This window comes from Pseudomonas sp. MF06569 (assembly GCF_059862735.1).
The window spans coordinates 114,643-227,492 of record NZ_JCBCUZ010000002.1 but is presented as its reverse complement, the minus strand read 5'-3'; the positions used below and the strand labels follow the sequence as shown (position 1 = coordinate 227,492).

At 57.7% G+C, this 112,850-nt stretch carries 113 protein-coding genes and 1 tRNA gene (2 of these 114 only partly in view); 34 read left to right on the top strand and 80 right to left on the bottom strand.

Going from position 1 to position 112,850, the window contains the following annotated elements:
• On the top strand, window positions 1-1,306 hold the 3' portion of the coding sequence (locus AC19YQ_RS03450) for a transglycosylase SLT domain-containing protein (protein ID WP_339474298.1). It extends 623 nt beyond the left edge of the window; only the last 1,306 of its 1,929 coding nucleotides appear in the window; its start codon lies off the left edge, out of view; its stop codon occupies window positions 1,304-1,306.
• Between the two features lie 182 nt (window positions 1,307-1,488).
• Here the strand turns inward: AC19YQ_RS03450 and AC19YQ_RS03445 are convergent, their stop codons facing one another.
• From AC19YQ_RS03445 to yegS, 3 genes are all read right to left on the bottom strand, one after another.
• Window positions 1,489-2,295, bottom strand: a complete 807-nt coding sequence (locus tag AC19YQ_RS03445) for an MOSC domain-containing protein (protein ID WP_133077843.1) — start codon at window positions 2,293-2,295, stop codon at window positions 1,489-1,491.
• A gap of 71 nt (window positions 2,296-2,366) precedes the next feature.
• Window positions 2,367-3,302, bottom strand: coding sequence for a chemotaxis protein CheV (locus AC19YQ_RS03440; protein WP_500594585.1), 936 nt, complete (start codon window positions 3,300-3,302; stop codon window positions 2,367-2,369).
• Window positions 3,303-3,393: 91 nt separating this feature from the next.
• The gene (gene yegS, locus AC19YQ_RS03435) at window positions 3,394-4,290 is read right to left on the bottom strand and encodes a lipid kinase YegS (RefSeq protein ID WP_500594584.1); all 897 of its coding nucleotides are present in this window, start codon (window positions 4,288-4,290) and stop codon (window positions 3,394-3,396) included.
• A 158-nt stretch (window positions 4,291-4,448) separates the two neighbouring features.
• Between yegS and AC19YQ_RS03430 the strand changes: the two genes are divergently transcribed.
• Entirely contained in the window at window positions 4,449-5,897 is a 1,449-nt protein-coding gene (locus tag AC19YQ_RS03430; protein ID WP_500594583.1) for a mannose-1-phosphate guanylyltransferase/mannose-6-phosphate isomerase, read from the top strand.
• Window positions 5,898-5,972: 75 nt separating this feature from the next.
• On the opposite strand, the gene AC19YQ_RS03425 is transcribed toward AC19YQ_RS03430, so the two are convergent.
• The gene (locus AC19YQ_RS03425; protein WP_133077847.1) at window positions 5,973-7,199 is read right to left on the bottom strand and encodes a molybdopterin molybdotransferase MoeA; all 1,227 of its coding nucleotides are present in this window, start codon (window positions 7,197-7,199) and stop codon (window positions 5,973-5,975) included.
• Window positions 7,183-7,722 carry a molybdenum cofactor biosynthesis protein B gene (gene moaB, locus AC19YQ_RS03420; protein ID WP_500594582.1) on the bottom strand — a complete coding sequence of 180 codons (540 nt, stop codon included), beginning with the start codon at window positions 7,720-7,722 and terminating at the stop codon, window positions 7,183-7,185. Before moaB ends, AC19YQ_RS03425 begins: the two co-directional genes overlap by 17 nt.
• A 78-nt stretch (window positions 7,723-7,800) precedes the next feature.
• Between moaB and mobA the strand changes: the two genes are divergently transcribed.
• Window positions 7,801-8,370, top strand: a complete 570-nt coding sequence (gene mobA / locus AC19YQ_RS03415; protein ID WP_500594581.1) for a molybdenum cofactor guanylyltransferase MobA — start codon at window positions 7,801-7,803, stop codon at window positions 8,368-8,370.
• A gap of 104 nt (window positions 8,371-8,474) precedes the next feature.
• Window positions 8,475-8,696, top strand: a complete 222-nt coding sequence (locus AC19YQ_RS03410) for a YgdI/YgdR family lipoprotein (RefSeq protein WP_133077850.1) — start codon at window positions 8,475-8,477, stop codon at window positions 8,694-8,696.
• Window positions 8,697-8,770: 74 nt separating this feature from the next.
• Here AC19YQ_RS03410 and AC19YQ_RS03405 read toward each other — a convergent pair whose 3' ends face one another.
• Together AC19YQ_RS03405 and AC19YQ_RS03400 are read right to left on the bottom strand one after the other, a co-directional pair.
• Window positions 8,771-9,661 (bottom strand): pseudouridine synthase, encoded by an 891-nt coding sequence (locus AC19YQ_RS03405; RefSeq protein WP_500594580.1) that lies wholly within the window; start codon window positions 9,659-9,661, stop codon window positions 8,771-8,773.
• Window positions 9,662-9,728: 67 nt separating this feature from the next.
• Window positions 9,729-9,965, bottom strand: coding sequence for a glutaredoxin family protein (locus AC19YQ_RS03400; protein ID WP_046809656.1), 237 nt, complete (start codon window positions 9,963-9,965; stop codon window positions 9,729-9,731).
• A gap of 210 nt (window positions 9,966-10,175) precedes the next feature.
• Here AC19YQ_RS03400 and AC19YQ_RS03395 point away from each other — a divergent pair, with 210 nt between their 5' ends.
• The 8 genes from AC19YQ_RS03395 to AC19YQ_RS03360 all read left to right on the top strand — a co-directional run bounded on the left by AC19YQ_RS03395 (window position 10,176) and on the right by AC19YQ_RS03360 (window position 22,213).
• On the top strand, window positions 10,176-11,909 hold the full coding sequence (locus tag AC19YQ_RS03395; protein WP_339474305.1) for a cation:proton antiporter: 1,734 nt from the start codon (window positions 10,176-10,178) through the stop codon (window positions 11,907-11,909).
• 141 nt (window positions 11,910-12,050) lie between these two features.
• Window positions 12,051-12,365: an ElaB/YgaM/YqjD family protein gene (locus AC19YQ_RS03390; protein WP_339474306.1), complete on the top strand. Its 315-nt coding sequence runs from the start codon at window positions 12,051-12,053 to the stop codon at window positions 12,363-12,365.
• A 1-nt stretch (window position 12,366) separates the two neighbouring features.
• A complete protein-coding gene (locus tag AC19YQ_RS03385; RefSeq protein ID WP_133077854.1) occupies window positions 12,367-12,741 on the top strand; it encodes a phage holin family protein in 375 nt (124 codons plus the stop codon).
• Window positions 12,738-13,076, top strand: a complete 339-nt coding sequence (locus AC19YQ_RS03380; RefSeq protein WP_133077855.1) for a hypothetical protein — start codon at window positions 12,738-12,740, stop codon at window positions 13,074-13,076. Before AC19YQ_RS03385 ends, AC19YQ_RS03380 begins: the two co-directional genes overlap by 4 nt.
• Window positions 13,077-13,183: 107 nt before the next feature.
• Window positions 13,184-14,515, top strand: coding sequence for a deoxyguanosinetriphosphate triphosphohydrolase (locus tag AC19YQ_RS03375; RefSeq protein WP_339474308.1), 1,332 nt, complete (start codon window positions 13,184-13,186; stop codon window positions 14,513-14,515).
• A gap of 389 nt (window positions 14,516-14,904) precedes the next feature.
• Window positions 14,905-15,531: a response regulator transcription factor gene (locus AC19YQ_RS03370; RefSeq protein ID WP_219262499.1), complete on the top strand. Its 627-nt coding sequence runs from the start codon at window positions 14,905-14,907 to the stop codon at window positions 15,529-15,531.
• Window positions 15,532-15,539: 8 nt separating this feature from the next.
• A complete protein-coding gene (locus AC19YQ_RS03365) occupies window positions 15,540-19,163 on the top strand; it encodes a transporter substrate-binding domain-containing protein (RefSeq protein ID WP_500594579.1) in 3,624 nt (1,207 codons plus the stop codon).
• Window positions 19,164-19,258: 95 nt separating this feature from the next.
• Entirely contained in the window at window positions 19,259-22,213 is a 2,955-nt protein-coding gene (locus AC19YQ_RS03360) for an HD domain-containing phosphohydrolase (protein ID WP_500594578.1), read from the top strand.
• 6 nt (window positions 22,214-22,219) lie between these two features.
• Here AC19YQ_RS03360 and AC19YQ_RS03355 read toward each other — a convergent pair whose 3' ends face one another.
• Together AC19YQ_RS03355 and AC19YQ_RS03350 are read right to left on the bottom strand one after the other, a co-directional pair.
• On the bottom strand, window positions 22,220-22,702 hold the full coding sequence (locus AC19YQ_RS03355; protein WP_339474312.1) for a free L-methionine (R)-S-oxide reductase MsrC: 483 nt from the start codon (window positions 22,700-22,702) through the stop codon (window positions 22,220-22,222).
• Complete coding sequence (locus AC19YQ_RS03350) at window positions 22,695-23,588, bottom strand: ATP-binding protein (protein ID WP_500594577.1); 894 nt, start codon at window positions 23,586-23,588, stop codon at window positions 22,695-22,697. Before AC19YQ_RS03350 ends, AC19YQ_RS03355 begins: the two co-directional genes overlap by 8 nt.
• Window positions 23,589-23,763: 175 nt before the next feature.
• On the opposite strand from AC19YQ_RS03350, the gene AC19YQ_RS03345 reads away from it, so the two are divergent.
• Window positions 23,764-26,079, top strand: a complete 2,316-nt coding sequence (locus tag AC19YQ_RS03345; RefSeq protein ID WP_500594576.1) for a response regulator — start codon at window positions 23,764-23,766, stop codon at window positions 26,077-26,079.
• 126 nt (window positions 26,080-26,205) lie between these two features.
• Here AC19YQ_RS03345 and AC19YQ_RS03340 read toward each other — a convergent pair whose 3' ends face one another.
• Together AC19YQ_RS03340 and msrB are read right to left on the bottom strand one after the other, a co-directional pair.
• A complete protein-coding gene (locus AC19YQ_RS03340; RefSeq protein ID WP_326425728.1) occupies window positions 26,206-26,691 on the bottom strand; it encodes a glutathione peroxidase in 486 nt (161 codons plus the stop codon).
• A gap of 15 nt (window positions 26,692-26,706) precedes the next feature.
• On the bottom strand, window positions 26,707-27,102 hold the full coding sequence (gene msrB / locus AC19YQ_RS03335; RefSeq protein ID WP_133077864.1) for a peptide-methionine (R)-S-oxide reductase MsrB: 396 nt from the start codon (window positions 27,100-27,102) through the stop codon (window positions 26,707-26,709).
• 222 nt (window positions 27,103-27,324) lie between these two features.
• On the opposite strand from msrB, the gene AC19YQ_RS03330 reads away from it, so the two are divergent.
• Both AC19YQ_RS03330 and htpX read left to right on the top strand, forming a co-directional pair.
• Window positions 27,325-28,536, top strand: coding sequence for a pyridoxal phosphate-dependent aminotransferase (locus AC19YQ_RS03330; protein WP_095028529.1), 1,212 nt, complete (start codon window positions 27,325-27,327; stop codon window positions 28,534-28,536).
• 313 nt (window positions 28,537-28,849) lie between these two features.
• Window positions 28,850-29,737: a protease HtpX gene (gene htpX / locus AC19YQ_RS03325; RefSeq protein ID WP_133077865.1), complete on the top strand. Its 888-nt coding sequence runs from the start codon at window positions 28,850-28,852 to the stop codon at window positions 29,735-29,737.
• A gap of 56 nt (window positions 29,738-29,793) precedes the next feature.
• On the opposite strand, the gene AC19YQ_RS03320 is transcribed toward htpX, so the two are convergent.
• Window positions 29,794-30,459: a thiopurine S-methyltransferase gene (locus AC19YQ_RS03320; protein ID WP_326398296.1), complete on the bottom strand. Its 666-nt coding sequence runs from the start codon at window positions 30,457-30,459 to the stop codon at window positions 29,794-29,796.
• 101 nt (window positions 30,460-30,560) lie between these two features.
• On the opposite strand from AC19YQ_RS03320, the gene AC19YQ_RS03315 reads away from it, so the two are divergent.
• A complete protein-coding gene (locus tag AC19YQ_RS03315; RefSeq protein WP_500594575.1) occupies window positions 30,561-31,328 on the top strand; it encodes a DODA-type extradiol aromatic ring-opening family dioxygenase in 768 nt (255 codons plus the stop codon).
• Between the two features lie 172 nt (window positions 31,329-31,500).
• On the opposite strand, the gene AC19YQ_RS03310 is transcribed toward AC19YQ_RS03315, so the two are convergent.
• Entirely contained in the window at window positions 31,501-33,171 is a 1,671-nt protein-coding gene (locus AC19YQ_RS03310) for a DEAD/DEAH box helicase (RefSeq protein ID WP_133077868.1), read from the bottom strand.
• Window positions 33,172-33,541: 370 nt separating this feature from the next.
• Window positions 33,542-34,297 carry a spermidine synthase gene (locus tag AC19YQ_RS03305; RefSeq protein ID WP_133077869.1) on the bottom strand — a complete coding sequence of 252 codons (756 nt, stop codon included), beginning with the start codon at window positions 34,295-34,297 and terminating at the stop codon, window positions 33,542-33,544.
• A gap of 158 nt (window positions 34,298-34,455) precedes the next feature.
• Between AC19YQ_RS03305 and AC19YQ_RS03300 the strand changes: the two genes are divergently transcribed.
• Complete coding sequence (locus AC19YQ_RS03300) at window positions 34,456-35,802, top strand: class II 3-deoxy-7-phosphoheptulonate synthase (protein WP_339474320.1); 1,347 nt, start codon at window positions 34,456-34,458, stop codon at window positions 35,800-35,802.
• Window positions 35,803-35,937: 135 nt separating this feature from the next.
• Here AC19YQ_RS03300 and AC19YQ_RS03295 read toward each other — a convergent pair whose 3' ends face one another.
• Window positions 35,938-36,117 (bottom strand): DUF1127 domain-containing protein, encoded by a 180-nt coding sequence (locus AC19YQ_RS03295; RefSeq protein ID WP_500594574.1) that lies wholly within the window; start codon window positions 36,115-36,117, stop codon window positions 35,938-35,940.
• Between the two features lie 96 nt (window positions 36,118-36,213).
• Between AC19YQ_RS03295 and AC19YQ_RS03290 the strand changes: the two genes are divergently transcribed.
• On the top strand, window positions 36,214-37,071 hold the full coding sequence (locus tag AC19YQ_RS03290) for a LysR substrate-binding domain-containing protein (protein WP_133077872.1): 858 nt from the start codon (window positions 36,214-36,216) through the stop codon (window positions 37,069-37,071).
• On the opposite strand, the gene AC19YQ_RS03285 is transcribed toward AC19YQ_RS03290, so the two are convergent.
• From AC19YQ_RS03285 to earP, 3 genes are all read right to left on the bottom strand, one after another.
• Window positions 37,061-37,813: a sulfite exporter TauE/SafE family protein gene (locus AC19YQ_RS03285; protein ID WP_339474323.1), complete on the bottom strand. Its 753-nt coding sequence runs from the start codon at window positions 37,811-37,813 to the stop codon at window positions 37,061-37,063. The two genes, AC19YQ_RS03290 and AC19YQ_RS03285, sit on opposite strands and share 11 nt — an antisense overlap.
• A 134-nt stretch (window positions 37,814-37,947) precedes the next feature.
• Window positions 37,948-38,520, bottom strand: coding sequence for an elongation factor P (locus AC19YQ_RS03280; RefSeq protein WP_016780001.1), 573 nt, complete (start codon window positions 38,518-38,520; stop codon window positions 37,948-37,950).
• Between the two features lie 49 nt (window positions 38,521-38,569).
• Window positions 38,570-39,703: an elongation factor P maturation arginine rhamnosyltransferase EarP gene (gene earP / locus AC19YQ_RS03275; protein WP_500594573.1), complete on the bottom strand. Its 1,134-nt coding sequence runs from the start codon at window positions 39,701-39,703 to the stop codon at window positions 38,570-38,572.
• A 124-nt stretch (window positions 39,704-39,827) separates the two neighbouring features.
• Between earP and AC19YQ_RS03270 the strand changes: the two genes are divergently transcribed.
• A complete protein-coding gene (locus AC19YQ_RS03270) occupies window positions 39,828-40,310 on the top strand; it encodes a GreA/GreB family elongation factor (protein ID WP_500594572.1) in 483 nt (160 codons plus the stop codon).
• 108 nt (window positions 40,311-40,418) lie between these two features.
• Here the strand turns inward: AC19YQ_RS03270 and AC19YQ_RS03265 are convergent, their stop codons facing one another.
• On the bottom strand, window positions 40,419-40,670 hold the full coding sequence (locus tag AC19YQ_RS03265; RefSeq protein ID WP_133077876.1) for a hypothetical protein: 252 nt from the start codon (window positions 40,668-40,670) through the stop codon (window positions 40,419-40,421).
• Window positions 40,671-40,848: 178 nt separating this feature from the next.
• Here AC19YQ_RS03265 and AC19YQ_RS03260 point away from each other — a divergent pair, with 178 nt between their 5' ends.
• The 3 genes from AC19YQ_RS03260 to AC19YQ_RS03250 all read left to right on the top strand — a co-directional run bounded on the left by AC19YQ_RS03260 (window position 40,849) and on the right by AC19YQ_RS03250 (window position 42,919).
• On the top strand, window positions 40,849-41,166 hold the full coding sequence (locus tag AC19YQ_RS03260) for an ElaB/YgaM/YqjD family protein (protein WP_133077877.1): 318 nt from the start codon (window positions 40,849-40,851) through the stop codon (window positions 41,164-41,166).
• 147 nt (window positions 41,167-41,313) lie between these two features.
• On the top strand, window positions 41,314-42,516 hold the full coding sequence (locus AC19YQ_RS03255) for an MFS transporter (protein WP_133077878.1): 1,203 nt from the start codon (window positions 41,314-41,316) through the stop codon (window positions 42,514-42,516).
• Between the two features lie 106 nt (window positions 42,517-42,622).
• On the top strand, window positions 42,623-42,919 hold the full coding sequence (locus tag AC19YQ_RS03250; RefSeq protein WP_133077879.1) for a DUF6388 family protein: 297 nt from the start codon (window positions 42,623-42,625) through the stop codon (window positions 42,917-42,919).
• Between the two features lie 62 nt (window positions 42,920-42,981).
• Here the strand turns inward: AC19YQ_RS03250 and AC19YQ_RS03245 are convergent, their stop codons facing one another.
• Window positions 42,982-43,500, bottom strand: a complete 519-nt coding sequence (locus AC19YQ_RS03245; protein ID WP_500594571.1) for a DUF4142 domain-containing protein — start codon at window positions 43,498-43,500, stop codon at window positions 42,982-42,984.
• A gap of 210 nt (window positions 43,501-43,710) precedes the next feature.
• Between AC19YQ_RS03245 and AC19YQ_RS03240 the strand changes: the two genes are divergently transcribed.
• Entirely contained in the window at window positions 43,711-44,046 is a 336-nt protein-coding gene (locus tag AC19YQ_RS03240) for a hypothetical protein (RefSeq protein WP_500594570.1), read from the top strand.
• 102 nt (window positions 44,047-44,148) lie between these two features.
• Here AC19YQ_RS03240 and AC19YQ_RS03235 read toward each other — a convergent pair whose 3' ends face one another.
• From AC19YQ_RS03235 to AC19YQ_RS03210, 6 genes are all read right to left on the bottom strand, one after another.
• On the bottom strand, window positions 44,149-45,360 hold the full coding sequence (locus AC19YQ_RS03235) for a ThiF family adenylyltransferase (RefSeq protein ID WP_500594569.1): 1,212 nt from the start codon (window positions 45,358-45,360) through the stop codon (window positions 44,149-44,151).
• 64 nt (window positions 45,361-45,424) lie between these two features.
• A complete protein-coding gene (locus tag AC19YQ_RS03230; RefSeq protein ID WP_500594568.1) occupies window positions 45,425-46,216 on the bottom strand; it encodes a hypothetical protein in 792 nt (263 codons plus the stop codon).
• A gap of 46 nt (window positions 46,217-46,262) precedes the next feature.
• Window positions 46,263-46,538, bottom strand: coding sequence for a MoaD/ThiS family protein (locus tag AC19YQ_RS03225; RefSeq protein ID WP_339474333.1), 276 nt, complete (start codon window positions 46,536-46,538; stop codon window positions 46,263-46,265).
• A gap of 2 nt (window positions 46,539-46,540) precedes the next feature.
• The gene (locus tag AC19YQ_RS03220) at window positions 46,541-47,716 is read right to left on the bottom strand and encodes an acyl-CoA dehydrogenase family protein (RefSeq protein ID WP_500594567.1); all 1,176 of its coding nucleotides are present in this window, start codon (window positions 47,714-47,716) and stop codon (window positions 46,541-46,543) included.
• Window positions 47,717-48,079: 363 nt separating this feature from the next.
• Window positions 48,080-48,598 (bottom strand): hypothetical protein, encoded by a 519-nt coding sequence (locus tag AC19YQ_RS03215; RefSeq protein ID WP_500594566.1) that lies wholly within the window; start codon window positions 48,596-48,598, stop codon window positions 48,080-48,082.
• A 164-nt stretch (window positions 48,599-48,762) separates the two neighbouring features.
• Window positions 48,763-48,852: transfer RNA gene (locus tag AC19YQ_RS03210), tRNA-Ser, on the bottom strand.
• Between the two features lie 307 nt (window positions 48,853-49,159).
• On the opposite strand from AC19YQ_RS03210, the gene AC19YQ_RS03205 reads away from it, so the two are divergent.
• The 3 genes from AC19YQ_RS03205 (at window position 49,160) to AC19YQ_RS03195 (ending at window position 51,906) form a co-directional block, all read left to right on the top strand.
• Window positions 49,160-49,849 (top strand): crotonase/enoyl-CoA hydratase family protein, encoded by a 690-nt coding sequence (locus AC19YQ_RS03205; protein WP_339474341.1) that lies wholly within the window; start codon window positions 49,160-49,162, stop codon window positions 49,847-49,849.
• Window positions 49,850-50,068: 219 nt separating this feature from the next.
• On the top strand, window positions 50,069-50,851 hold the full coding sequence (locus AC19YQ_RS03200; RefSeq protein ID WP_500594565.1) for a lysophospholipid acyltransferase family protein: 783 nt from the start codon (window positions 50,069-50,071) through the stop codon (window positions 50,849-50,851).
• An 83-nt stretch (window positions 50,852-50,934) separates the two neighbouring features.
• A complete protein-coding gene (locus tag AC19YQ_RS03195) occupies window positions 50,935-51,906 on the top strand; it encodes a magnesium and cobalt transport protein CorA (RefSeq protein ID WP_339474345.1) in 972 nt (323 codons plus the stop codon).
• A gap of 110 nt (window positions 51,907-52,016) precedes the next feature.
• On the opposite strand, the gene AC19YQ_RS03190 is transcribed toward AC19YQ_RS03195, so the two are convergent.
• From AC19YQ_RS03190 to AC19YQ_RS03140, 11 genes are all read right to left on the bottom strand, one after another.
• On the bottom strand, window positions 52,017-52,739 hold the full coding sequence (locus tag AC19YQ_RS03190) for an amidotransferase (RefSeq protein ID WP_339474346.1): 723 nt from the start codon (window positions 52,737-52,739) through the stop codon (window positions 52,017-52,019).
• 641 nt (window positions 52,740-53,380) lie between these two features.
• Window positions 53,381-53,722 carry a ribonuclease E inhibitor RraB gene (locus tag AC19YQ_RS03185; protein ID WP_019827425.1) on the bottom strand — a complete coding sequence of 114 codons (342 nt, stop codon included), beginning with the start codon at window positions 53,720-53,722 and terminating at the stop codon, window positions 53,381-53,383.
• Window positions 53,723-53,986: 264 nt separating this feature from the next.
• Window positions 53,987-54,595, bottom strand: coding sequence for an START domain-containing protein (locus AC19YQ_RS03180; protein ID WP_133075622.1), 609 nt, complete (start codon window positions 54,593-54,595; stop codon window positions 53,987-53,989).
• A gap of 47 nt (window positions 54,596-54,642) precedes the next feature.
• Window positions 54,643-54,897 (bottom strand): YkgJ family cysteine cluster protein, encoded by a 255-nt coding sequence (locus AC19YQ_RS03175; protein WP_133075623.1) that lies wholly within the window; start codon window positions 54,895-54,897, stop codon window positions 54,643-54,645.
• Window positions 54,898-55,050: 153 nt separating this feature from the next.
• A complete protein-coding gene (locus AC19YQ_RS03170; protein ID WP_219262513.1) occupies window positions 55,051-55,524 on the bottom strand; it encodes a translation initiation factor 2 in 474 nt (157 codons plus the stop codon).
• A gap of 71 nt (window positions 55,525-55,595) precedes the next feature.
• The gene (locus tag AC19YQ_RS03165) at window positions 55,596-57,068 is read right to left on the bottom strand and encodes an aminotransferase-like domain-containing protein (protein WP_339474350.1); all 1,473 of its coding nucleotides are present in this window, start codon (window positions 57,066-57,068) and stop codon (window positions 55,596-55,598) included.
• A 247-nt stretch (window positions 57,069-57,315) separates the two neighbouring features.
• Window positions 57,316-58,131, bottom strand: a complete 816-nt coding sequence (locus tag AC19YQ_RS03160; RefSeq protein WP_339474352.1) for an OmpA family protein — start codon at window positions 58,129-58,131, stop codon at window positions 57,316-57,318.
• Window positions 58,128-58,484 (bottom strand): DUF4398 domain-containing protein, encoded by a 357-nt coding sequence (locus AC19YQ_RS03155; protein ID WP_133075626.1) that lies wholly within the window; start codon window positions 58,482-58,484, stop codon window positions 58,128-58,130. Before AC19YQ_RS03155 ends, AC19YQ_RS03160 begins: the two co-directional genes overlap by 4 nt.
• A 9-nt stretch (window positions 58,485-58,493) precedes the next feature.
• On the bottom strand, window positions 58,494-59,312 hold the full coding sequence (locus tag AC19YQ_RS03150) for a substrate-binding periplasmic protein (protein WP_500594564.1): 819 nt from the start codon (window positions 59,310-59,312) through the stop codon (window positions 58,494-58,496).
• Between the two features lie 137 nt (window positions 59,313-59,449).
• Window positions 59,450-60,379, bottom strand: coding sequence for an electron transfer flavoprotein subunit alpha/FixB family protein (locus AC19YQ_RS03145; protein WP_339474356.1), 930 nt, complete (start codon window positions 60,377-60,379; stop codon window positions 59,450-59,452).
• Between the two features lie 2 nt (window positions 60,380-60,381).
• On the bottom strand, window positions 60,382-61,131 hold the full coding sequence (locus AC19YQ_RS03140; RefSeq protein ID WP_046809636.1) for an electron transfer flavoprotein subunit beta/FixA family protein: 750 nt from the start codon (window positions 61,129-61,131) through the stop codon (window positions 60,382-60,384).
• Window positions 61,132-61,678: 547 nt separating this feature from the next.
• Between AC19YQ_RS03140 and AC19YQ_RS03135 the strand changes: the two genes are divergently transcribed.
• The gene (locus AC19YQ_RS03135; protein WP_500594563.1) at window positions 61,679-63,343 is read left to right on the top strand and encodes an electron transfer flavoprotein-ubiquinone oxidoreductase; all 1,665 of its coding nucleotides are present in this window, start codon (window positions 61,679-61,681) and stop codon (window positions 63,341-63,343) included.
• Between the two features lie 140 nt (window positions 63,344-63,483).
• On the opposite strand, the gene AC19YQ_RS03130 is transcribed toward AC19YQ_RS03135, so the two are convergent.
• Window positions 63,484-64,389 (bottom strand): AraC family transcriptional regulator, encoded by a 906-nt coding sequence (locus AC19YQ_RS03130; protein WP_500594562.1) that lies wholly within the window; start codon window positions 64,387-64,389, stop codon window positions 63,484-63,486.
• A 179-nt stretch (window positions 64,390-64,568) separates the two neighbouring features.
• Between AC19YQ_RS03130 and AC19YQ_RS03125 the strand changes: the two genes are divergently transcribed.
• Window positions 64,569-65,633 carry an NAD(P)-dependent alcohol dehydrogenase gene (locus tag AC19YQ_RS03125; protein WP_500594561.1) on the top strand — a complete coding sequence of 355 codons (1,065 nt, stop codon included), beginning with the start codon at window positions 64,569-64,571 and terminating at the stop codon, window positions 65,631-65,633.
• Between the two features lie 10 nt (window positions 65,634-65,643).
• On the opposite strand, the gene AC19YQ_RS03120 is transcribed toward AC19YQ_RS03125, so the two are convergent.
• The 25 genes from AC19YQ_RS03120 to AC19YQ_RS03000 form a co-directional block, all read right to left on the bottom strand.
• Window positions 65,644-66,429 carry an IclR family transcriptional regulator gene (locus AC19YQ_RS03120; protein WP_133075633.1) on the bottom strand — a complete coding sequence of 262 codons (786 nt, stop codon included), beginning with the start codon at window positions 66,427-66,429 and terminating at the stop codon, window positions 65,644-65,646.
• A 63-nt stretch (window positions 66,430-66,492) separates the two neighbouring features.
• Window positions 66,493-67,803 (bottom strand): MFS transporter, encoded by a 1,311-nt coding sequence (locus AC19YQ_RS03115; protein ID WP_500594560.1) that lies wholly within the window; start codon window positions 67,801-67,803, stop codon window positions 66,493-66,495.
• A 147-nt stretch (window positions 67,804-67,950) separates the two neighbouring features.
• Window positions 67,951-69,099: a galactonate dehydratase gene (gene dgoD / locus AC19YQ_RS03110; protein ID WP_500594559.1), complete on the bottom strand. Its 1,149-nt coding sequence runs from the start codon at window positions 69,097-69,099 to the stop codon at window positions 67,951-67,953.
• Window positions 69,100-69,139: 40 nt separating this feature from the next.
• Entirely contained in the window at window positions 69,140-69,769 is a 630-nt protein-coding gene (locus AC19YQ_RS03105; protein ID WP_339473898.1) for a 2-dehydro-3-deoxy-6-phosphogalactonate aldolase, read from the bottom strand.
• A 1-nt stretch (window position 69,770) separates the two neighbouring features.
• Window positions 69,771-70,760 (bottom strand): 2-dehydro-3-deoxygalactonokinase, encoded by a 990-nt coding sequence (locus AC19YQ_RS03100; protein WP_500594558.1) that lies wholly within the window; start codon window positions 70,758-70,760, stop codon window positions 69,771-69,773.
• 264 nt (window positions 70,761-71,024) lie between these two features.
• Complete coding sequence (gene araH, locus AC19YQ_RS03095; RefSeq protein ID WP_500594557.1) at window positions 71,025-71,993, bottom strand: L-arabinose ABC transporter permease AraH; 969 nt, start codon at window positions 71,991-71,993, stop codon at window positions 71,025-71,027.
• A gap of 25 nt (window positions 71,994-72,018) precedes the next feature.
• Complete coding sequence (gene araG, locus AC19YQ_RS03090) at window positions 72,019-73,539, bottom strand: L-arabinose ABC transporter ATP-binding protein AraG (protein WP_500594556.1); 1,521 nt, start codon at window positions 73,537-73,539, stop codon at window positions 72,019-72,021.
• Window positions 73,530-74,534, bottom strand: a complete 1,005-nt coding sequence (locus tag AC19YQ_RS03085) for a substrate-binding domain-containing protein (protein WP_133075639.1) — start codon at window positions 74,532-74,534, stop codon at window positions 73,530-73,532. The genes araG and AC19YQ_RS03085 overlap by 10 nt, the downstream gene beginning before the upstream one ends.
• Before the next feature lie 60 nt (window positions 74,535-74,594).
• The gene (locus AC19YQ_RS03080) at window positions 74,595-75,413 is read right to left on the bottom strand and encodes an SDR family oxidoreductase (RefSeq protein ID WP_500594555.1); all 819 of its coding nucleotides are present in this window, start codon (window positions 75,411-75,413) and stop codon (window positions 74,595-74,597) included.
• Window positions 75,414-75,667: 254 nt separating this feature from the next.
• On the bottom strand, window positions 75,668-76,228 hold the full coding sequence (locus AC19YQ_RS03075; RefSeq protein WP_500594554.1) for a DUF1285 domain-containing protein: 561 nt from the start codon (window positions 76,226-76,228) through the stop codon (window positions 75,668-75,670).
• Window positions 76,229-76,243: 15 nt separating this feature from the next.
• Window positions 76,244-76,849 carry a DUF4823 domain-containing protein gene (locus AC19YQ_RS03070; protein WP_219262522.1) on the bottom strand — a complete coding sequence of 202 codons (606 nt, stop codon included), beginning with the start codon at window positions 76,847-76,849 and terminating at the stop codon, window positions 76,244-76,246.
• Window positions 76,850-76,950: 101 nt separating this feature from the next.
• Window positions 76,951-77,919, bottom strand: coding sequence for a GTP 3',8-cyclase MoaA (locus AC19YQ_RS03065; protein ID WP_500594553.1), 969 nt, complete (start codon window positions 77,917-77,919; stop codon window positions 76,951-76,953).
• 125 nt (window positions 77,920-78,044) lie between these two features.
• Window positions 78,045-78,686, bottom strand: coding sequence for a TetR/AcrR family transcriptional regulator (locus AC19YQ_RS03060; RefSeq protein ID WP_019827947.1), 642 nt, complete (start codon window positions 78,684-78,686; stop codon window positions 78,045-78,047).
• A 430-nt stretch (window positions 78,687-79,116) separates the two neighbouring features.
• A complete protein-coding gene (locus tag AC19YQ_RS03055) occupies window positions 79,117-79,908 on the bottom strand; it encodes a TatD family hydrolase (protein WP_339473887.1) in 792 nt (263 codons plus the stop codon).
• A 32-nt stretch (window positions 79,909-79,940) separates the two neighbouring features.
• Window positions 79,941-80,927 (bottom strand): DNA polymerase III subunit delta', encoded by a 987-nt coding sequence (locus AC19YQ_RS03050; RefSeq protein ID WP_339473886.1) that lies wholly within the window; start codon window positions 80,925-80,927, stop codon window positions 79,941-79,943.
• Window positions 80,920-81,552, bottom strand: a complete 633-nt coding sequence (tmk, locus tag AC19YQ_RS03045) for a dTMP kinase (RefSeq protein ID WP_219262524.1) — start codon at window positions 81,550-81,552, stop codon at window positions 80,920-80,922. The genes AC19YQ_RS03050 and tmk overlap by 8 nt, the downstream gene beginning before the upstream one ends.
• Window positions 81,553-81,564: 12 nt before the next feature.
• Window positions 81,565-82,659 carry an endolytic transglycosylase MltG gene (gene mltG, locus AC19YQ_RS03040; RefSeq protein ID WP_326398306.1) on the bottom strand — a complete coding sequence of 365 codons (1,095 nt, stop codon included), beginning with the start codon at window positions 82,657-82,659 and terminating at the stop codon, window positions 81,565-81,567.
• A 3-nt stretch (window positions 82,660-82,662) separates the two neighbouring features.
• A complete protein-coding gene (gene pabC, locus AC19YQ_RS03035; protein ID WP_500594552.1) occupies window positions 82,663-83,481 on the bottom strand; it encodes an aminodeoxychorismate lyase in 819 nt (272 codons plus the stop codon).
• On the bottom strand, window positions 83,481-84,725 hold the full coding sequence (fabF, locus tag AC19YQ_RS03030; protein WP_133075676.1) for a beta-ketoacyl-ACP synthase II: 1,245 nt from the start codon (window positions 84,723-84,725) through the stop codon (window positions 83,481-83,483). The genes pabC and fabF overlap by 1 nt, the downstream gene beginning before the upstream one ends.
• A 111-nt stretch (window positions 84,726-84,836) precedes the next feature.
• The gene (gene acpP / locus AC19YQ_RS03025; RefSeq protein WP_016779952.1) at window positions 84,837-85,073 is read right to left on the bottom strand and encodes an acyl carrier protein; all 237 of its coding nucleotides are present in this window, start codon (window positions 85,071-85,073) and stop codon (window positions 84,837-84,839) included.
• Between the two features lie 191 nt (window positions 85,074-85,264).
• Window positions 85,265-86,008, bottom strand: coding sequence for a 3-oxoacyl-ACP reductase FabG (gene fabG / locus AC19YQ_RS03020; protein ID WP_133075677.1), 744 nt, complete (start codon window positions 86,006-86,008; stop codon window positions 85,265-85,267).
• Between the two features lie 16 nt (window positions 86,009-86,024).
• Window positions 86,025-86,963 (bottom strand): ACP S-malonyltransferase, encoded by a 939-nt coding sequence (gene fabD / locus AC19YQ_RS03015; RefSeq protein ID WP_133075678.1) that lies wholly within the window; start codon window positions 86,961-86,963, stop codon window positions 86,025-86,027.
• Between the two features lie 126 nt (window positions 86,964-87,089).
• The gene (gene plsX / locus AC19YQ_RS03010; RefSeq protein ID WP_133075679.1) at window positions 87,090-88,100 is read right to left on the bottom strand and encodes a phosphate acyltransferase PlsX; all 1,011 of its coding nucleotides are present in this window, start codon (window positions 88,098-88,100) and stop codon (window positions 87,090-87,092) included.
• 4 nt (window positions 88,101-88,104) lie between these two features.
• Window positions 88,105-88,287 carry a 50S ribosomal protein L32 gene (rpmF, locus tag AC19YQ_RS03005; protein WP_003442519.1) on the bottom strand — a complete coding sequence of 61 codons (183 nt, stop codon included), beginning with the start codon at window positions 88,285-88,287 and terminating at the stop codon, window positions 88,105-88,107.
• Between the two features lie 13 nt (window positions 88,288-88,300).
• On the bottom strand, window positions 88,301-88,828 hold the full coding sequence (locus tag AC19YQ_RS03000; protein ID WP_019827935.1) for a YceD family protein: 528 nt from the start codon (window positions 88,826-88,828) through the stop codon (window positions 88,301-88,303).
• A gap of 105 nt (window positions 88,829-88,933) precedes the next feature.
• Between AC19YQ_RS03000 and AC19YQ_RS02995 the strand changes: the two genes are divergently transcribed.
• The gene (locus AC19YQ_RS02995; RefSeq protein ID WP_500594551.1) at window positions 88,934-89,512 is read left to right on the top strand and encodes a Maf family protein; all 579 of its coding nucleotides are present in this window, start codon (window positions 88,934-88,936) and stop codon (window positions 89,510-89,512) included.
• A gap of 209 nt (window positions 89,513-89,721) precedes the next feature.
• Here AC19YQ_RS02995 and AC19YQ_RS02990 read toward each other — a convergent pair whose 3' ends face one another.
• Genes AC19YQ_RS02990 through rluC form a run of 3 tightly spaced genes read right to left on the bottom strand, consistent with a single transcriptional unit; the run spans window position 89,722 to window position 92,343 of the window.
• Window positions 89,722-90,711, bottom strand: coding sequence for a S49 family peptidase (locus tag AC19YQ_RS02990; RefSeq protein ID WP_500594550.1), 990 nt, complete (start codon window positions 90,709-90,711; stop codon window positions 89,722-89,724).
• A gap of 20 nt (window positions 90,712-90,731) precedes the next feature.
• Entirely contained in the window at window positions 90,732-91,397 is a 666-nt protein-coding gene (locus AC19YQ_RS02985) for an HAD-IA family hydrolase (protein WP_339473877.1), read from the bottom strand.
• On the bottom strand, window positions 91,384-92,343 hold the full coding sequence (gene rluC, locus AC19YQ_RS02980; RefSeq protein WP_019827927.1) for a 23S rRNA pseudouridine(955/2504/2580) synthase RluC: 960 nt from the start codon (window positions 92,341-92,343) through the stop codon (window positions 91,384-91,386). The genes AC19YQ_RS02985 and rluC overlap by 14 nt, the downstream gene beginning before the upstream one ends.
• Window positions 92,344-93,064: 721 nt before the next feature.
• Between rluC and rne the strand changes: the two genes are divergently transcribed.
• A complete protein-coding gene (gene rne / locus AC19YQ_RS02975; RefSeq protein ID WP_500594549.1) occupies window positions 93,065-96,304 on the top strand; it encodes a ribonuclease E in 3,240 nt (1,079 codons plus the stop codon).
• 79 nt (window positions 96,305-96,383) lie between these two features.
• Here the strand turns inward: rne and murB are convergent, their stop codons facing one another.
• The 7 genes from murB to AC19YQ_RS02940 all read right to left on the bottom strand — a co-directional run bounded on the left by murB (window position 96,384) and on the right by AC19YQ_RS02940 (window position 102,742).
• Complete coding sequence (gene murB / locus AC19YQ_RS02970; RefSeq protein ID WP_500594548.1) at window positions 96,384-97,403, bottom strand: UDP-N-acetylmuramate dehydrogenase; 1,020 nt, start codon at window positions 97,401-97,403, stop codon at window positions 96,384-96,386.
• Window positions 97,400-98,164 carry a 3-deoxy-manno-octulosonate cytidylyltransferase gene (gene kdsB, locus AC19YQ_RS02965; RefSeq protein ID WP_339473872.1) on the bottom strand — a complete coding sequence of 255 codons (765 nt, stop codon included), beginning with the start codon at window positions 98,162-98,164 and terminating at the stop codon, window positions 97,400-97,402. The genes murB and kdsB overlap by 4 nt, the downstream gene beginning before the upstream one ends.
• Window positions 98,161-98,346 carry a Trm112 family protein gene (locus AC19YQ_RS02960; RefSeq protein ID WP_019827923.1) on the bottom strand — a complete coding sequence of 62 codons (186 nt, stop codon included), beginning with the start codon at window positions 98,344-98,346 and terminating at the stop codon, window positions 98,161-98,163. The genes kdsB and AC19YQ_RS02960 overlap by 4 nt, the downstream gene beginning before the upstream one ends.
• 25 nt (window positions 98,347-98,371) lie before the next feature.
• Window positions 98,372-99,382, bottom strand: a complete 1,011-nt coding sequence (lpxK, locus tag AC19YQ_RS02955; protein WP_500594547.1) for a tetraacyldisaccharide 4'-kinase — start codon at window positions 99,380-99,382, stop codon at window positions 98,372-98,374.
• Window positions 99,382-99,810 carry a flagellar polar localization protein PocB gene (pocB, locus tag AC19YQ_RS02950; protein WP_326398312.1) on the bottom strand — a complete coding sequence of 143 codons (429 nt, stop codon included), beginning with the start codon at window positions 99,808-99,810 and terminating at the stop codon, window positions 99,382-99,384. Before pocB ends, lpxK begins: the two co-directional genes overlap by 1 nt.
• Window positions 99,807-100,442 carry a flagellar polar localization protein PocA gene (gene pocA, locus AC19YQ_RS02945; protein ID WP_133075975.1) on the bottom strand — a complete coding sequence of 212 codons (636 nt, stop codon included), beginning with the start codon at window positions 100,440-100,442 and terminating at the stop codon, window positions 99,807-99,809. Before pocA ends, pocB begins: the two co-directional genes overlap by 4 nt.
• Window positions 100,443-100,525: 83 nt before the next feature.
• On the bottom strand, window positions 100,526-102,742 hold the full coding sequence (locus AC19YQ_RS02940; RefSeq protein ID WP_500594546.1) for a DNA internalization-related competence protein ComEC/Rec2: 2,217 nt from the start codon (window positions 102,740-102,742) through the stop codon (window positions 100,526-100,528).
• 133 nt (window positions 102,743-102,875) lie between these two features.
• Between AC19YQ_RS02940 and AC19YQ_RS02935 the strand changes: the two genes are divergently transcribed.
• Window positions 102,876-103,391: a DUF2062 domain-containing protein gene (locus tag AC19YQ_RS02935; protein WP_339473866.1), complete on the top strand. Its 516-nt coding sequence runs from the start codon at window positions 102,876-102,878 to the stop codon at window positions 103,389-103,391.
• An 89-nt stretch (window positions 103,392-103,480) separates the two neighbouring features.
• Here AC19YQ_RS02935 and AC19YQ_RS02930 read toward each other — a convergent pair whose 3' ends face one another.
• The 3 genes from AC19YQ_RS02930 to AC19YQ_RS02920 all read right to left on the bottom strand — a co-directional run bounded on the left by AC19YQ_RS02930 (window position 103,481) and on the right by AC19YQ_RS02920 (window position 105,949).
• Entirely contained in the window at window positions 103,481-104,260 is a 780-nt protein-coding gene (locus AC19YQ_RS02930; protein WP_339473864.1) for an ABC transporter permease, read from the bottom strand.
• Window positions 104,257-105,189 (bottom strand): ABC transporter ATP-binding protein, encoded by a 933-nt coding sequence (locus tag AC19YQ_RS02925; RefSeq protein WP_500594545.1) that lies wholly within the window; start codon window positions 105,187-105,189, stop codon window positions 104,257-104,259. Before AC19YQ_RS02925 ends, AC19YQ_RS02930 begins: the two co-directional genes overlap by 4 nt.
• Window positions 105,190-105,322: 133 nt before the next feature.
• A complete protein-coding gene (locus AC19YQ_RS02920) occupies window positions 105,323-105,949 on the bottom strand; it encodes a glutathione S-transferase family protein (protein ID WP_133075691.1) in 627 nt (208 codons plus the stop codon).
• A 151-nt stretch (window positions 105,950-106,100) separates the two neighbouring features.
• On the opposite strand from AC19YQ_RS02920, the gene AC19YQ_RS02915 reads away from it, so the two are divergent.
• Complete coding sequence (locus AC19YQ_RS02915; protein ID WP_500594544.1) at window positions 106,101-108,548, top strand: acyl-CoA dehydrogenase; 2,448 nt, start codon at window positions 106,101-106,103, stop codon at window positions 108,546-108,548.
• A 63-nt stretch (window positions 108,549-108,611) separates the two neighbouring features.
• Window positions 108,612-109,028, top strand: a complete 417-nt coding sequence (locus AC19YQ_RS02910; protein ID WP_339473855.1) for a PA2817 family protein — start codon at window positions 108,612-108,614, stop codon at window positions 109,026-109,028.
• Window positions 109,029-109,080: 52 nt separating this feature from the next.
• On the opposite strand, the gene AC19YQ_RS02905 is transcribed toward AC19YQ_RS02910, so the two are convergent.
• Window positions 109,081-110,037, bottom strand: coding sequence for a LysR family transcriptional regulator (locus AC19YQ_RS02905; RefSeq protein ID WP_500594543.1), 957 nt, complete (start codon window positions 110,035-110,037; stop codon window positions 109,081-109,083).
• A gap of 87 nt (window positions 110,038-110,124) precedes the next feature.
• Here AC19YQ_RS02905 and AC19YQ_RS02900 point away from each other — a divergent pair, with 87 nt between their 5' ends.
• Window positions 110,125-110,751 carry an alanyl-tRNA editing protein gene (locus tag AC19YQ_RS02900; RefSeq protein WP_339473852.1) on the top strand — a complete coding sequence of 209 codons (627 nt, stop codon included), beginning with the start codon at window positions 110,125-110,127 and terminating at the stop codon, window positions 110,749-110,751.
• A 14-nt stretch (window positions 110,752-110,765) separates the two neighbouring features.
• On the opposite strand, the gene AC19YQ_RS02895 is transcribed toward AC19YQ_RS02900, so the two are convergent.
• The 3 genes in view from AC19YQ_RS02895 to AC19YQ_RS02885 are tightly spaced (at most 21 nt apart) and all read right to left on the bottom strand, a layout consistent with a single transcriptional unit that may run on beyond the window.
• Entirely contained in the window at window positions 110,766-111,596 is an 831-nt protein-coding gene (locus tag AC19YQ_RS02895) for a quaternary amine ABC transporter ATP-binding protein (RefSeq protein WP_500594542.1), read from the bottom strand.
• The gene (locus AC19YQ_RS02890; protein ID WP_500594541.1) at window positions 111,593-112,444 is read right to left on the bottom strand and encodes an ABC transporter permease; all 852 of its coding nucleotides are present in this window, start codon (window positions 112,442-112,444) and stop codon (window positions 111,593-111,595) included. Before AC19YQ_RS02890 ends, AC19YQ_RS02895 begins: the two co-directional genes overlap by 4 nt.
• Before the next feature lie 21 nt (window positions 112,445-112,465).
• Window positions 112,466-112,850 carry the final stretch of an ABC transporter substrate-binding protein gene (locus tag AC19YQ_RS02885; RefSeq protein WP_500594540.1) on the bottom strand. The gene runs 638 nt beyond the window's last position, so 385 of the gene's 1,023 nt are visible here — the last part of the coding sequence; its start codon lies beyond the right edge, outside the window; the stop codon is at window positions 112,466-112,468.

Sequence of the window (112,850 nt, the reverse complement as noted above, 5' to 3'; positions counted from 1 at the left end):
GCCACAAGCCAGGCTGATGATCGACGTGGCGCAAAAGCCCGACATGCTGAGCCAGCCTTCACGCTTTGCTCCGGCCAGTGAGGCCATGTCTGACGCCGTAGGCCTGGGCCTGCGCCGCCTGGCCCGCCAGGACCCGGAAAAAGCCGCGTCATTGCTCGACACCTACGCCACCAACATGCATTTCTCGCGCGACGAGAAAGTCGCCATTGCACGGGAAATCGGTCTGACATTCGCCCGCCGCTACGACAGTCGCGGCCTGGACATCATGACCAAATATGACCCGGAGCTGCGGGACAACACTGTTACCGAGTGGCGCCTGCGCCTGCTGCTGCGCCTGGGCCGCTGGGAAGACGCCTACCAGCTGACCCGCAAGCTGCCTCAGGACCTGGCAACCACCAGTCGCTGGCGCTACTGGCAGGCCCGCAGCCTTGAGCTGGCCGAACCTAAAAACCCGCAGGCGCAAGTGCTGTTCAAAAAAGTCGCCAACGAGCGTGATTTCTACGGATTCCTGGCCGCCGATCGGGCGCAGACGCCTTATCAGCTCAACAACAGACCGTTGATGCTCAGCCCGCAACTGGTCAAAAAAGTGCGCAACACGCCGGGTGTGCAACGGGCACTGGAGTTCCATGACCGCGGGCAGATCGTCGATGGCCGCCGCGAGTGGTACTACGTCAGCCGCCTGTTCAGCCGCGATGAAATGGTCGCCCAGGCCAAGCTTGCCTACGACCTGAAGTGGTATTTCCCGGCCATTCGAACCATCAGCCAGGCCCAGTACTGGGATGACCTGGATATTCGATTCCCGATGGCCCACCGCGACACCCTGGTGCGTGAAGCCAAACTTCGCGGCCTGCATTCCAGCTGGGTGTTCGCCATTACCCGTCAGGAAAGTGCCTTTATGGATGACGCCCGCTCTGGCGTGGGCGCCAGCGGCCTGATGCAGTTGATGCCAGCCACCGCCAAAGAGACAGCGCGAAAATTCAATATTCCACTGGCATCACCGCAGCAAGTGCTCAATCCGGATAAAAACATCCAGTTGGGTGCCGCTTACCTGAGCCAGGTGCATGGCCAGTTCAACGGCAACCGGGTGCTGGCTTCGGCGGCGTATAACGCAGGGCCCGGCCGTGTTCGGCAGTGGCTCAAGGGCGCCAATCATCTGGGCTTCGACGTCTGGATCGAAAGCATCCCTTTCGACGAAACCCGCCAGTATGTGCAGAACGTGCTGTCTTATTCGGTGATCTACGGGCAGAAGCTCAATGCGCCACAGCCGGTAGTGGACTGGCATGAGCGGTATTTTGATGATCAGTAATGCTGATCCGTGTAGCCGCTGAGGAGCGAAGCGAGGCTGCGTTGGCGTGGTGCGGCACTCCGACGCAGCCGTCGTAAATCAGGTACCGCCGTAACCCAGATAGATTGGGGACTCAGGTTTCGCGACGGCTGCGCCGCCGATCGCAGCCTCGCTCCGCTCCTCAGCGACTACAAGCTGCGGCGTTATTCCAGCACCGTCACCGGCATCCCGACTTCAAGCACGCCACTGCCATCATTCACCAGGTTCTGACCGAACATGATGCCGTCTTCCTGTTTGCGATAAGTCATCAAGGTCGCCAACGGTTCACGCTGCTCATCACGCACACCGGTGTGCGGGTCGATGGTGGTCAGGATGCAGCGCGAGCAGGACTTGACCAGGCGAAACTCGACATCACCAATGCGAATGCGCTTCCAGCCGTCTTCGGCAAAGGCTTCGCTGCCTTCGATCACCAGATTGGGCCGAAAACGCAGCATATCCAGAGGGCGTCCCACCTTGTGTGAAATGTCATCCAGCGACGCCTGACCAATCAGCAAGAGCGGGTAGCCATCGGCAAACGCGACCTTGTCATCATCACGGCCATAGCCGGCCTCAGTGGTACGTGCACGCTCCAGTGGTACATGCACCAGGCGCACTGGCTTTTCGATAAAGCGGCTTAACCAATCGGCGGCGGCATCACCCGCATCCGGCACCCGCAAGGTGTCACGCCAGATGGTGACGCCACGCAGGCCGGTGTCGACATCCGGCACCGCCACATCCAGTGCTTCAAAGCCCCGCGCGTTCAGGGTCAAGCCACCCGAAGCGTTCCAGAGTGCCGAAAGCTGGCTCATTTTGGGGTCGGCGCGCTGGGTAAGAAAACGCCCGCTGGCTTGATCCACCAGCATCCAGCGCCGATCACCGACCAGCCCCAGCTTGTCCAGCCGGGCCTGAGGCAGGCTTTCGCCCTTGCCGGACTTAAGTGGAAAACGATAAAGCGCGCTTAGACGCAGCATGGCTCATGCTCCCTGCAAGGTAAAAAAAGCCACAGTATACGAGCAGATCACCCATGAAAAGACACAAGGTTTCACGCAGGGACTTGATCCAGTATCAAGCGCTGGCGGACAACATCCACCAGTTTGTCCGGCTGAAATTTGGACAGGAAGTTGTCGCAACCCACCTTTTTAACCATCGACTCATTGAAGCTGCCTGACAGAGAGGTGTGCAGCACCACATACAAATCTCGCAAACGCGGGTCGTTTCGGATCTCGGTGGTCAGACGGTATCCGTCCATTTCCGGCATTTCGGCATCGGTGAAAATCATCAGCAACTTGTCAGTCACGACCTGGCCGGTGTCGGCCCAGCCCTTGAGCATGTTCAGCGCCTTGAGGCCATCGCTGGCGATGTGCATCTTGATCCCCAACTGTGAAAGCGTTTCGCGTAGCTGGGCCAAGGCGACACTGGAATCGTCGACCAGCAGCACTTCTCGTCCGCGTACCTGTTCGAAGATGGGATCGGCCAGCTTCTCCCGTGAGACTTTGGCGTTGTACGGCACAATTTCGGCCAGGACCTTTTCCACGTCGATGATCTCGACCAGTTGTTCCTCGACCTTGCTGATGGCGGTCAGGTAATGGCTGCGCCCGGCACTGGCGGGCGGCGGCAGAATGGCCTCCCAGTTCATGTTGACGATGCGATCAACCCCGCCCACCAAAAACGCCTGCACCGAGCGGTTGTACTCGGTCACGATAATGGTGCTGTCCGGGCCGGGCACCAAGGCCCGCATGCCAATCGCCCGGGACAGGTCGATCACCGGAAGGGTCTTGCCGCGCAGGTTGACCACGCCACACACGTGGGGATGGCGATGTGGCATGAGCGTCAGTTTGGGGAGCTGCAGGACTTCTTGCACCTTGAACACGTTGATCGCGAACAACTGCCGACCGGCCAGACGAAACATAAGAAGCTCCAGCCGGTTTGCACCCACCAACTGAGTGCGCTGGTCTACCGTATCGAGAATGCCGGCCATGAGTGACTCCTGAGCGTGGGGACTTGATGACTGACGTTATCGGCCGGACTCCCGGAAACTTGATATTGGATAGCCATCAACTAACCCGCAGTCACTCACTGCCCAGCAAAGGCGAGCCCTCGGGCAAGTGAACCTTCAATGCACCCTTGCGCACGGTAAAGCGCATGGCATCACCTTCCAGCGGCTCGCCATCGAGATTCATCGAGAGGCCTTCGGCCGCCTTGATTTCAACCCAGGGCAAACGCGCCCGGACAAACAGGTTATCCAGCCCCCAAACCTCAGCCATCAGGCTTTTCAGGGTGCCTACGATTTCCTGGGGGGCAGGCAAAATACTGATATCGAGCATGCCATCATCGGCCAGGGCATCAGGGCACAGCATTTGCCCGCCTCCCGCCTGGCGACCGTTGCCAATCCCAAGCGCCAGCAGCTCGCCTTTCCAGTGAAAGTCCGGCCCCTGCAACTCGGCGTAGGCGGCATGCAGTTCACTGAAGCGCGTCAGCCCGGTAAACAGGTAGGCCGCGCCGCCCAGCACCTTTTTCAAATCCTCCGAGGTGTTGGCAGTCACCTGACTGCCAAAGCCCCCGGTGGCCATGTTCAAAAACAATTGACCACCCACTTCGCCCAGATCAACGGCCCGGGCTGGCACATTGAGCAAGGCCAAGGCTTCGCTCGGTTCAAGCGACACGCCCGCCGCGCGCGCAAAATCATTGGCCGTGCCTAAAGGCAACGGCACCAGACTGGCCTCGGTATCGGCCAGCGCCATGGCCTCACAAATATCACGCAATGTGCCATCGCCACCGCCCGCAATCAGATGGGTATAACCCGCATCCAGCGCCTCGTGCACCAAACGCTGGGCATCCCCGGCTTCCCATGTCAGGCGTACCGCCAATTCCCACCCGGCCGCACGCTGCTGCTCAACGGCCGCCCGCACCTCTTCATTGAGCGCTTGCTTGCCATGCAGAATCAAAAACGCCTTACCTGCACTCATGTTCCATCCCTCGACAAATTCGGTCTGATAGCTTGGACAACAGCCTTGCAAGAACGACTCATGTACCCGCGATTTAACCTCCACGGGTCGATCAAAGCCGCATAACCCGTCAGACTTCACCCTCTGACAGCAATCCAATGATTCTAGAGGCGTTTTGAATGAGCACACTCGTTCCCTGCATCATCGCCGGTGGCGCTGGCACCCGGCTGTGGCCGGTGTCACGAGAGGCCATGCCAAAGCCCTTCATGTGCTTGCCGGATGGCGAGAGCTTGCTGCAGAAGACCTTCAATCGCGCAATCGGGCTGCGCGACGTGGACCGGTTGTTGACCGTCACCAACCGGGACGTGTTTTTCCGCACCCTCGACGATTATCGTCCACTGAACAACGCAGGCCTGGAGCTGGACTTTATCCTCGAGCCCTTTGGCCGCAACACCGCCCCGGCCATCGCCGCTGCTGCGCTGCACGTTGCCCGGCGTTACGGCGAAGACGCCCAACTGCTGGTGCTGCCCGCCGACCACCTGATTACCGATATTGCCGCCTTCAGCCGGGCGGTAGACCGCGCCCGGCAACTGGCCGACCAGGGCTGGCTGGTGACCTTTGGCATTTTGCCAACCCGGGCTGAAACCGGCTTTGGCTATATCGAAAAAGGCCAGAAGCTGGGCAGCGACGGCTACAAAGTCGAGCGGTTTGTTGAAAAGCCTGAAGCACAGGCGGCCCAGGACTACCTCGAGGGCGGGCTGCATCTATGGAACAGCGGCATGTTTTGCTTGCGTGTCGACAGTGTGCTGCGCGAATTCAAGACTCACGCCCCCCATGTTCTGGCTGCAGTGATCAACTGCCTCGAGCACAGCCAGGTGTTCCAGGGTAAACAGCAGCGCCATCTGGAACTGGATAGCCAGAGCTTTGCCTTGGTGCCCGATATATCCATCGACTACGCACTGATGGAGCACTCGCAAAAAGTCGCCGTAGTGCCCTGCCAGTTGGGCTGGAGCGATATCGGCTCATGGGAGGCGGTGCGTGAATTGAGCCCGGCAGATGCCAATGGCAACCAGTGCAATGGCGAAAACGTGCTGCACGATGTACACAACTGCTACATCGATTCGCCCAAGCGCCTGGTGGGCGGGGTCGGTCTCAATGACCTGATCATTATCGACACGCCGGATGCCCTGCTCGTCGCCGATGCCAGGCGCAGCCAGGACGTCAGGCATATCGCCCAGGCGCTCAAGCTTCAGGGCCACGATGCTTATCGCCTGCACCGAACAGTGACCCGCCCCTGGGGCACTTACACCGTGCTGGAGGAAGGGCCGGGGTTCAAGATCAAGCGCATCGTGGTCAAGCCTCAGGCCGCACTGTCATTGCAAGTCCATCAACAACGCAGCGAACACTGGATCGTAGTCAGCGGCACGGCGCAGGTGACTAATGGCGACCTTGATTTCGTCCTCGGCATCAACGAGTCCACCCTGATCAACCCCGGTAGCCCTCATCGACTGAGCAACGCAGGAGAACAAGATCTGGTGATGATCGAAGTGCAAAGCGGCGCGTATGTGGGCGAAGACGACATCGTGCGCCTGACTGATATTTATGGGCGAGCGCCCCTCACTGAATGACTCGATTGTGTAGCCGCTGGCGCAGGCTGCGATAAGGATCGAAGGGCCTTCGTCAGCGGCTACAGCACGCCAGGCTTACCCCAGCACTTCACTCAACGGGATAAACCCCACCCAGTCGCCTTCAACCAGGGTACGTTCCTCAAGGACTTCCACCAGGCCCTCGGCCCATGCTGCGCTGCGCAAAACCCCCGAACTCTGGTTTTTGTAGATCACCGCACGCCCCTGCTCCAACCGTGCGCGCAAGTATTCGCGGCGATTGCCCGGCTTGGGCCAGACGAACCCGGCAGGCACCTGGAATTTCAGTGGTTCGACGGCTTGCACGCCCTGAAGGCGCAACAGGTACGGCCGTGCCAGCAGCGCGAACGTCACCAGAGTCGACGCAGGATTGCCCGGCAAGCCGATCACCGGCACACCGCGAAAATGTCCGCAGGTCAGGGGTTTGCCCGGTTTGATTGCCAGCTTCCACAAGGCCAGCTCGCCCTCTTCGCGAAGCGCAATACCTAAAAAGTCCGCCTCGCCCACCGACACTCCGCCCGTGGAAAGAATCAGGTCGACCGCCCCCAACTCACCCAGGCGCTGACGGGTTGCAGGCAAGTCATCAGGCAAAATACCCCCATCGACCACTTCGCAGCCCAGTCGCGTGAGCCAGCTGCACAGCAACACGCGGTTGCTGTTGTAGATTTGCCCCGGCCCCAACGGCTGGCCCGGTTCGATCAACTCATCGCCCGTGGACAACACCGCGACTTTGACCCGACGAATCACGTCCAGTGCTGCGCATCCCAAGGACGCTGCCAGGCCCTGTTCAATCGGCCCCAAGCGCGTGCCTGCAGGCAGGACGACCTCACCAACGGTGGTTTCCTGCCCCTGAGGACGAATGTTCTGACCTGTACGCAAGGCATGGGTAAAAACCACTCGACCGTCGGCCTGGACCTGGGCGTTTTCCTGCATCTCGACGCAGTCCGCACCCGCTGGCATCGGTGCGCCAGTAAAGATCCGGGCACAGGTCCCAGGAGCCAGTGGTTCGGGGGCAGCACCGGCAAAAATACGCTGGCTGACCGTTAGCGGCTCGCCCGACCAATCCGCCACATTCAGGGCATACCCGTCCATGGCGCTGTTGGGCCACGGCGGCAGGTCAAGGCTTGAGATCAGGTCATGGGCCAGCACCCGGCCTTCGCTCGCCGCCAGAAGGACCGACTCGGTGTCGCGGATCGGCGCAGCTTCTGCCAGCGCCAGCAGGCGCGCCAACGCCACTTCGACAGGCATCAGCTCGCCCGTACGACCCGGCTTACCCACGGGTGTCACAGGCCGGCGCCTGCTTCAAATGGGCGACGAAGTTGCACGGCCGATGGCGGGAGTCCAGTTGCTCGGCCAAAATCCCGTCCCAGCCGGTGCGTACCGCATTGGTCGAACCCGGCAGGCAGCACACCAGCGTGCCATTGGCCAGACCGGCCAGGGCCCTGGATTGAACGGTCGAAGTGCCGATATCGGCCACCGAGATTTGACGGAACAACTCGCCAAAGCCATCAACCTGTTTATCCAGCAAGCAGCTCACGGCTTCTGGCGTGCTGTCGCGGGCGGTAAACCCGGTGCCGCCGGTAATCAGCACCACTTGCACCTCATCTTCGGCAATCCAGGTGGCGACCTGGGCGCGAATTTTATACAGGTCATCCTTGAGCAATACCCGCGCCGCCAGGGTGTGCCCGGCATCGCTCAGGCGATCGACAAAGACTTGGCCAGAGGTATCGGTTTCGAGGGTTCGGGTGTCACTAACCGTCAGAACAGCGATGTTCAAAGGTACGAAAGATGCATCAACCTTGGCTTTCATAGACGAGGTCCAGTTGTAGGATAAACAGCCCGGTGTTATATCACAGCCCTTCTTTTCGCTGGTTGTGCGGAGTACCGGATGAGCCTGTTTCAATGCTCCATTTTGCTGCTGGCGGGGGGGCGCGGCCAGCGCATGGGCGGCCAGGACAAAGGCCTGGTGACGTGGCGGGGCCAGCCGCTGATCGAGTTCGTGCAGCGCCTCGCCAGACCGCTGAGCGATGACCTGATCATTTCGTGCAATCGCAACCACGAGCAATACGCACCCTACGCCGATCAACTGGTCAGTGATGGCAATGATGACTTTGACGGACCTCTGGCAGGGATACGTGCGGGGCTGGCCGCGGCCCGGAACACGCACATGCTGGTGCTGCCCTGTGACGTACCAAACATTGACAGCGATTTGCTCGTTGCCCTGCTTGACGCAGCCCGCCAGCACCCTGAGCAACCGGTGATGGTGCGCCACGGCGAACAGTGGGAGCCGCTGCTGTGTGTCATCCCGACTGCACTGGCACCTGCCTTCGAAGCCGCCTGGCAGGCGGGTGAGCGCAGTCCGCGAAAAATAATGCTTCAGCTCAATGCACAGGCCTGGCAATGCGCCGAAAATGATCCCCGACTGATCAATTTCAACACCCCGGATTTACTGGAATAAACCGCGCAGGCGTCTGCCAGACACTAGCAATGGAACTTGCAGACGATGTATACGTCTCAGGGACAGTAATCCATAACAGCACATTCACTTGTTGGAGATACACCATGACTCACCGGACTCTCGCCGCCCTTATGCTTGCTGCTGGCCTGGCTGCCCTTGCTGGCTGCTCTTCGCCTTCAGTGATCACACTTAACGACGGCCGTGAAATCCAGACAGTCGATGCGCCAAAGTACGATGATGCCTCGGGTTTCTATCAGTTCGAGCAATTGGACGGCAAAAAAACCCGCATCAACAAAGACCAGATTCGCACCGTAAAAGAGCTGTAATCCGGCTTTGGGGGAGCGAGCAGGCTCGCTCCCCCCTTTTCGTGAACCGCATTCCCCTTGTGCGGATTCTGTTATTACCAGTCCAGCTTGATCCGGCTCTCGAAAAAACGCGCCTCACCCGTCAGCGGGTCTGCAAAGCGCAAGCTCTGGGCCAACAGTTTTAGCGGATTGGCATAGTCATCGACGGCGTCCTTGATCACATCAGGGTAAAACGGATCATTGCAGATCCCTGCCCCCAGGGCTGCCATGTGCACCCGCAACTGATGCTTCTTTCCTGTCACGGGATACAGCGCGTAGCGCCACAAATCACCCTTTTTCTCACAGATATCGACCAAGGTTTCAGTGTTGCTGACGCCCTGCCCTTCTTGCATGCGGAAAAAGGGTTCGCCTTCCACCAAGCGACTTTTGTGCACGCGCGGCAGCTCCAGATCAGGCAAGGCCCGGGCAATTGCCTCGTAACGTTTTTCGATTTTGCGCGTGGGAAATAACGACTGATACGCCGAGCGAGTCTCAGGGTTGGCCGAAAACAGCACCAGGCCAGCCGTGTGCCGGTCTATCCGGTGCAGGGGGACCAGATGAGGGTTATCCAGGGTTCGAATCAAGCGTCGCAACAGCGTTTGCTCAACATATTCGCCCGCAGGGGTCACCGGCAGAAAGTGCGGTTTATCCGCGACAACCAGATGCTCATCGGCATACAGGATGGTTTCCTGCACGGGGATAGGCGTTTCGTTCGGTACTTCGCGAAAGTAGTGAATGCGCAGCCCTTCCTTGTAGGCCAACTGCGCACTGATCGGCGCTCCATTGGCGTCCAGTACCCGGCCACGGGCAATCCGGTCGAGCCACTGATCGCGGCTGATGGCTCGAAAGTGCTCACACAGGCAGTCGAGCACCGTGAGCCAACTGCCCGGCGGCAGGTACAAAGTGCTGGCTTGATGCTCGGCGGCGTTGAAAGGCTGGGGCGACATAGAAACACTCAGGCGATAAATGCAGCTGGCGATTATCGCGCAAAGATCCGGTGAACCCCATCAGGATTTATCCGAGAAAGCTCACCACCTGCTCGGTATCAAACGGCCAGCCCAGCTCTTGGCCAGTGTCAACCCGGCGCAATACGGGGATCAGAAGACCGTAGGTTTCAAACAACGCATCGCTGTCGGCGATATCGACCAGCTCGACCATCAGCCCATGTTCAACCAAAGGCATTAGAATCGCTTCGGCCAGCTCACACAGATGACAGCCCAGGGTGCCGAACAATTGACATTCGGGAGGCATAAATAACGACCTGAGGAATAAAGTGCTCATCTTAAGAGCCTTGCCCGAAGACGTCGACCTGCAGCCGGCACCACCAGTCACTTGGCTGGCCTGGCAATACAATCGCTCTATTGCAGTCCTTGCGACTACGCTTGACCCACATCAGCCCCATCCCTTCTCAATTACCGGATGCTCGCGGCTTTTTTACTCGATCTGACAGGGAAGACTTTCGTGTTTGCCAATTTGCTCATCATCCTTGCCTCGTCACTGGTAGTCATTGCACTGTTCCGGCGCCTGAAACTGCCACCGGTGCTGGGTTATTTGTGTGTTGGCCTGTTCGTCGGCCCCACCGCACTGGACTGGATCAATGACAGCCCGGATCTGCCAGACCTGGCAGAGCTTGGGGTGGTGTTCCTGCTGTTCTCCCTGGGGCTGGAGTTCTCACTGCCCAAGATGCTCAAGCTACGCCGGGTAGTGTTTGGTCTTGGCAGCCTGCAAGTGCTGTGCTCAGCCGTTGCGCTGGGCGGCCTGCTGTATGCGTTTGGCATGAGTCTCAACAGTGCATTTTTACTGGGCGCCGGGCTCGCCTTGTCGTCCACGGCCATCGTGAGCAAAGAGCTTACCAGCCTGGGAGAAATCTTCAGTCGTCACGGCCAGAACGCCATCGGCGTACTGCTGTTTCAGGATGTGGTCGCGGTGCTGCTGCTGACCCTGGTGCCGGTGTTCGCTGGCAGCAGCGATCAGGCCTGGTACTGGGCCTTGCCGATAACCTTGGGCAAGACAGTGATTCTGTTTTTCGGGCTTGTGTTTGCCAGCCGCTTTCTGCTGCCGCGCCTGTTCCACGAAGTAGCCGCATCACGCTCAGCCGAGCTGTTTGTATTGTTGGCGCTGGTGATCGTGCTGCTCACCGCCTGGCTCACTCACCTGCTCGGCCTGTCACCCGCTCTGGGTGCCTTTCTTGCCGGCATGCTGCTGGGCGAAAGCCACTACCGACATCAGATTGAAGCCGATATCCGGCCCTTCCGCGACATCTTGCTGGGCCTGTTTTTCGTCAGTATCGGCATGCTGATTGACCTGCAACTGTTCGTTCACGATGGCTTCCTGATTCTGGGCCTGACACTGGCCCTGATGCTGATCAAGGGCTGCGTGGTTGCACTGCTGGTCAAGCTGCGCGGCAGTGACGGTGAGACGGCCTGGCGCAGTGGCCTGGCACTGGCCCAGGGCGGCGAGTTCTGCTTCGCACTCATGGCCCAAATGCAGCTCAACTCGCTCATTCCCCCAGAGATCGCAGGCTACCTGCTGGCAGCCACTTTCTGTTCAATGCTGCTGACGCCTCTGCTGTTAAGGGCTGCACCGAAAATTGCTGCCAGCTTGCACCGCCAGTCCTATGAAGAGGCCGAACTGGAAGAAATAGCCGCTCAAAGTGCCGAACTGCACGGGCACGTGGTGATGTGTGGCTATGGCCGCGTAGGCCAGTCCATCGGGCGGTTCTTGCGCCGTGAAAACAAGGACTTTGTCGCACTGGACTACGACCCTGACCGCATTCAGGAGGCTACAAAAACGGACAACAGCGTGCACTACGGCGACGCCCGTCGCGGGGATTTACTCCGTGCCGTCGGCGTGGATCGGGCGCGACTGCTGGTGATTGCCGTCGACAACACCGAGGTCGCCATGTGCGTGCTCAAGGAGGCCCGGCTAATCACACTCGAAGTCCCCATCCTGGTCAGAACCCGCGACGACAGCCAACTGGCTGACCTCAAGGCTGCCGGTGCAACTGAAGTGGTTCCCGAATTGCTGGAGTCCAGCCTTATGCTCGCCTCCCACGCACTGATCATGCTTGGGCTGCCTGAAAAAACCGTGCAACGCCGAGTGGATCAAGTGCGTCATGATCGGTATCACTTGCTTGAAGGCTGTTTTGAAAATACAGACTCCCGTGATGCATCCACCCCCCGCGAAAACGATTGATTTAAGCTAAGGTTGGTCCCTGTTCAACACAAACATCCCTTGCCTGCGCCTTGCCAACGCTCATGCGAAGGCGCAGAAGCGAGTGAACCTTCGCCGAAGACCTACACTCGAACGATCATCAAGCCACTAACGGAGTTAATCATGGCCCGCAAAACAGCAAAGAATGCTCAAGAAATACTGATGGCCGATTTCCAGGCCCTGGTGCTTGACGCCGAACGGCTGCTGGAGCACACCGCTTCCCTGGCCGGGGATCAAGCTGAAGAGCTGCGCGCCCAGATCAAGGACAGCCTGTACAAAGCCCGTGAAACACTGGAAGAAACCAAGGAATCGTTGAAAGACCGTGGCGAAGCCGCCGTGATCGCCACTGAAGATTACGTTCAGACTAACCCTTGGCAGTCCGTTGGTATTGCGGCTGGCGTAGGCTTTTTGATTGGCCTGCTGGCAACGCGGCGCTGATATGACAGACGAATCAGGTACCCCCCGTTCCTCACCGCGGCGCCTGGGTGCCGCGTTTCTGGGTCTGTTGCACAGTCATGTCGAGCTGCTGGGCATTGAACTGCAAGAGCAGAAGGCGCGCACGGTCAGCCTGTTGTTGTTTGCCGGCCTGGCACTCGTGTTCGGGCTTCTGCTGTTGATCGGGCTGTCGGCGCTGGTCATGATTTTGCTCTGGGACAGTTACCGCATCCCGGGCATCATCGGGCTTTGTCTGTTTTATACGCTGGCCGCTGTTTTTTGCGGGCTGCGCCTCAAAGCCGCGGTGTTCGATGAATCATCTCCTTTCAACGCCACGCTTGAAGAGCTGGCCAAAGACCGCGAGCGTTTGCTGCCATGAGCCTGCCTGAACTGCCAAAAAACGCCTCACGCCAGGAATTGCGTAAAACACTGATTCGCTTGCGCATGGAAATGCATCGCCAGGAGATTCGTCATGAATCCCAACAGTTGCTGCAGCCCTTGCAAAAAATGCGCGGGATGACCAGCAACTGGCAGGAAACCCTTGGAATCAAGCACGCTCCCCTGTGGGGAGTCGGGATTGTGACCTTGCTCGGTTTTCTGACAGGCAGAGGCGCCAAAAGTAAAAACGCCGAAGGTGCTTCCCGCTGGATAGGCCTGACCACAGGTTTGATACCGCTGATCAAGATGGTTATCCAGGCATCGCGCAAGCCTTGAGCGGCGCAACCACCCTCCTTCATTCTGCAGGACGGGGCTTGCCCCTCTTGCAGCATCCGGCCTGAAGCGAGAAGCTGCGCCATCAGTCATTAACGGAGCACTGCGCCTTGGATTGGCAAACCCTGCTTAATCGCGAACGCTTGGGAAAACCTCATCACAGCCCCGAAGAGCTCGGGCGCAGCCCTTTCCACAAAGATCACGACCGGATTATCTTTTCTGGGGCATTTCGTCGCCTGGGACGCAAAACTCAAGTCCACCCGGTCAACAGCAACGATCATATCCATACCCGCCTCACCCACTCACTCGAAGTCAGCTGTGTCGGTCGTTCACTGGGCATGCGCGTGGGTGAAACAATCCGTAGCGCCTTGCCTGAATGGTGCGATCCGGCCGACCTGGGCATGGTGGTGCAATCGGCCTGCCTGGCCCATGACATTGGCAACCCACCCTTCGGTCACTCCGGAGAGGATGCCATTCGCAACTGGTTTGAACAGGCAGCCAAACGTGGCTGGCTGGACGACATGAGTGACGTTGAACGCAATGATTTCTTGAGTTTCGAAGGCAACGCCCAGGGTTTTCGCGTGCTGACGCAGCTGGAATATCACCAATTTGATGGCGGCACGCGCCTGACCCACGCAACGCTGGGCACCTTCCTCAAGTACCCCTGGACTGCGCGCCACGCTGACTCGCTGGGCTACAAGAAGCACAAGTTCGGGTGCTACCAGAGCGAGCTGCACCTGCTCGAAGGAATCGCCCATAAACTGGGCCTGCCCCAGATAGAAGACCAGCGTTGGGCGCGCCATCCGTTGGTCTACCTGATGGAGGCGGCCGATGACATTTGCTACGCGCTGATCGACCTTGAAGATGGCCTGGAGATGGACCTGCTGCAGTACGCTGAAGTCGAGTCCCTGCTGTTGGATCTGGTGGGTGATGACTTGCCGGAAACCTACCGCCTGCTGGGCCCCGGTGATTCCCGGCGACGCAAGCTGGCCATACTGCGTGGCAAGGCAATCGAGCATCTGACCAACGCTGCCGCCCAGGCCTTTGTCGAACAACAGGATGCGCTGTTGGCCGGCACTCTGCCGGGGGATCTGGTCGAGCACATGCACGGCCCGGCCAAACGCTGTGTACTGGATGCCAAGGACATGGCGCGCAAGAAAATCTTTCAGGACAAACGCAAGACCCTGCATGAAATCGGCGCCTATACCTCTTTGGAAATCCTGCTTAATGCCTTTTGTGGCGCCGCACTGGAGCAGCATGGAGGACGAGTCCCATCATTCAAAAATCGCCGCATTCTCGACTTGTTGGGCAATAACGCACCCGATCCGCACTGGCCACTCCATCGCTCGTTCATGCGCATCATCGATTTTATCGCCGGTATGACCGATAGCTATGCCACCGAAATGGCACGGGCAATGACGGGCCAATCCAGCCCGGGCTGATATTTGTTGCCCGCCCTTGTTCAAAGGGAGGGCATTCATCCTCTCGGACTGATCGTTTCTGCCGACTGCAGGCGCCCATAAACTTTCAACCCAATCAAAAAAAACAACAACCCGAATATAAGAGACACACATAAAACATTATGTAGACACAAAGAAACTTTACGTAGGATTATTCCCATGACAGTGCAAACTTCCTAACCACCACTTTAAACTCACAACTCCAAATACGACTAAAACACTCCACCACTTCAAACAAAGCGTGAGTTCACGCCTGATTTACCGTAGGAAAATTCCCATACTACGCTTGAAGGCATATCGATTCGTGCTCACGCTCTTATATCTGAGCTAAGGTGCGCGCTTTCTATGAATTAGTTTATGGGAGCGTTAATATGAACACCGTTTTTATTGTCGACGACCATCCGGTTATCCGGCTGGCCATTCGAATGTTGTTAGAACATGAAGGTTATGAAATAGTCGGAGAAACCGACAATGGCGTAGATGCAATGCAAATGATCCGGGAGTGCGTGCCAGACCTGATAATTCTCGACATCAGCATTCCAAAACTCGATGGTCTGGAAGTCTTATCACGCTTCAACACAATGAATTCAACACTTAAGACACTGGTCCTTACCGCTCAGTCTCCCAAGCTTTTTGCCATGCGCTGCATGCAATCCGGTGCTGCGGGGTACGTGTGCAAGCAAGAGGAACTGAGTGAACTTGTCAGTGCAATAAAAGCTGTATTTTCCGGCTACAATTACTTTCCAAGCCAAGCATTGACTCCTGAAAAAAATGAAACTGACAACTTCTCGGAAATTGAGCTTTTCAAACAAGTTAATGATCGGGAGCTCATGGTTCTAAAACTGTTTGCACAAGGTAAAACAAACAAGGAAATCGCCACCGGCATGTTCCTCAGCAACAAAACGGTGAGCACTTACAAAAAAAGGCTCATGCAGAAATTAAAAGCCAATTCTCTCGTAGACCTTATCGAACTGGCCAAACGTAACGCCCTGGTGTGAGAAATAGGATGCCCACGCGGTTAAACAAGTATTTATCACTGTTCGCAGGGTTGATCCTGTGTACATCAGTGTTCGCCGAGCCACCCCGCACTGAAACCTTTTCATTGCTCAGCCGCTCGGGCTCCTATCAGATGGACATCCCGCTGAATAAAGCACAGCGCTATTGGCTACAGAACAACCCCGAACTTGTAGTGGGTACGTCCACCGCAGACTACCCGCCCTTCGACATAACCGACAGCGGTCAGGACTACGAAGGTTTCACCGCCGATTACGTTGGCATTCTGGCCAAAGCCCTCAACGTTTCGATAAAAGTTCAGCGTTTTGCTTCCAGAGACGCTGCCATCAAGGCACTTGAAGAGGGACGGATCGACCTGCTCGGCACGTCAAATGGCTTCGAAGCCGCCAACCAGAACCTGTTGCTGTCCACTCCATACGCCATCGATCAGTCCGTACTGGTCACCCGGGAAGGAGAAACTCGCTCGCTCTCCCAAGGACTGGCAGGCTTGCGCCTGAGCATGGTCTACCACTATTTGCCACTCAATGAGGTCAAGGCGCTGTACCCCAAGGCAATCATTCAGTCTTACCCTTCCTATCAAAACGCCATAAACGCTGTGGCTTTCGATCAGGCCGATGTGTTTCTGGGCGACACGGTATCGACCCACTACATGATCAACAAGGGGTATCTGAAGAACATCAAAATGGCCAATTTTGGCAAGCACGAGGCCCACGGTTTCAGTTTTGCCGTACGCCGTGACAATCTGGAACTGCTCGACATCATCAATGCCACGCTCAAGGCCGTGCCCAACAGTGAACAAGAAAGCATTGCCAAACGCTGGAGCGCAGGCAGTGACATTTTACTCTCCGATCAAAAACTGCAACTGACAAACCTGGAAGAACGCTGGCTGGCTCAGCACCCGGTGGTCAAGGTAGTCGTCAACGAGACCCTGGCGCCACTGACCTTCTTTAACGCCAACGGAAATTTCAGAGGCATTACTGCCGATCTGCTGGAGATGATTCGCTTGCGTACAGGGCTGCGCTTCGAGATACAGCGCGCACAAAGCTTCAGATCCATGATCCGGATGATCAATCAACACGAAGTCGACATCATCGCCGCCATCAGCCCTTCGGTGTCCCGGGAGGACACCCTCAACTTCACTCGTCCCTATCTCGTGAACTCATTTGTCCTGCTCACAGCAAAAGGCTATGAACAACCCACAAGCCTTGAGCAGCTGTCGGGTAAAAAACTGGCCTTGCCCCAAGGCAACCCCCTGACCGAATACCTGCGCAGTGAATACCCACAGATAAACCTGATTGAAACCGAGGACATCCATGGCGCCACAGAACTTCTGGCCGATGGCCAGGTGCAAGGTGCGGTCAGCACCTTGGTGATTGCCAATTACTTGCTGAGTTCCGAGCTGTTTCAGGATCGTTTGCAAATCAGCGCCACCATCGGCACCCAACCCGCCACTTTTTCCCTCGCTACGGCACGAGATGCCACCGAGCTGACCTCTATCCTCAACAAGGCACTGTTGAGCATTGCTCCGGATGAGCTGGGCATTATCAACAGCCGCTGGCGTGGGTACATTCCGGCATCGGACAGTTACTGGCGCAATTATCACCGCCTGATCTACCAGATCATCATTGGCACAAGCCTTCTGCTGCTGCTGTCACTGGTCTGGAATGCCTATATGCGGCGTCAGATCCGCCAACGAAAAATGGCTGAACGTGCACTCAGTGATCAGTTCGAGTTCATGCGGGCGCTGGTCGATGGCACGTCTCACCCAATTTATGTGCGTGATCGAGAAGGCATTCTTAAAACCTGTAACAACAGCTACCTGGAAGCTTTTTCAGCCAAGCGAGAAGAAATCATAGGCAAAACGGTGATGCAAACCTGCAGCCTCTTGAACAACACGTATGAAGCCCATGATTATCAGGCCGACTACTTGCGGGTCATGAGTGAAGGCACACCGCTTATCGTTGATCGGCCACTGAATATTGGCGACAAAACGTTCACCATCTACCACTGGATCCTTCCTTATCGGGATTCGCTGGGTGAGGTTCAGGGCATTATCGGAGGCTGGATCGATATCAGTGAACGTCGCCAGCTCCTGGATGAACTCCGCGCTGCAAAAGAGTTGGCCGATGACGCCAACCGGGCCAAAAGCACCTTTCTGGCAACCATGAGCCACGAGATTCGCACACCCATGAACGCGGTGATCGGTTTGCTTGAACTTACCTTGAAGCGTGCCGACCAGGGACATCTGGACCGTCCCTCCATTGAGGTTGCCTACAACTCGGCCAAGGACCTGCTGGAACTGATCGGCGATATTCTCGATATTGCCCGCATCGAATCCGGGCGGCTGAATCTGTCTCCTGAACGCGTCAACCTGCGATGTCTTGCAAGTTCCGTGATCAGGGTTTTTGATGGCCTGGCCCGGCAAAAAAGCCTGACCCTTTCCCTGATATTCAATCCCGAAGACAACGCCCCCGATGTACTGATCGACCCACTTCGATTCAAGCAAATCCTGACCAACCTGATCAGCAATGCAATCAAGTTCACCCAACAAGGCCAGGTAACCCTCGAACTCAACTTGCTACCCACCCACACTGCTGATCAGGTTGAACTCAAGTTAAGTGTCAAAGACACAGGCATCGGCATCAGCAAGGGCGATCAGGCACGCCTGTTTGAACCCTTCGCACAAGTGGAAAACAGCGGGCAACTCGCCCTCAACGGCGCAGGTCTCGGTCTGGTAATTTGCCGCAGCCTGTGCGAAATGATGGGCGGCAGTCTCGAACTGTGCAGCCAACCCCAGGTTGGCACCCTGGTTCAAATATCACTCAAGGTTCCAACCCTGGCACCCTCTCCGATGGTTGCAACGCAAGAACCTGCAATCAATCCGGCGGCTCGCCAACTTAATATTCTGGTAGTCGATGACCATCCCGCGAATCGGTTGCTGATGTGCCAGCAACTGGGATTTTTAGGGCATCGTTTTGCCACAGAACACGATGGTGCATCTGGACTGGAAACCTGGAAAAAGGGTGCATTCGATCTGGTCATTACTGACTGCAACATGCCTGTCATGAACGGCTATGACCTGACTCGAGCCATACGCCAGCATGAGCGGACGCTACAACAACCCCCCTGTACGGTGCTGGGGTTTACTGCAAATGCCCAACCTGAAGAGCGCCAGCGCTGCGAGCAGGCCGGGATGGACGACTGCCTGTTCAAACCCATCAGCCTGACCCTGCTGAGCCAACGAATAACAACCCTTGAGCCACTTTACCCTTGCTCGCAGGTGTTCAACGTTGAATGCCTTTACTCACTTTCAGGACACAACACCGTACAGACCCGACGCTTGCTGGAAGAGCTGATACGCAGTAACCGGCAGGATCTTAAAGCGTTGCTTGAGATTCCTGACAACGGGGAGTTGCAAGCATTTGGCGACATTGCTCACCGGATAAAAGGCGCGGCCCGCATTGTGGGAGCCAATACCCTGATCACGCAGTGTGAAGCGCTGGAGCAGGCAAACCGGGCCAACCTCACCCAGGCTCGCCATCGGGTACAAGGCGCCTTGCAGGAACTCGAACAGGCGTTGACCCGGCAACTTGAAAAGCTGGCTAACAACACCTGAACCGCCGGCTGAACCGGACCAAAAAATGAGCAATTTGGCCCGGTTTTACTATGCTTACATGCACCAGCACGCTTTTGTCTGCGGAGAAAACGCTCATGCGCAACACTGCGCACTCCCACAAACGCCAATTCCCTTTGCATGTCCACATCAGTGCGATGTTTACATTTTTGTTGCTTATGCTCGGCGTGGTGCTGGGCGTTTTTAACTATCTACAAACCACCCACATCATTCTAGACAGCAGTAAAAAGCTGTTCGGCTATATCGAACAGGATGTGCAGCATGATTTGCTCAATGCCTACCAACCCATAAGGCACGCACTGAACCTGCTGATTCTCAATCCTGATGCCATGACTGATCGAGTCGAACTGAGAATGGGGCTGTTGCAGCCCTTCGTACAAACCCTCGAAGACAACCACACCCTGTCTGCTTTGTTCCTGGGAGACGACAACGGAAACTTTTTCCTGGTCAGGCCTTTGCGCAATCAAGCGATCAGGCTGCAGTTGCACGCACCGCCACAAGCGAATTACGAAGTCTGGTCGATAAAACGCTCGGAACCAAACGGTACGGTTGAGTCAAAAAAAATATACCTGGATGAACATTTGACCCAGTTGGAAGAGCGAAACATCCCGGATGAAACCTATGACCCCCGCACCCGAAAATGGTTTATCCCGGTGCACGCCGACAACAATCAAGCCACCACCAGCCCCTATTTGTTTTTTTCCACCCGGGAAGTGGGCACCACCTTAGCCAGACGCAGCGCTACGAATACAGTGATGGGTGCCGACGTAACCCTGTCTCAGCTGTCCAGCACCCTCGCCAGCCATCAGACAACGCCCGGTACGCAAATCGTTCTATTCGATGGCGATGGCCGGGCGATCGCCTATCCGGACTTCAACAAACTGTTAACCGCCCAGGATCCTGCAAAACTGCCCAAAGTCTCGGAATTAAGCCCGGCCCTGAGCTATTTGATCGAGCAGGGTGCAACCGCCGAGCAGCGCCTGAACGACGGTCATCGCCAATGGATCACGTCACAATTCAAGGTGGACGACGGCGGCTCCAATGGTTTGCAACTGGCCATGATGGTCCCGGAAGACGAACTGCTGGCAGATGCCTATCAGTTGCGATGGCAAGGTGCTGTGGTGACGCTGGTCGCCCTCCTCCTGTGCGTACCCATGGGTTGGGTGACGTCACGATTACTGGTCAAGCCCTTGCAGGCACTGGTGCGTGAGGCCGATGCCATTCGGCGGTTTGATTTCAACTACGCGCCCAGGAAGCAGTCGCCCGTGCTTGAAATCGACCAGCTGGAAGCCTCCATGGGACGAATGAGACAAACACTCGCCAGTTTTTTTGAAATCACCTCCAGCCTCTCTGCTCACACCCGATTTGAACCTTTGTTGCAGTCAGTCCTGTTTGAGACGCTCAAAATCGCCCAGGCACAGGCCGGGCTCATCTACCTTGCAAAAACCGACAGTACGCAGCTGGAGCTAAAAGGCTTGATCATGAATGGCCAGCCCCAGGACCTCACAACCCAGCCGCAGTCGGTATTAGACCCTGACGATAGCCAGAGCCCCGAATGGCTGCGCGCACTTTTCGAAGGCCATGACAGTGTGGCCCGCGCACTCACTCTCGAGCAGGCTGGCGACTTGCAACCCCTGATGCACGAACTGGGCAGCCAGAGCATCCATCTGATCGGCATTCGCCTGCACAACCGCCACGGCGAGACCGTCGGCATTCTGGTTCTGGTGTTGAACAACAGTGGCTCGCTTGACGATCAGGATCATCTGCGGGCTGACCGGATTGCCTTTATCCAGGCGGTGTCAGGCACGGCTGCGGTCGCCATTGAGAGCCAGCGCCTGCAAGCACGGCAAAAGCAGTTACTGGATGCTTTGATTCAACTGCTGGCTGGAGCCATTGACGCCAAAAGCCCGTATACGGCAAGCCATTGCCAGCGAGTTCCAACCCTCACGCTGATGCTGGCCCAAGCGGCGGCGGCGAGCCAGCAGCCACCGTTTGAGCAGTACAACCCCTCGGACGAACAATGGGAGGCCCTGCGTATCGCGGCCTGGCTACACGACTGCGGTAAGGTCACAACGCCGGAGTATGTGGTCGACAAGGCCACCAAGCTTGAAACCTTGTACGACCGCATTCACGAGATCCGCACCCGTTTTGAAGTGCTCAAGCGCGATGCATGGATCAACTACTGGCAAGCGCGCGCCCTGGGCGGCAATGATCAACAACTCACGGAGCAGCGCGACACCTGCTTGTCGGCGCTGGATGACGATTTTGCCTTTGTCGCCCAATGCAATGTGGGAGGTGAAGCCATGATGGAAGCTGATCTTGAGCGTTTGAACGCCATTTCACGACGCACATGGAGCCGGACTCTGGACGATCGGCTTGGGGTGTCCTGGGAAGAGCACAAACGCCAGTCCACCCGCGAGGAACAAGCCTTGCCGGTCACAGAGCGATTGCTCGCCGACAAACCGGAGCACCTGTTCATCCGGCCTGAAGCCGACGTGATTGCTGCGCAAAACCCTTGGGGCTTCAAACTCGACGTGCCGCACTACAAGTTCAACCGCGGCGAACTGTACAACTTGAGCATCAAGCGCGGCACATTGACCAATGAGGAACGCTACATCATCAATAATCACATCGTTCAAACCATCCTGATGCTCAGCAGCCTGCCCCTGCCCAGTTACCTGAGCAACATCGCGGAGATCGCAGGTGGACATCACGAAAAAATGGACGGCAGCGGTTATCCAAAACGCTTGAAGCGTGAGGAGATGAGCCTGGAGTCGCGGATGATGGCGATTGCCGACATTTTCGAGGCACTGACCGCTTCGGATCGCCCCTATAAACGCAGCAAGACGTTAAGTGAGGCCCTGAGCATCATGGCCACGATGTGCCGCGATGCCCATATTGACCCCCAACTGTTCGCGCTGTTTATGCACGAACAGGTGTTTATGCAGTACGCCCGGCAGTTTCTCGAACCGGAACAAATCGATTCAGTCGACATCGATGCGCTCATGCTCAAGGCCGGGCTGACGACTTGACCGGTATCAGCAATCGCTCAGACGTAGAAAGATCGCAGCCAGTGCTTCAATGCCCTGCTGGTCCTGCTCGCTGAACCGCCCGACACTTGGGCTGTCCAGATCGAGCACACCGATCAGCCGGCCATCCTTGATCAGCGGAACGACCAGCTCACTGTTGGAAGCGCTGTCGCAAGCGATATGCCCGGCAAATGCGTGAACATCCTCAACCCGCTGTGTTTGCCTGCTCGCAGCCGCGGCCCCGCAAACGCCACGTCCGAAAGGAATCCGGACACAGGCGATCTGCCCCTGGAACGGGCCCAGCACCAACTCTTCATTGCGGTTGAGGTAAAACCCTGCCCAGTTCAGATCATCAAGCTGGTGAAACAAAAATGCCGAAAATTGCGCGGCATTGGCAATAAAGTCCCGCTCATCCGCCAACAACGACTCCAGTTGAGCCTGCAACAAGGTGTAGCCGTTCAGACCGGCACCTGTGGCATTCAAATCAATCATTCACTTGCTCCAACAATTTCAAACCCACCCAGTAACGCGCGAACTGATAGGCGCAACGGCCGTTGCGATTGCCTCGCCCGGTCGCCCAGCGCACGGCAAGAATATCCAGCGCTTCGTCGCGTTGCCACTGCAAACCGGCTTTGCTGGCCAATACGTCGATCCAGTGCTCGACCACACTCAGGAAGTGCTCCTGGGTAAAGGGATAGAACGACAGCCAGAGGCCGAAACGGTCGGACAAGGCAATCTTGTCCTCTACAGCCTCGTTGGGATGAAGCTCACCGTCGACGTTCTTCCAGTTTTCGTTGTCGCTCTCTTTTTCAGGCACCAGATGGCGACGGTTCGAGGTTGCGTAAAGCAACACGTTATCCGGCGCTTGCTCCAGGGAGCCATCGAGGACGCTTTTCAGCACCCGGTAATCGCTTTCGCCAGCCTCGAAGGACAAGTCATCGCAAAACAATACAAAACGTTGAGGCAATCCCTGCAACAGTTCGACCACTCGCGGTAGATCGGCCAGATGATCGCGCTCGATTTCAACCAGGCGCAGCCCGGCATCTGCGTGCTCCGCCAGCAAGGCACGAATGATCGATGACTTGCCCGTACCCCGTGATCCCCACAACAGGGCATGGTTGGCTGGCAAACCGTCGAGAAACTGCCGGGTGTTGCGACCCAACTGATCACGCTGATTATCAATGCCGATAAGGTCCGCAAGGCGCATTTCAAGACTGACCTGCAACGGTAGCAGGTAACCGGAGCGACCTTCACGCTGCCAACGGGCAGCCAGGCACTCGTGCCACTCAATCGGTTCACGCTGCGCTGGCAGCAAGGGTTCAAGACGTGCAAGGACCGCTTCGGCACGCTCCAAAAAGGCATCCAGTTTAGAATTCACAACATTTCCTCAGACTGATACACAATGATGGCATATTGATATGAAGTACATTTATCCGCCATCTACGACATGACTCACCCGGTTTGCGGCAAATACCGCAGTTATACCTGCCGGTTGTCCTACACATCGACTACTCTTGCACGCCGCAAGGAAATGGAAACAGGTGCAGCACCCCATGGATATAAAACTCACCCATCGCCTGTCTTTCAAACAAGCAAAACTGACTGTGCTGGTCGGCCTGGTTCTCGGATCCATCCTTAGCCTGCTACAAATCGGCATCGATTATGCCAGTGAAAACGCCGCCATCAATCGCGAAATCCAGTCCCTGCTTGAGATCAGCCACAACCCGGCATCGCGCATTGCCTACAACCTCGACTCAGAGCTGGCACAAGAGCTTTTACTCGGTCTGTTGCGATCACCGGCGATCACCGGCGCACAACTTGTCGACAGCGACAATGTGGTCCTGGCAGCTGTTCAGGATCAGCCTGAAAGCGGGCGTTATCGAGCACTCAGCGATTATTTGTTTGGTTCCAATCGCTCATTTGACCAACGACTGTACTTCAATCACTTGCCTGAACAAAGCATCGGGGTTTTACACCTCGAGGTGGATACCTACCCCTTCGGGAAGCGTTTTTTGCAGCGGGCGGAAGTCACGCTGCTCAGCGGTTTCATTCGCAGCATCATCCTGACCTTTATCCTCCTGGGCCTGTTTTACGTCATGCTGACCAAGCCGCTGGTACGGGTGATTCGACAGATAAGCCAGCGTCAGCCCGGTGACCCTGGCCAATCGAAGGTGCAGTACCCTTGCGGCCATGAAGACGATGAAATTGGTGTGCTGGTCAACGCCGCCAATCAACAGTTCGAGGCAATGGCCCGTGAAATGGAGTATCGGCGCCGCGCTGAAAACAGCCTCACCGAGTACCTGGCGCAACTGGAAACCATCGTCTCGGTGCGCACCAAAGAGCTGGAAACCATCAACGAACAACTGCGTCACTCCAATGAAGAGCTGGAATCTGCGCGCAGCACTGCACTGGAAATGGCCCAGGCACGGTCTGCCTTTCTGGCCAATATGAGCCACGAAATACGCACCCCGCTCAATGGCTTGCTGGGCATGCTGGCTCTGTGCCTGGACAGCCCGCTCAATGCCGAGCAACACCAGCAACTGTCCATAGCCCACGACTCTGGCAAAGTCCTGGTCGAACTGCTCAATGACATTCTCGACCTGTCGAAATTCGATGCCGGCCAACTGGAGCTCGAACATATTGCCTTCGACCTGGGTTCGCTGATCGAAGACACTGCCAACCTGCTATCGCAGAACGCAGCCCCCAGCGTGGAGCTGACGTGCCTGATCGACCCGAACTTCCCCGCATTAGTGCTGGGTGACCCGACACGGGTGCGCCAGATCGTCAGCAATCTGCTATCCAATGCCCTGAAATTCACCCGGTTCGGACGGGTGGATGTGCGCCTCAGCGCACAGGGCGATCAGGTACGCATCGAGGTGTGCGACACCGGCATCGGCATTGCCCAGGATGCTCAGGCGCGAATTTTCAGCCCTTTTACCCAGGCTGGAGCCAGCATTACCCGTCAGTTTGGGGGCACAGGGCTGGGGCTGACCCTGACCAACAGCTTGTGCGAGGTCATGCACGGACGACTGACCATCAGTTCGGAAATCGGTTTTGGCAGCCAGTTCTGTGCCGAACTGCCTTTGCCTTGCTACGCCCCCGCCATCACGCCCAAACCACTGTCCGGGCGAGTTATTGTGGTGAGCGCGGCGAGCAGCGGCCTGAGCGAGTTGCTTGCCAGCTTTTTGCCCCTGTGGGGGCTCGACTACACACCCTATTCACTGGACGCCTGCCTGGACGGCACAGACCCTCATCTGTTGATTACTGATTGCCCCGAATGCCTGTTTGGCCTGCGGCCGGCAATCAGCGCACCGATCCTGCTGGTCACTGCCTATGGCAACTTCATGCCCAGTGATCAGGTCAGTGCACTGGCACCCCTGCAGCAAAAAGCCAGGCCGCTATCGCGCCATGCGCTGTATCAAACCTTGCAGTATCTGTTACAGAAAAACGATCAAGACATCCCGGCGGATCGGACCAGCAGCACGCCTGTCTCGCACCGCGCACGGATTCTGTTGGTCGAAGACAACCCGGTCAACCAACTCGTGGCCAAGGGTATGTTGAGCAAATTGGGGTGTGACGTAGTCGTAGCGGCCCACGGCGGCGAGGCGCTGAAACAATTGGAGCAGAGAACCTTTGATCTGGTGTTGATGGACTGCAACATGCCGGTAATGGACGGCTATGAGGCCACCCGACAAATTCGTCACCGTGGGCGCTGGCCAAAGTTACCCATCGTCGCCCTGACCGCCAATGCAATGCCCGAAGAGCGCGAGCGCTGCCGCTCGGCGGGGATGAACGACTATCTGGCCAAACCGTTCAGGCGCGAAGAGCTGGCTGCGCTGATCGATACCTGGGTGCCGCAAACAGCCTGAAAAGGCATTGCCTGTAGTACCTGGTTTAACTGGCGAACCGCCGCGCATGCTTTTGCGACGGCTGCGCCGCCGGACGCAGCCTCGCTCCGCGAGTCCGCGGCTACAAGGACTCAGAGCGACAACGGCTTAGCGCAGTAACGCCTCGATATCCGACTTGAGCGCCTCCGGCTTGGTGGTCGGGGCATAACGCTTGATGCTTTTGCCATCGCCACTGATCAGGAACTTGGTGAAATTCCACTTGATACCCTGGGAGCCCAGCAGCCCGGGCGCACGTTTCTTGAGCTGGACAAACAGCGGATGGGCCTGGCTGCCATTGACGTCCACTTTTTTGAACAGCGGGAACGTCACGCCAAAATTCAACTCGCAGAACTCAGAGATGGCGGCTTCGTCACCCGGCTCCTGTTGCCCGAACTGATTACACGGGAATCCCAGAATCACCAGGCCCTGATCCCTGTACTGCTGCCACAGGGCTTCGAGCCCCTTGTACTGCGGGGTAAATCCACATTTGCTCGCGGTATTGACCACCAGCAACGCTTTACCCCCGTAGTCCGCCAGGGTTTTCGGCTCGCCGCCAAGAGTGGTGCATGCAACATTGAGCAGATTGTCGTTCATGACGGCGCCTCAAAATTAGTCGCGGGGAACCAGGTCCAGGCACACCGAGTTGATGCAGTAGCGCAGACCGGTGGGTGGCGGACCGTCGGGAAACACATGCCCCAAATGCGCATCACACTTGGCGCAGACCACTTCGGTACGCACCATGCCGTGGCTGACGTCACGGATCTCGACCATCGCGCTTTCGCCAATCGGCTGATAGAAGCTCGGCCAGCCGCAGCCTGAATCAAATTTGGCGCGCGAATCAAACAACGGCTCCTGGCAGCAGATACAGTGATAAACACCGTCGGTTTTAGTGGCGTTGTATTTACCCGAAAACGGCCGTTCAGTGCCCTTGAGGCGGCACACGTTGTACTGCTCCGGATCGAGCATGGCCTTCCATTCGTCCAGGGTTTTGTTCAACTTTTCCATGGTTCTGCCTCTGCAACTGAAAAACCCCGATCGGTGGCTTTTCCAGGGGTCGGGTGGCACGTATGATTGCGCCTCGTTAAACGCCAGTCTGGCACCCGCACTAGTTGCATTCAAACGGATTATTGAAGCAAGCCGGTGTCAGCCACTGTGTGAAAACACAGAATTTCCCAGAGCCGTGATCATCACATTGCCTGGATCGTTCATTTTCGGGATCACATCGCCATGCAGGTCAGCAAATCAAACAAGCTCGCCAACGTCTGTTATGACATTCGCGGCCCAGTGCTCAAGCACGCCAAACGTCTGGAGGAGGAAGGGCATCGCATCCTCAAGCTGAATATCGGCAACCCGGCCCCCTTTGGTTTTGAAGCGCCGGACGAAATCCTTCAGGACGTAATCCGCAACCTGCCGACCGCCCAGGGCTACAGCGACTCCAAAGGCCTGTTCAGCGCACGTAAGGCCGTGATGCAGTACTACCAGCAAAAGCAGGTGGAAGGTGTCGGCATTGAAGACATCTACCTGGGCAACGGCGTCTCCGAGTTGATCGTGATGTCGCTGCAAGCGCTGCTCAACAATGGCGACGAAGTCCTGGTGCCAGCACCCGACTACCCGCTGTGGACCGCTGCCGTGACTCTGGCCGGTGGTCACCCCGTGCACTACCTGTGCGACGAGCAAGCCAACTGGTGGCCTGATCTGGAGGATATAAAAGCCCGGATCACCCCTAACACCAAAGCCATGGTCATTATCAATCCGAACAACCCGACGGGTGCGGTGTACTCCAAGGAAGTCCTGCTGGGCATGCTGGAGATTGCGCGCCAGCACAACCTGGTGGTGTTCTCGGACGAGATCTACGACAAGATCCTGTACGACGACGCCGTGCACATCTGCACCGCTTCGCTGGCCCCGGACGTGCTGTGCCTGACCTTCAACGGCCTGTCCAAGTCGTACCGGGTCGCGGGTTTCCGCTCGGGCTGGATCGCCATCTCCGGGCCCAAGCAAAATGCCCAAAGCTACATTGAAGGCATCGACATGCTGGCCAACATGCGCCTGTGTGCCAACGTACCCAGCCAGCATGCCATCCAGACTGCACTTGGCGGCTACCAGAGCATCAACGACCTGGTCCTGCCCAACGGCCGCCTGCTGGAACAGCGTAACCGCACCTGGGAGTTGCTCAACGATATCCCCGGCGTCAGCTGCGTGAAGCCGATGGGTGCTCTATACGCATTCCCGCGTATCGACCCCAAGGTGTGCCCGATCCTCAACGACGAGAAGTTCGTTCTGGACCTGCTGCTCTCGGAAAAACTGCTGGTGGTTCAAGGCACGGCATTCAACTGGCCTTGGCCTGACCACTTCCGCGTCGTGACCCTGCCCCGTGTTGACGAACTGGATATGGCCATCGGCCGGATCGGTAACTTCCTGAAGACTTACCGTCAGTAACGTCTGAACATGCTGTGCGACCAATCAAAAGTCGCACAGCATGTGTCTGATGAAACATTCTTCACATGCCGTCTTTCCCTACCCGCACTCTCCTTTTATAAAAAACCAAAATCGTTAAAGCCCTTTGTTTACTGGCTTTGGGTGGAACTTTTGTTCAAAAAAAGTGCTCATTCAGATTAGGAAATGTCGGGCATGCCACTAGAATCAGCCTGTAGGACACAGTTTGAAATAGTCACCCGGTTGAATAGCCTGAGGCGGCACCTTATATACCCGCATACGGCAACACCCTTAAGACGAGGAGATTCTTACAACCATGATGCGCATTCTGCTGTTTTTGGCCACTAACCTGGCGGTCGTGCTGATTGCCAGCATCACCCTGAGCCTGTTCGGCTTTGACGGGTTCATGGCGGCCAACGGGGTTGATCTGAACCTCAGTCAGCTGTTGGTGTTCTGTGCGGTCTTTGGTTTTGCAGGGTCTTTGTTCTCGCTATTCATCTCCAAATGGATGGCGAAGATGAGCACCAGCACCCAGGTGATCACTCAACCTCGCACTCGTCATGAACAATGGTTGATGCAAACCGTTGAACAACTGTCCCGCGAAGCCGGGATCAAAATGCCCGAGGTGGGAATTTTCCCGGCATATGAAGCCAACGCTTTTGCCACGGGCTGGAATAAAAACGATGCGCTGGTCGCTGTCAGCCAAGGTTTGCTGGAGCGTTTTTCGCCAGATGAAGTAAAAGCCGTACTGGCACACGAAATCGGTCACGTTGCCAACGGTGACATGGTGACCCTGGCACTGGTGCAAGGCGTGGTGAACACCTTCGTGATGTTCTTCGCCCGGATCATCGGCAACTTTGTCGACAAGGTGATTTTCAAGAACGACGAAGGCCGCGGCATTGCCTACTACGTCGCGACCATCTTCGCTGAACTGGTCCTGGGTTTCCTGGCCAGCGCCATCGTGATGTGGTTCTCGCGCAAACGCGAGTTCCGGGCTGACGAAGCCGGTGCACAGCTTGCTGGCACGTCGGCCATGATCAGTGCCCTGCAGCGCTTGCGCTCCGAACAGGGTCTACCGGTTCACATGCCGGACACCATGGCTGCTTTTGGCATCAACGGCGGCCTCAAACAAGGCCTGGCGCGGATGTTCATGAGCCACCCGCCACTGGAAGAACGTATCGATGCACTGCGTCGCCGCGGCTAACCCCACGGCAACCAAAGAAAAGGGCGACTGAGGTCGCCCTTTTTTCATGTCCGCATTCAGGCCTTGCCGGTTTTTTCCAGGCGATAAACCCGCTCCACCAGACGCGTCACACCGCCCTTGAGGAACTTCCATTCCTGGTCGAGTACATCCGGCTCCTCGACGACTTCCAGCGCCCAGTCAGGCGACAGCAGGCGCTGTACTTCGGCGTCCGGCACCGAGAACGGCGGGCCATTCATCTGAGACTGGTCGTAATCGAGCGTGATCAACAGCCCCTGGCATCCCGGCGTGAGGATTTTCGTCAGATGCCGAGCGTAGGCTTCGCGCATGTCGGGGGGAAACGCGATCATCGCTGCCCGGTCATACACCCCCACACACGTGGCGACATCGGCCGCAGTCAGTGCAAAGACATCACCGCACAAGATCGTCACAGGGCCCGCCTCATACACCCTGAAGGCGCCCCGCTGGCTAATCTGCGGCTCGACCTTCTGCTCACTGAAAAACTGCTCCACGGCCGTCTGCGTGAGCTCTACGCCCAGCACCTCGTAGCCGTTGGCCGCCAGCCAGCTCAAATCCAGGCTCTTTCCACATAGCGGCACCAGCACACGACCGCCCTGCTCAAGCCCAAGGGTGGGCCACAGGCGCTGAAGATACGGATTGACCTGCTGCAGGTGAAAACCGATCTGATTGCGGTCCCAGCGGTCGTGCCAAAATTCGGGCTGCATGATTCACCTTTAAATTCGATAGATAAGCACTAAAACTTATATTGGATTTAGATCAATGATCAGGACGAAGATGAGACATCTTAACCTTGAGGATGTTTTTCATGCTTCCCAGCCTGTTCATCTCCCACGGTTCGCCAATGCTAGCACTGGAACCGGGCGCCAGTGGCCCGGCGCTCACGCGCCAGGCCAACGAACTGCCCCGCCCGAAAGCCATCGTGCTGGTATCCGCGCACTGGGAAAGCCCTGATCTACGGGTCGCCAGCCATCACGCACCTGAAACCTGGCACGACTTTGGTGGTTTTCCGCCCGCATTGTTTGCCGTGCAATACCCTGCACCCGGGGATCCGGCGCTGGCCGCCCGCATTGTTCAACTGCTTGCAGACAAAGGCTTACCGGCCCGGCTGGCCCCCAATCGCCCTTTTGACCACGGTGCCTGGGTGCCACTGTCATTGATGTACCCGGCAGCCGATATTCCTGTGGTCCAGGTTTCACTGCCCAGCCAATTGGGCCCGAAAGCCCAGACCGAGACAGGACGCGCCCTGAGTACCTTGAGAAATGAGGGAATCCTGATCATCGGCTCGGGCAGCATCACCCACAACCTGCGCGAACTGGACTGGCACGCTGGCCCAGAGAGCGTAGAGCCTTGGGCCAAAGCCTTTCGTGACTGGATGATCGAGACACTGGCCTCTGACGACGAAACGATGCTGCACGACTACCGAAAACTGGCGCCCTTTGCAGCCAAAAATCATCCCAGCGATGAACACCTGCTGCCACTGTACTTCGCCCGGGGCGCAGGTGGCCCGTTCAGCATTGCCCACCAGGGCTGGACACTGGGTGCGCTGGGGATGGACATCTATAGATTTGGTTGAATCCGGGCCCGTAGTCGCTGCCGAGGAACGAAGGCTGCGAGCTCTTCATCTGGGGCGCTGCGCAATAAAAGCTCGCAGCCTTCGTTCCTCGGCAGCGACTACAAATCGCAGACAAAAAAAATCCCCGAACCAGTCGGGGATTTTTTTAGCGATCAATCACAGCAAGCAGTGATTAATCTTCGCGGTAGCGACGCAGCTTGAGCTGCTTGCCAGCAACGCGGGTGTCTTTCAGTTTGGCCAGCAAACCTTCCAGACCCACTTCCGGCAGCTCTACCAGGCTGAAGCTGTCACGCACCTGGATGCGACCGATTGCTTCACGTGCCAGGCCACCCTCGTTGAGGATAGCGCCCAGCAGGTTCTTGGCAGCGATGCCATCACGCGCACCCAGAGCGGTACGGCAACGAGCACGGCCTTCAGCCAATGGAACCGGAGCACGACGCTCACGATCACCACGATCCGGACGGTCACCCGAACGCTCTGAACGCTCACGTGGCGCGCTGTTCGGCACCAGTGGACGATCACGTTCGATGGCAGCCAGAGTCAGGGCCTGACCGTTGGTGGCCTTGCGCAGCAGAGCAGCGGCCAGAGCACGCGGGCTGCAACCGATATCGGCAATCAGGCGATCCAGCAGGTCACCGTGAGTCGATTCAGCGTCAGCAACCAGCGGAGTCAGGCTGTTGGTCAACTTCTTGATGCGAGCATCGAGAACAGCTTGAGCATCCGGCAGGCGGACTTCAGCAACTTTCTGACCGGTTACACGCTCAATCACTTGCAGCATGCGGCGCTCACGAGGAGTTACCAGCAGCAGTGCGCGACCTTCGCGACCTGCACGGCCTGTACGGCCGATACGGTGAACGTAGGACTCTGGATCGTAAGGCATGTCAACGTTGAACACGTGAGTGATACGTGGAACATCGAGACCACGAGCAGCAACGTCGGTCGCCACAACGATGTCCAGACGGCCATCCTTGAGGGAGTCGATTACGCGCTCACGCTGGTTCTGGGCAATGTCACCGTTCAGCGCAGCAGCTTTGTAGCCTTTGGCTTCAAGGGCGCTGGCCAGATCCAGGGTCGCTTGCTTGGTGCGTACGAACATGATCAGGGCGTCGAAATCTTCAACTTCCAGCAGGCTCAATACAGCCGAGGTCTTCTGGTCAGCGTGAACCAACAGGTGAGCCTGTTCGATCGCGGTAACGGTCTGAGTCTTGGTCTGGATCTTCACGTGTTGCGGATCGCGCAGATGGCGCTCGGCAATGGCACGGATCGACTGCGGCAAGGTTGCCGAGAACAATACGGTCTGACGGGTTGGAGGAAGAGCCTTGAAGATAACTTCAAGATCGTCCATGAAACCCAGTTTCAACATTTCGTCAGCTTCGTCCAGAACCAGGTGGTTCACGGTCGACAGAACTTTTTCGTCACGACGCAGGTGGTCGCACAGACGGCCCGGAGTGGCGACAACGATCTGTGCGCCATTACGGATTGCTTTCAGTTGTGGACCCATAGGGGCGCCGCCGTAAACGGCCACAACGGTAACGCCCGGCATTTGCTTGGCGTAGGTTTCGAAAGCGGTTGCTACTTGCAGCGCCAACTCACGGGTTGGCGCCAGGATCAGGGCTTGCGGCTCGCGCTTAGCAGGATCGATGCGGTGCAGGATCGGCAGTGCGAACGCGGCGGTTTTACCCGTACCGGTTTGCGCCTGACCAATCATGTCGTGACCGGCCATAATGATCGGGATCGATTGATGCTGAATAGCCGAAGGTTCTTCGTAGCCAGTCGCAATGACAGCTGCAAGAATGTTCGGATTAAGATTAAAAGCGGCGAAGCCGCCGGTTTCCTGGGTCATGGGTCTGCCTCTAAGTGCATCCGCAAAGACCCATGCTCCAAAGCTGCGCATGCCGTGTAAGACTCAAGAGTCGCCCTGGCTGCTTTGTCGGCGGGGATTTGCGAAAACGTTAAATGAATGGAGCGTTCAGGGTTGTCCGCGAAACGGACGAGCAGCCGAAGCGTGCTTCGGGAAATGCGACACCTAAACGTGGCCCGGCTAAAGGCCGGCGCGCACTATACCGGATTTATCAAAAAAAAGAAGCGTTTTTTTGGGGCACAATCGTCTGTATCCCTCTATAGACCGGGCTTTAACGATATTTTCGACCTTAAAAAAACGTTTAACGCCTGGCCACCTTGGGGCAAACGCTAAAACGTTTCATCCTTGAGCATCAGGTCGCAGGGCGAACCGCCTTGATCAACGACTCAAGCGAATAGCCCAAACGGGGTGCCAGGGCCTGCGCCCGAGCGGTCAAGGCGTCGATATCCAGATCCTGATCAAGATCGGCAGGCACCATCAAAATGACATTGCCCTCTTTGACGGGCAGCTCCCAGTAATGCCGGTGATACAAGCCACGCAACAAGGCAGCACCCAGCGGCTTGCCGTCATCGGTGGCCCACTGATTGATGATGAGCCAACCGTTGGGAGCGAGCTTCTTCTGGCAGTTTTCAAGGAATGTCCACGCCAGGTGCCCGGCGGCAGGCCCCAAGTCGTTATAAAGGTCGACAAAAATCAGGTCCGCCGGCTCGGCGCTGTCCAGCAGTTCGATGGCATCTCCAATGCGGATATACAACCGAGGGTCATCGTCCAGCCCCAGGTACTCGATAGCCAGGCGCGGCACATCCGGACGCAGTTCAATGGCTTCAACATCTTCAAGAGGCAAGAACTTGAGGCAGGCCTGGGTCAGGGTTCCTGCGCCAAGGCCCAGGAACAGCGCGCTCTCGGGGGCGTCATGGCACAGCGCACCGATCAGCATGGCGCGGGTGTAGTCGTATTCCAGCCAGCTGGGATCCGCAGTGAACACGCAACTTTGCTCGATCGCATCGCCAAATTCGAGGAAGCGATAGTCAGCCACTTCCAGCACTCGAATCATGCCGAAGTCATCATGGACTTCAGCGAGCAGACGCTCTACGCGCTCCTCAGACATTTCCTCTCCTTGCCGCGTCCCGGCATCACCCGCAACGCTGTAGAAAACAGCCACTCGATGTCGAGCGCAAAGGCGCAATTGTCGGCCATTGCGGCGCAAGAGGTCACGCACTAATTGCTGCTAACATGGGCCATCTCCTACAAATACTAGAGTCTGCGATGAGCCAAATCTGGACACCTGACAGCTGGCGCGCCCTGCCAGCTCAGCAACAACCCCACTACCCTGACGCAGCACACCTGTTGCGCGTCGAGCAAAGCCTGGCCAGTTATCCGCCACTGGTCTTCGCTGGCGAAGCCCGCGAACTGCGCCGTCAGTTTGCCGAGGTCACTCAAGGTAGGGCGTTTCTGCTTCAGGGTGGCGATTGCGCTGAAAGTTTTGCGGAGTTTTCGGCAGCCAAGATTCGCGACACCTTCAAGGTGCTGCTGCAAATGGCCATTGTGATGACATTCGCGGCAGGCTGCCCGGTGGTCAAGGTCGGACGCATGGCCGGTCAGTTCGCCAAGCCGCGCTCGGCCAATGACGAAACCATTAACGGGGTTACGCTACCGGCCTATCGCGGCGATATCGTCAACGGCATCGGCTTTGATGAAAAAAGCCGTGTCCCTGATCCGGAACGTCTGCTGCAGTCCTATCACCAGTCCACCGCCACCCTGAACCTGCTGCGCGCCTTTGCCCAGGGCGGTTTTGCCGACCTGCATCAAGTGCATAAATGGAACCTGGACTTTATCGCCAACTCGGCATTGGCTGATAAATACAGCCAGCTGGCCGATCGTATCGATGAGACCCTGGCCTTCATGCGCGCCTGCGGCATGGACAGCTCGCCACAACTGCGCGAGACCAGCTTCTTTACCGCCCACGAAGCACTGCTGCTCAACTACGAAGAAGCCTTCGTACGCCGCGACAGCCTGACCAACGACTACTACGATTGCTCGGCGCACATGCTGTGGATCGGCGACCGCACGCGCCAGCTGGACGGCGCCCATGTCGAGTTCCTGCGCGGGGTCAATAACCCGATCGGGGTCAAGGTCGGCCCAAGCATGAACAACGAAGACCTGATCCGCCTGATCGATATTCTCAACCCGGACAACGACCCGGGCCGTCTTAACCTGATCGTGCGCATGGGTGCCGACAAGGTTGGCGATCACCTGCCGCAGCTGATCCGCGCCGTAGAGGGCGAAGGCAAACAGGTGCTGTGGAGCTGCGACCCGATGCACGGCAATACGATCAAGGCCAGCAGCGGCTACAAAACCCGCGACTTTGCGCAGATTCTTGGGGAAGTGAAGCAGTTCTTCCAGGTTCACGAGGCTGAAGGCAGCTACGCCGGCGGGATTCACATCGAGATGACCGGCCAGAACGTCACCGAGTGCATCGGCGGCGCCAACCCGATTACCGAGGATGGCTTGTCGGACCGTTACCACACCCACTGCGACCCGCGCATGAACGCCGATCAATCGCTGGAACTGGCATTTTTGATTGCCGAGACGTTAAAGCAAGTTAAACGCTGATCCACACACCTTGCGGATGAAACTCTTGTGGGAGCGGGCTTGCTCGCGATGCAGACACCCCGGTGCCTCAGGCAAAGCAGGTTGATGCCATCGCGAGCAAGCCCGCTCCCACAGGTGGGTTGTGGTGAGCCCGCCTCACTTGTTAAACGGATCATCCCAAAAAGCCCGGTGGCTTTCGATCTCGATATCCGCCCTGCTCAGCCCAAGATCCTTGAGCGCCGCATCACTGATCTGCCTCAGATTCGCCCTTTCCCGCGACAGCTGATACCAGCGGGATATACGGGCAAACCACATCACACTTTTTTGACCTTTCATCACCTGAGCCCTCCTGAGGTATGGCTCAAGTCTCGGCCCGGGCTTAAGATCAATCCAACGAATGTTTCTTATGCGATACATCTGCGAGATTGATCAATGGCCGAATTTCCCAGTATCGACACCGACCTGCTGCGCACCTTTGCTGCGATCGCCGATCAGGGTGGTTTCACCCGTGCGGCCGAAGTGGTCAACCGCACCCAGTCAGCGGTCAGCATGCAGATGAAGCGACTGGAAGAGGACGTGCTGCAATGTGCGCTGTTTCAGCGCGAAGGACGCAACGTAAGCCTTACCCCCGAGGGCCACGTGTTGCTCGGTTACGCACGACGTATCCTCAAGCTGCACAGCGAAGTGTTCAACACACTGCGTCAGCCGCAGATGGTGGGCACCGTCAAAATCGGCTCGCCTGATGATTACGTGATGCGATTTTTGCCTGGCGTGCTGTCGCGTTTTGCCCAGGACTACCCGCTGATCAATGTCGAAGTGCACTGTGAACCGTCATCGCAACTGTTGCAGCGCAATGACCTGGACCTGACCATCGTGACCCGCAAACCTGGCACCGAGATGGGCCAGATCCTGCGTCAGGAGCGGTTCGTGTGGATGGTGGCACAAGGTTTCTCGCCCCACGAACAAACGCCCCTGCCACTGGCAATGTTCAATACCGACTGTTTTTGCCGAACCTGGGCCTGCAATGCACTGGATATCCAGCAGCGCGAGTATCGGGTTGCCTACACCAGCGCCAGTCTGGCAGCCATCAATGCCGTGGTGAGCACCGGGCTGGCCGTGACCGCGCAGTTGCAGAGCCTGCTGACGCCCGACCTGCGCATTATCGGCGAGGCGGAGAACCTGCCCGTGCTGCCCTCCGCCAGTATTGTGCTGCTACGCAAACCCAACAGTGCGTCGTCGCCGATCATTGAGTGCTTTGCCGAGTACATCGTTGAAGGCTTTAAGCTTTGATTGCCAGCAAGCCCGCACACAACAACAGAAAGGCGCAGTACAAGCCGCGCAATACCCGCTCCGGCATGGCGTGGGCGGCCCTGACCCCCCAACTGATGCTCAACAGCCCGCCAATGGCCAGCGGCACACCCATGACCCAGTTGACTTCGTCATGCACCGCGTACGTCAGCAGCGTCACCGCAGTGCTCGGTGCAGCCAGGGCCAGCGACAAGCCCTGAGCCACCACTTGGGTGGTGCCAAACACACTGGTCAGTACCGGCGCCGCCACTACGGCACCGCCGACACCAAACAACCCGCCCGTGGTACCTGCCAAGGCGCCCAGCGCGCCATACCAGGGCCAGCCGTAACGCGAGCCTGCAACCGGTTGAGCGGGCGAGCTATAGAGTTTGATCAGGTTGTAGAGGGTAATCGCCAGCAAAAAGACGATGAAACCCCAGCGTATGCTGCGCGGATCCACCCCAACCGCGAGCATTGCCCCCAGCCAAGCAAAGCAAAAGCTCATCAGCACCAACGGCACTGCCTGGCGCAGATCGATTTTATTGCGCTGGTGATAGCGATACAGGGCAAGAAACACATTGGGCACCGCCATGACCAGGGCAGTGCCTTGCGCCAATTGCTGATCCAGCCCGAACCATAATCCTAAAACCGGGATCGCGATCAAGCCGCCGCCAATCCCGAACAACCCGCCCAGTGCGCCAAGGGCGAGGCCCAGGGCTGTATACATTGCAAAATCGATCAGCATTACAGCCCCTCATGATGAGCGCCCATGCTAACCAGTCCCCTACTCAGGGCAAAGCTCTAAACCAGGCTTTTTGACAGGCAAAAAAAAGCCCGGCCATAAGACCGGGCTTTTTCATCGTGCGGTTAACGCAAGGTTTAAACCTTGGCGCGGCCCTTGTAGGAACCACCGTCACGGGTATCGATTTCGATCCAGTCGCCGATTTCTACGAAATCAGCAACGCTCAGCTCGGTACCGTTTTTCAGTTTGGCAGGCTTCATCACCTTGCCCGAAGTGTCGCCGCGAGCGGAACCTTCGGTGTAGTCAACCTGACGCACGATGGTGGTCGGCAGCTCTACGGAAACCAGACGGTCTTCGAAGAAGATGGCTTCGCAAACGTCGGTCATGCCTTCTTCCACGAATGGCAGAACGGCTTCGATGTCTTCAGCGTTCAGCTCGTACATGGTGTAGTCAGTGGTGTCCATGAACGTGTAGGTGTCGCCGCTGATGAAGGACAGGGTCGCTTCTTTGCGATCCAGGATCACGTCTTCGAGCTTGTCGTCAGCGCTGTATACGATTTCAGTCTTGTAGCCAGTCAGCAGGTTTTTCAGCTTGGTCTTCATGATTGCGCTGTTACGACCGGACTTGGTGAATTCAGCTTTCTGAACCAACCAAGGGTCGTTTTCGAGCTTGATGACTGTACCGGGTTTAAGCTCTTTACCAGTTTTCATTGCGAGTATCCGAATTTGGATTGAGATTTACAAAAATCTAGGCCGCGTATCATATCCAATTTCTATAAAACAGTACTAGCGCTTGCGCAAGATCGGCCTGCAATGACTGTTCCAGACACCACTGCTCGGCATGCGCAGTGATCTCGGGCCAGTGCTCAAGCAGCAGATTCCAGCTTTGAGCCATATCGCAGCCACCATTCCAGGCGTGCCACAACCCGGTAAATGCTTGGGCTGCGGCCGGCGTAAGGTCTTTGACATACAGCGCGAGGAACGCATTGAGCTTGACCCAATGGGCGTCTTCTTCCTGCTCATAAATATGCCAAAGCAGTGGCCTGCCTGCCCATTGCGCCCGCACAAACGAGTCTTCGCCGCGCACCGCATTGAAATCACAGCTCCACAAAAGGTGGTCGTAATCTTCTTGACGGACGAACGGTAAGGCCTGAACGGTCAAAGCCCCGCGCTGCTGCGCATCCCCCAAACCCAACTGATCCACCTCAAGCCAGCGCAGCAGATCGCCCATGATCCGCCCTTGGGGCACCAACAGATGCGTCGCCACGCTGCCCGCGGCCATGGCATCCAGCCAGCTGGCAAGCCCGGTATTTTCATAGGCAAACAGTGAAATCAGACGTGCGTTGCTTGCCGGAAAAACACCCAGCCCCTGCAAAAACGCCTGCCTGGCCTGGGGATCCAGCTCAAAGGCTCGACGTCGCTGCAACAGGTCGGCTTCGCGCAGCAAGCCACCAGTGCCCGCATCAAAACCCGGAAAGAAGAACATCCGCTTCAAGCCATCGGGGCGCAAGGAGGGCAAACCGTGGCAACCACTGACCCAGTCTTCTGCGCTCAGATATTCAAGATTGATCCACAACGCTGGGGTTTCGCGGGCCTTCATCGCCTGCAGGTAGCCTTCGGGCAGTTTGCAGGCGAATGCTTCGACCACCACATCGGCAACGTCGACGGATTGCCACAGCTGCGGCCACTGACACACCTCGACCCCCTGCTGCCATTGGCGTGCCACGCCGACATCGGCCTCAGGGCACAGCGGCACAAACGCCCGCAAATCATCGACCCACAGACGCACGCCCTGCTGATGCTCGGCCACCAACTGGCGGGCCAAACGCCAGGTCACACCAATGTCGCCGTAGTTATCGACCACACTGCAAAAAATATCCCAGGAGGCTTTCATTCCGGGCTCCAACATTCAAAGGGCTGATTGTCCGCATAATTCAACGCGTACAGAAGGTTTATGGCGGATAAATCTGCGCGACACTCGTGCGACAATCGCCGTTCGTCACTCTCAAGCTGCGACCATGAACAAGACCGCTGTGCACCTGCTGATGCTGGACAAACTCGAAATCGACCTTGATGTGCTCCAGCGCGCAGCTCAAACCGCCTATGAAGCTGCGACCCACGCGGAAAATATTGCCGAGAACAAGTACGACACCCTTGGGCTTGAAGCATCCTACCTGGCTACAGGCCAGGCGCGCCGGGTTGAAGAGATTCGCCAGGCGCTCAAGAACTGTCGCAGCATGACCCTGGGTCCGTACTGCGCGGCGCAGGGCATTCAAGTCGGGGCATTGGTCAATCTGGAGGCTGAAAACGGCAGCGAGCAGTGGTTATTCCTGGCCCCTGACGCTGCCGGCCTCAAACTCGAACAGGACGGGCACTCAGTGACCGTCATCACCCCGCGCTCACCGCTGGGAGCTGCCTTGCTGGGCAAGCAGCTGGATGACGAGATGCAGATCAATGTGGGCGGGGCGCTGCAAATATTTACCGTCTGCGAGATTCATTGAGCGACCTGCGGGAGCGGGCTTACTCGCGATGAAATCACCTCGAGCAGTCAGGTAAACCGCGTCGCCCTCATCGCGAGCAAGCCCGCTCCCACGGGTTTTGCAGAACGCTTACTTGGCGGCCATCATGCGATTCACTTCACTGCGCACCATGTTGGCGTATTCGGGTGGCGACATGGCGTCCAGCTCCGAACGCACCCATTCAGCCCACTTGCCCTTGCGCTTGGCGCGCTCCCCGAACAAGCGCGCCGCATCCCCTTTGGCCTTGCCCAGATTGCTCTGCCAAAGGTCATACAGTCGGGATTTTTCATCTTCAAGCGCAGCACGCTCAGCGAGAGGCTTGTTGGCGAGGTTGAAGCTCATGAGAATTTCCTGCGGCGTAAATTTAGGGGACATCTTACACCCTACAAAGAAGTGTCTCCGTCTGGTTTTTGACTACGCTGTCAGGTCAGAACAACACCCGGCTCAAAACAGATGCAACTTTTTGGCATTGGGTTGACTCCATTACTCATCACCCATTTCAACTGCAAGGAGTACCGCAATGGCTCGCAAAAATGCCGTACAAGCTGAAGATCAAATCAAGGATCAAGCGTTCAGCGAACTTCAAGACCTGATTGCCGAATCTGAAAAGCTGCTCAAGGAGAGCGTGTCCCTGGTCGGTGAAGAAGGTGAAACCCTGCGTGCGCAGGTTGGTCTCAAGCTCAAGCAAGCGCTGGACTCGGTCACTAACGTGCGTGAACGCACCAAGCCTGTGGTCGATGCCACTGAAAGCTATATCGGTGGCCATCCGTGGCAAACCGTGGCTATTTCGGCCGGCTTCGGACTGGTCGTGGGCTTGCTGCTGGGCCGTCGCAACTAGGTCACGCATCCCGTCTTAAAACAAAGCCTCTGGCCGTCATAGCCAAGGGCTTTGTTGTTTATAGAATTAAATTATCGACATATTCAGTGACATTCTATGCAGGCATTCTGATACTTCCGCGCACTCCCCATGCCGATGAGACAGTCAATGTCCGCTTCTACAACTGCCACCAAACCTTTAAGCACTGCCCTCATCTTGCTGATGGCCACCGCCACCGGCCTGGCTGTCGCCAGTAACTATTACGCACAGCCCTTGCTGCACACCATCGCCCAGGAACTGGGTTTGAGCATGAGCAGCGCCGGTAACGTGGTGATCACCGCGCAATTGAGTTACGGCGCCGGCCTGTTGCTGCTGGTACCTCTGGGCGATCTGTTCGAACAACGTCGGCTGATCGTTACCATGACCGTGCTCAGCGCACTGGGCCTTTTGCTCAGCGCGTTTGCACCGTCGGTGACGTGGCTTTTGGTTGGCACGGCGATAACCGGGCTGTTTTCAGTTTCTGCACAAGTACTGGTGCCAATGGCTGCCAGCCTGACCGACCCCCTGAGCCGAGGCCGAGTGGTGGGGACGCTGATGAGCGGCTTGCTGCTGGGGATATTGCTGGCGCGCACCGTGGCCGGGGCGCTGTCGTCGGCCGGTGACTGGCGAACCATCTATCTGGTGGCTGCGGCCTTGATGCTGGTCAGTGCCATCTCCCTGTTTTGCGCCCTGCCCAACCATCACCAGAGCGCTGGCCTGAGCTATCCAAAACTGCTGGGATCGGTGTTCACCCTGTTTGTCGAAGAGCCAATACTGCGCCTGCGCGCGCTACTGGGCCTGCTGACTTTCTCGCTGTTTGCCCTGTTCTGGACCCCACTGGCCTTTCTGCTGGCAGTACCGCCCTACAGCTACTCGGATGCGGTTATCGGCCTGTTTGGCCTGGCGGGGGCAGTCGGTGCGGTGGCGGCAAACTGGGCCGGACGCATGGCCGATCGCGGCAAAGGCCAACAGGCCACGACCGTCGGCCTGCTGGTCCTGCTGGCGAGCTGGCTGCCAATGGCATTCGCCGGTCACTCGTTGATCGCCTTGCTGATCGGCGTACTGGCCCTGGATTTTGCAGTGCAACTGGTCCATGTCAGCAATCAGAATGCGGTGTTCAAGGTACGTCCTGCCGCCCGCAACCGCCTGAACGCCGGTTACATCACCTGCTACTTCATTGGTGGCGCACTGGGCTCCCTGGCGGGCGCGCAGACCTATCCGGTGTACGGCTGGGACGGCATCGTGGTAGTTGGCTCGGTGGTCGCAACGCTGGCGCTGGCGGTCTGGGGCTACAGCCTGCAACGCGAAAGCAAGATACAAACCGCAGGCTGACCGGTCATATGGCGCTTTTCATCGTATTGCTAACTCGCTAGCATGCGAGAAAACGCCCTGACGACGGTCTGCCCACGCAGGCCGCCCTAACGATCCGAGACGCCATATGATCCCTAAAGAATCCCGTAACGAACTGGCCCTGGATACTTTTATCAAGGCGCACCCTGAACTGATCGAAGAAATGAAAGATCTGAGCGCAGAGGACCGCCAGCAGCAGATTCTGTGGGCCTTTGAAGACGAAGCCGAAAGTCGCGGCCTTGAAGCCTGGGAGCTGGCGCTGGAACTGATCGCACGCTCCCCCGAAGAGCTCAAGAGCATGCGCCTTGAAGTGCATCAGGAAGTCGCCGAGGCGCTGGACATGAGCTGGGAAGAGTATTGCGGTTTCAACGAAATCACCGTCTGAACCAGCCCGCTGCACACACAACGCCCGGTTGATTACTCACCGGGCGTTGTTTTTTCAAGGCATCAGGATTTGTGATGGGCATCCATCAGTTTCCTGGCCATCACCAGATGCATTTCAAGCTTGGGCAAATATTTCTCGGCAAATGCCTGCAACTCGGGCGAGTCAGCATTGCTGGCCTGCTGTTTGAACAACTCAATAGTCTCTTCATGGGTTTTAACCTGATTGGCCGCAAAGGCCGCATCAAAAGAATCCCCCTCCTGCACTTCAAGCATCTGCTTTTTGGCCCTGTCCAGTAGCTGCTCATCGCTGGAAACCTGCAGGTCCAGCTTGCTGGCAATCTCCTTCAAGTCCCGGTTGGCATTGGTATGGTCCTTGATTGCCTCCACGGCATAGCTTTCTATGTCCGTCGAAGAGGTTTTACTGATCGCCATGCGGCTGGTTTCAATCTCGGCAATCCCTGCTGCATGGGCCTCATCAACAAAGTCTGCCGGACTGGCTGCGAATGCTGTGGCTGTCGCGACCAGGGAATAGACCAAGGCACAACTTGCCAGCCAGCGTTTAGGGCCAATCAGGGTTTTCATCACGTCCTCCAAAAAAAGGCAGGTTTATTCCCTGCACAGGATCTGAAGGCCTGTGGGAGCAAAGGTTTAGATAAATACCGTTTTTTCTGACGGGTGGCACTTCAGGCTATCAGCCCTTGCCGAACAACGATCTGCGCTGGACTTGCCATCATGTCAGCGAACCGTGAGCCATACTGTCCGCAAACACTGCCGTCAAACAGGAGAAGCTTTATGGACGTCTTCAAGGACATGCTCAACAACTGGGAATCCAGGTCTCAGGAATCAAGTGAGCGGGTTGAATACACCCTTGAGCTGCACAAACATGATCTGGTCAAAATCAAGGCCTTCGCGCAAGCCTACGGGCTGGAGGAGGCCACCATCACCCGGGGGCTGATCCACAGTGCGCTCATGCAAGCGGAAGAGGCCATGCCATACGTGAAGGGTAATGAGGTCATCAGGGTTGAAGAAGGTGAAGACATTTATGCCGACGCTGGCAGGACACCTGCCTTCGTCGAGGCAGAGCAAGCCATCTCCAAGGCGCTGGATATCAATCGCCCGTCTACCTGATCATCGCGCTAACAACGACCCTGTGGGAGCAGGCAGGCTTGCGACTGAATGCCAGACAAGCCACTTAATCTGCATCGCAAACAAGCCTGACCCACACGTTTTTTACACGCGAGCCTGATGGCTCATGGGACATTCACAGAACACCAGTTCAGCCATCATCTGCGCATAGCTATCTGCGCCCAAAAACGCACTCAAGCCGCCTTTCAAGCTGAAAATCGGTGACCTGAGCGCTTGCTGCGCGAGGATTCTCGCCGCCTTCTGGCTGCGAACACCCGACTGGCAGTAAATCACGATCGGCCTGTCGTCCAGGCACTGTGCTGCCCACTCGCCCACCTGCCCTAACGGTACATGTTCGCCACCGATCGATACCTGTTCGCGCTCATGCCCTTCACGCACATCCATCAGATGGATCGACGTTTCACTGATCAGCGCGGCAAAGTCGTCAATGCTCAGCACAAAGTCATCGGTGACGCCTGGCGCGCTACAGACTTGTGCCATTTCTTCCAGCACTGGCGGGCGCAGCGGGTCCCTGAGGGGGTTATCGGCGACAGGCGAAAATCCGATCTGCCGGCTCGTGGCCTCAAGGGCGTCGTAGACCATCAGGCGGTTGATCAGCGGCCGCCCGATCCCGGTAATCAGCTTGATCACTTCATTGGCCTGAAAGCAGCCAATCATGCCGGGCAGCACCCCCAGCACCCCGGCTTCTGCGCAGTTGGGCGCCAACGCGGCGTCAGGCGGAGCATCGTAGAGATCACGATAATTGGCGCCACGACGGCCTTGCTCATCCAGCGCGTTGAACACCGTGACATGCCCCTCGAACTGCATGATGGCGCCATATACCAGCGGCTTGCCGCCATAGACACAGGCATCGTTGATCAGGTACTTGGCGGTAAAGTTGTCAGTGCCATCGACAATGATGTCGTAATCGGCCACAAGCGCCTGGGCATTGTCGAGGTTAAAGCGCTCGATCCAGGTTTCGATCTCGATGTAGGGATTGAGTTTTTGCAAACGCCGCTTGGCGACATCGGCCTTGTTCTGACCTTTATCGGTGATGCGAAACAGCACCTGGCGGTGCACATTGGACACATTGATCTGGTCGGCATCGATAATTCCCAGCCGCCCCACCCCGGCAGCCGCCAGATAAAGCAGCGCCGGGCACCCCAGGCCGCCCGCTCCAATCATTAGTACGCTGGCATTTTTCAATGCCAGCTGACCTTTGACGCCGATCGCGGGGATCAGCAAGTGACGGGAATACATCCCCATCTCACCCGCGGTAAGCTGGTCATACTCGATCGCATTAGCCTCCCTGCTCATGGTGTTGCTCCCTTCACTTTTTCAGGATCGGGTTGACGAGACAGGCAAAAAGCCTGATTCGCATTTAAAACGCTTCAATCACAATCGCGGCCAATGTATTGGCGCGCGTCAGGTTGAAAACATGATGTGCAAAATACAGTTTGCCCTGCAGCCGATAAGCCTGGGTTTTAACACGGCCCTTTTCCAAAAGATAAAAAGGGCAACGCCATTCCATGTAAATAGTATTCAGGGCCAAGCCCAGTGAACTGGCAAGTTCACCTGGATCTTCCTGCAGGGAATCGATTAATGACTCCCTGCTTTCCGAGGCCAGTGTAGGCAACTCAAAGAACGCCCATTGATCAGCCACTTCACAGCGATGTCGGAACAGGGTGAAGTCATGTTCAAACTCGGCACAGAGTTGCCCATGCTCTTTCAAGTTTTCCAGTTGTGCCAGCAAAGGTCGTTCAACCCGTGAAGGGTCAACTTCTTCGGGAAGAAACTTCTGTAAAAAAGCGGGCCGAATAACCCCTGGGGTTGCGGACAGTGCTTCATCACCATCCAGTTCCAGCAGTTTCCAGCGAACCTTGACCCTGGCAACCACCACGCCCTGGGCACGAATCAGGTGCAGTACTTGAAACACAGAGTTGCCCTGGCGCACCTTGAATTCATCGACCGACACCGAAAACTCGTCGGCCGAGAACATTTCAAAAGGTTCGACATATTCAACTTCGGCGCCCACAGCCACCATGCCCTGATGATATTCCTTGATCATCCCCGGAAAGGAAACTGACAGATAGGTACTGCCCCAGGACCACATCGAACTGAAACTCAGCAACATCAGCGAATGGGCATGAAACTGGAAAGGTCCAAACAGCATGGACTCTACCGGATGGGAAACCTTTATTGTTCTGGTTTGCATAGCATCAACCCCCGGCTATCGCAGTGAAAATATCAATACAGTCACCCTCACCGCCTTTACTTACCTGAGCTGCCGCGTCAACTTTTTCGCCATTCAAAGAAATCAAATAGCCTTTTTTAACGTTGCGATCCTTATCGAAAATAATATCCTTCAATACCGGATAACTCCCCACCAACGCGTGCAGCGCATCGCCCACGGTCTGAAAACCATCCCCCTCAAGTTGCAACTCTTTTTTGTAGTTAACAAAACGTGCCAAATTGCCTGACAACTTGATCTTCATGTTCAACTCTCCTTTTTTGAAGAACGCCGGGACATCATGTCCAGGTCGTGCACCATCCGAATCCCCATATCAACCTTGAGCTTTTCCTGCGGATCGGCCCCTGCCACCAGGGCCGTAAAGTCACGGTGCGCCCGGCCGATACCGCTGCTTTCGGTATAGCCCCAGCCCCCCGTCAGGTTCAGGGCCTGGAGGGCGATTTTGTTCACATCCTCCACCGCCTGATACTTGGCCATTGAAGCCACTGCATCCCAGTACACGTCAGACTCTTGCCTGACCTGACGCTCCAGTGAGTAATGGACCAAGGTGCGGGATGACTCAAGCGCCATATACATTTCACCGATACAGGCCTGAACATGCTGCATATCGATCAACTGCTGATCGTAACGCACAGTGTTTTGCAAATACGCCACGGTGGTTTCAATCACGGCGCGGGCGCGCCCTAAAAACAAGGTGGTTTGCAATGAGCGCCTGCAATTAAGGAAGTAACGCTGCGCAAAACTCAGGCCGTCCGTGGCCAGCAACAAGCGGTGTTTATCCAGTTGCACATCTGTCAATGTCAAACAGGCAATCCCTGTTGAACGACAGCCATGCATCACGCTCGGTGTCACCACAACACCCGGATCGTCGGCGTGCACAAGAAACACTTGCATGTCCGCAGTATCACCATGGACAAACAGCAAAAAATAATTCGCCGTCTCACCGCCGGTAACGATTTTCTTCACGGCATTAACCGTATAGGTTTTACCGTCCGCAGAGGGCACGGCACGGGAGACAAAAGAAAAAGCATCGGCATCTTCTGTATAAGCAAATGCACCACCTGTTTTACCCTCAATCAGGTGAACCAGGTATTCGTTATTTATATCCTCTCGCCCCACCGCAATTAAAAAAGAAATAAATGACATCCTCACGGATATCAAAAAGGGAAACGATAAGTCCGCGGATAAATACCCGAGCTTTTCCAGCACACGGCCCCACTGGGCATAACCAACTTCCTGACCACACCACACGGCGGGCAAGTTGTATTTATACAACCCCCGTCGGGCAAACTTTTCTATCAGCGCGTTGGAAATAGGAATAGAGAGACGGTCACGTTCTTCGACGGTGCAATTAAGCTCCTTGTCAATCAGTGTGCCGAAAATAGCCTGAATATCACCCGCACCTTGCCAGTCAACATTCATCGTAGTTCCTTCTACGTCAAATGATTGGAAAGCAGGCGCGACAGAAAACCGGTCCTGGAATCGTGTCGCGCTGCTTAGTGCGAACAGATATTAGGTCAGAACTAAAAACATGCAAGGCGCCTTAGCGCAAATAAACCCGACCCGTTAAATATGACACCGCTCATACTCTTCTAAGTTACCGATAACGCTCACTATTAAAAATGAGACTGTTGGCATCATTAACGTGACCCGCTGGCGCGGCGATCACACATCCAGCCATTCGGATTTAGCGGGTGCCTTGCAGCCGCACATTGTGCGACGACTGCGTCTACCGACGCAGCCTCACGCCGCTTGTCAGCGACTACACGTCCTTGCCTGCAACAATCAACGCGCCGTAAACGGCAACTTGTCCAGAGCACAGTCGTTCTTGAGCGTTGACGGCTCGAGCATCAACAGAGGCGCTCCGGTGTCCTCGTTGAAGATTTTGACCTGGCACGAATCGTAAGTCTCGGGGCTCTCGACAATGCCTCCCTTAATGACATAACGGGCAGCCGGGGCGAACTCGCTGACGAATTCGATCTTGCATCTACGGCCGGCATTAGCTGCGCCATCCACTACCAAATGGATGGGTTTTGCCGCTTCTACCGGGATAAAGCCTGCTGGCCGGGATGTTTTGTCCCGCACGGCGAACAATTGCCGACCTGGCTTCACCGCCACGGTCCTGCCGTACTTGCAGCCCACAATCGGAGCTTCGGTCAGGGTCAGGTAGTTTCGATAATTGCTCAAGGCGTCCATTTCGCTGCGGATCTGCGCCTGAAGGGCACCGGGAGGGGGCGTGTACTGCTGGACCTGGACGCAACCTGCAGTCAGCAACACCAGCACACCAAGGGGAAGCACTTTCATAATCGTCTAAATCCATTTGAGTTCGAAGAAGAGCCTTCAGGCAGGATACGGGCCGTTCAGCGGTCGTGTTCCCATATTGTTCCCATACTGCCCTTTTTCAGACGCCAGAAACCACAAACCCCCGACTTTCTCTAGGAAAATCAGGGGTTTGTGTTTACTTAATGTGGCGGTGAAGGAGAGATTCGAACTCTCGATACAATTTCTTGTATACACACTTTCCAGGCGTGCTCCTTAAGCCACTCGGACACTTCACCGTATCTCTTCAAACAAGTTATGTCTGTCGAGGCGCGCTAATGTAGTCGAAAGCTTTCGATATGACAAATGTTTTTTTCAGAATTTTCATGTGCTTACGAAAATAGTCGTTTTTGAGGCATGCCCTTCGCGGGTGATTCTGCCAAATTCCGGTTCTGACGCGCTGCTCTCTCGGCCCCGATCGCTGCCCCGCTGCCTTCTATATAGAGGGCGAAGGCCAATCCCATGACTCACCAGTCAGTCATAGCCCTTTACCTGTGCCGTGGGGCTGGGTAACGTCTGCCCCACTTCATAACAAGGAATTGCGCCATGAGTGACTTGATTGCCTACCACCTGGAAGACGGTATCGCCACGCTGACCTTGAGCAATGGCAAGGTCAATGCCATTTCACCGGATGTGATCACTGCGTTTAATGCCGCGCTGGACCGCGCCGAGCAGGATCGCGCGGTGGTCATTATTACCGGGCAACCTGGCATTCTCTCGGGCGGTTATGACTTGAAGGTGATGACGGCCAGCCCCGAGCAAGCCATTGAGCTGGTCAGGCAGGGGTCGACCCTGGCTCGCCGCATGCTGGCGCACCCATTCCCGGTGGTTATCGCTTGCACCGGTCATGCGGTGGCCAAGGGCGCATTCCTGTTGTTGTCGGTGGATTACCGCATCGGCGTCGAAGGCCCGTTCAGCATCGGCCTGAACGAAGTGCAGATCGGCATGACCATGCACCACGCCGGCATTGAACTGGCCCGCGACCGGCTGCGCAAATCCGCATTCCATCGCTCGGTCATCAATGGCGAAATGTTTAACCCGCTCACCGCCGTCGACGCAGGCTTCCTCGACAAGGTGGTCAAGCCGGAAGAGTTGCAGGCCGCCGCCCTCGAAGTGGCCCGTCAGTTAAAGAAGATCAATATGAAGGCGCACAAAAACACCAAGCTGAAGGTACGCAAAGCGCTGCTGGAGACGCTGGACAAGGCCATCGAGGAGGATCAGCTCCACCCGCTCTGACCCCGCCCCCTGTCGACGGGTCCCGATTGCAGCCTGCGGTCGGGATTCTCCCTCCCCTGGCCTTGAGCCATATCTTGCTGAACATCTCTAGCCCGCCCCTCAACAAGCACGTTGAAACAACTGCTTAAACTTCAGTCATCTCCTAGTTGTATCGGGGTAATTGCTGAATACAGTGCACATCCGTACACTGCGCCGACTTTTGTTTTCGCGAGCCTGTAAATGCTACTTTCGATACGTATGTTGTTGATGTGTCTGCATTTTATGATCGCAGGCGTGCTGGGTGTACTGCTGGGTATCTGTCGTCCTTTCAACCCGGACAACAGTCGTCTGTGCGCACGACTGTATGCCTGGCCATCCAGATGGATCCTGGGCTACAAGCTCAAGACCGAGGTTGGGCCGTTGATGGACAAGCCGCAAAGCTGTGTGGTCATTGCCAACCATCAATCCAACTACGATCTGTTTGTGTTCGGCAACGTAGTGCCGCACCGCACGGTGTGCATCGGCAAGAAAAGCCTTAAGTGGGTACCGTTGTTCGGCCAACTGTTCTGGCTGGCGGGCAACGTGCTGATTGATCGGGGCAACGCCCAGAAAGCCCGCAAATCGATGCTGACCACTACCCGCACCCTGCAGGAAAAAGACACGTCCATCTGGGTTTTTCCGGAAGGCACGCGCAATCTGGGCAAAACCCTGCTGCCCTTCAAAAAAGGCGCATTCCAGATGGCGATTACTGCCGGAGTGCCTATTGTGCCGGTGTGTGTCAGCACCTATAGCCAGCACCTTAAGCTCAACCGCTGGCACAGTGCCGATATCCAGATCCGCTCCTTGCCCGCGATCCCGACCGCCGGCCTGACTCTGGACGACATCCCGCAACTCATGGAGCAGTGCCACGAGCAGATGCGCGAGTGCATCGAAGCCATGGATCGAGAGTTGCTGAGCCAACAAAACCGTCACGTGCCGCCCGTGGCAGGGCGCAACACGACTGCGTCCAACCCGAACCTCTGAACGTTTGTAGACTCAAAGTGGTGGATTGCACGCTAAGCTGCATCTTCGTGCCATAACCCTTTGAAGAAGAAGCGATTAGAACTATGGGGAGAGTTGTTGCTGCTGCGGTTTACAGCGCAGGCAAGAAAGTCACCAATATCACTCTGGACGAAGGGATCGAGTGGGCCAAAAAGCCCGACCACTTCGTCTGGATTGGTCTGGAGCAGCCCGACGCGCAAGAGCTGAGCAACTTGCAGCGCCAGTTCAATCTGCATGAACTGGCCATCGAAGATGCCCTTGAGCAACATAGCCGGCCCAAACTCGAAACTTTTGGCGACGCGCTGTTTATCGTTATCTACTCGCCCATTCGCCATGAAGGCCAACTGGAGTTTGTAGAAACCCATATCTTTGCTGGCAACGGCTACATCATCACCAGCCGCAATGGCCACTCGGCTTCGTACAAGTCCGTGCGCCAGCGCTGTGAGGCTCGCCCGCTGCTGCTGGAGCATGGCGAGGACTTTGTGCTGTACGCCCTGCTCGACTTCGTGACTGAGAGCTATCAGCCCGTCAGCCAGGCCATCCACGCCGAAATTGAACAGCTTGAACAAAGCATCATGGGCAATGCCCTCAATGAAGCTGACATCGTGCACTTGCATGGCCTGCGCCGCGACGTGCTGCGACTGCGCCGTTATGTAGCGCCCATGGTGGAAATCAGCGAAGAACTGCAACGCCTGACGTTCCCCTTTATCGACAAGAACATGCGCCCGTATTTTCGCGATGTGCAGATTCATGTCACCCGCCAGATGGAAGACCTCACCAACCTGCGTGATATCGCCACCCAGACGATTGAGATCGTCGTGTTGCTGGAGTCCTCGCGCCAGAGCATCGTGCAGCGCAAATTCGCCGCCTGGGCGGCCATTTTGGCCTTCCCCACGGCAGTGGCGGGCATTTACGGGATGAACTTCCAGAACATGCCGGAGCTAAGCTGGCATTACGGTTACTTCGGCGTACTGGGGTTTATTACGCTGGGCGTGACCGGCCTGTGGGCGAGCTTCAAGCGCTCTGGCTGGCTGTAACCTGCCCCGTGGGAGCGGGCTTGCTCGCGATTCAAACAACTCGGCGCATCAGCGATGCCGAGTAGAAACCATCGCGAGCAAGCCCGCTCCCACAAGAGCCAAACCGGGTATCAGGCGGTTTGCGGCTTGTGCGAAACAAAACGCATCATCCACTCGGCAACCGTGCGCCCATGATGGTCTTGATCCAGGCTGGCGATGCCGGAGCTGTAGATCTGCTCGCCCAAATGTTCCTGGCGCAGGTCAAGCAAGGCCCGCGAATAGTCGTGGATAAACTCGGGATGCCCCTGGAAGCACAGCACCTGGTCGTTGATGTGGTAAGCGGCAAACGGGCAGAAATCGCTGGAGGCGATTACCGTGGCGTTTTCCGGCAAGGCCGTGACCTGGTCCTGGTGGCTGATCAGTAGCGTCAACTCTTCAACCACAGGGCTCATCCACGGCGCCTTGGCGGCCAGCTTGTACTGATGGGTTCCGACGCCCCAGCCCTGGATGGCGCGCTCGCTCTTGCCGCCCAGCAGAAGCGCCAGCAATTGATGACCAAAACAGACGCCGAGCAGCTTGTCGCCTCGTTCATAGCGGGTCAGCAAATAGGTTTTCAAGGTCTGGATCCAGGGATCGGAACCAAACGAGTCAGCTTTGCTGCCGGTTACCAGATAAGCATCGAAAGACTGGTCGTCAGACGGATACTCGCCATGCATCACGTTGAAAACACTGAATTGTGCCGCGATAGGCTGCGTGGAGAACAGGCGCACGAACATCTGCCCGTAACCCTGATATTGATCAACAAACTCTGGACGCAGAATGTCGGTTTCCAGAATGCAGATGCGTAGCGACATAAAAGTACCTGGCACGATAAAGGCGAAAGTAGTGATAGCAACTCGACAGAGCCTGCCTTGAAAGGGTAATTCATGGCAAGTACTGAACGTAGTAATGCCCCCTTGAGCCTCACGGCACCGGGCTTTTGCAGGGCAAAACCTGGCTGGACAATGCTCCCGGACGAACGGTAGGGCGCTAAGAATATTGACGAGCAAAGAGCCCGTTGCGTCTAGCAACGGGCTGACAGGGCGAACTCAATAAACCTAATAGCGTTTTAGAAACTTACTGCACTTGAATGATGTTAAAGGGTTCTAAGCCATATCTTATGGGGGCTCTAAGGTTAAGCCTGTCGTCAGGACCGCTTTGTTTTCAAGGCGTGGTGTTCTTGGCGCAGGCATTGTCGTTCAGGAATAACAAAAAAAGGCAGATAGCCATGTTCAAACATACGAAAGTACGCCAGGCCGGACTCATCCTCTTTGCTACCACCTTGCTGCTGATCTTGCCGAACTTGACCAAGGTCATCGGCTAAAGACTCGCCCAAATACCGAAGACGCGCAGCTGCTGCGCGTCTTCGTCGACTACAGGTTGCGGGGGCTAATTGCCTGGCGCAAAAACCAGAACGGCCAGCCCTGAGGCCAGCCGCTAACCGGTCAAACATCTATCAATTCAACAGGCCGCGCACCTCCTGCTTTACACCCCAGCCTTCAATAATGCCGCCCAGGGGTACCACGACAGCTTCAAAGTCCTGCTCAAAATCACCGATACCACCATAGGTGGCGTACATCACTTTGCTTAATTCCAGATACCACGCCCCGTCATCACGCACATTGATTTGTGCGTTCAGGGATTCACCACAAAATTTACCTGCAGCCCTGCGCGCCCGCTCCTCGTCCGGGAAGATCGCGTAAAACTCGATTGGATGGATGCGTGAAAAATCAAAACCGCCTTCTTTCATGCGGCGCAGCACATAGCTGCTGAGGTCTTCTTGATGGGCTGTGCTCATGAAACGTCCTCCTCGCAATGGATAGACATTCAGCGCTCCCCTATCGGCAGCAGGTATGCCGTGACAAGGGGAGTAATAAGCATGTAGCGAACAAGATCAGAGCCAGTCGATTACTTCGCTGGTCTGGATGCAGAGTAGCTCCACGGCGCAGTGCCTGCCAAGGGGGTAAGCCATGAAATTCAACAGGTTTTACGCTTGCCTGCAAAACCTGCACCCGGCACCTGGACAGATGCGCTGCCCAGGACCAGGCATGCCCGATCAGCGTTATGGCTTTTCAGCACGCTCCTTAAGCCCCTTGAGGGTATTGAACGGGGCATCGACCACAAACTTGTTGGCCAACCAGGAAGGCACGCTGCCGCCCGGCTCGGTATGAACCTGATACGTCACCTCGGTCAAGTTGTCGCCTTTAGGCACAAGCTTCCAGAAACCATTGACCTGAGCCACCCGCACAAAGCCCTTTTCTTCCGGGACGTAGGTCGGCATGCCTTTGAGCGTACGGGTCAGGCTGCCATCTGCGCCCTGTGCAGTCGTCACCAGCAGCACCGAGTCACGCGGGGTGACCGGCCAAGGTGTTTTGAACTGGGTGTAGGTCCAGCTCTGATCGCCTTCATGCTTGAGCAGCTTTTGCGATTGGCATTCATGGATCCAGGCGCAAGCGCCCGCCACGTCTTCCTGTATTTTGCTGATCTTGGCCAGCGGCGCCTTGATGGTCGTCACGCCCTGGTAGGCCTTGTATTGGGAGCCGGCGACTTCACTCAGCGAGACCTTGATGCCGTCCTGATCCTTGGCGACCTTCCAGTCTTCGGCCTGGGCCACGCCCACCAGCAGAACACTCAAACCACATACCAATGCCACTCGATGCAACGAACCCATTGTCTTATTCCTTATTGTTGAAGGTCTGTTCACTGGTCACAAACACACTATGCCGCGGTCATCTGCTCCCACCAACCGATCAGGTTAATGGCTTCTTCCCGGTTATTGCCGCATACCTCGATGTCGGCCTTGAAGTCGCCACAGACTGCAGGACGTTGTGGCTGGCCGAACAAACCACACAAGTAGTCGGCTGAAAGATGCAGGCAGCGTTCCCCGGCCGGCTTGCCATTGGGCATGCCAGGCAGCGGTGTACTGATGGAAGGGGCGATGCAGCAAGCGCCACAGCCTTCACGGCAATTCATGACGTTAGCACCTCATTCGGGGCAAAGTGTGTTGATGACAAGGGATAGTACTCGCTGGAACAGGTGTTTGAAATTGACCGTTCAGCAGAATGTGCTGATAAACGACAGTGACTGAGCAGTCAGTTTAGAAGCCTGTTTTTGAGCACTCGACACTTATTGCTTGAACTCGAAATCCAGCGCAGCGCCTTCGATTTCATTGTGACGGGCCTCATTGCGCAACTGCAGGTTCATCTCATTGCTGAGCAACCGCCCGTTGAGCTGAAAAGGGCTGTCTTCGGCAGGTTTCTCGCCAAACATGTTGGGCAGCAACGGCTTGTGCACAGGCATGGGAACAGTGCCCAAAGGATGCAGTTGCTTGACCATCTCGGGCGGCAAGCGCAAGTCGAGAGTCGCCGCAGGCAATCGCTTCTTGGCGATTTCATGGGCCGACTTGGATTTGGATGCGATGGGTGCACGCTTTTTGACCGGTGCCTTTTTCGCACTGGCGCCAGGCTTGGCGGGCGAGTGGGCAGATTGCGCCTGACTGGAGGTTGATGGAGGTTGTACCGGGGCCGCTGTCGCAGCCACAGCATTGAGCGCACTCAAGGCGCCCACCAACAAAAGGCCAACACAAAATGTCGCTCTCATAACTCCCACAGCTTTAACGGTTCAGGTGCGTATGCTCGCGCTTTACGCACAGGGTGACAAGGTGATTATGGTCAAAATGCCATCCCGGCAGCTACCGAGCTTCCTCCATACAGGCCTGCGGCTTCCTGGCAGAGCTGATTGGCAAGCATGCCAAGGGTCATCAGGGCCCGATCGGCTTCCCGGTTCCAGGGTGTGGCACAGTTAAGTCGTATGCAGTGGTTAAACTGCTCGGTATTACTGAAAATCAGTCCCGGCGCGATGCTGATACCTTGCTGCAGTGCCCGGACATGCAGTTCCTGGGTGTTGACCCGGCCCGGCAAACTGACCCACAAGATAAAGCCCCCGCTAGGCCGTGACATCTGCGTCCCTTCCGGGAAGTGCTGCTGAACAGCCAGCTGGAATGCACTCAGGTTCTTTCTGTATTCCTGGCGGATATAACGCAAATGGCGGTCGTAACCGCCGTTTTCAAGGTAAGCCGCCACCCCCATCTGCGTCACACTGCAGGCCGAATGGGTGGTAAAGGTTTGCAGACGCTGGATTTCCTGCTGAAACTTGCCGGCGATCATCCAGCCGATACGCACGCCGGGGGACAGGGTTTTGGAAAAACTCGAACAATAAATGACCCGATCCAGACGATCATAGGCTTTCAGCGCCTTGGTGCGCCCAACCTCAAACATCAACTCGCCGTAGATATCGTCTTCGACAATCTGGATATCAAAATCGGAAGCCAGACGCAGCAACTGCTTTTGCCGCTCTTCTGGCATGGTCCCGCCAAGGGGATTGCTCAGGCGCGTGGTCAGTACCAAGGCCTTGATCGACCATTGATTAGCCGCCAGCTGCAAGGCTTCCAGGCTCATGCCAGTAGCCGGATCGCTGGGGATCTCGATGACTTTCAAGCCCAGCAGGTCAGCCAGTTGCAGCAGCCCGTAGTAAGTAGGCGACTCAGCCGCGATCAGGTCTCCGGGACGGGTCAGCACGCGCAACGACATTTGCAGTGCATCGACACAGCCGTGGGTAATGATCACTTCGCTGGGATCGACCACCACCCCAGCGTCACGCATGCGGATTGCCACCTGCCGGCGCAACGGCTCAAAACCCGGACTGAACATGTAGCTGAACGCCCGCGGGCTATGAAAGCGCGTGACCTTCGCCAATTGCTGATGCAGCGCCCGTACAGGCAAGTAATCGACACTGGGCACGGCTGCGCCCAGCGGGAACACGCCTTCGCGACGGGATTCGACCAATACTTGCTGGATGATGCTGCTGCGGGTGACAAGGCCCGGACGCTCCACGCGTGCGATATCAGGCGTGGGCGCAGTCAATGCGGGGGTCTGGTGCACGTAATAGCCGGACTGCGGCCGTGCCCTGATCAAGCCCTGATCTTCAAGATTGGCGTAAGCCTGCAACACCGTGGCATGGCTCACGTTGAGCTGAGAGCTCATCTTGCGAACCGAAGGCACACGTTCGCCAGGCTGATAAACGCCACGCCGAATATCCTCAGCCAACTGCTGAGCGATACGTTGATAGAGCAAAAGGTTGGTCATGGCGCCGCTCTCGATGTTCAAACTTTATTTTTGTGGAGAACAATACCGGAACAGTTTAGAAGTGTACGGGCACAGTTGTCACTTAACTAAGCCGTACAGGGGGTGTGCGGGGGAAAACTGTATGGGCGACAGAACCCGTTGTGGGAGCGGGCTCGCTCGCGATTTCGCCGCCGCGATGCGCCAGGCACACCGCTTTGATTCCATCGCGGGCAAGCCCGCTCCCATATTCAGCCAGCGATATCGGGCTTTAGCGCGCTGCGCCCAGTTGGCCTTTTTCGTCAGAGAAGACGATCTCAACCCGACGGTTCTGTGCCCGGCCGCGCTCCGTGGCATTGACATCAACCGGGTACTGATCGCCATAACCTTCCACCTGGATACGCTTCTCGTCGATACCCAGATCGACCAGCACATCGGCCACGGCCTGCGCGCGATCACGGGACAACTTGAGGTTGTCCTCCTTGCCTCCGGTGCTGTCGGTGTAGCCCTCGATCCGCACAATGCGCTTGGGGTTCAGTTGCAGGAAACGCACCAGCTTGAGCACCGTGCGGTTGGCCGAGTTTTTCAAGTCGGCTTCGCCAGTGTCGAACAACACGTCACCCAGGGTCATGACCAGACCACGGTCAGTCTGAGTAGTGGCCAGGCTGATGATTTGCTCTTCCAGCCATTGCCCCTGTTGCTGAACACTCAACAACTTGGCTTCACGCAGCGCCAGTTGCAGACGCTGACGTTCGAGTTCCAGCTTGGCCCCACGCTCTTCATTGAGCACCTGTTGCGTGTGCTCACGGGCGATTTCACTGTAGCGCTGGCTCAAATAGGCGTAATGCGCAACGTCTTCGCCACTGCCCCAGAAGCTGGACAAACGGTCAGCACGGGCCAGGGACTCACCGGCACGGATCACGTCCTTGGGCGCGATGCGCAGCACATTGGTGTCTTCCTTCACGGTCTGAAAGTCCGTGCTGGCCTGCTGCAAGGCCAGTTCGCTGTTGTGATGCCCGGCGCATCCGGTCAGGCTGACGCAACCCGCAACCAGCACCCCCATGAAAGCTCTGTGCGTAAGGCTCATTGCGCCTCCGCCAGTTGTTTGCGCAAGCGCGAAATACGGGTATTGAGCACGTTCAGTTGTTCCTGGCTTTTTTGCGTCAGCACACGGGCTTCGGCCAATCGGGCATCCAGTTCGGCTTGTTCGGCCTGCATGCGCGCGTCTTTGTAGGATTCATCTGCCATATCTGCCAGCGCTTGGGCCAGCTTGTCTTCGGCTTGTTTCAACTCAGCCAAGTCATCGGCTTTCGCACCCACGGCCTTGGCTTGCTCCAGGGCTTGTTCGGTCAAACGCAATTGTTCATTCGGCGCAGGATCGGCTGCACACCCCGCCAGAGCCAAAACGGCCAGGGCAGCGAAAAGAGGTCGAATTGTCACTAGGGATTCCTACTGTTTTGGGGCGCTGAGCGGTTGTAGCAATTGGGCTTTCCACCGCTCTAGATTGCGTTGCAGTACCGCCTCGGTCAGGCCGGACGCGGGCAATTCTGTCATCTTTTTGGCGAGCTGTCCGCGCAACCACGGTTCATTGCAGGCCGAGTCATGGGAAATGGCCAAAAACAGCCCGGGCTGATCAATGGGCTGCGAGCGCGCTATCAGGTCATCGGCAATGCCCAGGGTTTGCGCAGTGGCCATACCGGAATAGCGCCCGGCCAGAACGTATTCGACCTGGCCGAGCAGCAATTTCTGGAAAGCCTGGGTCAAGCCGGCTTGACGCTCCAGGGTGAGCTGATGCTGAGCGAACTCATTGAATGTCTCGCTTAGCCGGGCTTTCTCAGAAACGGCGCCCACATGCCCATACAAGTCGGCAGGCGTTTCGTAGACCAGGGTGGAGTCCTTGCGGGTCCACACCAGATAGTCGTTACGCACCAAGGGCGGGTGAATGTAGTCGAACGACGAAAGCCCGCCAACCGTCAGCGGCGCATCCAGCAACATGTCCATGCGCCCGGCACGCACTTCGTCCTGGGCCTGGGCACGCTTGCCACCGTAGAGCACTTCAACCTTGATCCCCAGCTCATGACCCGCCTGCTGGATCAGATCAGCACTGGCGCCGATCAAGTGCGCAGGGTCGGCTGGGTCGCGCCACAAATAAGGCGGTGCATCGGGACTGCCAGTGACGATCAGGCGCTCACACTTGCCCGCCGCCTCAGACAACACAGGCAATAACGCCAACCCCAATAGCAACCTGCTCAGTTGACGCACATCCATAGCCCTACGCTCCACACACAATTGAGACCCACAAAAAAGCCCGGTCACCCTGGCCATGAAGACGGTGCAAGACACTGAGTGCCCTGCCCTTCCCCACAGCCCGGATGACCGGGCTCTTTATAAGTGAAGCGACTGGATTAAACCAGCTTCTCCAGCTCAGGTACGGCTTCGAACAAGTCCGCTACCAGGCCGTAATCGGCCACCTGGAAGATTGGTGCTTCTTCGTCCTTGTTGATCGCAACGATCACCTTGGAGTCTTTCATGCCGGCCAGATGCTGGATCGCGCCGGAAATGCCCACCGCGATGTACAGCTGTGGCGCAACGATTTTACCGGTCTGACCGACCTGCATGTCGTTAGGCACAAAACCTGCGTCCACTGCTGCGCGAGATGCGCCAACAGCAGCGCCCAGCTTGTCAGCCAGGGTGTAGAGCAGTTTGAAGTTGTCACCGTTCTGCATGCCGCGACCGCCGGAAACGACGATCTTGGCAGCGGTCAATTCAGGGCGGTCCGACTTGGCCAGTTCTTCGCCAACGAACGACGAAGTGCCTGCATCGTGAACCGCTGCAACCGCTTCAACCGCTGCCGAACCCCCTTCTGCGGCAACCGGGTCGAAACCGGTCGCACGTACGGTGATCACTTTTACCGGCGCAGTGGACTGCACGGTGGCAATGGCGTTACCGGCATAGATCGGACGCGTGAAAGTATCAGCGCTGACGACCGAAACGATCTCGGAGATCTGATCCACGTCCAACTGCGCAGCAACGCGCGGCAGGATGTTTTTGCCGTTGGACGTGGCAGCCGCCAGGATGTGGCTGTAGCCAGCCCCCAGCTCAGCAACCAATGGTGCAACGTTTTCAGGCAACTGATGGGCGTAAGCCGCGTTGTCGGCGACCAGCACTTTAGCCACGCCAGCGATTTTCGCGGCGGCTTCGGCTACAGCGCCAATGCCCTGGCCTGCAACCAGAACGTTGATGTCGCCACCGATTTTAGCGGCAGCGGCTACGGTGTTCAGCGTGGCCGGAGCCAGCGTCTTGCCGTCGTGTTCTGCGATTACCAAGATAGTCATGATTAGATTACCTTCGCTTCGTTTTTCAGTTTCTCGACCAGTTCAGCCACCGACTTGACCTTGATGCCAGCGCTGCGTGCTGCAGGCGCTTCAACTTTCAGGGTTTTGTTGGTCGAAGCCGTGGAAACACCCAGCGCGTCCGGGGTCAGCACTTCAAGCGGCTTCTTCTTGGCTTTCATGATGTTTGGCAAGGACGCATAACGCGGCTCGTTCAAACGCAGGTCAGTGGTGATGATCGCTGGCAAGCTCAGCGAAACAGTTTGCGCGCCGCCATCCACTTCACGGGTCACGGCAACCTTGTCACCTGCCACTTCGACTTTGGAAGCGAAAGTGCCCTGACCGAAACCGGTCAGCGCAGCCAGCATCTGGCCGGTCTGGTTGTTGTCGCTGTCGATGGCCTGTTTGCCCAGGATCACCAGCTGAGGCTGTTCCTTGTCGACAACGGCCTTGAGCAGCTTGGCTACGGCCAAGGAGGTCAGGTCTTCGGCGGACTCGACGAGAATGGCGCGATCTGCACCCAGTGCCAGCGCGGTACGCAGCTGTTCCTGAGCAGTGGTCGGGCCGATGGAGACGACGACGATTTCAGTCGCAACACCTTTTTCTTTCAGGCGTACGGCTTCTTCCACAGCGATTTCGCAGAAGGGGTTCATCGACATCTTGACGTTGGCGAGGTCAACGCCGGAGTTGTCCGCTTTGACGCGTACTTTAACGTTGTAATCGACCACTCGTTTGACAGCTACAAGAACCTTCATGGATTCCTCGTTACTCTCCGGTGAAAAGAAAGTCGCCTAGGCGAACCTGGCGGTTGATGCTCATCAGCACAAGGGCACCTCCAAAGATCGTTGCTTTGCTTATAGACGAGTACCGACGATTCCCCGTGCGACCGTCTGTCCGATGTGACTAACAAGTCATACACCGAAAGGACGTGTAAACTCCGCTCAAAAAATGGCAGGCTCCTACAGGCTTGTGCCTATGCCCTGTCTTTAGAGGTGCTCTTGAAACCAACAATCAGCCTACGGCGAGCGCAAAACCGCCCGTATCTTGACCGGAACGCCTTTTGCGGTCAATACAGCAAATGGGCCAGTTTTGAGCCGCGCGTCTTTGATTTATCTGGCTTGCAGCGGATTCAAACAAACGTTTGTATTGGACGCTGCTAGTGGTGTAGATATAATGCCCGCCCATCAGAGAGAGCGGTGCGTCATCCATTGATTCTTCAACCTCGGGGTCGAGGGCGTAATGGATGAAGTGCCAAACCTCCAATTAGAAAAATACCGTTGAGCCTTGAGTAGGAGAGAACCTGTGGAACGCGAATACATGGAATTCGACGTGGTCATCGTCGGCGCCGGCCCTGCCGGTTTGTCCGCCGCCTGCCGCTTAAAGCAGAAGGCCGCCGAAGCCGGTAAAGAAATCAGCGTCTGCGTGGTTGAAAAAGGCTCCGAAGTCGGTGCTCACATTCTATCTGGTGCTGTTTTCGAACCCCGTGCCTTGAACGAATTGTTCCCGGACTGGAAAGAACTGGGCGCTCCGCTCAACACTCCAGTGACCCGCGACGACATCTATGTACTGCGCAGCGATAGCACTGCGACCAAGGTGCCTGACCTTTTTGTGCCTAAAACCATGCACAACGAAGGCAACTACATCATCTCCCTGGGCAACCTGTGCCGCTGGCTGGCGCAACAGGCCGAAAACCTGGGCGTAGAAATCTACCCCGGCTTTGCTGCTCAAGAAGTCCTGTTCGACGAAAACAATGTGGTTCGCGGGATCATCACCGGCGACCTGGGCGTTGACCGTGAAGGCAACCCTAAAGAAGGTCTATACACCCCGGGCATGGAGCTGCGTGGCAAGTACACCCTGTTCGCAGAAGGCTGCCGTGGCCACCTGGGCAAGCAACTGATCGAACGCTTCAAGCTCGACAGTGAGGCCGACGCCCAGCATTACGGTATTGGCCTGAAGGAAATCTGGGAAATCGACCCGGCCAAACATCAGCCAGGCCTGGTCGTCCACACCGCTGGCTGGCCGCTGGACATCATCAGCAGCGAAAACACCGGCGGCTCTTTCCTGTATCACCTGGAAAACAACCAGGTCGTTGTCGGCCTGATCGTTGACCTGTCCTACAGCAACACGTTCCTGTCACCGTTCGACGAGTTTCAGCGCCTCAAGCATCACCCGGTGCTCAAGCAATACCTCGAAGGCGGCAAACGCATCAGCTACGGCGCCCGCGCCCTGGCCAAAGGCGGTCTGAACTCCCTGCCAAAAATGGTTTTCAACGGTGGCGCACTGATTGGTTGCGACTTGGGCACCATGAACGTGGCCAAGATCAAGGGCAGCCACACTGCAATGAAGTCCGGCATGCTCGCAGCAGAAGCTGTGGCCGAGTCACTGCTGGCGGACTCCGAAGGCGGTGACGTACTCAACACCTACGTTGAGGCCTTCAAAGCCAGCTGGCTGTTCGACGAACTGTTCGCCAGCCGTAACTTCGGCCCGGCAATGCACAAGTTCGGCCCGATCATGGGCGCGGGCTTCAACTGGATGGATCAGAACATCTTCGGCGGCAAACTGCCGTTCACCCTGCACGACACCAAGCCAGACTATGCGTGTCTGAAACAGGCCAAAGACTGCAAGAAAATCGACTACCCGAAACCCGACGGCAAGCTCAGCTTCGACAAGCTCAGCTCGGTGTTCATCTCCAGCACCAACCATGAAGAAGAGCAGCCGTGCCACCTCAAGCTGCGCGACCCGAGCATCCCGATCAGCGTCAACCTGCCGCTCTACGACGAGCCGGCACAGCGCTACTGCCCGGCGGGCGTGTACGAGGTGATCACCCAGGAAAGCGGCGAAAAACGCTTCCAGATCAACTCGCAAAACTGCGTTCACTGCAAAACCTGTGACATCAAGGACCCATCGCAGAACATCACCTGGGTAACCCCGGAAGGTGGCGGCGGGCCGACTTACCCGAACATGTAAGTCAAAAAGGCTCCTTCGGGGGCCTTTTTTATTGCCCCCGGATTTGTGGGAGCGGGCTTGCTCGCGATGGGATCGCCCAGGTTTGCCTGACAGATTGCGCTGCCCGCATCGCGAGCAAGCCCTCTCCCACAACAGGCCCGTCACACCGGCTGGCTAGCACCCACCCCTTCATGCCCCGGGCTGCGCTCGAAGTAGCGCTTGTACTCGCGACTGAACTGCGAAGTACTTTGATAGCCCACGCGCTCTGCCACCTGCGCCACACCCAGTCCCTCGCTCAATAACAATTGCTGTGCCCGCAACAGCCGCAAACGCTTGAGGTACTGCACCGGCGACAGCAAAGTGCTGCGCTTGAAATGTTCGTGAAACGTGGATGCACTCATGTTCGCGCAACGGGCCAGGGTCTCGACATTCAGCGGCTGCGCGAAATGCTCATGCAAGTGACTCAACGATGCCGCCACCCGTGCAAACTGCCCTTGCTGCTCGACCAATGCCCGCAACACACCCGCCTGCGGCCCGCGCAATGCCGCGAACAACACTTCGCGCAGCCGTGCCTGGCCCATGATCCGGCACTCCATCGGATCATGCAGGCAACGCAGCAGGCGCTCGACGGCGTGGCGCATGTCGTCATCCAGTACCGCCGACGTCATCGACTCAGGCGTCTGCGCCACGGCACTGCGATCCGGGGCCAGCCCCATCGCCAGCACCAACTCCCCCAGCACGGCGCGATCAATACTGATTGCCACCCCCAGCAGAGGCGCGTCCTCGGAGGCAAAGGTTTCACACTCAAAAGGCACTGACAGCGCCTGCACCAGATAATGCCCTGCACCGTATTCCATCGTGCGCTGCCCCAGATAGGCCAACTTACTGCCTTGGGCAATCACCATTAGGCTAGGCTCATAGATCTGCGGCATACGGGCCACTACCCGGCACGCAGAAACAACCCGAACTTCAGGTAACAAGGTGGACACAAAACCGGTTTGTGTCGCCAGCGGTTCGATCAGAGACACCAGCATGGCGTTCTCGTCCCGGTGACGGGTCAAAAGCATGGAGAAATTTTCACAGGAGGAATAGACAGCTGCATCTTCGCAGAATTGGTCAATAAAGCGACAGCAGACCTGTTACTCCGGAGTATTAGGCATGACACACGGAGGAATCGTCATAGTCCTGCAAAGCATCCAGGCGCAAAATCCCCCCCTCTACACAGTCAACGTTTCGCGAGGTTCTCATGTCCACTGTCACTTATAACGCTATCGGTTATGCCGCTCAGAACGCCAAGGCCCCACTGGCGCCGATGCAGTTCAACCGTCGCGCCCCCCGCCCGGACGACGTCGCCATCGAAGTGCTGTACTGCGGCGTTTGCCACTCCGACATCCACCAGGCGCGCAATGACTGGGGCTTCGCGACTTACCCCCTGATGCCTGGCCATGAAATCGTCGGCAAGGTGACGGCCATTGGCGACAAAGTCACCAAACACAAGGTCGGCGACCTGGTCGGCGTAGGCTGCATGGTCGACTCGTGCCGTACCTGCTCGGCCTGCAAGGAAGATCTTGAGCAATACTGCCTGGAAGGCATGACCCAGACCTACGCCAGCCCGGACCGTATCGACGGCACGCTGACAATGGGCGGTTACTCGAACAACATGGTGGTCAGCGAACACTTCGTGCTGAGCATCCCGAAAAACCTCGACCCGGCCAGCGCCGCACCGCTGCTGTGCGCCGGCATCACCACCTACTCGCCACTGGTTCATTACGGTGTTGAGCCGGGCGACAAGGTCGGGATTCTGGGCATGGGCGGCCTGGGCCACATGGGCATCAAGTTCGCCAAGGCCCTGGGCGCTGAAGTGACGCTGTTCACCCGCTCCCAGGCCAAGGCCGAAGAAGCCTATCGCCAAGGTGCAGACCACGTGATCGTGTCCACCGACGCCGAGCAGATGAAAGCCGCTGCAGGCACCTTCAACTTCCTGCTGGACACCATTCCGGTGCCGCACGACCTGAACCCGTACCTCGAAACCCTGACGTTTGACGGCGTGCACATTCTGGTGGGCCTGATCGAACCGGTTGAACCGGCACTCAACGCCTTCAACCTGGTATTCAAGCGCCGCGTGCTGGCCGGTTCGTTGATCGGCGGCATTGCCGAAACCCAGGAGATGCTGGATTTCAGCGCCGAGCACGGGATTACCTGCGACATCGAAATGCTCGACATCAAAAACATCAACGAAGCCTTTGAGCGCGTGGTTAAAGGCGACGTGAAATACCGTTTCGTGATCGACATGAAAACCCTGAAAGCCTAAGCCAAGGGTTTTAGCCGCCCAACTCCGCCGATATCTGTTGTGCGGCATGGGTAATGACCGGGATCAACCCGGTCATTTTCTCATGGGGCATATACGGCACAGTGCTGGCGATACTGATGGCCGCGACGATCTGCCCGCTGGCATCACGTATGGGCGCAGCCACACAGCGGATCGACGGTTCGTTGTCTTCCAGGTCAAACGCATACCCTCCCGCCACATACCCGCGCATGCGCTCCTCGAACTGCTCCCACGACGGCTCCTGATGATCGGGCCACAACGGGTTTTTGCCGCCTGCGCTCTGGCCGGCTTCATACAGGCGCCGCCATTCGTCCAGGGGCGCATCCAGCAACATGGCCTTGCCAATACCGGTACGTGCCATCGCCATCCGGTGCCCCACCCGCGAACGCATCTCCGGGCCATTTCGCCCCGGGTTCTTGTGCAGGTACAGCACCTCATCCCCCTCGCGCACCGCCAAATGAATGGTATCGCCGGTCAAGGCTGACAATTGATCCAGATACGGCTCGGCCAGCGTCACCAACGGCAGCTCTTCACGGGCCTGAAAACCCAACTCGATCAGCTTGGGACCCAGCAAATATCCCACTTTGGGCAACACCCGCAAATAACGCTCATCCACCAGGCAACTGGCCAGGCGATGGGTGGTGCTGCGCGTGGTCCCGATCACCCGGGCGATGTCCTTGAGGTCGCGCGCGCCATTGGCCACGGCCTGAACCACCGCCAGGCCGCGGAGCAAGGTTTGAGTACCGGTCGGAGCGATTTTCGTGGAGTCGTCCTGCATAGCCAGCCTTTCCATTGATAGGTGAGAACCGGGCAGCATTATGGTCGCCCGGCTGACTGACGGCTACAGCTCGATCCGCTCGACCTTGCCCACCAGCAAGATGTAGGACAACGCCCCCAGCAGCGCCAGCACCGAAATATAGGTGATTGCCGGGGCAAACGAGTCGCCGGTGGCCAAAAAGCCGATCACGATGGGCGTGGTAATCGCCGACAGGTTACCGATCAAATTGAACACCCCGCCGGTAAGCCCCAGCAGCCGCGCCGGTGCCAGTGTCGACACCAGGGACCAGGTAATCGACGCCAGCCCGTTGCCAAAAAACGCCAGGGCCAGAAACGCAATCACCAGCGGCGTCGAGTCGACAAAGTTGGCGCCAATGATCGAGGTCGAAATCAGCAACCCGCCAATGATCGGCAGCTTGCGGGCAAAGCCCACCGAGTAGCCGCGACGAATCAACCAGTCAGAAAAGAACCCGGAACACAGCACGCCCACAAACGCCGCCAGAAACGGCAACGAAGCCAGCAAACCGGACTTGATAAAGTCCATGCCGCGGTATTTCACCAGGTAGGTGGGGAACCATGTCAGGAAAAACCACAGCGTCGAATTCAGGCAGAACTGCCCCAGATAAATGCCCCACAGTTTACGTTTGGTGAGCACGATCCCCAGGTCCAGCCAACTGAACGCCGCCTTGCGTTTGGCGGTCTGGCTCTGGATATCCACCAGCCCGCCCCCCTCGGCGATCAAATCGATTTCAGCCTGATTGACGCCCTTGAAGTCCCGGGGTTCGCGGTACACCGCGTACCAGATAACGGCCCAGGCAATCCCCACCGCACCGGTGCTGACAAACACCATGTGCCAGCCCCAGTGGTGCTGCAGCCAGGCCAGTACCGGCGTCAGAAACGCCAGGCCGACAAACTGCCCTGAAGTGTAAAAACCAATGGCCGTAGCGCGCTCGCGCTCCGGGAACCAGGTGGTCACCACCCGGCTGTTGATCGGGTACGCCGGGGCTTCCAGCGCACCCACCGCCATGCGCAAGACGAACAGGGCGATAAAGCTCGCGGCAAAGCCGAGCATCACCGTGGCCACCGACCACAGCAGCAAGGCGACGCTGTAGAGAATACGCGGCGGCACCCGATCCACCAGCCAGCCGCCGGGGATTTGCATGGCGGCGTAAGTCCAGCCGAAAGCCGAAAAAATCAGGCCCACATGCACCGGGTCCAGCCCCAGGTCGGTGGTCAGTGCGGGTGCGGCAATCGACAGGTTGCTGCGGTCCAGGTAGTTGATCACCACGGTGATGAACAACAGCACCATGATGAAAAAACGCTTGCGGCTAGGCGCCACTAAAATCGCGGGCGCGACAGTGCTTGCAGATGACATGGGCATGCCTCTTTCTTATGTTTATTGAGGTCGTGGGGCAGAACCTGTAGTCGCTGCCGCAGGCTGCGAAGGGGCCATCGGTGCTTGCGATATAACGTGTTGCTACGCAACCCTTCGCAGCCTTCGGCAGCGACTACATGAGTGGCATTACCACTCGGCAAAACTGCCATCGGCATGGCGCCAGATCGGGTTGCGCCAGCGGTGGCCGATCAACGCACGTTCCTGCACGTACTCTTCGTTGATCTCGATACCCAGGCCCGGACCGTTGGGGATTTTTACAAAGCCTTTGTCGTAATCGAATACCGCCGGGTCTTTGACGTAGTCCAGCAGGTCGTTGCTTTCGTTGTAGTGGATGCCCAGGCTTTGCTCCTGGATAAAGGCGTTGTAGCAGACCGCATCCAGTTGCAAGCAGGCTGCCAGTGCAATCGGCCCCAGGGGGCAGTGCAAGGCCAGGGCCACGTCATAGGCTTCGGCCATGTTGGCGATTTTGCGGGTTTCGGTGATCCCGCCCGCATGGGACGCATCCGGCTGGATGATGTCGACATAACCTTCGCTGAGCACCCGCTTGAAATCCCAGCGTGAAAACAGCCGCTCGCCAAGGGCAATCGGTGTGCTGGTCAGCGGCGCCAGCTCTTTAAGCGCCTCGTAGTTTTCGCTCAGTACCGGTTCTTCGATAAACATCAGCTTGTACGCGTCCAGCTCCTTCATCAGGATCTTGGCCATCGGCTTGTGGACACGACCATGGAAATCCACACCAATGCCGACATTAGGTCCCACCGCATCACGCACCGCCGCCACGTTGGCCAGCGCCAGATCGACCTTTTCAAAGCTGTCGACAAACTGCAGCTCTTCGGTGCCGTTCATTTTTATCGCGGTAAACCCCCGGCTCACGGCCTCTTTGGCTGCCCTGGCCGTGTCGGCCGGACGGTCGCCGCCGATCCACGAATAGACCCGGATCTTGTCCCGCACCTGGCCACCCAGCAAATCGCTGATCGACACCCCCAGCGCCTTGCCCTTGATATCCCACAGTGCCTGGTCGATACCGGCCAGGGCGCTCATGTGTACCGCCCCGCCACGGTAAAAACCGCCGCGATAGAGCACGGTCCAGATGTCTTCGATATTGCGCGGGTCCTTGCCGATCAAGTAGTCCGACAGTTCATCCACCGCAGTGGCCACGGTGTGGGCGCGGCCTTCGACCACGGGTTCACCCCAGCCGGTCACGCCTTCATCGGTTTCGATCTTCAGGAACAACCAGCGCGGCGGAACCAGATAGGTGGTGAGTTTGGTGATTTTCATCGTGTTGTCTCTCTTGTTCGATGGGGCGCCACAGCGCCAGTCAGTTGGCCTGACGCCGGGCATTCCAGGCGTGCACGTAGGCTTTGGCGTTAACCGCCACTTGATCCGGGCTCATCCCGGGCTTGAACAGGCCGGAGCCTAAACCGAACCCGGATACCCCGGCATCGACAAACACCTGCATGTTGTCCGGGGTTATGCCGCCAACCGGGATCAGCAACGTACCGGCGGGCAACACGGCCAGCCAGGCCTTGACCACGGCCGGGCCCATTTGCTCGGCCGGGAACATCTTCAGCACATCGGCACCTTCGGCCAGCGCAGCAAAGGCTTCGGTGGGCGTGGCGACACCCGGCGACAGGTACAAGCCCGCCGCCTTGGCCGCACGCAGCACGGTGGGGTCGCTGTGGGGCATGACAATCACCTGCCCCCCCGCCGCTTTCACCTGCTCGACCTGTTGCGCCGTCAACACCGTGCCCGCGCCGACCAGGCAGTCGGCAGGCAAGGTGCTGCGCAAGATACGGATGCTTTCATAGGGCTGTGGAGAATTGAGCGGTACTTCCAGGGTACGAAAACCCTCTTCATACAGCACTTTGCCGATAGCTTGCGCCTCGTGTGGACGCAAACCGCGAAGAATCGCGATCAGTCCGTTTTTTGCCAGTGCTTGCTTGAGCATCTCAGGCCTCCAGATCAGTGTGTTGGAGCAACCCGGCCGCCTGGGCCAGGTGCCATAAACCTTGCTCGGTAGCCTGTTCTGCCAGGCTCACATCGGCGAATCCGCAGGCACCCAGTGCACGCCGGTAGCGCTCACAGAGTTGCGTATTGCCAATCAGAATGATCGCTGGCAGCGGTTTAGCGCCCCGGCGTCGGCGTAACACATTGCCCAGCGCGGCCAGCTCATGACCAATCAGCAGACCGGACACATAGTCAGGCTGCTGGACCGGGCTTAGCTGCCCGGTAAGGCTCAGGGTACGTGCGCTGAACAGCGTCGACAGCGGGCCGCGCTCGCCGTCCGGGGACAGCGCCACCTCTACGCCACGGGCAAATGCAGCGGCGTCAAACTGCGCAGCAGGCTGCTGGGTACGACCCAGAATCGTGTGCTCGCAGACGGCGGCATACAACTCGCCAGTCATGAAGGTATCGAAATGCACCAGGCAGCCGTCCTGCACCTGCACCCATTTGGAGTGGCTGCCTGGCAGGCCGATCAAGCAATCGTTGAGATGAGGGTGGGTTTGCAGGACGCCCAGTACCTGGGTTTCTTCGCCGCGCATGACGTTGGGCAGGGTTGAGTGCTGGATCACGCCCGGCACGATATGGACATCAACTCCCTGCACGCTGCGTACCGTCTGCAAGGCTGTGCTCAAGTCCGCGAGGCTGGCAGGTGTCTCGCGGTAAGCCGCCTCAATCCAGCCCTGGGCGCTACCGACCATGCCGCAGGCAATGACCGGGATGCCGGGGTTGGCTTGCAGCCAGTCGGCACATGCCTCATCGAACGCCAGCTCAAAGCCGTCGGTACACCAGTGACCTGCAATCAACCGGGCGGTATCCGGCAACTGCATGATCCCGCAAGCCAGCGAGCGCATTTTCAGCACCTGCCCGGCGGGGCCGAGTAAATAAGCACGAAGGGAGGTCGTTCCCCAATCGAGCGCGATCAATTGCGCCTGCATCGCTTCACCTGTTTTGTTTTTAGCAGTGAATGCTGTGAGTCCGTGCAGGAGACTATAAACCGCCAGCGCTGTAAATCTCAATATATAAATATACATCTCATATATAGGGATTTAATACGCTTTAAACTCTGTAACCGCTGCCGCAGGCTGCGATGGGGTTGGTGCGCCACTGCGACGTAGCGACCTTAATCTTTTGATCAGGAATGAAGGCCCTTCGGCCCTTATCGCCGCCTGCGGCAGCGACTACAGAGACAGGGCCAGGACTCAGCGCTGCTTCAGGCGATCGATCACCACCGCCAGTAACAGGATCGAGCCGCGAATCACGTACTGGTAAAACGTGTCGATGTTCTTCAGGTTCATCGCATTTTCGATAATGGCCAAAATCAGTACGCCAGCTATCACGTGGCGAATCATCCCTACCCCTCCGCTTAGCGATACACCGCCCAGCACGCAGGCCGAGATCACGGTCAACTCGAAGCCCTGGCCGATCATCGGCTGGCCAGAGGTCATGCGAGAGGCAAGGATGACACCGGCCAGTGCACCTACCAGCCCGTGTACGGCAAAGATGATGATCTTGGTGCGATCAACATTGACCCCCGCCAGCAGGGCCGCTTCCGGGTTGCCGCCAATGGCCATGGTGTTGCGCCCATAGGTGGTGTAGTTGAGCAGCCAGCCGAAAAACACAAAGCACACAAGGGTGATCAGGATCGGCACCGGCACACCGAACCATTGGCCGTTGCCAAAGACAAAGAACGATTCCTGGGACACCCCCACCGCCTTGCCGTTGGCAAAGATGTAGGCCAGACCACGCACAATCTGCATGGTCGCCAACGTGGTGATCAACGCGTTGACCCGCAGCTTGGCGATGACTATCCCGTTGATCAGGCCAACGATCAGGCCCATGCCCAACGCAGCGCTGACACCCAGAAAGACGCTGTCTGTGTCACGCATGACCACCGCCGCCACGACGCCGGAGCAGGCGATTACCGAACCCACGGACAAGTCGAAATGACCCGACGCCAGGCAATAAAGCATGGTGCAGGCGGCAATCCCGGTGGTGGAAATCGCCAGCCCCAGGCCCCGCATGTTCAGCGGCGACAAAAAGTTGTCGATCAGCAAGGTACAAAGCAGGAAGATTGCCAGCGCCGCCAGCAACATCACCCAGTCGTCGAGGAAGCGACGCACGTCCAGGGGCTTACGCGCAGGCGGCAGTGATGTGTTTTGAATTGTCATGTAAACCTCTCAAGGGATCACGCCTTCAACCGCGCTGGCGGGGCAAGGCCATCTGCAACAGGTTGGATTCATTGGCCCGGTCGCGAGGCAGTTCGCCGCACACCGCGCCTTCACACAGCACCAGAATGCGATCGCTGATGCCCAGCACCTCCATCAGGTCGCTGGACACCACGATGACCGCTATACCATTGGCCGCCAGGGTGTGGATGATCTGGTAGATCTCGGCCTTGGCGCCGATATCGATGCCTCGCGTCGGCTCGTCGAGCAGCAGCACCTTCATGGGCATCGACAACCAGCGCCCGAGAATGGCCTTTTGCTGATTGCCGCCGGACAGGTACATGATTTTTTGCGCCGCGCTCGGGGTCTTCACTTTCAGCGCCTTGATCTGCTTGTCGGCATTGGCGCGCTCCCACTTGCCACGCAGCAGCAAACCCAGGGTCGAATGAGCGCCACGGGCACTGATATTGATGTTCTCGGCGACGCTGGCGAGGGGGATGATGCCTTCCTTCTTGCGGTCCTCCGGGCACAGCAAGACCCCGGCACCGATCGCATCACGGGGCGAGCGCAGCGTCAGTTCGGCCCCCTGCAATTCAAGGCGACCGGCGCTGTTGCGGGCCAGCCCGCCGAGCAGGCGCAACAGTTCGGTACGCCCCGCCCCCACCAGCCCGAACAGGCCCAGTATTTCGCCCTGGCGCACCTCGAAACTCACCGGTTCACGCAGTCCCGGGCCGAGCAACCCCTGGACTTTGAGCGCGACCGCGCCGTGCTCGCGAGGGCGGTAGTCATAAATATCCTGAATATCGCGACCGACCATGCACGTCACCAACTGATCGTGGGTCAGGTCACTCATCTGCTCGAAGGTGCGCACGTAGCGGCCGTCCTTGAACACCGTGACCGCATTGCAGATACGGAACACTTCCTCCATGCGATGGGAAACGTAGAGCACCACTTTTCCTTCGTCGCGCAGGCGGGCAATGATTGCCATCAACCGATCGATTTCGCGGGCCGAAAGGCTGCTGGTGGGTTCATCGAAGGCAATCACGTGGGCGCCACGGGACAGCGCCTTGGCGATTTCCACCAATTGGCGCTGCCCCAGTGACAGACGTGCAATTTTCTCCTGCGGATCGATTTCATCCGCCAGGCCCTTGAGCAAATCCAGGGCCTGCTGACGCAGCAAGCGGCGGTTAATCAAGCCAAAACGCGCAGGCAAATGCCCCAGAAACAGGTTCTCGGCCACGGTCATTTCAGGTACCAGATGCAACTCCTGATGGATGACCGCGACCCCGCTGGCAATACTTTCAGCAGTGGACTTGAAGGTCAGCGCCTGCTCACCGATTTGCAAATGTCCGCTGCTGGGCTGATAGGCGCCACCGAGAATCTTCAACAGGGTTGATTTACCGGCACCGTTCTCACCCATCAGCGCATGAACCTGCCCCGGGTGAGCGACGAAACTGATATTGGCCAGCGCCTGTACACCGGGAAACTGCTTGCCGATGCCGTTGAAGCGCAAGCTGGCGGCGCCACTCCCCGGCGCGTTCAATTCCACAGACCGATCTTGGTCAGTTCTTCCTTGAAGTTGTCACGGGTAATCAGCGTTACCTCATCCATCGCGGTGTACAGCGGCGGTTCTTTACCCTCGGTGATCCACTCAAACATCATGGTCGCCGTCTTGTAGCCTTCAATATGCGGGCTGGGGAGCATGGAGCCGAAAAAGCCACTGTTGGCCTTTTTCAGTTCACCAATGGCGTCGGTGCCATTGATGCCGATGCCGATCACATTGGCGGGCGCAAAGCCGGCACTTTCCGTGGCACGCACTCCGCCGAGCACAGTGCTGTCGTTCATCCCGCCAATGATCAGGTTCTTCGCGCCGCCGGGCAGTTTGACCAGCGCCGAGTTGGTGGCGTCCATGCTGCCGGGCACGTCGAGGGTTTTAAGCGCGGAGTACAAAATGTGATCGTCTGGCAAGCCCGCGTCCTTCAAGGATTTGACTGAGCCATCCGTGCGCTTTTTAGCCGTATCCAGCTCGTTGAAGGTGTTGATCACCGCATAGGTGTCTTTCCAGTCCCAATTGCGATTTTTCGCTTCAGTGACCATCGCACTGCCCTGTTTCTGGCCCACTTCGAACGCCGCCATGCCCAGGTACGGCACCTCTTCCATAAACTTGCCGCTGGCGTCGACAAAGCGGTCATCCACAGCGATCACTTTCAAGCCGTTAAGCTTGGCCTTGGCCATGATGGCAGGGCCAAGGCCCACATCCGGCGGACAAATCACAAAACCCTGGGCGCCGTTGGCCGCCAGGCTATCGATGGCTGACAGGGTCTTCTCGCCGTCCGGCACGGCGATTTTGATCAGGGTAAAGCCTTTATCCTGGGCGGCTTTTTCAGCGAAGGCCCATTCGGTCTGGAACCAGGGTTCCTCCGCCTGCTTGACCAAAAAGCCGATCTTCACCGGGTCGCCCGCCTGCAGCCCACTGCTGAGGCTGAAGGCGGTAGCGGCCAGGGCCGCACAACACAGGGAACGGATACCGTGACGACGTTTCATGGCTGACTCCTTGTTTTTATTTTTAACGGTCTGCAGAACCTGTTGTGTCCGGGCAAGCGATCAATCGTGGTACATCACTGAGCGCCCGCCATCGAGGGTGATGCACGAGGCATTGATAAACGGTGCTTCATCGCTGGCCAGGAACACGGCAGTCATTGCCACCTCAAGCGGCTGGCCGATACGCCGTGGCGGGTGCAGGTCGAGTGCACGCTGACGCTCGGCATGGGGGTCGGCGAAACCGTTCCAGTAATCGACGTTGAGCTGCGTCTCGATATACCCCGGCGCGATGGCGTTCACCCGGATGCCCTTGGGTGCGTATTCGATGCCCAGGGCACGGGTCAGGCCCATCAGGCCGTGCTTGGCCACCGGGTACGGGAAACAACCTGGAATGATGTGGCTCGAATGGGTTGAGGCAATGTTGATGATGCTGCCGATGCCTTGCTCGATCATCTGCGGCAAAACCGCCTTGCAGCCGTACCAGGCGCCATCCAGATCGATGGCGAAACAACGGCGCCAGTCTTCTTCGGTCATTTCCAGAGGGTCGCGGAACACGTTGACCCCGGCGCAATTGATCAGCACATCGACCCGACCGTGCAGTTGCAACGCCAGTGCGGCCTGGGCATGCAGGTCTGCCTGGCAAGACACATCGGCTCTGATTGCCCGCACATCCGCGCCTTGATCACGCCAATGGGCGGCAACTTTCTCCACCTTTTCGGCCTGAATATCGCTGATGACCATTTTCGCCTGTTGCGCCACGAAGCTGGCCACGATGGCTTCCCCAATACCTTGGGCGGCGCCGGTCAACAGTACGACCTTGTTCTTCAGGCGCTCACCACGGGGTGGTTCGGCTACGAGTGGCAATGCAAGAGGTTCAGCCATTGATCAAGACTCCTGGACACGACAAAAACCGGGCATCTGTCGATGACCGGTTAAAAAGCATGGGGGATTGGGCGGGACGTGCAGACGCGCTAGTGCGCAGGAGCACCCTGGGATAGTTCGGCATCACTTCACCTGTTTTGTTTTTTTAAGTGTGAGTGCGTAGAGCTGAGGCCGACTATAAACCCAGGGCTAATTAAATCTCAATATATAATTTAACATCCCACATTATGGGAGATTAGTGTTCGCGGGATAGCCTAGGCAGGCCCGATCGGGAAAAACTCCCCACCACTCCACACGCCCAGCCAGTTCCGCCCGTCGATCTTGCGCTCCACCGCCAGCTCTACCAGCTGGTAGAACACATTGCGGTGGATCAGGGCTTCAAGATTGCGCCGCACATGCACATAAGGCGCGGGCTCCTGGGTCTGGGGGTCAATGACGAAACGCAGCGGATGCTCGGAGCCGGCATTGATCGACTCGTCGACTTGGGTGGTAAAACGCAGGACTTGCTGCTCGCCCTGCCCCTCCACGTCCAAAGTCACCGCGACAAAAGGCGCGTCATCGACTTTGATGCCGACTTTTTCTACCGGGGTAATCAGAAAGTAATCATCGCCGTCGCGGCGAATGATCGTCGAGAAGAGCTTGACCATGGGCTTGCGGCCAATGGGTGTGCCCATGTAGTACCAGGTGCCATCGCGGGCAATACGCATGTCGATATCGCCGCAAAAGGCGGTATCCCACAAGTGAACGGGCGGCAGGCCTTTGTCGGCCCTGGGAATTTGCGCCAACAGGTTGCTGACGTCTACCGGCTCGCTCATGTTGCTCTCCTCGACTTATTGATCGCTCAAGCCTATCAAGCTGCGAGCGTACTTGGCGAGCGGCGGTCCGATCAGGTCTGCGGGCTTGTTGTCATGGAACGTCAGCAAACCGCCGCGGCTGCGAATGGTGGCGGTATCGATCAAATACTGGGTACTGGTCTCGATCAGCATCACCTGGATCACGCCACTGTCGATCCCCAGTCGGCTGATCTCTTCCTGGTCGAGCCATTCGTCGCTGTTGCCGATGCGGTCATCGGCCCGGGCAAAACGGGTGAACAGCAAGTAGTGAGCGCCAAAGCCCCTGGCTTCGGTCATTGCCTGATCGAGCCCGAGCGGCGCTTTGGCACGGCGCACCATGGGAAAGTATTCGACAAAACCGTTGAACGCCTCTTCGGCCACCACATTGGGGCGCACGTACGGATCGCCGACAGGGGCAAATGGCCCTTGGGCGATGTAGATAAAGGAGTCTGGCTGAATACGCAGCGAGTTGCTGCGCCGGGTGTTGCTGTGATCGAGCATGCCTGCGTCACTCAGCTGATAACGCGCGCCCTCACCCAGATCGCTGAGCTTCATGCAGCCGCCGAGCGCCAATAAAGCCAGCCAAACAATCAGACCACGCATCCCGTTCTCCCGATGCCGGTGACAAAAAACCGGCGAATAGTCCCGTGATGCAGATTGCGCGCCAGTTTTAGCAGGTCACTGTTAGGCTGTGAGAACGGGCTTTAGCCGCCGATGATCTTCATCACCGTGGCACCACCGGAGAAAGCCACGTCCTGTTTGTCACCCAGGGCTTTCATCAGCAGGCCTTGCAGCGCAGGCAGCGCCTGGTGGCGAGGCTTGTTGAGCAGATCACCCACATAATGGCGATTGCTCGACGACAGGCAACCATGTAGCCATCCCGTGGAAGACAGTCGCAGCCGTGAGCACGTACGGCAAAACGGCACGCTCTCGTTGGCGATCACCCCGAAATAACCATGATCCGGGATCTGGTAGCGCACCGCCGTGGCATCGATTGGCGCATCGGCCTGCAAGTATTCGTAGCGCTCGCCAATCAGCGACAACAGCTGCTGCAAGCTGACGAACTGCTGCAGAAAGGCATTGCTATCACTGGCCAGATGGCCCATGCGCATCAGCTCGATAAAACGCAGTTCATAACCGCGCTCAAGGCAGTACTCCAGCAGCGGCATCACCTGATCCAGGTTCTGTCCGCGCAAGGGCACCATATTGACCTTGATCTTGATCCCCGCTTCCCGGGCCTGCTGCATGCCCTCGAGCACCGTCGGCAGATCACCGCCACGGGCAATGCTGCGAAACGCTTCTGGATCAAGGGTGTCGAGAGAGACATTGAGACGGCGGATGCCCGCATCCAGCAGCAACGGCAACTTGCGTGCAAGCAATTGGCCGTTAGTGGTCAGGCTGATGTCGCTCAAGCCCAACTGCCCGACTTCGCGCATAAAGGTTTCAAGCTTGGGGCTGACCAGCGGTTCGCCGCCGGTAATGCGCAAGCGCTCGATGCCAGCAGCCTCAATCAGATAAGCCACCCCGCGCACCATCGCTTCGGCCGACAGCTCATCCTGCGCGGCAACCAACCGCTTGCCGTTAGGCACACAGTAGGTGCAGGCATAGTTGCAAGCGGAGGTCAGACTGATACGCAAGTTGCGAAAACGTCTGCCTTGGCGATCAACGATCATGGATGACTCCGGCGCGGGGGAAATGGGCCGCCGCAAAACCTGACTCATAAATCAGGTTTTGGCAAGACCCAAGCCTGATTATAAGCCTCAAGGCCATAAGCCATGAAGGCAAATACTGGCCGGGGTTACTCTACAGCCGGGGTATCGGTGTCACGCTTGCGCTTGTTGCCCATGCGTACGCCAATGTCCATCAGGAACTGAAAGAAGCCTTCCTGATCTTCCAGCACATTGCTCCAGAACGGCGAGTGATATAGCGCCACAGCGCCGTGCACCAGAGCCCACGCTGCGCAGTAATGGAAGTATGGCGGTACGTCTTCGAGCTTGCCTTCACTGATACGCCCCTTGATCAACAGGGTCAGGCGCTCAAAGTTCGAGGCGCGGATCTTGTGCAGCTCTTCGACCAGTTCTGGCACCTGGTTGCCCTTCACCACCTTTTCTTCAAGGCGATCAAACAACCGGTAGCGCTGCGGATCACGCATGCGAAACTCAAAGTAGGCACGGGACAGCGCCTCTTTGTCTTTATCCACGTCGGCGGAATGCAGCAGCTCGTTCAAATCGCGCTCGTAGTCGAGCATCAGGCGCAGGTAGATCTCGGCCTTGGACTTGAAGTGCTTGTAGATCGTGCCTTTGCCGATACCCACGGCATCAGCAATCATCTCGACGGTGACACTGTCTTCACCCAGGTCGAGGAACAGCTTGAGCGCGGTATCGAGAATTTCTTGCTCGCGGCGACGAAACTCACGGACCTTACGGGGTTCTTTGTGCATAAGAAAAGGTCTGTTCGGGTCAAAATCGAAGCGGAGTATTATGCATTAGTCACACTAAATTGCACGGATCATCCTGCATATCGATGTGTTCAAACGATTTACCGGCGGCTCGCAGAGCACTCAAGCGAAGCTCGGGTATTCCAAATCTGTTTAAAAAACGATCAATCCTGGCTGGACGTTCGACAAAGCTGGCCAATACTTAACGTGTCGGCGTGACATCCCCCCCAAAGTGTCTCGCCGATTTAGGCAGCAACGGAATGTGTGCCTTTGTTTTACTCCTAATGGTCTTAACCCGAATTCCCCAGAGTTCGGGTTTTTTTTGCCTGCCTGTTTACTTTAAAAACTGTGGGAGCGGGCTTGCTCGCGATGCTGGCGCTGCGGCCGAATGGATGCGCTCGGTGATGCTATCGCGAGCGGGTCCGCTCCCACGTCAGATTGACTGTGCAACCCGAGCCAGCGGAAACAGACGCTTGAAGTTTTCGGTGGTTTGCTCTGCAAAGCGCTCGTAAGACTCACCGCGCAACATGGCCAGGAACTCGGCGACTTCACGCACGTACTGCGGCAGGTTCGGTTTGCCGCGATAGGGAATCGGGGCGAGGTAAGGCGAATCGGTCTCGACCAGCAGGCGATCTGCAGGCACCTGACGGGCCACATCGCGCAGGGCATCGGCATTGCGAAAGGTCACAATCCCCGACAGCGAGATGTAGTAACCCATGTCCAGCGCCGCCTTGGCCATGTCCCAGTCTTCAGTGAAGCAGTGCAACACGCCAGCCTGGGGCAATGCCGCCTCACGCAGCAAGTTCAGGGTATCGGCGCGGGCGCCACGGGTGTGAATAACCACCGGTTTGCCGGTCTGTTGCGCCGCTTCCAGATGCACCCGGAACGACAATTGCTGCAACTCGGCGGCTTCAGGCTCGTAGTGGTAGTCCAGACCGGTTTCACCGATCGCCACTACCCTGGGGTGATTCAGCTCGCTCAACAGCCAGTCCAGCGCTGGCGCCGCTCCCGGCTGTACGTCCAGGGGGTGGACGCCCACCGAGCAATCCACATCGGCATACCGATCGGTCAGGGCTTTGACATCGGCCGCGTTGTCGGCGCTTACGCCGATACACAGAAAATGCCCGACACCGCGTTGACGCGCGGCCTCCAGAGCCGCGTCCAGCGAGCCGTCATGGGCGCTCAGATCAAGACGATCGAGATGACAATGAGAGTCAACCAACATACAAAAATTACCTGCTTATCAATTCAATCAAATCAGCGCTGGCCGGGCAGGCTTGCCCACTGCACCAGTAACGCCTCGACCAACAGATCACGGTTAAGGTTGGCCTTGCTCAAGACCTTCTGGCGCTGGGCAAGAATCCAGTCCTGAATGCTCAGAACCTTGTCCTGCGGGGTTTTCTGCGCCAGGTATTGCAGCACTTTGCGCATGTCTTCCAACCCGAGCCCGGCTTCGTCCTGGGTCAGTTGATAGCGCAGGATCAGGTTCGACCAGTCGCAAAACCAGTCAAACAGCAACAGCAGCGGGATGGCTTTCCAGCTTTCCGCCAGTTGACTGGCCGACAGCTCGCGCTTGAGCACCTTCTTGACGCCCTCCACCACCGCTGCCCGTTGTTCGCGAACACCCTGGGCCTGCAACTTGACGGCTCCCAGAGGCGATCCGGCGGCAAGGGTCAATAACTCGACCCGTTCAGCTTCGCCAGTATCAGGCAGGGCCTTGGCCAGCCATTCAAGGCTCAATGCCTGGCTCGGCAACGGGCACGCCTGCTGCACGCAGCGACTGCGGATGGTCGGCAACAGTCGACTGGACTGATGGCTGACCAGCAGCAGGATGGTGTTGCCGGAGGGTTCTTCAAGGCTTTTGAGCAAGGCGTTGGCGGCGTTGATATTCATCGACTCTACCGGCTCGACCAGTACCACCTTGCGCCCGCCCAACTGGGCGGTCTGCACCACAAAGCTGACCAGATCGCGCACCTGGTCGACCTTGATTGCCTTGTCAGCTTCTTCAGGCTCAAGAATGTAATGATCGGGGTGACTTCCCGCCGCCAGCAACGAGCAGGATTTGCATGTACCGCAGGCTTCAAGCCCAACCGGCTGCTTGCACAGCAGACTGGCCATCAGTCGTTCGGCCAGAGCCCGCTTGCCGATGCCCGCCGGCCCGTGCAGCAAATAAGCGTGGGCATGCTGCGCGCGCCCTGCCATTTGCTGCCACAGGCTGTCTTGCCACGGATAGGCCTCAGCCACGGTGCAAGCCCAGCAATTCTGGCAACAAGGCGTCCAGTTGCCCTTGAACCTGTTCGAGCGTCTGCGCGGCATCGATCAGGCGATAACGCGCAGGCTCTGCCTTGGCGCGTTCAAGGTAGGTGCTGCGCACCGCATCGAAGAACGTGCGACCTTCCTGCTCGAAGCGGTCAAGTCGACCCCGGGCACTCGCCCGGGCCATGCCGACTTCAATCGGCAGATCAAACACCAGGGTCAGATCAGGACGCAATGGACCCTGGACAAAGGTCTCTAGAGTCGCGATGCGTTCAAAGGACAGCCCCCGACCGCCGCCCTGATACGCATAAGTGGCATCGGTAAAGCGATCACACAGCACCACCGCACCCCGGACCAACGCCGGGCGAATGACTTCGGCCAGATGCTGGGCGCGGGCTGCAAAGACCAGCAACAGCTCGGTGTCGGCACACATCGCGTCATCGCTGGGCGTGAGCAGCAGCTCGCGGATACGCTCGGCCAGCGGCGTGCCGCCGGGTTCGCGGGTCAGTACCACGTCGATACCTTCGGCGCGCAAGCGCTCTGCCAGGTACTCACGGTTGGTGCTTTTTCCTGCGCCTTCGGGGCCTTCCAGGGTAATAAACAAGCCAGTCACAGGCAGCAATCCTTAATCAGTGTCTTTCGGGCCTTGCGGCTCGGCCGGGGGACTCTCCGGCTCGGCAGCAGGGGTCGGCGCGGGGCTCGAACGGTAATCGGCCCTGCGCTTGATCTGGAATTCGCGCACCGCATTGTTGTGCGCATCCAGGTCATCGGAAAACGTGTGGCTACCATCGCCCTTGGCCACAAAGTAAAGGCTGGAGCCACTGACCGGGTGCAAGGCGGCATTAATCGCTTCACGCCCCACCATGGCGATGGGCGTAGGCGGCAAGCCAGGAATCGTATAGGTGTTGTACGGCGTGGGCTCGCGCAAGTGGGCCCGTGTCAGCTTGCCGTTGTAACGCTCGCCCAGCCCATAGATCACCGTAGGATCGGTTTGCAGCGGCATGCCGATTTTCATCCGGCGCACAAAAACCCCGGCAATTTGCCCGCGTTCCTGTGGCACACCGGTTTCCTTTTCCACCAGTGACGCCATGATCAGCGCCTGATAAGGGTTGGCATAAGGCACGCTCGGATCACGCTGCTCCCACTCCTGGGCAAGCACTTTCTCAAGACGGTCGTAGGCTTTTTCCAGCAACTGGGCATCGGTCATGCCGCGCACAAAGCGATAGGTGTCTGGAAAGAATCGACCTTCCGGAAATTCCCCGGCATGACCCAGCTTGGCCATGACTTCGCTATCGCTCAGGCCATCGAGGGTCTGTTCGATTTTTTCATGCTTGGCCAGAGCGCTGCGCACCTGGCGAAAATTCCAGCCTTCAACCAGAGTCAGGCTGTATTGCACCACTTCGCCACGCTGCCACAGACCAATAAGGTCCTGGGCGGTCATGCCCGGGGTCATGCGGTATTCACCGCTGTGCAACGGCTGGCCTTCAAGGTTGAAGCGCCAGTACACGCGCAACCAGAACGCGTCACGCAGCGTGTCGTCAGCTTCCAGACGATTGAACGTACCGGTCGGCGTGGCGCCAGCCGGTACATCGAGCAATTGTTCCTGCGTCAGATTGAGCGGTTGGTCGAGCGCAGAATTGAGCTTCCAGGCGCTAGCGCCCAGCAGCAAGCCCGCCAGCACCAGACCTGTCTCCAGCAGCACCAAGAATTTACGTTTCACAAATCAAACATCCAGTAGGGTGCGAGCAATGCCTTGCAGTTTACGGGTGAGTGGCCCCACCGGCCAGCTCAGGTCTGCAAATGCGCGCACGGGCCAAACGCCATACACGCTGTTACAGAGGAAGAGTTCATCGGCCTGTTGCAGCTGCGCAAGGCTGATGTCAGTAACCAGACAAGGAATGGCCAGGCGTTCGGCCTCGACCAGCAGTGCAGCCCGCATCACGCCGGCCACGCCACACCGGTGCAGGTCGGCGGTCATCAGAACCCCGTCACGCACCATGAACAGATTGCTGAACACACCTTCAATCACCCGTCCCGACGTGTCGCGCATCAAGCCCTCGGCGTAGGCCGGGTCTTGCCATTCGGATCGCGCAATGACCTGTTCGAGTCGATTGAGATGCTTGAGCCCCGCCAACAACGGCTGTTCAGCCAGACGGGTGGCGCAATCAAACAGCACTATCCCTTGCAGCGCGTACGCTTGGGGATAAGCCGCAGCCGGACTGGCCTGAAGAATTCGTCGAGGCAAAGCCCCGGTGGACGCGCCATAACCACGCTGACTATCGCCACGGGTCAGGATGAGCTTGAGGACGCCCTCGCCCATCGCTTGCGCATATGCCAGCAATTCGCTGCGGATCAATGCCTGATCCGCAACAATCGCCAGCCGGGAACAACCGAGCGCCAGACGCTGCATATGCAGTTCCAGCAGCAGCGGTGTGCCAGCCTTGACGGCGATGGTCTCAAACAGACCATCACCGTAGGCCAGCCCACGGTCTTTGAGCGACGCAAGAGCGTTCGCCGGCTGACCGTCGACCCAGCTTTGCATCAGTCGGCGTACCGACGGAACACCAACGAACCGTTTGTGCCGCCAAAACCGAATGAGTTGGACAGCACCACGTCGATCGGCATTTCACGCGCGGTGTGCGGCACGAAGTCCAGATCGCAGCCTTCATCAGGCTCGTCGAGGTTGATGGTCGGCGGGGCAATCTGGCTGTTGATGGCCAGTACGCTGAAAATCGCCTCGACCGCGCCCGCTGCACCTAACAGGTGACCGGTCATGGACTTGGTCGAACTCACCGCCAGTTTGTAGGCGTGATCACCAAACACCGACTTGATCGCCGACACTTCTGCCAGATCGCCAGCAGGGGTCGAGGTGCCGTGGGCGTTGATGTACTGCACTTGATCAGCGTTCAGCTGGGCGTCACGCAGGGCATTGGTAATACAGCGGGCCGCACCTGCACCATCGGCCGGAGGCGAGGTCATGTGGAAAGCGTCACCGCTCATCCCAAAACCGATCAGTTCGGCGTAGATGGTCGCACCACGCGCCTTGGCATGTTCAAGCTCTTCGAGCACCAGCGCACCGGCACCGTCAGACAATACAAATCCATCACGGCCTTTGTCCCACGGACGGCTGGCACGGGTTGGATCGTCGTTGCGGGTCGACAACGCACGGGAGGCACCAAAGCCGCCCATGCCCAGGCCGCAGGCGGCCATTTCGGCACCGCCGGCAATCATCACGTCGGCTTCGCCGTAAGCAATGTTGCGAGCTGCCATGCCAATGCAATGCGTACCGGTGGTACAGGCAGTCGCGATGGCATAGTTAGGCCCCTGTGTACCCAGATGGATAGACAGAAAACCGGAAATCATGTTGATGATCGAACCGGGCACGAAAAACGGAGAAATCCGTCGCGGGCCTTGCTCGTGCAAGGTACGGCTGGTTTCTTCGATATTGGTCAGACCGCCAATACCCGAACCCATTGCCACACCGATGCGCTCACGATTGGCGTCGGTAACTTCAAGGCCGGAATTACGCACAGCCTGAAACCCAGCTGCCAAACCGTATTGAATAAACAGGTCAAGTTTTCGGGCTTCTTTGACGGAGAGGTAATCCTCAACGTTAAAGCCCTGTACCGAGCCGCCAAAACGGGTGGAATAGGCAGAAAGATCCGTGTGTTCGATCAGACCAATGCCACTTCGGCCTGCCAGAATGCCTTGCCAGGTGCTCGGAACATCCGCACCCAGTGGCGACAACATCCCCATACCGGTGACTACGACGCGTCTACGCGACACAGCACTCTCCTTTATTCTATTGACGACACTTTGCATCACGCCTAAAGAAAAAACCGCACGCCAGAGCGGCAGTGCGGTTTTTCCATGACAGCGAGCAACGATTACAAACTATTACGCCTGGTGGCTAGTAACGTAATCGATAGCGGCTTGTACAGTAGTGATCTTTTCAGCTTCTTCGTCAGGAATCTCAGTCTCGAATTCCTCTTCCAGAGCCATCACAAGCTCAACGGTGTCAAGGGAGTCGGCACCCAGGTCTTCAACGAAGGAAGCGGCATTGGTCACTTCTTCTTCTTTAACGCCCAGTTGCTCGGCAACGATTTTCTTGACGCGCTCTTCGATGGTGCTCATACCTTGTTTTCACTCCTAATGGACAAATTCAGGCAGCTGGCCAGTGGGCAAGTGTATCGAAAGCCTTTTCAGTTTTTCAACTGAAAGCTTTGCACTCACACCGCAACAACCGGCTGCCTATAAATAGATTGCAGCTTTATAACGGATTTTAGACAGCTCGTATGACATTTTTTTGAAGCAATCCGTCACATTTAACTCATGTACATCCCGCCGTTGACCGGGATTGTAGCCCCTGTCACGTAGGCTGCACCGTCAGATGCCAGGAAAGCGACCACGTTTGCGATCTCTTGAGCCTGGCCCAAACGGCCCAGCGGAATCTGCGTCTGCAAGGCTTCGCGCTGTGCCTCTGGCAATTCACGGGTCATATCGGTATCGATAAAGCCCGGAGCTACCGAGTTGACAGTGATCGAGCGCGAGCCCACTTCACGTGCCAGCGCACGACCGAAACCTTCAAGGCCTGCCTTGGCGGCGGCGTAGTTTACTTGGCCTGCGTTGCCCATGGCACCCACAACAGAGCCAATATTGATAATTCGTCCCCAACGGGCCTTGGTCATGCCACGCAAAACCCCCTTGGACAGGCGATACAGACTGTTCAGGTTGGTATCGATAACGTCATGCCATTCGTCATCTTTCATGCGCATCATCAGATTATCGCGGGTGATCCCGGCATTATTGACCAGAATCGCCGGAGCACCGAACTGCTCCTGGATGCTCGCCAGCACCGCAGCAACCGATTCGCTGCTGGTGACATTGAGTTCCATGCCAGTGCCCTGAACACCGTTTTCTTTCAGGGTGGCAGCAATACGCTCGGCACCGGCTTGCGAAGTCGCAGTGCCGATGACAACGGCGCCCTGACGACCCAACTCCAATGCTATAGCCTGGCCAATGCCACGGCTTGCGCCTGTTACCAGTGCAACTTTACCTTGCAAGCTCATGCAGGCTTCTCCTGATTCAGACCAGAGCCAATCGCGCAGCGGCGAAGGCATCCGGGGTATTCAAATTGTGGGTCGTCACGCCTTCAGCGCAACGCTTGCTGATGCCTACCAGGACCTTGCCCGGACCGCACTCAACCAGATCAACCGGGCCGCCAGCCGCAAGCACCTGTACCGACTCAACCCAGCGCACTGGCTTGTACAACTGTTCGAGCAAGTCGCGCTTGAGGGTTGGCAAATCGGCTGCAACAGCGGCACTGACGTTCTGCACCAAGGCAATGGTCGGCATTTTCCAGTCAATCGCCTCGATGGACTCGGCAAAACGCTCAGCGGCAGGACGCATCAGCTCGCAGTGCGAAGGCACGCTCACCGGCAACGGCAATGCACGCTTGGCGCCTTTGGCCTTGCACAGCTCCATGGCGCGCTCAACAGCAGCCTTGGCGCCAGCGATCACGACCTGGCCCGGCGAGTTGAAGTTCACTGCGCTGACCACTTCACCTTGCGCCGCTTCGGCACAGGCCGCCAGCACGTCAGCATCTTCCAGGCCCAGGATTGCCGCCATGGCACCCTGGCCGGCCGGTACGGCTTCTTGCATCAGTTGACCGCGACGCTCAACCAGTTTGACCGCCTCAGCCAATGTCAGGCATTCGGCAGCAACCAACGCGCTGTACTCGCCCAGGCTATGGCCTGCAACAAAGTCAGGGCGCTTGCCGCCTTCGGCCAGCCACAGGCGCCACAGGGCAATCGAGGCGGCCAGAATGGCAGGCTGGGTAATATCGGTTTGATTCAGCTTCTCTGCAGGACCTTCCTGGATCAGCGCCCACAGGTCGTAACCCAGAGCAGCGGAAGCTTCTTTAAATGTTTCCAGGACCAGCGGATGCTCCGCGCCCAGCTCGGCCAACATGCCGAGGGACTGCGAACCCTGCCCTGGAAAGACAAATGCGAGGGATGTAGACATGTAACAAGCCCCTAATGATCTTGTCGTCGGAGAATTGACGTCCTACCGTAGTGGACGCAAGAAACTGACAGTTGGATGGCTGATTGGACTGAGCGGTCACATTTAAGCATCCGCCCGGCAAAACGCCTACGGCAACAACCCTTCAAGGCGTCCATACAAACGCTTTGGCAGGTCTTCATGGATTTCAATCAATGCGCGCTCTATCGCACTCTGAAAGCCCTGAGCACCTGCCGAACCGTGACTCTTGATCACAATCCCCTGCAGCCCGAGAAAGCTCGCACCGTTATGACGCGCGGGCGCCAGGTCGGCCTGCAGGCGCCGCATCAACGGCAACGCCAGCGCACCTACACAGCGACTGAACAGGTTACGCCTGAACACCGCCTCAAGCCTGCTCGAAATCATGGTGGCAAGGCCTTCGCTGGACTTGAGCATGATATTGCCGACAAACCCGTCACACACCACCACGTCAGCCTCGCCACGGTACACACCATCACCCTCGACAAAGCCGATGTAGTGCAGCCCGGACGCCGCCTGCAACAACGCAGCCGCCTCTTTGACCTGCTGATTGCCCTTGACGTCTTCGGTGCCGATATTGAGCAAGGCAACCCGTGGACGAAGCACACCCAGCGCCTGCGCCGCCACCGACCCCATGACTGCAAACTGGAACAACTGCCCGGCCGTGCAATCGACATTCGCGCCCAAGTCCAGCAACTGACAGTAGCCCGTCTGGGTCGGCACCGCCGCCACCATCGCCGGACGATCAATCCCCGGCAAGGTCTTGAGCACATGCCGGGACAACGCCATCAGTGCGCCGGTATTGCCGGAACTGACACAGGCTTGCACCTTGCCATCACGGAGCAACTCCAGCGCCACACGCATGGAAGAGTCAGGCTTGCTGCGCAAGGCATTGGAAGGTCGCTCATTCATGGCAATCACTTCAGAAGCAGGAGTAATCGTCAGGCGCGAGCGATCCACAGCCGAATGGCCAGCGATCAAGGTTTCAAGTATGGAGGGTTGACCGACGAGGGTCAGGTGTAACGAGGGAGTTGCAGACAGACAGGCAATGCAGGCCTGAACAATGCTGCGGGGACCGAAGTCCCCGCCCATTGCGTCGATCGCGATGACCTGAGCGGACAAGTGATTACTCGTCAGCGCCCTTGTCGATCACTTTACGACCACGGTATACGCCTTCTGGCGATACGTGGTGACGCAGGTGAATTTCACCGGTGGTTTTTTCTACGGACAGAGTGCTAGCCGAAAGAGCATCGTGCGAACGACGCATGTCACGGGCAGAGCGGGATTTTTTGTTCTGCTGAACAGCCATAATTAATTAACTCCTAAACGTTTGGGTCACGCTTTAACTGCGCCAATACACTGAACGGGTTGGACCGCGTTACCTCGTCCTCGCCTGGCTCGGGCTCATCGAGACCCGCCGGCTGCTGGCATTCTTCCGGATGATGAGCAGGCACAATGGGCAAGGCAAGCAAAAGCTCTTCCTCGATCAGTGACTGCAGATCCAATGGATCTTCGCCCAGTTCCAGCACGTCATAACCTTTCGGTAACGACTGGGTATTTGCACCCTCCTTCACCACAGCATAACTGCACTCGCTGTGAATCGGCAGGGTGACCAGCTCAAGACAACGCTGGCAAACCATCTTGACCTCAACGTCGATGGAGCTGTGTATTACCACAGATCTTCGCTCGTCTCGCTCAAAAACAAATTTAGCCTGGACCGTACCGACATTGTCGGAAAGCGGGTCGCAGAGTCTCTCCAAATCAGCCAGCAGCACTTCACCTTGAAGGGTAGTGCCACGATCAGCTAATTTGCGCGGGTCAACGTGAGGTGGAATCGGGTCATTCAACATAGGCGCAGCATTCTAGGGACGACCCCTTCACCTGTCAAAGGAAATTGTGCCTGTGCGACATCCCGTACGCCCGCTAGAATCGCCAACCACCCACAGGAGCCGCGCATGCTACCTTTATTACTCGCTTCAAGCTCGGTTTACCGCCGCGAATTACTGACTCGCCTGCGCCTGCCTTTCAGCTGCAGCTCACCCGACATCGACGAAAGCCACCGCCCCGGCGAGACCGCCATTGAACTGGTTAAGCGCCTGTCCCTGGAAAAGGCACAAGCACTCGCCAACAGCCATCCAGACCACCTGATCATTGGCTCCGACCAGGTCGCCGTACTCGGCGGACAGATCATCGGCAAACCCCACACCCACGACAAGGCCCACCAACAACTGATGAGCGCCAGCGGTGCCAGCGTGAGCTTCCTGACCGGCCTGACCCTGCTCAACAGCCAGACGGGCCACCACCAGACCGATTGCATTCCCTTCACCGTGCACATGCGCACGCTAAGTGCCGAACAGATCGAACGCTATCTGCTCGCAGAACAGCCCTACGACTGCGCTGGCAGCTTTAAAGCCGAAGGCCTTGGTGTGAGCCTGTTTCAACGCACAGAAGGCGATGACGCCACCAGTCTGGTCGGCTTGCCACTGATACGCCTGGTGGACATGCTGCTTGCAGAAGGCGTACACCTGCCCTGAATAAGCCGCAACACTCTGTAGTCGCTGCCGAGGAACGAAGGCTGCGATCGGCCGCGAAGCGGGCGTAGAACCTGACATATTCGGGTGTTCCATTTTGCGAACGCTTCGCGCTCGATCGCAGCCTCCGCTCCTCGGCAGCGACTACAGAACGCTCGACACCACACAAAAAAAACGACCCGAAGGCCGTTTTTTGTGAGCAGAGAGACCAATCAGCGCAGTGTCGGCCCCTGAAAGCCCATCCACATCGCCAATTGCTCAGCCACGCTGGCACCGAGCTTTTTCGAGAAGCGATCGAAAGCCGACTCCTGGACAGTGAAATCCACCAGATCCTTTGCACCGATCACATCACGGGCAACCGAACTGGCATTACCCAGCCCGTCAATCAACCCCAGGGGCAGCGCCTGCTGACCGGTCCAGACCAACCCCGAGAACAACTCAGGATGTTCCTTGTCTTTCAGGCGATCACCACGCCCCTGCTTGACGCTATCAATGAACTGCTGGTGAGTCACATTCAGGACACCCCGCCAGAACTTGGTTTCGTCCGGCTTTTCCGGCTCAAACGGATCCAGGAATGCCTTGTGGTCACCCGAAGTGTACGCACGACGCTGAATCCCCAGCTTGTCCATCGCCCCGACAAAGCCAAAGCCCGCCGCCGTCACGCCAATCGACCCGACAAGACTGGCCTTGTCGGCGTAAATCTCGTCAGCAGCACTGGCAATGTAATAGGCACCGGAAGCTCCCAAATCGGAGATCACCGCATACACCTTGGTGTCGGGATGAAGGCCGCGCAAACGACGAATCTCATCGTAGACATAACCCGACTGCACCGGACTGCCGCCCGGACTGTTGATGCGCAATACAACACCCTTGACCCTTGGGTCATCGAATGCAGCCTGCAGACTGGTAACCAGGTTATCGGCACTGGCAGGCTCTTTATCTGCGATCGGGCCGCGTACATCGATCAACGCGGTATAGCTCGAACCGCCCACCGCACTTCGCTCCATGCTCAGCAGCGGAGTAAACAGCAGCAACACCGCAATGAGGTAACAGAACATCAGGACCTTGAAGAAAATCCCCCAGCGGCGCGAACGGCGCTGCTCCTGAATACCCGCCAACAAGGTTTTTTCCAGCAGTTGCCAGCTTTTTGCATCACCGACAGTCGACTCAGCCGCAGAGGGCGCTTTCCATTGATCAACCATGCACTACCCCAGCAAAGACTTTAATTAACCTGACGATCCAGCCAGGCGCGCAACTCGGGAAAACTGTCAATCGCCAACCGAGGCTCAAACGCCAGCAAGCGTTCCATTGACTGAGCACCATAGCCTACCGCAACAGAGTCGATACCCGCGTTGCGCGCCATCAACAAATCAAAGGAAGCATCACCCACCATCAACGCCTGATCCGGGCGCACATCGCAATGAGCCAGAATCTGATTGAGCATCAAGGGATCGGGCTTGCTGGCAGTCTCATCTGCTGCACGGGTGATATCGAAAAAATCTTCCCACCCATGAGCCTTGAGCACACGATCCAGCCCGCGACGCGCCTTGCCCGTAGCAACCGCCAGGCGATAGCCCTGCTCACGGAACACCTCAAGCGACTCCCTGACCCCGGCGAACAACGGCGAAGGCTCGGCATCCATGGCGATGTAGACATCGGCGTAGTGCTGACGAAAGGCAATCACCTGCTCTGGCGTCATGTCGGGATAGAGCGTCAGAATCGCCTCGGGCAGGCCCAACCCGATAATCCCCTTGACTGCTGGCGCATCACGCTCAGGGCGACCCGCCCGCTGCGCTGCAACCTGCATTGCAGTGACAATCCGACCAATGGAGTCGGCCAACGTGCCGTCCCAGTCAAAAATCAGCAGCTTGTAGTCAGTAGGGGACACTCAGTCGCTCCACGGTCTTGGCCCACATTTCATCTACCGGGGCCTGGAATTTCATCTCACCGCCATCTGGCATCGGCACAGTCAGCATGTAGGCATGCAGAAACAACCGCTTGCCGCCCAGATCACGGATCTCCTTGGAGAAGCCTTCATCGCCGTACTTGGTATCACCGGCAATGCAGTGGCCCGCATGCAGGGTATGCACACGAATCTGGTGAGTACGGCCAGTAATCGGACGAGCCTCAACCATGGTTGCAAAATCACCGAAGCGGCGCAGCACCTTGAACACGGTGACGGACTCTTTGCCTTCTTCGTTGACTTCAACCATGCGCTCACCCGAACGCAAGTTGCTCTTCATCAGCGGCGCACGCACCTGCTTGATCGAAGCCGCCCAGTTGCCGCGCACCAGCGCCATGTAACGCTTGTCGATACCGTCGCCGCGAAGCGCCTCGTGAAGATGGCGCAACATGCTGCGTTTTTTGGCAATCATCAACAGGCCGGACGTGTCACGGTCCAGGCGGTGCACCAATTCCAATTCCTTGACGTCAGGACGCATCTGACGAAAGGCTTCGATCACGCCAAATGTCAAACCGCTGCCGCCATGCACGGCGATGCCTGCCGGCTTGTTCAAGACAATCAGCGCCTTGTCTTCATAGACAATCGCCGCCTCAAGGCGCAACAACAAACCTTGGGCCACAGGCACAGGCTCGTCGCGCTCAGGCACGCGAACCGGCGGCACGCGCACGATGTCGCCCGCCTGCAGCTTGTACTCGGGTTTGATCCGGCCCTTGTTCACGCGCACTTCGCCTTTACGCAAAATGCGGTAAATCAAGGTCTTGGGAACACCCTTGAGTCGAGCAAGCAGGAAATTGTCGATGCGTTGGCCGGCATATTCCGGCGAGACCTCAAGCAGCTGGACGCTGGGGGTCGGGGGGGTAGTCGTCGTCATGGCGCCGATGATAACAATTTTTTATGGAATTGAAGCACTTAATCATTGCTGCTATAGTCGCGAACGCCGCCAAAAGCGGCCTGGACAGAGGATTAACGGTGTATCACCGGCCCTGACCAACGCTCTTAACAAGGACGCGAGGCCGTCCCACGGGGCTTTCGCTACACACGCAAGACCTGGAGTTGTAACAAGCGCAGGTGACATGAGGCCTGAAGCGAGCCTGGAAAGCAGAGTGCAAACTCCCCTTCTACGCCGATATTCACGGCCAGTTCACAAAGTGCAGTCAGCTTCGGGAATTTCGGGCGAAAGCTTCAGAAACATTGCCTTTATTAGCCATGATGCGTGAACTCCCCTTTTGGAGAACACGGTAAATGCCAACCCGCTGCGGATTCTGCGCGCGGCAGCACCCGAATTATCAGGGATACGTGTAGGGTGGAGACGCACAACCGCCGGACTGTGTAGCAATAGGCTTTATCAAGACGCTTCATCTCGTCCACAGCCGCCGGTTGATTCCTCCTCCTGACCAGACTTTTGCTTAAGAGGTGCTTTAGCACCACAGCAAGCAGGAAGCGTAAGTCGCGACTTCGACCCCAAGGTTCGAACCTCGCTGTACACAGGAGTGGCCAACAACTCCTGACGCACCTGACACCGACCATGAGAAGTCGTGTGTGCCGAACGCCGTTTCCGGTAGCCCGGAAACCGACGGTACAACATGAAAAGAATGCTGATTAACGCAACTCAACCTGAAGAGTTGCGCGTTGCACTGGTAGATGGCCAACGCCTCTACGACCTGGACATCGAGTCGGGTGCACGCGAGCAGAAGAAAGCCAACATCTACAAAGGCCGTATTACTCGCATCGAACCAAGCCTTGAGGCTGCCTTTGTCGATTTCGGCTCCGAGCGCCACGGCTTCCTGCCCCTCAAGGAAATCTCCCGCGAGTACTTCAAGAAGGCTCCCGAAGGCCGCGTAAACATCAAGGACGTCCTGAGCGAAGGCCAGGAAGTTATCGTGCAGGTCGAGAAAGAAGAACGTGGCAACAAGGGCGCAGCCCTGACCACCTTCATCAGCCTCGCCGGCCGTTACCTGGTTCTGATGCCGAACAACCCGCGTGCCGGTGGTATCTCCCGTCGCATTGAAGGCGAAGAGCGCAACGAACTGCGTGAAGCGCTGAACGGCCTGATTGCCCCTGCCGACATGGGTCTGATCGTACGCACTGCCGGCCTGGGCCGCAGCAGTGAAGAGATGCAGTGGGACCTCGACTACCTGCTGCAACTGTGGACCGCCATTAAAGAAGCCTCGCTGGATCGCTCCGCGCCATTCCTGATCTACCAGGAAAGCAACGTGATCATCCGCGCCATCCGTGATTACCTGCGCCAGGACATCGGCGAAGTACTGATCGACAGCGTTGAAGCCCAGGACGAAGCCCTGACTTTCATTCGCCAGGTGATGCCGCAGTACGCCAGCAAAATCAAACTCTACGAAGACAGCGTTCCGCTGTTCAATCGTTTCCAGATCGAAAGCCAGATCGAGACCGCCTTCCAGCGTGTCGTTGAACTGCCTTCCGGCGGCTCCATCGTTATCGACCCGACCGAAGCCCTGGTGTCCATCGACATCAACTCGGCCCGCGCCACCAAAGGCAGCGATATCGAAGAAACCGCACTGCAAACCAACCTTGAAGCGGCTGAAGAAATCGCCCGTCAGTTGCGCTTGCGCGACATCGGCGGCCTGATCGTCATCGACTTCATCGACATGACCCCTGCCAAAAACCAGCGCGCCGTGGAAGAAAAAGTCCGCGAATGCCTGGAAGCAGACCGTGCCCGCGTACAAGTCGGCCGTATCTCGCGCTTCGGCTTGCTGGAAATGTCCCGTCAGCGCCTGCGTCCATCCCTGGGCGAAAGCAGCGGCATCGTCTGCCCACGCTGCAACGGCACCGGCATCATCCGTGACGTTGAGTCGCTGTCGCTGGCCATCCTGCGCCTGATCGAAGAAGAAGCCCTGAAAGACCGTACTGCCGAAGTACGCGCCCAGGTGCCAATCCCGGTTGCTGCATTCCTGCTCAACGAAAAACGCAACTCGATCACCAAGATCGAACTGCGTACCCGTGCCCGCATCGTCATCCTGCCGAACGACCACCTCGAAACGCCGCACTTCGAAGTTCAGCGCCTGCGTGATGACAGCCCGGAAGCCCACACCAACCAGTCCAGCTATGAAATTGCTGCCGCTGCCGCTGAAGTGGAAGAAGTCCAGCCTGCTGCTGCTACCCGCACTCTGGTTCGCCAGGAAGCCGCGGTTAAAACTGCACCGCCACGCACCTCGGCTCCGGTTCCTGCCGAAGTCGTCGCTGCCCCGGCCGCACCGGCACCCGCGGCAACCATCTCCGAGCCAAGCCTGTTCAAAGGCCTGGTCAAGTCGTTGGTGAGCCTGTTCGCCTCCAAGGAAGAGCCTGTTGCTCCGACCGTGGTAGAGAAGCCAGCCACCCCTGAGCGCCCTGCACGCAACGAAGAGCGTCGCAACGGCCGCCAGCAAAGCCGTAACCGCAACGGTCGTCGTGACGAAGAACGCAAGCCACGCGAAGAGCGCGCACCACGTGAAGAACGTGCTGCTCGCGAACCACGTGAAGAACGTACATCCCGCGAAGAAACTCCGGTTGTTGCTCAAGCACCTCGCGAAGAGCGCGCACCGCGCCCACCTCGTGAAGAGCGCGCTCCACGCGCACCGCGTGAAGACCGCAAACCTCGTGGCGAAGGCCGTGAAGAGCGCGTACGCGAACTGCGTGAGCCTCTGGACGCAGCGCCTGCTGTCGTTGCCGGCGCCGCAGCTGCAGTCGTAGCCGAAGAACGCCCGGCCCGCCCGCCTCGTGAAGAACGCCAGCCTCGCGCCCCTCGCGAAGAACGCGCTCCACGTGAAGAGCAAGTTGTGGCTGCTGCTGAAGACGAAGAAGTGCTGTCCAGCGAAGAGCAATCCCAGGACGAGACACAGGACAACGCCGAAGGCGATCGTCCACGTCGCCGCTCCCGTGGTCAGCGTCGTCGCAGCAACCGTCGCGAACGTCAGCGTGATGCAAACGGCAACGTGATTGAAGGCTCGGAAGAAAACAGCGAAGAAGGCAACGCCCAAAACGCTCCTGCTACCACCCTTGAAATCGCTGCCGGTCTGGCCGTGACAGAAGCCGTTGCCAGCTCGGTCATCAGCGCCCCCGCTGAAGCCCAGGCTCACCAACAGGCAGAGCGTGCGACTGAAGCAACCCAGGAATCGGCCCCGGCTGAAACCGTGGTTGCCGTTGAAGCTGCGCAGGAAGTGGCTGTTGTAGAAGCACCTGCCGCTCCAGCTCCAGTGGTTGAAGCCACCGCCGCTGTAGAAGCAACGGTTGTTGAAACGCCAGTTGCAGAAGCACCGGTTGTGGAAGCCGTAACGCCGATCGAAGCGATCAAGGCACCGGAAGTTGAAGTTGCACCGACTAAAGAAGCACACCCTGAAGTCCAGGTTGTTGCCGAGCCAGTTGTAGCGGCTCCAGAGCCTGTAGTCGAAGTCGTGGCGCAAACCCCGGTCGTTGAGACGCCAGCAGTCGAAGCACCTGCTTTCGAAAAAGCACCGGAGCCTGCCAAGGAAGTCCGCGTTGTTCGCGAGCCAGTTGCCGAGCCTGCCGTTGTTCAAGCAGCGCCTGCAGCAGAACCGGCCACCCCTGAAGTGGTAGCGGTTGAAGCTGTAGTCGAGACCGTAGTCACCGCACAACCGGCTCCAGTTGAAGCTGAAGTTGTTGTGGCGTCTGAAGTGGTTGAAGTCGTGATTGCTGCCCCGGTTGTCAGCGCTCCAAGCAACGGTCGTGCTCCTAACGACCCGCGCGAAGTCCGTCGTCGCAAGCGTGAAGAGGCTGCTGCAGCCGCAGCTGCAGCAGCTCATGCACCTGCAAGCGAAGCCGTAGCCCAGGAACAGGAACACGAGTCTAAACCTCTCGCCTAATTCCCAAGGCCACTAAAAAGCCCCGCCAGTTCTGAACTGGCGGGGCTTTTTTTATGGAGCTTGATAACCGGTTGATACGTCAGTAAACGTTGGGTTCCATCTCCAGCTCTACGGCAAAGCGCTGCAGGATATCGGCCTGAATGCGCTGCGCCAGTGCCAGCAACTCCAGGCCGGTGGCCGAACCATGATTGACCAGCACCAGCGACTGCAAACGGTGCACGCCTGCGTCGGCTTCCCGGAAGCCTTTCCAGCCCGCCGCTTCAATCAACCAGCCTGCCGCCAGCTTTACCTGGCCATCTGCTTGTGGATAGCCAATTAACCCCGGGTGAGCCAGGCGCAACTCATCAGCCTGATCAGCCGATACCAACGGGTTTTTGAAAAAACTGCCGGCATTGCCCAGCACCGCCGGGTCTGGCAGCTTTTCACTGCGAATACTGCTGATCGCCCGACTGACGTCGCTAGCCGTCGGCTGGTCAATGCCCTGCTCGGTAAGACGTTGACGTACAGGGCCGTATTCCAGATGCAGACGTGTGGCACGACTCAGGGCAAACCGCACCCGCAGAATCAACCAACGCCCGGCCTGCTGCTTGAAGAGACTGTCGCGGTAGGCGAAGTTGCACTCTGCAAGGCTGAATTCACGCAACTCGCCAGTCTGTCGATCAAGGGCCGTAAGCCCGGCGAATACGTCCTTGATCTCAACGCCATAGGCGCCAATATTCTGCATCGGGGCAGCCCCAACGGTACCGGGGATCAGGCTGAGGTTTTCAAGCCCCGACAAACCCTGTTCCAGAGTCCACAGCACAAAGGCATGCCATACCTCCCCCGCCTCGGCCTCGACAACAACCCGGTCGCCGTCGTCCGCCAGCAAACGGATGCCGCGACTGGCCATGCGCAAAACCAGCGCTGAAACATCACCGGTCAGCAGCAAATTACTGCCGCCACCAATGACCAGCAACGGCAACTGGTGCTCAACCGCGCACAGTAACGCCTCACGCACATCGGCATCGTTGTGGGCTTGCGCAAACAGGCTGGCCTTAACATCAACGCCAAAGCTGTTGAACGGTTTAAGCGACGTATTGACCTGCACGTCCAAACTCATGACTCCAGCAAACGCCGAACGCGTTCAAGGTCTTCAACGGTATCAACGCCGGCTGGCGGAGCTTCCAGCACATCCGCCACGTGAATGCGCACGCCATGCCACAGCGCCCGAAGCTGCTCAAGGCGCTCGGTATTCTCGAGCCAGCAAGGGCCCCAGCTCACGAAGTCATGCAGGAAGCCTGCACGATAGGCGTAGATGCCAATATGGCGGCGATAAGGTATGCCCGCCGGCAAGGTGTCAGGGGCACTGGCGAAGTCATCCCGCGCCCACGGCAACGTGGCCCGGCTGAATGTCAGCGCCAGCCCGTTGATGTCACTGACGACCTTGACCACATTGGGATTGAACAGCGTCTCGACATCATCGATCGCCTCGGCCAGGGTCGCCATGCTCGCCTCACTGTGGGCGGCCAGGTTGACGGCAACCTGATCGATCACCTGTGGCGGGATCATGGGTTCGTCGCCCTGAACATTGACCACGATGGCGTCACTGGCCAAACCCAGTTGCGTGGCAACTTCGGCCAGACGGTCGGTGCCTGACTCGTGATCGGCACGGGTCAACAGCACCTCGGCGCCGAACGCCTTGCAGGCGTCGACAATACGCGCATCGTCAGTGGCAACCACCACACGCTGCGCGCTGCTTTTACAGGCCTGCTCCCAGACGTGCTGGACCATTGGCTTGCCGGCAATCATTTGCAGCGGCTTGCCTGGCAAACGGGTTGAGGCAAAGCGCGACGGAATAACGACTGTAAAAACCGGAATCATTTATCCAGACGCTCATCAGCAGAAAGGGTACGGGCTTCGGTTTCCAGCATCACTGGAATGCCATCGCGGATCGGGTAGGCCAGACCTGCGCCCTTGCTGATCAGCTCAGTCTTGTCGGCGCTGAGCTTGAGCGGGCCTTTGCAAACAGGGCAAGCAAGGATATCGAGCAATTTGGTGTCCATTAGGGTTCCCCTGGATAAAGATGGATCAAGTCAAAAGACGATCGGGCAAAAGACCCAGCAACTGTTGATCAAACCACAGGACAAAGGCCTCTGAGGGTACTGCGTCAACGGCCAGATACCACCAGTCGGGTGACGCAAAGTCACGGCACTTCACCGCATCCTTTTCAGTCATGACCACGGGTAAGGGCGGCGTAAAATTCAGCACCTCGGCGCTGTAGGGCGCGTGATCGGCAAAAGCATGGGCAATTGGCCGCCAGTGTAGCGTTTCAAGGGTCGTGAAGAAACGCTGCGGATTGCCGATCCCGGCGACCGCATGCAGCGCTTGTTCAGCAGGAAAATAGTCCAGCGCCTGACGCTCACCGCTGATCAAATTGACCAACGCAGTGGGCTGCAACTGAAAGGCAAAACCGCCCTTGGGGTCGCTGGCAGCGCCGTTATACAGCACCGCGTCGACACTGTGCAGGCGCTCAGCCGGCTCACGCAGCGGCCCGGCCGGCAGGCAGCGACCGTTACCCAGGCCTCTGGCATTGTCGATCAGGACCAGCTCAAGATCCCGGGCCAGGCGGTAATGCTGCATGCCGTCATCGGACAGAATCAGGTCCAGCTGCTCGCTGGCCAGCAAGGCCCTGACCGCACGACTGCGATCCGGATCGATCATCAAGGGTACGCCGGTGCGCTGCACAATCAGCAAGGGCTCATCCCCCGCCTGCGCGGCACTTTGCTCAGCGGTCACGCGCCACGGAAATTGAGGGGGGGAAGCGCCATAGCCACGACTGACCACGCCAACCCGCAGGCCATGCTGCTGGCAATGCGCAATCAGCCACAGGATCAAAGGCGTTTTGCCGGTACCGCCCACGGTGATGTTGCCCACGACAATCAACGGTACCGGCGCACGATAAATCTCGCCTTCCCCTGCCACAAAACGCGCCCGCTTGCGCTCAACCACTCGACGGTAAAGGCACTCCAGCGGGCGCAACAGGGTCAGCAGCGGATGCCCGGCATACCAGGCGCGCAACAAGCGATCGGACATGGCCATCAGGGCGCCGCCTGCGCCTCGACAGTCGTCATGCGCAAATGGCTGAAGCCGAGTTTCCCGGCCGCATCCATTGCGGTGATGACCGCCTGGTGTTGGGTTTTGCCATCGGCGCTGATCGACAGCGGCAAGCGGGTATCGCCGCCAGACTCTTTCTGCAGAGCCTCCATCAGGCTCGCCAGATCATTCTTCGGCAACAACTGGTTGTTCACCGAAAACACTCCGTCCGCGCTGATGGCGATGTCCAGTTGCCTGGCGCCTTGATCCTCGCTGGGCGAACCGCTGACAGCCTCTGGCAGATCAACGCGCAACTGGGTTTCGCGGGTAAAGGTCGTGGTCACGACAAAAAACAGCAGCAGGATAAACACCACGTCAATCAATGACGCGAGGTTGATATCAACCGTTTCCCGAGGCTTGCGGCGAAATTTCACGCTTTGCTCCCGACCATATCGACTTCACGGTCGCCTTGTATCACCTCAACCAGCTTGATCGCTTCCTGCTCCATCCCGACCACCAGCTCGTCGACACGACGTTGCAGGAAGCGATGGAAGAAGACTGCCGGAATACCCACCATCAGACCCGCGGCGGTAGTGATCAGTGCTTTGGAAATACCGCCTGCAAGCACGGCAGCATTGGTCGTCATGCCCGTCCCCATGAAGGCGCTGAAAATATCGATCATGCCCAGTACGGTACCCAGCAGGCCCAGCAACGGGGCCATTGCCGCAATCGTACCCAGCGCATTGAGATACCGCTCAAGCTCGTGAATCACACGGGCAGCGGCCTCTTCGATGCACTCTTTCATGATCTCGCGACCATGCCTGGAGTTGGCCAGGCCCGCGGCCAGGATCTCACCCAGCGGCGAGTCGGCGCGCAGCAACTTGAGTTTTTCCTTGTCCATCTGCTTGTCTTTGATCCAGACCCAGACCTGCCCGAGCAAATGTTCCGGGGTTACGCGACTGGCACGCAGGGTCCACAGACGCTCGACAATAATGCCCAGCGCGGCAACAGAGCTCAGAATGATCGGCAGCATCATCCAGCCACCTGATTTGACCAGTTCCCACACAGTGACAATCCCCTCGAAAAAGTGCGCCACTCTACCACAGGATTGCCCTGAACCTTGTGGGGCCAACGCCTGCGCAAGCACTATCAATCGCGCCAGAACCGACGCTGGCCACCCATGCTCTCAACCTGTGCCGACGCCCCCAAACGAAACCACACAGCCCCTTGCTCGGCGCTATCCCACACCTGCACCCCCAAGGCTTGATAACGCGACATGACCTGCGGGTGCGGGTGACCAAAATTATTACCGTGTCCACGGGAAATCAGCACGTTTTCAGGCGCCAGCGCCTTGAGAAAAGCCATCGACGACGACGTCTTGCTGCCGTGATGGGGCGATTGCAACCAGCGGACAGGAACGGCCAGCGGACTTTGCAGCAATGCCCGCTCGGCATGGGTATCAATATCCCCCGTCAACAGTAGCCGTTCGTCCCGTGCTTGCACCTGCAGTACGCAGGACTTCTGATTGCTATTGCTCGCCCCCGGCCACTGCCAGAGTGAGAATTTCACGCCGTCCCACTCCCAACCCTCCCCGCTCGCACACGGCTGCGCCCGCAACGGTTCTGGCAACCCCGCCACATCGCCACCAAACACCCGTGCAACGCGGACTGCCCGCTGAACCGCCAGCGCACCGCCCGCATGATCCGAGTCGGCGTGGCTCAGCAACATGACATCCAGCTCGCTAACTCCCAATGAACGCAACACAGGCACCACCACCCGTTCACCCTGATCAAAATCCCGGACCTTGGGGCCTGCGTCATACAAAAGCGTGTGGTTACGGGTGCGCAAGACAATCGCCAGCCCCTGCCCGACATCCAACTGCAGCACCTCAACCTCGCCGTGGGGGATCTGTTCGCGGGGCACAAAGACAGCCAGCAGTACCAGCGGCCACCCCAGCGGTCTGAGCACCATCCCGGCTGGCAGCAGCAGGATCAGCGCCCCAAGCGCGCTCAACAGCCATATGTAAATCGGCACGACCGGGGGCAGCCAGGGCGGGAAAACATCGGCCAGCAGGGCCAGCCCCTTGATCAACAGATCGAGCAAGCCACCCGACAGCCACAACAGGCTTTCCCCAAGCCAGGGCACGGGCAGCAGCAGCGTTCCCAGCAATGCCGTCGGCAACACCAAAAGGCTGATCCAGGGCACGGCAACCAGATTGGCCAGCGGCCCCGTCAGGCTGATGGGCAGTCCGAGAATCCACATCACCGGGAACAAACCCAGGGCGATCAGCCCGTGGGGGCGCAGCCACGCGGCCCTCCACCCCCAGGCCCCAAGACGACCGCCGAAGGTGAAAATCAGCACCGCCACGGCGCTGAACGACAACCAGAACCCCGGCATCAAACTCGCCAGTGGCTCCACAATCAGCACCGCATTGAGCGCCAGCAGGAATGGCAACCACACCACCAGATGACGAAACCGCAAGCGCCAGATCAGCACCAGCCCCAGCATCACGCACGCGCGTTGCACCGGCACTTCAAAACCGGCGAGCAGGCCATATCCCGTGGCGCCCGCAAACGCCAGACCGCAAGCCCAGGGCAACCACGGCAAGCAGCGCGGCCACAGGCCATAGCGCGCCAGCAAGGCGACCAACCCGTAGATCAATCCGGCAAACAACCCTATGTGCTGCCCCGAAATCACCAGCAGATGCACAGTTCCGGTTGCCTGCAGCAGCGTCCAGTCATCACGGCTCAAACCAGAGCCGTCACCCATGACCAGCGCCGCCAGCCACGGTTCCCGGCCATTGCCATCGATACGCAACAGACGCTGACGCAAGCCATCGCGCCAGGCATGACCCGCTGCAGCCAGTAACTGACCCTCCTTGACCACGCCCGTCGCGCCGATGCGTTGCGCCAGCAGCCAGGCCTGGTAATCAAACGACTGAGGGTTGAGCAAGCCCTTGGGGCGCTTGAGCTTGACCGCTAGCCGCCAGCGTTCCCCACTCTTGACCGACGGCCCGCCATACCAGCTCAACCTGATGGTCGTGGGTAATGCGCCGTGGCGCGAGCGTGCATCCTGCAATTCAAAACGTACGGCGTTGTCAGTCTGCTGCGGTAATCCGACGACATGCCCTTCGACCCAAAGCGTCCTGCCGTCGAACGCGGCCGGCAAGCGATCATCCAGCGCCCTTTGTCCCTGGACGCAAGCCCACGTCAGCCCAAGCACAAAAAGCCCCACCGGCCAGGCACGAATAGCCAACAGCAACAGCCCCGCCATGAACATCAGCAGCAACCACCCCGGCGACGGCAACACGGGTAAAAACCGCAGTGCAATAAGGCCCGTCGCCAACGCAAACATCCCTGTGTACATGCCTATACTCAACTTATCCCTTTGACTCGGATTAGTTGTTATCGGGGACCCGCGCTTAAGAAATTGTCACAAAGTCTGAATAGGCATCCTGTCGAATTTGGGCATACTGCCCTCTTGACCTAGGGAGAGGCCCATGCCACGGCGTTTAATCAAACGTTTCATGCCAGATCCGGCCCTGATCAGGGAACACAAGTCCTTACGATTTTTAGGGACTTTACTGCATGACCCCAACCTCTGGCACCTCAATCGTCACTCCGTGGCCCGAGCAATGGCCGTAGGGATTTTTGCAGCTTTTATCCCCATGCCGTTTCAAATGCTGCTTGCAGCTTTTCTGGCGGTAAACGCGCGCGCCAATATGCCGATATCAGTGGGCCTGGTATGGCTGACCAATCCGATCACGATGCCGCCGGTGTTTTACATCACCTACAAGACAGGTGCCTGGCTGATGAACATACCGGCACGCACCCTGCCGGATGAGCTGACCTGGGAATGGATCAGCGGCCAATTGTCGACCGTATGGCAGCCCTTTCTATTGGGTTCTGTGGTGTGCGGAGTGGTGCTGGGGGCGCTGGCCTACTGCCTGACCATGCTCTATTGGCGCTGGTGGGTCAGCCGTAAATGGAAGGGACGCAAAAACAAGCACCCATAAAAAAGGCCCCAAAAGGGGCCTTTCTTATGATCTGGCACTGAAGGTCCTTCGGCCATTTCGCAGCCTCGTACCTCGTCAGCGGCAGGATGTTACTGACGCATGCCTCGACCACTAACCAGCAACTTCGCACAGCCGAAGTACAGCACGATGGTTGCCACGACCATAAAGGTCAGGGCCACGCTGATCTTGATGTCCGAAACCCCAAGAATGCCGTAGCGGAATGCGTTGACCATGTGCAGCACAGGGTTGGCCAGCGATACGCTCTGCCAGAACGGCGGCAGCAGTGTGATCGAATAAAACACACCGCCCAGGTACGTCAGCGGCGTCAGCACGAAAGTCGGGATAATTGAAATATCGTCGAAGTTGCGTGCAAATACGGCATTGATAAACCCCAGCAACGAGAAGATTGTCGCCGTCAGCACCACGACCACGATGGTCAGGCCCAAGTGGTGGACTTGCAGGTGGGTGAAGAACAGCGACAGCAAGGTCACGATCAAGCCCACGATCAACCCGCGCAAAATCCCGCCCACGGTAAAGCCGATCAAAATGGTGTGGGGCGATACCGGTGACACCATCAGCTCTTCAATCGAGCGTTGGAATTTGGCACCAAAGAAGCTTGAGACCACGTTACCGTAGGAGTTGGTGATCACTGACATCATGATCAGGCCCGGAACGATGTACTCCATATAGGTGAAACCACCCATATCACCGATTTGTCGGCCGATCAGATTACCGAAGATCACGAAGTACAGAACCATGGTGATCGCAGGCGGTAGCAGTGTCTGCGGCCAGATCCGCATGAAGCGGCGAACTTCGCGGTAAACGATGGTATTCAACGCGATCAGATTGGGGCGCAGCTCCGAGCTCATATCGCCACCTTTGCCAGATTTTTCTCGACCAGCGACACGAACAACTCCTCAAGGCGATTGGTTTTGTTGCGCAGGCTCACCACTTCGATGTTTTGCGCAGCCAATTGAGTGAACAGACCGGTAATGCCCACGGCTTTGTCGACCTGTACTTCCAGCGTACTGGCGTCGAGCAATTGACTCGGATAGCCGATCAACTGCGGGGCCGCCTGCAATGGGTGCTTCAGGTCGAGTAAAAAGGTCTCGACATGCAGTTGCCCAAGCAACTGGCGCATGCTGGTGTTTTCAACAATGGTGCCGTGATCGATGATCCCGATGTTGCGACACAACTGCTCAGCCTCCTCCAGATAGTGAGTGGTGAGGATGATGGTCGTGCCCTGCTCGTTCAGCTCGGTGAGAAAACTCCACATCGAGCGACGCAACTCAATATCCACGCCAGCAGTAGGCTCATCGAGAATCAACAGGCGCGGTTCATGTACCAAGGCCCGGGCGATCATCAGGCGGCGCTTCATGCCACCGGACAACGAGCGCGAAGGTGTGTCGCGCTTATCCCAAAGCCCCAACTGCGTCAGGTACTTTTCAGCGCGCTCCTTGGCGATTTTGGCCGGGATGCCGTAGTAACCAGCCTGGGTCACGACGATATCGAAGGTCTTTTCAAACTGGTTGAAATTGAACTCCTGCGGCACCACGCCAATCGAGCGCTTAAGGGCTGCCGGATTGCGATCAAGGTCATGGCCAAAGATATTCACCGTACCGCTGGTTTTGTTTACCAGGGTCGAGAGAATGCCGATGGTCGTGGATTTGCCGGCGCCGTTAGGGCCCAGCAAGGCAAAAAAGTCACCTTCAGCAACATCCAGATCGATACCACTCAGGGCCTGGAAACCGTTGCCGTAGGTTTTGGTTAGCTGCCGTATGGACAGAGCGGAACTCATATCGGATTACGCACCAAGATGGGGAAATAGGGAGGTATAAGTAAGGGCGAACTACCTGTAGGGCAAGTCCGACAAGGCCTTATGGTGCTTGGCCTCGCCGCACAAGTACAGTCGCCCGTATTAATAGTGGCTATTAAGTCAACGCAGTCATCACTGCATTTCGATAGGCCGGACGCTGCTTCAAGCGCTCATACCAGGCACTCAAGTGCGGCAGGTGCGCACGTTCAATGGGCATTTCAAACCAGGCATAGATAAAGGAACCCAGCGGGATGTCACCCATGCCGATTTCATCACCCGACAGGTAGGGTTTTTCAGCCAGCGCCTGATCCGCAACAGCCAGCAATTGATCGCAGGCTTTAATTGCCGCGTTGATCTTCACCCAGTCCTGCTCCTCGGCAGGCGTGCGTAGAACGCCCCAGAACACCGCACGGAATTCGACCGCAAACGAGGTACTGGTCCAGTCCATCCACTTGTCAGCCTGAGCCCGCACACGGGCATCGGTTGGATACCAGGACGTGTCTGACCCATATCTGGCAGTGAGGTAACGCACGATGGCGTTCGATTCCCACAGCACAAAGCCGTCGTCCTCTTCGATCATGGGTACCCGGCCATTAGGATTCAGCGATCGATACTCAGGACTGTCGACCACTCCAAATGCACCGCCCGCCTCTACGCGGCTATACGGCAACGCCAACTCTTCGACACACCACAACGCCTTGCGCACGTTTGACGAATTCTTGCGACCCCACACTTTCAGCATGATCTGGCTCCTGGTTGATAGACGCCGAAGGAGTCTACGCCGGGATGTCGAACTCTGCCTCCAGCGCAAGGTCACTATCCTTACAACCTTGATCGGAAGTTGCGACTAAGCTCACAAGAGTTATCGCCCCTGGCTTCATGGAGGATTAAATATGCTGTTGTTGTGGATACTGGTTCTGATTGTTGGCATCGCCTATATGGCCCATCGCCGCATCGCCCCCCTGACGACCCTGGCTGTTGTCGCTGTTTACCTGTTGGCCATGGGGGTCATCGGCCATGTGCCAGGCTGGTTGCTGGCAATCCTTTGGCTGTTGCTGGCAGCGCCTGCCGCTCTGCTGCTGTTGCCAGACCTTCGGCGCAAACTGTTTACCGCTCCGCTGTTCAAGTGGTTCCAGAAGACCTTGCCCCCCATGTCACAAACCGAGCGTGATGCCATCGACGCCGGCACAGTATGGTGGGATGGCCAATTGTTCAGCGGCCGCCCCGACTGGAATCAGCTTCTGGCCTATCCCAAAGTTCAGCTCACGGAAGAAGAACAAGCCTTTATTGACGGCCCCACCGAAGAACTGTGCGCAATGGTCAGCGATTGGGAGATCGGCCAAGCCATGGATTTGCCGCCGCAGGCCTGGGCGCACATCAAGGAACACGGTTTCTTCGCCCTGATCATCCCCAAAGCCTACGGTGGCAAGGGCTTCTCGGCGTACGCCCACTCCCAGGTCGCAATGAAGCTGGCCACTCGCAGCGGCGACCTCGCCTCCACCGTGATGGTGCCCAACTCCCTCGGCCCCGCCGAGCTGCTGCTGCATTACGGCACCGACGAGCAACGTGACCACTACCTCCCACGCCTGGCCCGTGGCGATGACATCCCCTGCTTTGCCCTGACGGGTCCGCTGGCTGGTTCCGATGCCGGGGCAATGCCCGACACCGGGATCATTTGCAAAGGTCAGTGGCAAGGCGAAGAAGTGATCGGCCTGCGCCTGAACTGGGAGAAGCGCTACATCACCCTGGGGCCCGTCGCCACCCTGCTTGGTCTGGCCTTCAAGGCCCACGACCCGGAACACCTGCTGGGCGACAAGGAAGACCTTGGCATCAGCCTGGCGCTGATCCCCACCGACACCCCCGGGGTTGAGATTGGCCGCCGCCACCTGCCTTTGGGCGCAGCGTTCATGAACGGCCCGAACTCGGGCAAAGACGTATTTATCCCCCTGAATTACCTGATTGGCGGTCAGGAAATGCTCGGCAAGGGCTGGATGATGCTGATGAACTGCCTGTCGGTCGGGCGCTCGATATCGTTACCGGCCGTCGGCACCGGCGCAGCCAAGTTCACCAGCCTGGTGACCGGGCAGTACGCCCAGGTGCGCGAACAATTCAATGTGCCACTGGCCGCCTTCGAAGGCATTCAAGAAGCACTGGCGCGCATTGGTGGCAACGCCTGGTTGATGGACAGCGCGCGCATGCTCACCGCCAACGCGGTGGACCTGGGGGAAAAACCTTCGGTACTGTCAGCGATACTCAAGTACCACCTGACCGAGCGCGGCCGTGAATGCATCAGCCACGCCATGGACGTTCATGGCGGCAAGGGCATCATCATGGGGCCCAACAACTACCTGGGGCGCAACTGGCAGGGGGCGCCGATTTTCATCACCGTGGAAGGCGCGAACATCCTGTCGCGCAACCTGATGATCTTCGGTCAGGGCGCCATTCGCTGCCACCCCTTTGTACTCAAGGAAATGGCCCTGGCCAGCCGTGAAGACAAGGATCAGGCGCTGCTGGAGTTTGACGACCTGTTGCTCAAGCACATCGGTTTTGCCATCAGCAACAAAGCCAGCACCTTTGTATTGAACCTGGGCCTTGGGCGGTTTGAGCATGTGCCGGGCAATGCCCTGAGCCAGGGCTACTTCCGGGCATTGAACCGCCAGGCGGCAGCCTTCGCCCTGCTGGCCGACCTGAGCATGATGCTGCTGGGCGGCGAACTGAAACGCCGCGAGCGCCTGTCGGCGCGCTTGGGTGATGTGCTGAGCCATATGTACCTGGCCAGCGCCGCGCTCAAGCGTTACCACGATCTGGATTCGCCGGAGCACCTCAATCCGTTGTTCAAATGGGCCATGGAAGAAAGCCTCGGCCACGCCGAACGCGCCCTGGACGAACTGCTGAAGAACTTCCCGAACCGCGCGTTGGGCTTTTTGCTGCGCGGCGTCGTGTTCCCGTTCGGCCGCCGCCACACCGGGCCGTCGGACGCGCTGGATGCCGAAGTTGCCGCAGTCTTGGGTCGCGCCAAGGGTGATCCAACGCTCGAGGCAGTGCTTGCGGGCTGCTATCGCCCGCAATCGCCAGACGACGCCGTGGGCGCCCTGCAACATGCCAGCGACCTGCTGAACGAAGCACGTGCGCTGCACAAAAAACTCCATGAAGGCTTGAAAAGCGGTCAGGTAAAACCGGGGGCGGGAGAATCGGCAATCGATGCCGCACTGCAAGCCGGTGTACTGCAACCGGCCGAGGCACACGCGCTACACACCGCTGAAGCTGCCCGACGCAAGGTGATTGATGTGGATGACTTCTCCAAAGAGGAACTCACCCACAGCGAAGGAAAGATTCGATAACGGGACAGCGGGCGCCGGGGGCTTTATACTCCCGCGCCCGTTTTGCTCTAGAGGACACCCGCAATGGCCACCAATGATCTGAACCACAACCTTGTCTTGCTCGACATTCTGCGCAGCATCCTGGTTGCTGTCGGTGACGCTGAGCAGATCCCCGAGGAAAGCCACGCCCTGTTTCTGGAACGCTTTGACGACATGCGCAAATCGCTGCCGGTTGACCCGATCAATAGCCAGTATCTGGGCCAGGACCTCATGTGCCAGGTCATCGAGCGCTACCCGCAGATCGCTCACCTGGTCCCGCGTGACCTGCTCTGGTACTTCGGCGGTGCGTGCTTCAACTTCCTGTCGGATGAAGAGCTGGACATGTATGAGGCGCTGGAAGAGCGTCGTCATGAAGCAGAAATGAACGACGAACCGTTCGACTGGAATCAGGAAAAACAACTGATGGCGATGCCTGTGTCCGACGACAGCACACAGCACTGATTCCTACGCACAATAATACTTAAGGCCCGCCCGGTTTACCTGGCGGGCTTTTTTATGAGTGACCAGAATCCTGTGCCCGCCACATGTCCAGGGTCGGCTCCCGGGCCAGTCGCTCGACCAAAAAATCGATGAATACACGAATCTTTGGCGGCAAATAACGCGACGGGGCATGCAACAGCCACGCACCGCCATGGTACGAAGCAATAAAACTCCATTCCGGCAATACGCGAACAACCAGCCCTTGGTCCAGAGCCTGACGCGCCGTGAAATACGGCAGGCTACCAATCCCGATATCCTGCAACACCGCATCCAGCCGTACCCCGGTGTGATTGGCCGCATAGCGCCCACGCACTCCAACGGTAACCGACCTGGCACCCTGTTTGAATTTCCACCGCGCATCGGCAGGTGTCTCTCCCAGATAAATACAGCTATGCCCACGCAAATCCTCGGGCTGCGCCGGCGTGCCGTGCTCCGCCAAATAAGCAGGCGTGGCACACAACACATGCTCGATCGGGAACAGTTGACGCCCCACCAGGCCGGGTGGTGGCTGGTCAGTGATACGAATACTCAGGTCAACGTTGTCATCAATCAGGTCGACATAGCGGTCTTCCAGAATCAACTGAACATCGACCTGTGGGTAGCGCCGTAAAAACTCGGGCATGTGCGGATGAATCACATAACGCCCAACGGCCTTGGGGACACTGACCCGAATCAAGCCCTCGGCGCTGCGGGTAAAGCGCCCGCTCAGGTCCATCACCGATTGGGCAGCACCCGCCACCTCACAACACCGCTTGAATACTTCTTCGCCATCATCGCTCAAACGTAATTTGCGTGTGGTGCGTTGCAGCAAGCGGATCGCCAGGGCTTTTTCCAGGCGCGATACGCTGCGACTGACCGCAGAAGGTGAGGTGCCAAGCTGGCGCGCCACTTCCGAGAAGCTACCGGCCTCGACCACCTTCACAAACATCACCATTTCGGCCAACAACGATAACGGCAGATTTATGCTCACAGCGCACAGGTCCATTGAAATTCAGGCGGATTATCACGATCAAGGCGCAACTCTATACTAAAAAAAGACACCGACCAGGACACCGCAATGACCCAACGCCTCTTTTTTACCGATGACGCACTGACTGCAGACATTAACGTGATCAGTTGCATCGCCCACGAGGACGGATTTGCCGTTACCGTGCAAGCGACCCCTTTTCACCCGCAAGGCGGCGGTCAGCCGTGCGACCTGGGCCTGATCGGTGACAGTGAAGTGGTCAAGGTGCTGCAAGAACAAGACAACATCGTGCATTACGTCACCCGGGCCATTGCTCCTGGCCCTGCCCGTGCGCAAGTGGACCCGTCGCGCCGCCATCTCAACGCACGGCTGCATAGCGCCGGGCACTTGATTGGAGTGATCGGTGAACAGGCCGGCTGGCTGCCGACCAAGGCACATCACTGGCCGGGCGAATGCCGGGTCAGCTTCACACCCGGCGATGATGCCCAACCACTGGAAGCCCCAGCGATCCAGCAACAACTGGAGCACTGGATCAATGCCGATTTACCCCGCCAGCTTCATCTGGACGCCAGTCAACGCGCCGTCGGCTTTGGAAACTTGCCAAGCTATCCGTGCGGCGGCACCCATGTTCGCTCTCTGGGCGAGTTAGTGGCGGTCAACGTGCTTTCTGTCACCCTCAAGAAAGGCGTGCTGTCCGTGCGTTACGATCTGAACTGATCGATTCAAGCAGCCTAAATGCGGGTGCGACGGCGCTGGACGAAGCGGTCCACGTAGTCATCCGCAGGGGACTGCAGGATTTCCCGGGGGGTGCCGACCTGAATCAAGCGCCCGTCCTTGAGCACGGCGATGCGATTACCGATACGTAACGCCTCGTCCAGGTCATGGGTGATGAACACGATGGTTTTTTGCAGCGTGCGTTGCAGTTCCAGCAACTGGTCCTGCATCTCGGCACGGATCAGCGGATCGAGGGCACTGAAAGCTTCGTCCATCAGAATGATGTCGGTATCCGTCGCCAACGCCCGGGCCAGCCCGACACGCTGGCGCATCCCCCCCGACAGTTGATGAACAAAGGCTTGCTCATAGCCTTCCAGCCCGACCATCGAGATCCAGTGCCGGGCTCGCCCCTCGCATTGCACCTTGCTCTCGCCCCGCACCTTCAAACCATAAGCCACGTTCTCGATCACGTTGCGATGGGGTAACAGGCCGAAATTTTGAAACACCATACTGATTTTTTGCCGACGAAACTGGCGCAAGGCAGACATGCCGTATTCAAGGATGTTTTCGCCATCCACCAGAATCTGCCCGCTGGTAGGGTCGATCAAGCGGTTCAGATGGCGCACCAGAGTGGACTTGCCCGAGCCGGACAACCCCATGATGACGAACACTTCACCGGCTCGGATCGACAACGACAGATCGTTGATACCGATAACGCAACCGGTTGCTGCCAGGACTTCGTCCTTGGTCCGACCCTCACGAATCAGGGCCATCACTTCTTTATCACGGCCGCCAAACACCTTAAATACATGACGTACTTCGATCTTGTTGATCACTACCTCACTCATTCCGGGCCTCCGCGCCGAGGCCGGCCATAGGCTTGAGTGATACGGTCGATCACCACTGCCAGAATGACAATGGCCAGTCCGGCTTCCAGGCCTTTGCCGACATTGAGCGTTTGAATACCCACCAGCACATCCTCACCCAAGCCCCGGGCACCAATCATCGAGGCGATCACTACCATCGACAATGCCATCATGGTGGTCTGGTTAATACCGGCCATGATGCTGGGCATGGCCAGTGGCAATTGCACGCCAAACAGTTGCTGCCTGGGGTTGGCACCGAATGCGTTGATCGCCTCCATCACCTCGCGATCAACCTGACGCAAGCCCAGATCGGTCAAGCGGATCAGCGGCGGTACGGCATAAATGACTGTGGCAAAAATCGCCGGAACCTTGCCCAGGCCAAACAACATCAGGACAGGAATCAGGTACACGAAAGTGGGCATGGTCTGCATGACATCCAGCAGCGGTATCAACACCGAGCGCAGGCGATTGCTGCGCGCGGCCAAAATCCCGAGGGGAATGCCCAGCAATACCGAAATAACCGTGGCCACCATCATCAGTGCCAGGGTTTGCATCAGCTTGTCCCACAACCCAACTGCGCCTACCAGAAACAGCAGTCCGACGATCAACAGAGTGCTGAGGATCTTGCGTGTGGCATGCCAGGCAATTGCCCCAACGATGACCAGCATCAGCCACCACGGCGTGATGCGCAGCAGGTTCTCAAGGTGGATGATGGCCCACAGCAGTGTCTCGGAGATATGCCGGAACACATCACCGTAGTTGCTGACCAGTGCATCAACCCCGTCATTGACCCACCCTGCGATGGAAAACGTCAGATTGTCAGGAAACATGCAATGCCCGTACTCCGTGAGTTATTTGGATTTGAGCGCTGCATCGACTTTTTCAGCCGCTTGCGAGGTCACCCAGGCATGCCAGATTTGCGGCTGCTCACGTAAGAAATCCTCAGCAGCCTTGCGCGGCTCGGTGCGTTTTTCGCTCATTTGGGCCAAGGTGGTGTTGAGTAAATCGATAGGAAAATCGACCTTTTCATAGAACTCGACCAACTGCGGGTATTTGGCTTTGAAAGGTGCCGATACGCCAATGGCCAGTTTTGCCGGTAATGAGCGCGTACCCTTTGGAGCAGGGTTATTGGCGTCAGCCAGGGTCTTCCAGGCTTCGGCATCAAAAGGCGGCTCTTCAAGTTTGATCAGCTTGTAGCGCCCGATCAGCGGAGTCGGTGACCAGTAATAGAACAGC

Coding starts and splice junctions, on each gene's coding strand:
- AC19YQ_RS03445 (WP_133077843.1), bottom strand. CDS start 2,295: ATGCTGCGTCTAAGCGCGCTTTATCGTTTTCCACTTAAGTCCGGCAAG.
- AC19YQ_RS03440 (WP_500594585.1), bottom strand. CDS start 3,302: ATGGCCGGCATTCTCGATACGGTAGACCAGCGCACTCAGTTGGTGGGT.
- yegS (WP_500594584.1), bottom strand. CDS start 4,290: ATGAGTGCAGGTAAGGCGTTTTTGATTCTGCATGGCAAGCAAGCGCTC.
- AC19YQ_RS03430 (WP_500594583.1), top strand. CDS start 4,449: ATGAGCACACTCGTTCCCTGCATCATCGCCGGTGGCGCTGGCACCCGG.
- moaB (WP_500594582.1), bottom strand. CDS start 7,722: ATGAAAGCCAAGGTTGATGCATCTTTCGTACCTTTGAACATCGCTGTT.
- mobA (WP_500594581.1), top strand. CDS start 7,801: ATGAGCCTGTTTCAATGCTCCATTTTGCTGCTGGCGGGGGGGCGCGGC.
- AC19YQ_RS03410 (WP_133077850.1), top strand. CDS start 8,475: ATGACTCACCGGACTCTCGCCGCCCTTATGCTTGCTGCTGGCCTGGCT.
- AC19YQ_RS03405 (WP_500594580.1), bottom strand. CDS start 9,661: ATGTCGCCCCAGCCTTTCAACGCCGCCGAGCATCAAGCCAGCACTTTG.
- AC19YQ_RS03400 (WP_046809656.1), bottom strand. CDS start 9,965: ATGCCTCCCGAATGTCAATTGTTCGGCACCCTGGGCTGTCATCTGTGT.
- AC19YQ_RS03390 (WP_339474306.1), top strand. CDS start 12,051: ATGGCCCGCAAAACAGCAAAGAATGCTCAAGAAATACTGATGGCCGAT.
- AC19YQ_RS03385 (WP_133077854.1), top strand. CDS start 12,367: ATGACAGACGAATCAGGTACCCCCCGTTCCTCACCGCGGCGCCTGGGT.
- AC19YQ_RS03380 (WP_133077855.1), top strand. CDS start 12,738: ATGAGCCTGCCTGAACTGCCAAAAAACGCCTCACGCCAGGAATTGCGT.
- AC19YQ_RS03370 (WP_219262499.1), top strand. CDS start 14,905: ATGAACACCGTTTTTATTGTCGACGACCATCCGGTTATCCGGCTGGCC.
- AC19YQ_RS03365 (WP_500594579.1), top strand. CDS start 15,540: ATGCCCACGCGGTTAAACAAGTATTTATCACTGTTCGCAGGGTTGATC.
- AC19YQ_RS03360 (WP_500594578.1), top strand. CDS start 19,259: ATGCGCAACACTGCGCACTCCCACAAACGCCAATTCCCTTTGCATGTC.
- AC19YQ_RS03355 (WP_339474312.1), bottom strand. CDS start 22,702: ATGATTGATTTGAATGCCACAGGTGCCGGTCTGAACGGCTACACCTTG.
- AC19YQ_RS03345 (WP_500594576.1), top strand. CDS start 23,764: ATGGATATAAAACTCACCCATCGCCTGTCTTTCAAACAAGCAAAACTG.
- AC19YQ_RS03340 (WP_326425728.1), bottom strand. CDS start 26,691: ATGAACGACAATCTGCTCAATGTTGCATGCACCACTCTTGGCGGCGAG.
- msrB (WP_133077864.1), bottom strand. CDS start 27,102: ATGGAAAAGTTGAACAAAACCCTGGACGAATGGAAGGCCATGCTCGAT.
- AC19YQ_RS03330 (WP_095028529.1), top strand. CDS start 27,325: ATGCAGGTCAGCAAATCAAACAAGCTCGCCAACGTCTGTTATGACATT.
- htpX (WP_133077865.1), top strand. CDS start 28,850: ATGATGCGCATTCTGCTGTTTTTGGCCACTAACCTGGCGGTCGTGCTG.
- AC19YQ_RS03320 (WP_326398296.1), bottom strand. CDS start 30,459: ATGCAGCCCGAATTTTGGCACGACCGCTGGGACCGCAATCAGATCGGT.
- AC19YQ_RS03315 (WP_500594575.1), top strand. CDS start 30,561: ATGCTTCCCAGCCTGTTCATCTCCCACGGTTCGCCAATGCTAGCACTG.
- AC19YQ_RS03310 (WP_133077868.1), bottom strand. CDS start 33,171: ATGACCCAGGAAACCGGCGGCTTCGCCGCTTTTAATCTTAATCCGAAC.
- AC19YQ_RS03305 (WP_133077869.1), bottom strand. CDS start 34,297: ATGTCTGAGGAGCGCGTAGAGCGTCTGCTCGCTGAAGTCCATGATGAC.
- AC19YQ_RS03300 (WP_339474320.1), top strand. CDS start 34,456: ATGAGCCAAATCTGGACACCTGACAGCTGGCGCGCCCTGCCAGCTCAG.
- AC19YQ_RS03295 (WP_500594574.1), bottom strand. CDS start 36,117: ATGAAAGGTCAAAAAAGTGTGATGTGGTTTGCCCGTATATCCCGCTGG.
- AC19YQ_RS03290 (WP_133077872.1), top strand. CDS start 36,214: ATGGCCGAATTTCCCAGTATCGACACCGACCTGCTGCGCACCTTTGCT.
- AC19YQ_RS03285 (WP_339474323.1), bottom strand. CDS start 37,813: ATGCTGATCGATTTTGCAATGTATACAGCCCTGGGCCTCGCCCTTGGC.
- AC19YQ_RS03280 (WP_016780001.1), bottom strand. CDS start 38,520: ATGAAAACTGGTAAAGAGCTTAAACCCGGTACAGTCATCAAGCTCGAA.
- earP (WP_500594573.1), bottom strand. CDS start 39,703: ATGAAAGCCTCCTGGGATATTTTTTGCAGTGTGGTCGATAACTACGGC.
- AC19YQ_RS03270 (WP_500594572.1), top strand. CDS start 39,828: ATGAACAAGACCGCTGTGCACCTGCTGATGCTGGACAAACTCGAAATC.
- AC19YQ_RS03265 (WP_133077876.1), bottom strand. CDS start 40,670: ATGAGCTTCAACCTCGCCAACAAGCCTCTCGCTGAGCGTGCTGCGCTT.
- AC19YQ_RS03260 (WP_133077877.1), top strand. CDS start 40,849: ATGGCTCGCAAAAATGCCGTACAAGCTGAAGATCAAATCAAGGATCAA.
- AC19YQ_RS03255 (WP_133077878.1), top strand. CDS start 41,314: ATGTCCGCTTCTACAACTGCCACCAAACCTTTAAGCACTGCCCTCATC.
- AC19YQ_RS03250 (WP_133077879.1), top strand. CDS start 42,623: ATGATCCCTAAAGAATCCCGTAACGAACTGGCCCTGGATACTTTTATC.
- AC19YQ_RS03245 (WP_500594571.1), bottom strand. CDS start 43,500: ATGAAAACCCTGATTGGCCCTAAACGCTGGCTGGCAAGTTGTGCCTTG.
- AC19YQ_RS03240 (WP_500594570.1), top strand. CDS start 43,711: ATGGACGTCTTCAAGGACATGCTCAACAACTGGGAATCCAGGTCTCAG.
- AC19YQ_RS03235 (WP_500594569.1), bottom strand. CDS start 45,360: ATGAGCAGGGAGGCTAATGCGATCGAGTATGACCAGCTTACCGCGGGT.
- AC19YQ_RS03230 (WP_500594568.1), bottom strand. CDS start 46,216: ATGCTGTTTGGACCTTTCCAGTTTCATGCCCATTCGCTGATGTTGCTG.
- AC19YQ_RS03225 (WP_339474333.1), bottom strand. CDS start 46,538: ATGAAGATCAAGTTGTCAGGCAATTTGGCACGTTTTGTTAACTACAAA.
- AC19YQ_RS03220 (WP_500594567.1), bottom strand. CDS start 47,716: ATGAATGTTGACTGGCAAGGTGCGGGTGATATTCAGGCTATTTTCGGC.
- AC19YQ_RS03215 (WP_500594566.1), bottom strand. CDS start 48,598: ATGAAAGTGCTTCCCCTTGGTGTGCTGGTGTTGCTGACTGCAGGTTGC.
- AC19YQ_RS03205 (WP_339474341.1), top strand. CDS start 49,160: ATGAGTGACTTGATTGCCTACCACCTGGAAGACGGTATCGCCACGCTG.
- AC19YQ_RS03200 (WP_500594565.1), top strand. CDS start 50,069: ATGCTACTTTCGATACGTATGTTGTTGATGTGTCTGCATTTTATGATC.
- AC19YQ_RS03195 (WP_339474345.1), top strand. CDS start 50,935: ATGGGGAGAGTTGTTGCTGCTGCGGTTTACAGCGCAGGCAAGAAAGTC.
- AC19YQ_RS03190 (WP_339474346.1), bottom strand. CDS start 52,739: ATGTCGCTACGCATCTGCATTCTGGAAACCGACATTCTGCGTCCAGAG.
- AC19YQ_RS03185 (WP_019827425.1), bottom strand. CDS start 53,722: ATGAGCACAGCCCATCAAGAAGACCTCAGCAGCTATGTGCTGCGCCGC.
- AC19YQ_RS03180 (WP_133075622.1), bottom strand. CDS start 54,595: ATGGGTTCGTTGCATCGAGTGGCATTGGTATGTGGTTTGAGTGTTCTG.
- AC19YQ_RS03175 (WP_133075623.1), bottom strand. CDS start 54,897: ATGAATTGCCGTGAAGGCTGTGGCGCTTGCTGCATCGCCCCTTCCATC.
- AC19YQ_RS03170 (WP_219262513.1), bottom strand. CDS start 55,524: ATGAGAGCGACATTTTGTGTTGGCCTTTTGTTGGTGGGCGCCTTGAGT.
- AC19YQ_RS03165 (WP_339474350.1), bottom strand. CDS start 57,068: ATGACCAACCTTTTGCTCTATCAACGTATCGCTCAGCAGTTGGCTGAG.
- AC19YQ_RS03160 (WP_339474352.1), bottom strand. CDS start 58,131: ATGAGCCTTACGCACAGAGCTTTCATGGGGGTGCTGGTTGCGGGTTGC.
- AC19YQ_RS03150 (WP_500594564.1), bottom strand. CDS start 59,312: ATGGATGTGCGTCAACTGAGCAGGTTGCTATTGGGGTTGGCGTTATTG.
- AC19YQ_RS03145 (WP_339474356.1), bottom strand. CDS start 60,379: ATGACTATCTTGGTAATCGCAGAACACGACGGCAAGACGCTGGCTCCG.
- AC19YQ_RS03140 (WP_046809636.1), bottom strand. CDS start 61,131: ATGAAGGTTCTTGTAGCTGTCAAACGAGTGGTCGATTACAACGTTAAA.
- AC19YQ_RS03130 (WP_500594562.1), bottom strand. CDS start 64,389: ATGCTTTTGACCCGTCACCGGGACGAGAACGCCATGCTGGTGTCTCTG.
- AC19YQ_RS03125 (WP_500594561.1), top strand. CDS start 64,569: ATGTCCACTGTCACTTATAACGCTATCGGTTATGCCGCTCAGAACGCC.
- AC19YQ_RS03120 (WP_133075633.1), bottom strand. CDS start 66,429: ATGCAGGACGACTCCACGAAAATCGCTCCGACCGGTACTCAAACCTTG.
- AC19YQ_RS03115 (WP_500594560.1), bottom strand. CDS start 67,803: ATGTCATCTGCAAGCACTGTCGCGCCCGCGATTTTAGTGGCGCCTAGC.
- dgoD (WP_500594559.1), bottom strand. CDS start 69,099: ATGAAAATCACCAAACTCACCACCTATCTGGTTCCGCCGCGCTGGTTG.
- AC19YQ_RS03105 (WP_339473898.1), bottom strand. CDS start 69,769: ATGCTCAAGCAAGCACTGGCAAAAAACGGACTGATCGCGATTCTTCGC.
- AC19YQ_RS03100 (WP_500594558.1), bottom strand. CDS start 70,760: ATGCAGGCGCAATTGATCGCGCTCGATTGGGGAACGACCTCCCTTCGT.
- araH (WP_500594557.1), bottom strand. CDS start 71,993: ATGACAATTCAAAACACATCACTGCCGCCTGCGCGTAAGCCCCTGGAC.
- AC19YQ_RS03085 (WP_133075639.1), bottom strand. CDS start 74,534: ATGAAACGTCGTCACGGTATCCGTTCCCTGTGTTGTGCGGCCCTGGCC.
- AC19YQ_RS03080 (WP_500594555.1), bottom strand. CDS start 75,413: ATGGCTGAACCTCTTGCATTGCCACTCGTAGCCGAACCACCCCGTGGT.
- AC19YQ_RS03075 (WP_500594554.1), bottom strand. CDS start 76,228: ATGAGCGAGCCGGTAGACGTCAGCAACCTGTTGGCGCAAATTCCCAGG.
- AC19YQ_RS03070 (WP_219262522.1), bottom strand. CDS start 76,849: ATGCGTGGTCTGATTGTTTGGCTGGCTTTATTGGCGCTCGGCGGCTGC.
- AC19YQ_RS03065 (WP_500594553.1), bottom strand. CDS start 77,919: ATGATCGTTGATCGCCAAGGCAGACGTTTTCGCAACTTGCGTATCAGT.
- AC19YQ_RS03060 (WP_019827947.1), bottom strand. CDS start 78,686: ATGCACAAAGAACCCCGTAAGGTCCGTGAGTTTCGTCGCCGCGAGCAA.
- AC19YQ_RS03055 (WP_339473887.1), bottom strand. CDS start 79,908: ATGTTGGTTGACTCTCATTGTCATCTCGATCGTCTTGATCTGAGCGCC.
- pabC (WP_500594552.1), bottom strand. CDS start 83,481: ATGCAAAGCTGGGTCGACGGTCAGCCGGCGAACGCTCTTGCGTCGCTC.
- acpP (WP_016779952.1), bottom strand. CDS start 85,073: ATGAGCACCATCGAAGAGCGCGTCAAGAAAATCGTTGCCGAGCAACTG.
- fabG (WP_133075677.1), bottom strand. CDS start 86,008: ATGAGCTTGCAAGGTAAAGTTGCACTGGTAACAGGCGCAAGCCGTGGC.
- fabD (WP_133075678.1), bottom strand. CDS start 86,963: ATGTCTACATCCCTCGCATTTGTCTTTCCAGGGCAGGGTTCGCAGTCC.
- rpmF (WP_003442519.1), bottom strand. CDS start 88,287: ATGGCTGTTCAGCAGAACAAAAAATCCCGCTCTGCCCGTGACATGCGT.
- AC19YQ_RS03000 (WP_019827935.1), bottom strand. CDS start 88,828: ATGTTGAATGACCCGATTCCACCTCACGTTGACCCGCGCAAATTAGCT.
- AC19YQ_RS02995 (WP_500594551.1), top strand. CDS start 88,934: ATGCTACCTTTATTACTCGCTTCAAGCTCGGTTTACCGCCGCGAATTA.
- AC19YQ_RS02990 (WP_500594550.1), bottom strand. CDS start 90,711: ATGGTTGATCAATGGAAAGCGCCCTCTGCGGCTGAGTCGACTGTCGGT.
- rluC (WP_019827927.1), bottom strand. CDS start 92,343: ATGACGACGACTACCCCCCCGACCCCCAGCGTCCAGCTGCTTGAGGTC.
- rne (WP_500594549.1), top strand. CDS start 93,065: ATGCTGATTAACGCAACTCAACCTGAAGAGTTGCGCGTTGCACTGGTA.
- murB (WP_500594548.1), bottom strand. CDS start 97,403: ATGAGTTTGGACGTGCAGGTCAATACGTCGCTTAAACCGTTCAACAGC.
- kdsB (WP_339473872.1), bottom strand. CDS start 98,164: ATGATTCCGGTTTTTACAGTCGTTATTCCGTCGCGCTTTGCCTCAACC.
- AC19YQ_RS02960 (WP_019827923.1), bottom strand. CDS start 98,346: ATGGACACCAAATTGCTCGATATCCTTGCTTGCCCTGTTTGCAAAGGC.
- lpxK (WP_500594547.1), bottom strand. CDS start 99,382: ATGGCCATGTCCGATCGCTTGTTGCGCGCCTGGTATGCCGGGCATCCG.
- AC19YQ_RS02940 (WP_500594546.1), bottom strand. CDS start 102,742: ATGTACACAGGGATGTTTGCGTTGGCGACGGGCCTTATTGCACTGCGG.
- AC19YQ_RS02935 (WP_339473866.1), top strand. CDS start 102,876: ATGCCACGGCGTTTAATCAAACGTTTCATGCCAGATCCGGCCCTGATC.
- AC19YQ_RS02930 (WP_339473864.1), bottom strand. CDS start 104,260: ATGAGCTCGGAGCTGCGCCCCAATCTGATCGCGTTGAATACCATCGTT.
- AC19YQ_RS02925 (WP_500594545.1), bottom strand. CDS start 105,189: ATGAGTTCCGCTCTGTCCATACGGCAGCTAACCAAAACCTACGGCAAC.
- AC19YQ_RS02920 (WP_133075691.1), bottom strand. CDS start 105,949: ATGCTGAAAGTGTGGGGTCGCAAGAATTCGTCAAACGTGCGCAAGGCG.
- AC19YQ_RS02915 (WP_500594544.1), top strand. CDS start 106,101: ATGCTGTTGTTGTGGATACTGGTTCTGATTGTTGGCATCGCCTATATG.
- AC19YQ_RS02910 (WP_339473855.1), top strand. CDS start 108,612: ATGGCCACCAATGATCTGAACCACAACCTTGTCTTGCTCGACATTCTG.
- AC19YQ_RS02900 (WP_339473852.1), top strand. CDS start 110,125: ATGACCCAACGCCTCTTTTTTACCGATGACGCACTGACTGCAGACATT.
- AC19YQ_RS02895 (WP_500594542.1), bottom strand. CDS start 111,596: ATGAGTGAGGTAGTGATCAACAAGATCGAAGTACGTCATGTATTTAAG.
- AC19YQ_RS02890 (WP_500594541.1), bottom strand. CDS start 112,444: ATGTTTCCTGACAATCTGACGTTTTCCATCGCAGGGTGGGTCAATGAC.